The following is an 87369-nucleotide window of genomic DNA, read 5'->3' on the forward strand; positions in this document are numbered from 1 at the left end:
TGACCTGCCCCCAGTTTTAGTACCGTTTCCTAGTTAGTAGGCCCTGGGGTTGATGTTAGTTTTTCATGTCGGGGTTGCTGTTGGCTTGCCCTCCAATGCGCAGCGAATTCTGCCGGGGTGTGATTCCCGATAGCGCTGTGCGGTCGGTGTTCGTTGTAGTCCCTTCGCCAGGCCGCGATGCGGATTCTGGCCTCGGCCAGTGAGCAGAACCAGTGCTCATTCAGGCATTCATCCCGAAACTTGCCATTGAATGATTCGATGAACGCATTCTGTGTCGGCTTGCCAGGCTGAATCAGCTTCAGCTTGATGCCGCGCTGATAGGCCCATTGATCAAGAGCCTTGCCGGTGAATTCGGGGCCCTGGTCGGTGCGGATTGCCTTGGGGTAACCGCGGAATCGGGCCATTTCATCTAATGCGCGAGTAACACGAAAGCCGCTGATGCCGTGATCCACAAGAATACCCACCACCTCCTTGGTGAAATCATCGACCACCGTCAGACATTTGATCCTACGTCCCGTACTGAGTGCATCGAAGACGAAGTCCATCGACCATACCTGATTCGGCGCGCTCGGCAGACTCAGCCGCTCGCGCTCTACGGCGACACCGTGGCGGCGCCTCCGGCGCTTCACCATCAACCCGGCAGCCCGGTACAGGCGATAGATCCGTTTAGGGTTGACCTGCATGCCAGCCCGCCGCAGCAGGATATGCAGGCGCCGATAGCCAAAGCGCCGACGCTCCTGTGCCAGCTCCATAAGTTGGGATTGCAGCCTGGTGTTTTGCTCGCTGGAACGGGGTTGATAGCGCAGCACCGAGCGAGACAGCCCGATCAGCTGACAGGCACGGCGCTCGGAGATACCGGTTCTGGCCTGCATCTCCTGCACCGCCTCCCGCCGTGCTGTCGGGCTTACCCTTTTCCCCGGGCGACCACCTTAAGTGCCTCGATATCCAGATGGGCTTCGGCTAGCAGCTTCTTTAGCCGGCTGTTCTCCAGCTCGAGATCCTTGAGCCGCTTGGCGTCCGGCACGGTCATGCCACCGAACTTGGCACGCCAAGTGTAGAAGGATGCATCACTGAAGCCATGCCGCCGGCACAGCTCCTTCACCGGCACGCCGGCCTCTGCCTGCTTAAGAAAGTCGAGAATCTGTTCTTCTGTAAAACGCTTTTTCACTACCGTCTCCTGCTCGGAAAACGGACTCTACTAAGTTCGGCGTGGTACTGAAATCGGGGGGCAGGTCATTCACACCAGCGCGCAGCCGAGCACGATTGTATTGGCGTCGCAAGTCCTTGATGTCGATCAATGCTTCGAAACGACTACGAAGTGGCTCCATGAACGGCCATGCACCCTTGACTTTGCAGTTGATTCATTAGCAATTAACACTCCTCCCAAAATTTTTCCTTGTTTGTTCGGCAACAATTGCAGGGGCTTCTGCCCCCTCCAAGAGCTAGGTACTGACGAAGTCGTGAATGTTGTCACTGCGCAGATGCGTTGGTGCGCTATGCGTCGCCCCGACGACTAAGCACGCTAGCCACTTGCTCGACCAGAATGCTATCCACAACATCTGTGGTCACACATTCGCGCCATGGCGCATTCACCATCTTCGGGCACTTCAACGTTTGTCCTCGCCTGCCAAACGCGCAGACGAACTTCTAGCTCCACACGTAACTCTTACATGTGAGCGGCACCCACAACAACCCTGCCTGATACCACCAGCATGTGCAGCGCTTGTTGCAGCTCTAATCTCTTTCACGGTGCAGAAACGCACGAGTATGGCGCAATCCAGAGCGTCGGGGGATCGTACGACCGACCGTGCACGGAATTTCTCACAACCCGCTCAATCTCTGCATAAACGCATCACATCTTCAGCACACGCATATGGCTATTACCAACTACGCCTTTGCCTCCACCTACCTCTCGCGGGAAAGGGCAAAGCAGTGCAGAACACTCATACCATCCGAGCACGGACCATCTCCACTGGTACGCCATAAAGTGCTGCCAAATTTTCCGGCGTGGCGACGGTGTGTTTCGGTCCCGGGCCCAGCAGGTGGTTTGGCTCGCCCGGCATCAGTGCCATGATCTGGTCTGCCACTGCCAGTGCATGGTCTGGCTGATGAGTCGAGAGCAGCACGGCAACGCCTTGGGTGCGCAGTTGACGGATCTGCTCCAGCACCCGCAGCTGGTTGCCGAAGTCCAGGCTGGAAGTGGGTTCGTCCATGATGAGCAGCGCGGCATCCTGCACCAGTGCGCGGGCGATCAGTGCCAATTGTCGCTCCCCTCCGCTGATGGCGTGCATGCTGTGGCTGGCCAGGTGGGCGATGCCCAGCCGCTCGATGGCAACCATCGCCAACATCCGATCGCGCGCGGAAGGCTGCGCAAACGCGGGCAATTGCGCTGCGCGCCCCATCAGTACCGTATCCAGCACACTGTAGCCAAAGTGGCTGCCCCAGCTTTGCGGAACATAGCCGATGCGTTGCGCCAGCGCGCGCCGGCGCCACTGCGCCAGCGGCAGACCATCCAGCCGCAAGGTACCGCCCAGTGGCGGCAGCAGGCCCAGCAAGGTGCGGAACAGTGTGCTCTTGCCACTGCCGTTGGGGCCCAGCAGCGCGATGATGTCTCCCGGCCGGATGCTGAATGTCAGCGGCCCGGCCACGATGCGTCGGCCATGACCGATGCGTAAATCCTGCGCCTGCAGGATGTTCGGCTGCGCCTGCTGCGCATCTGGCACTGGCGGCGTGGCGGTTGGCGGCTCTTGGGTACGCACCGGTCACCCTTCTTCAATCCCGGCTGCTGCGGCGCGCCAGCAGCAGCAGAAAGCACGGCGCACCCACCAGTGCGGTAACCACTCCCAGCGGCAACTCCATGCCTCCCGTACTGCGTACCAACGTGTCGGCCAGTGCCACAAAGCCAGCCCCCAATAACAGCGCAACAGGCAGCAGTCGCCCAAACTCCGGCCCAACCAGCAAGCGCGCAGCATGCGGCACCACCAGCCCCACCCAACCGATGACGCCGGTGATGGAGACGGCAGTCGCAGTCATCAGCGTCGCGGCCGCAATCAGACTCAACCGCATCGTCCGCACGGGCACGCCCAGCGCCTGCGCTTCATCGTCGCTGAGGCTGAGCAGGTTCACGCGCCAGCGCAGCAGCACCATTGCCAGTAGTCCCGCTGCAATGGCGGGGCTGGCCGCCTGAACGTCGGCGAGGTCAACGCCTGCCAACCCACCCAGCAGCCAGAAGGTGATGGCCGAAAGCTGGGTGTAGGGGTCCGCCAATACCTTGATCAGCGAGATACCTGCGCCCAGCAGCGTGCCAACGGCCATGCCTGCCAACACCAGCACGAGCACGGCATCACTGCGGCGCACCAGGGCAGCCACCAGCAGCACCACAGCTACGGCCAGCAGGCCGCCCCCGAAGGCCAGCGCCTGCACCAGCAGCACGGAGCCGCCCAGGAATATCCCCAGCGTTGCGCCCAGCCCCGCCCCGGCGGATACACCAAGGATGTCCGGCGAGACCAACGGGTTGCGAAACATGCTTTGGTAGCACGCGCCCGCAGCCGCCAGCGCGGCACCCACCAACAAGCCGGCGAGCACGCGCGGCATGCGGACCTGCCACACGACTATGGCTGCAGTCTGCGCATCCTCCAGTGCGTGGTCTTGCCTCCACAACCCTTGCCAGACTTCGCCGATGCCCAGTGGATACTGACCTACGCACAGTGCCATCAGTGCTGCCGAGAGGCACAACAGCAGCGCCGCTACCGTTGCCAGCGGAAGCCGAAACGATGCGAAAGTGGCACCAGATGGCAGCTTGCCGGTCATGGCGATCAGGGCAGTGATTCGGCGGGCCAGACGGCGTCGGCCGGCGTGCCGTAGAACAGTTGGTGGAATACCTGCGCCTCATGCCGGACGCGCGCCTGCAGCGCAGTCCGGTCCTCAGTTGAGGATATGTCGTGCAGCCCGTCAGCCAGCATCAAATTCAGCCAGCGCAACCCGACCAAGCGGTTGATGCCTGGCGGCCCATCCACCCAGCCGAAAGGCACACTGGGCACCTGCCATACCCGCGCCATCTGCACGGCACGGATGCCTCGCCAACGGGGATCGGCGCTGATCTGCGCAGCCAAGCCAGGCTGCTGCGTCACGATCACGTCGGGGTTCCACGCCAGCACCTGCTCCAGAGATACGCGCCCTACACTGCCTTGGCCGCGTGTTTGCGCCACATTGCGCAGACCCACAAACTCCAACAGCTCTGCATTGATAGCACCCTGCCAGCCAGTTTCCAGCCCGTCAGCACCACGGGCGAGATAAAAGCGCGGTCCATCGCCATTCCAGCGAGTGCGGCGCTGCTGCGCCTGCGCCAGTACCGCATCGGCGTAAGCCGCCAACTGTTCGGCGCGCTGTGGCACCCCCAGCAAAGCACCTACCTCCCGCAATTGCTGTGCATTCTGCGGCAATCGGCCATCAACCAGCACGCAGGTAATGCCGCTTTGCGCCGCCAAACGCTCCGCCTGTGCGCGGTAGAAGCCGTCGACCGTGCCCGCATCAATGATGACATCCGGGGCAAGCGCCAGCAGGCCTTCAACACCCAGTGTGCTGCCGCGTCCGCTCAGCCGCCCAACCACCGGCAGGCGGGCCAGCGTTGGCGACAGCAGTGCCTGCGCACCTTGCGGCAGGCGTGCAGGCCAGCCCAGCAGCTGCCCGGGCACCAGTGCCGCTGTCAGTACCGCTGCGGGCGGACCAGCGGCAATCACGCGCGCCGGGCGGCCTTGGAGTGGTTGGCCAAAACGGGAAAGCAATGGCACGGCTTCGGCCTGGGCCAGACCATCGCGCATCCACGGCAGGGCCAGACCTGGCACTGTCAGCGCCGCTGCCTTCAGCCACTGGCGCCGTTGCCATTTCATGATCGCCCCTTAACTGCCGGGGTGCACTGGCGCGCACGGGTCAATGCCTCCCACCATTGCATCGCCGCATCCACCGAAGGTGGCAAAGTCTGGCCCCACTCATCCGCAAACGCCTGCCACTGGGGAAGAAAGCGCTGTTCCACCGCCGTCACCAGTGGCACCCCCGCAGCCACTATCGCCGCCATCTCCTGCAGCAGACCATCGCCTTCGGCCTCCAGCTTGCCAAAGCGGTTGGCCACGATGAGATCGGGTCCCTCTTGCAGCGCCCGGCGAAGTACTGCACTGGCCGCCGCCACGCCGGCCGCATCCAGGCAACACGCGGTCGAACCCTTGCCCAGGTTCTGCGAGATCACGAACCGCTCGCCGCCTTCCACGTCGACCAGTTCCATGTTGCGCTGGCAGTAGCTGCCGCTGACGGGGTCATCGACCATGACCACATCGGAGTCCTGCAGCAGACCGCACACGCGCCAGCCCGCGCTGCGCAGTTGCGCAACAAACGTTTGGAGGATCGGCTCGGCAACGCCGTGCCCCTCGTGAACAATGGCTGCCAGTGGGCTTGTCATGCACTCTCCTGTTCCATGCAGGTCTATGTAATCGCAGCGACCGCTGTGAACCGCTTCAGAATGGCACATTGACATTCACGAAGTAGTTGCGCCCGGCCATTGGGTATCCTTCACTGTAAGCATACAGGCGGTCGCCGAGATTGCGCACGCCCGCTTCCACGTGTGCGCCGCCGGGGAACCTATAACCCGCCTTGGCGTGGTAGAGGGCAAAACCACCCGCCGCTTGCGCACCGTTGGAGGAGGAATAGCGCCGCGAGGCCGCCTCGGTACTTGCCGTGAGCGTCCATGGCCCATGGTGCCAGCTGGCGCTGGCAAACAGTTTGTGGCGCGGGGTATCCGTGGCGCGAACGTCCGGATCGCTCAGATTCTTGCGACGCAGCCAGCTGTAGTTGCCAGTGAGCTCTCAGGCCGCCAGGCGGCCCTGCCCCCCCAGCTCTATGCCTTCATGCCGAGCTCTGGCGATGTTCTGCGGCTGCTCGCAACTGGTGCTGCTGCATTGTGTCGAAGGCACCTCAACAGTCTGAATCGAGTCACGCACTTCGCTGCGGAACACCGCCGCATCCAGCACCCAGTCCTGCGCGAACTCGCCCTGATAGCCCACTTCGTAATGCCGGGCCTGCTCGGACTTGAGATCCGGACTGGGGATCACGCGGCCAAAGCGCGTGGAGTAGCGCTCCATCATCGTGGCAAAGCGCGTTCGGTTGGCAAAGCTAGCGTGCAACTGCCCCCACGCCCCCTCGGGCCCGAGGCTCTGGAACAGCCCGAGTTGGTAGTTCACGGCATCGTCATCGCCGCGCGGCTCGTCGTACAGGCCAGGCGCGTTGGGCGATCCGGCATGTTCTCCATAATTACGTGTCGAGAGGCTTTTGCGTTGGCTGTATGACACTCCGGCCACAAGCGAGAGCGCGTCGTTGAAGGCAAAGGTGTTTTCCGCCGCGACCGACTGGGTGCGGTCCTTGAAATGCGTCCAGGGCGTGCCGGCATCGCTGGAACGGTGCACATCGTCCTTGAAGTGGTAGGCCACGCGCAGCAGATTGCGCGCATTCAGCCGCAAATCGCCTTCGAGCGACAGGCCTGTGCTGTCATCGTCGTAGTAGCTGGGGAAGCCCCGTCCGACCTCGCCGACAACGCCATTGCGATAGTCATACCCGACCAGCGTGTTCTCGAACTTGTCATAGTAGATGCGTGCGCGCACAGTGTGCGCACCGAGCGATTTCTGGCCAGTGAAGTAGTAACTGGTCTTATCCCACTGCGGCCATTGCCACCAGCGCGCCCGCATGCCGGATCCAGCGCCGATCAAAGGCAAAGTGCCCGCGTACGTAGGCTGCCCCTTCTCTCCTTCCTGGCGCACGATGCCCAGCACGTATTCATCGCTGGCGTTGGGCGTCAGCCCCAGCTTGACGCTGAGCTTCTGGTCCTGCCTGCGGCTGTTTTCGCGTTTTCCCGTCCCTTGCTGGACATTGTTGGGCCGGAAATCATCGGGCAGATCAAAGCTGTCCTGCTTGAGGTAGGAAGCCCCCACCTGATACCACCACTGCTGCTGCCTGCCACCGAGGTTCGCATAGGCCCGGTAGCTGTTGGCATCGCCATCATCGGCCAGTCCTATGCCACCGCCAACTTCACCTTCAAAAGGTTTGGAAGGCCTGCGGGTGATGAGGTTGATCGCCCCCCCGAGTGCATTGGGGCCATAGATCAGCGACGAGAATCCCTTGGCAACTTCGATGCGCGATAGATCGTACGTGGTGAAGTGGCCCAGATCAATGCGGCCGTCATAAGGCACATAGGTCGGAATGCCATCGATGTAGACCGGCACTTGCAGGCGATCAAAACCCCGCACGTAAAACAGCTGCTCGCCCCGCGCGCCCGCATAGGCTGCATGCACGCCGGGCAGCAGGTTCAGCGCATTGCCGACGGTTTCCTGATTCTGCGCGCGCAGCTGCTCCTGCGTCAGCACACTGCCCGTTGGCAGGGCCGCATCCGAGGTCACTGCCTGCACCTGAATCTCCCCAAGCGTGAACACCTCTGCGGCTTGCTGAGCGTGCACGGTGCCCACGACCAGCATGCCTGCGTGCGCCGCGACGGCGGCGGCAACGGCGGTTCTTCTCATCGTCCAACTCCTGTTTCATCGGCCTGCCGACATAGGTGTGGCGGTACCGGATTAGAAAATCTCCCTATATCTCAATGGATACAGCGATCTGCAAAAAAACCCTGCTCATGCACGTCAGCGATGCACGTCAGCGCGATACCTATTCCAACCGCACCGTCCGCGCTCCGACCTGTCCGAGCCGCACCACCTGCGCATTAAGCGCCTCACGGTCCTGCCCGTCGTGCGAGACCATCAGCAATGGGATGCCCAGCGATTGCAGCAGCTGCCCCACCTCCTCACGCATGGTTTGTCTCAGGTGCGGATCCAGTGCCGAGAAAGGTTCGTCCAGCAACAGCACCTGCGGGCGCAGGATGGCCAGCCGCGCCAGCGCCAGGCGCTGCTGCTGCCCGCCCGAAAGCGTATGGGGGTATTGGTGGGCCATCGCCCCCAGGCCGAAACGCTCCAGCCATTGCATGGCCTCCTGTTTTTGCGCGTGCGAGAGAAAGCCCCACGCGCCGCGCCGCAGGCCAAAGCCCACATTGCCCAGCGCCGTCAGGTGCGGCAGCAGCGCATAGTTCTGAAACAGATAGCCCACGCGGCGCTGCTGGGGTGGCAGGTTGATCTTCTGCGCACTGTCAAACAGTGTCGTCTGGCCAATTCGCACATGGCCCTGGTCGGGCTGTATCAGCCCCGCAATGGCCTGCAGCACCATAGTCTTGCCGATGCCCGAAGGCCCCATCAGCACGATGCGCGGGTGGCTGGCCTGCAACTGCACGTCGAATTCGAACACGCGCCCGGCCGAGCGCAAGGTCTTCTGTATATGCAGATCACACCAGACAGCCATTTCAGTTCCCCCGCGCCATGCGGCGGCCAGGCGTGATCCAGGTCGCCAGCAGCAGCAGGCCGATGCACACCACGGAGATCACTAGCGCCAGCAGATTGGCGACCCCATCGCGGCCGGCTTGCACCGCTTCGTAGATGGCGATCGAGAGCGTCTGCGTCTTGCCCGGAATGCTGCCAGCAATCATTAGCGTGGCGCCAAACTCCCCCAGCGCGCGCACAAACCCCAGCACGATGCCGGCCATGATGCCGCGCCAGGCCAGCGGCAGGCTCACGCGCAGCAGCACGCCCAGTTCGCTGACACCCAGCACGCGCGCGGCCTGCTCCAACTCCGGATCGACCGACTCAAACGCCGCCCGCGCCGGCTTGAACACCAGGGGAAAGGCCACCACCGTTGCCGCCACGATGGCGCCCCCCAGGCTGAAGATGAGGTTGATGCCGAAGCTGGTCTTGAGCCACTGGCCCAGCGCACTCTGGCTGCCCAGCAGCACGAGCAGGTAGTAGCCCAGCACCGTAGGCGGCAACACCATCGGCAGCGTGCAGACGGTATCGAGCAGATTGCGCAGCCACAGGCGACTCTTGGCCAGATACAGGCCCAGCACAATGCCGAGCACACTCGCCGCCAGCGTGGCCCAAAAGGCCACCTGCAGAGACAGCCACAGCGGCGTCAGCACGTCATCGGGCAAGGAGAGCATGGTTGGAGCGAAAAGACAGGAGGGCGGGACGAAAGTTGGTTCCCGATGGCGCGCGGCTGCTTATGGAGGGAATATCGCAAGATGGCGAAATACGCCGCTTTGCAGCTATTTCGCCCTTGCTTCTTCAATCAACGGCCGGCTGAAAGCCGTAACGCGCCAGAATCTCCTGCCCTTGCGAGGAGGTTACCGTGGCGATAAAGCGCTTGGCCGCCTCCGCATGCCCACCTTGCTGAATCACGGCAATCGGGTAGGTCACCGGCGTCTGCACGGGCACCGTGAAGCTGACCTTGACCTTGTCCTTCATCAACGCCGCGTCGGAGCCGTACACGAAACCGGCATCGACCTCACCGCGCGCCACATAGTCCAGCGACTGGCGCACGTTCTGCGTCTGGATCACCTTGGGCAGCAGCGACTGCCACTGGCCTGCGGCCTCCAGCGCCGCCTTGGTGTAGCGGCCTACCGGCACACTGTCCGGGTTACCCACCGCAATGCGCTGCACCTGTTCGCCCTGCAAGGCCTGCAGCGAATCCAGCGCCGCCGCACTGCCCGCTGGCTGGATCAGCACCAGCGTGTTCTTCACGAAGGTCTGGCGCGTCCCCTCCAGCACATGGCCAGCGGCCTCGGCCTTGTCCATGGTGGCCTCATCCGCGCTGGCAAACACGTCCACCGGCGCGCCCTTGTCGATCTGCTGATACAGCGTGCCCGATGCGCCGAAGTTCAAATCCACCTGGTCCTGCGGATGCTGCGTCTCGTAAAGCTGCGCGATCTCCTTGAAGGCATCGGTCAGGCTGGCTGCGGCAGAGACCGTGATGGTATCGGCCTGCGCGCTGTGCGCGGCCATCAAGGACACTGCCGCCCATGTCAGGACTGCGGCGTGCGCACGCACGTGGCGCGCAAGTCTGTTCTTACCATGCATGGCTTTCATCGCCTCCATTCATCGTTGCGAGTTGCGCCATATCCTTGCGGATACAACGATTGCACAAAAAATCGCGCCAGCGCGCGACTGCCTGAGCCCGAATGACCTCCAGACCGCTGCGAAGTATACCTTTGGATACAGCGCGCCGGCGACCTGCAAAAGAACTAGTTCCGATGGAAAACCGTAACCGTGCCCCGCGCTCGGGGTAATTTGCGGTACGGTTAAGGCTGCTTCACGACTTCCTGTTTTGCACCATGTCCGACACGCCTTCGCAGAAACTCTCCCACTTCGATGCCCTGGGCCAAGCCTGGATGGTGGATGTGGGCCACAAGCAGCCAAGCCAGCGCAAGGCGGTGGCACAGGGCAGCATCCGCCTGTCACAGGCAGCCTTTGCGGCCTTGCAGAATCCGCAGGAGCATAGCCCCAAGGGAGACGTTCTGGGCGTGGCGCGCATTGCGGCCATTCAGGGCGCCAAGCAGACCAGCAATCTGATTCCGCTCTGCCACCCCCTGCCGCTGACGCACCTGAGCGTGGACTTTGCACTGGATGCAGAACAGCTGCGCGTGCAGATTACCGTCACAGCGGAAACCTTCGGCAAGACCGGCGTGGAAATGGAAGCGCTCACCGGTGCATCGGTTGGCCTTCTGACCATTTACGACATGCTCAAGGCCGTCGACAAGGGCATGGTCATTGAAGCAATCGCGCTGCTGCGCAAGGAAGGCGGCAAGAGCGGGACATGGCTGCGCCCTTCAGGAGCAGAGGACTGAAACGCCCTTGCCCCGTGCAGCATCAGCCGCCGGTCTGCGACATGAAGCGCACCACCTGTTCACGCTTGGTCGTGAATTCATGCCGCTCGGGCTTGGCAGCAATGCCTGCGTGGATGGCTGCCGTCAGCTCGGCATCACTGGCGCCTGCGCGCAGCATGCGCCCCAGTGGCACGGCATCGTCCTGACCCAGGCACAGGTGCAGGGTGCCGTCCACCGTCAGGCGCACACGGTTGCAGGCTTCACAGAAATGCTGCGACATCGGCGTGATCACACCCAGCACCGGATGGCCCTGCCCTTGCGTCCAATAGCGCGCCGGCCCGGTGTCGCTGGGATCGATGGCCGGCACCAGGCCAAAGCGCTGCGCCAGCTGCGCACCAAGCCGCGTCAGGTTGGCATGCACAAACTGCTGGCCCGTGCTGCCCATGGGCATGGTCTCGATCAGGCGCAGGATGAAGCCGTTGTCCAGCGCATAACCGAGCAGTTGCAGGATTTCCTGCTCGGGTACGTCGCTGCTGACCACGCAATTGAGCTTGATGGGCGCGAAGCCCACGGTGCGCGCTTCCGCCAAGCCTGCCAGCACGTCCGCCAGACAATCGCGCCCGGTAATGGCGGCAAAGCGTGCGGGATCCAGCGAGTCGAGGCTGACGTTCAGGCGCTTGACGCCCGCGGCCTTGAGCTTTGCCGCATGGCGCTTGAGCGTAGTGGCATTGGTCGAGAGCGATAGGTCACTTACCTGTGGCAGTGCGGTGATGCGCGCGGCGAGTTCGTCAACACCGCGACGCATCAGCGGCTCTCCGCCGGTCAGTCGCACCTTGGTCACGCCCAGTGCCACGAACAGGCCGATCAGCCGCGCCATCTCAGCATGGCTCATCCAGTGTGCCGGCTCCTCGAAGCCCTTAAAACCCTTGGGCATGCAATAGTTGCAGCGCAAGTCACAACGGTCGGTGACGGACACGCGCAGGTAGCTGATCGTGCGGCCAAAGCCGTCAATCAAGCCTGGCGCCTGGGCGGCGCTGTCCAAGGGTATTTCCAATCGGGCCATGTGGGAAGAAGCGCCTCGCAACGCACCGGTATGGTTCTGGCAACAGTACCTGCCAGCACGGGTACATGCGCGCCCCGCTTGTGAGTAACCATTTGAATGGGCTGCGCGCGTGCATGCGTGAGCCCGGCAGTGTAGCGATATCGCTGCAGTTCGTGCGCGCTGGCGGCACAATGCCCCACTCACATAGCGACTAAACCTGTGCCCATGATTACGATTACCTATTTCGGCATGTTCAAGCAGCTTCAGCCCTCCGGCACGGAAACGCTGGCGTGGACCGGCGGCACCACCGAGGATCTGCTGGCGCAGCTGCGCCAGCGCGGCCCGCAATGGGCCACCGCGCTGCAGCCAGGCCGCATCTTCAAGCTCGCCATCAACCAACAGCTGCTGCGCAGCGATGCCGCAGCCCCCATTCATGATGGCGACGAAGTGGCACTGCTGCCGCCTGTGACCGGCGGCTAGCGCGGCATCCCGCAGCAAGTTGCAGTCCTGGGCCAGCCGCCCGGCAAGCGCCTTTGGCTGCAGCGGAGCCATTCGACCGCTCTGCCATCGGGTGGCGCGACCGTCCTGCTAAGCTCGGGCACGCGTGCCTGCGCCGCGTGGCCGCGCGCCCGCCAATAACAATGACCTCCACGTTGAACGACGCCATGTATTACCTCTGGGTCAAGGCCTTTCACATCATCTTTGTAGCCAGCTGGTTTGCCGGCCTGTTTTACCTGCCGCGCATTCTGGTCAATCTGGCACAAGTACCACCCGAGTCAATCGCCGAGCGCACGCGGCTGATCGGCATGGCGCAGCGGCTGCTGCGCTTTGCGACGCTGCTGGCCATCCCCGCGCTGGGGCTGGGTCTGTGGCTGTGGCTGGGCTATGGCATCGGCAAGGGACCGGACAGCGGCTGGCTGCATGCGAAGCTGCTGTTGGTGTTGCTGGTGATCGGCTACCACCACGGCTGCTGGGTGCTGCTGCGCAAGTTCGTGCGCGGCGAAAACCGCCGCGCACACACCAGGTACCGCTGGTTCAACGAAGTGGCGGTGCTGCTTTTTGCCGCCATCGTGATACTGGTGACGGTCAAGCCTTTCTGAGAGCCTGTCTGCGCGCCGCTGCTGCACAGCGCACGCAGGCTCAGTGGCTGTTGGCCACGGGCAGCTTGGTGCCGGCAATGGCGCGCTCATGCGTGATCCCACTGCGGAAGCGAAACAGTTTGGCTGGCCTGCCGCTGCCGCTGGTGTCCATGCCGCCGGTTTCCTCGATCACTTCCTGCTGCTCGATCAGCCGTCGGAAGTTCTGCTTGTGCAGCCAGCGCCCGGTAATGGCTTCAGCCGTTTGCTGCAGCTGCAGGAGCGTGAATTCGGCAGGCATCAGCTCGAACACCACGGGCCGGTACTTGAGCTTGGCGCGCAGGCGGGCCATGCCGGTGGCGAGAATGCGGCGGTGATCGAGCTGCATGGCCGCGCCGGGCACCAGTGGCGCGGCAGGCTGGCCGGGACTGCTGCGCCAGGCTTCGGGCACGAGCTGCGCCTCGTACAGCAGCTCGTAGCGCTGCAGCACCAGATCCTCATTCCAGGCCACGCCCTGCAGGCCAAAGTAGCTGACCATGCGCTCGCTGCGGACGTTGCGGGTGGCGGCATCCGGCGCGGCGCAGATCCAGCGCTGCAGTGCCGGTGCGATGTGCTCGGCCAGCAGCGCCTCGGCCCAGTCGCTGCGGCGATCTTCCCAAGGGAAGTAGTCGTACCAATTGCGCCAGCCAGCGTGGTCGGCAGCGGCGTTGAGCGTGTCGTGCGGGCTGCGGGCCTCGCGCGTGAGGCCCAGATAGCTGATCGAAATGTGGCGTGCCGCCGGCCCGTGGGCATCGTCCAACGCGTCGCGCGGGCGGCCTGGATCGGCGAAGGTGTAAAGCTGTTCGATGTAGCCAACGGGATGTTGGGTCTCCGACTCGATCCACGCACGCATGGCCTGCTGCAGCGAGCGGTGCGTCTGGGTAAACGGCCCGCACGGCAACGCCTGACCATGCTGGGTGGTGAGGATGCGCGGCTGGCCATTGCTGACGGCAGCCAGCACCGCCACCAGCTCGACCTGTACCGCGTGCGAGGCGGCAGGACTGGGGGTGGTGCGTCGGTGGTCGTGGGTCATGGCAGTAGCCGCGATTGTAGGTTCCCGCAGCCCGTGTCAGCTGCCGCTGTCAGCTGGAGAGCTTCATCAGCACGATGCCAGCCAAGATGAGCGCTGCCGCTGCCAGTCGCTGGGGCGTTGCAGCATCGCCAAGAAAGAGAATGCCCACGACAAATGCGCCGAGGGCGCCGATGCCGGTCCAGACCATGTACGCCGTCCCCAGCGGCAGGCTGCGCATCGCCGCAGCGAGCAGGGCGAACGAGCCGAACATGGCAACGATAGTCACCACCGAAGGCGTCAGCCGCGTGAATCCGTGCGAATACTTCATTGCCGAGGCCCAGACGATTTCGAGTAGTCCAGCCAGCAGCAACCATGTCCATGCCATATCTTCAAACCTCCTTGGCCAACCCGCCTCTGAAGCGGCGTTTGTTCGGATGCATAAGGGCCGTCCCACCAGCGTCGCGCCGCGCGAAAGGATTTCGCCAGCAGGGAGGTCGTCCTCCGTCCAGATGATCAAAAACCAGTGTAGTAGTGGCCGCGGCAGTTGACAGATCACAGTGGCAAAGCACCGCCGCCGCATGGGTGGTTGCCACGCAACAGCGCGATCTGTCGCGGCGTCAGCCCAGCAGGTGGCGGGCCCAGGCAAGACCTGCGCGGGTGCTGCCGCGTGGCCGGTATTCGAGGCCGACCCAGCCGTCGTAGCCGGCCTGGTCAAGCGTCTGCAGCAGCGCCTTCCACGGCAGCGCCCCCTCGTCCGGCTCGTGGCGACCAGGCGCGCCGGCGATCTGCGTATGCGCCACCCGCCCGGTAGGCAGGTAGCGCTTGAGCTGCGCCAGCGCGTTCCCCTCGGTCATCTGGCAGTGGTAGAAGTCCAGCTGCAGCGCCAGCAGCGGATGGCCAATCTCCTGCAGGGCCGCATAGGCCTGCTGCTGGGTGTGCAGCCAGTAGCCTGGCATGTCGGTGTGGTTGATGGCCTCCAGCAGCAGGGTGACAGGCTGCGGCTGGGCGGCAGCCCGTTCGGCCGCCCACTCGAGCTGGCGCAGCCAGTGCAGCCTATCGCCCGCTTCGGCTGCGCTCGGCGTGCCGGACATGACATGGACGCGGCGGCAGTTCAGCGCTTGCGCATAGTCCAGCGCCAGATCGATGCCGTAGCGAAACGCGGCCTGCTGGCCCGGCAGGCAGGCCGTGCCGCGCCAGCCCTCGTCCCAGGCCGCATGGACCTGCGCGCGGCTGCAGCCCCCTGCCGGGGCATTGAACAGCACCTGCGTCAGGCCATGGGTACGCAGCTGCTCGACCAGCCAACCCGGCTCACAGGCGTAGGGGGCGAGGTACTCCACTGCGGCAAAGCCGTCTTCGGCAGCGGCGGCAAAGCGTGCCTCGAAGGGCAGCTCCTGGTAGAGAAAAGAGAGGTTGGCAGCAAGGCGGGGCATGGCATGCGATCAGCGGTTGTCAGGGTCGCTGCAGATGGAACACGGCAGTGTTGGCACGCAGGTTGGGCAGCCAGCGCACCGGTTTGTCGCCCAGCAGCCCGAACGCGTCGCAGATGCGCAGGCCGTGCTTGCGCGCCAGCGCCTCGAAATCCTTGTAGGTGCCCACGCGGATGTTGGGTGTGTCGTACCACTGGTACGGCAGGCGCCGCGTGACCGGCATGCGTCCGCGCAGCACCGCCAGGCGGTTGCCCCAGTGGGCAAAGTTAGGGAACGCGATGATGCCGCTTTTGCCCACCCGCACGGTCTCCAGCAGCATGGTTTCGGCATTGCGCAGATGCTGGAAGGTGTCAATCTGCAGCACAACGTCGAAGCTGTCGTCCTCGAACAGTGTCAGGCCGCGGTCGAGGTTCATCTGCAGTACGTTGACGCCGCGCCGCGCGCAGGCCAGCAGCTTTTCGTCGTCCAGCTCCACGCCGTAGCCGCTGCAGCCACGCTCCTTCTGCAGATACTCAAGCAGTGCGCCGTCGCCGCAACCCAGATCGAGCACGCGCGCGCCGCGCGGCACCAGTTGCGCAATCGCCTGCATGGTGTGGTTATCGCTCATGCTGCCACCTCCTCGGCAATACGGGCAAAGTAGGCGGCCACGAGGTGGTGGTAGCGCGGGTCGTCGAGCAGGAAGGCATCATGCCCGTGCGGCGCGTTGATCTTGGCGTAGGTCACGTCGCGGTGGTTGTCCAGCAGTGCCTTGACGATCTCCGCGCTGCGCGCCGGGGAAAACCGCCAGTCGGTCGTGAAGCTGATGATGAGAAACTTCGCCCGCGCGCCTGCCAGCGCCTGGCTGAGGTTGCCACCATGGGCACGGGCTGGATCGAAGTAGTCGAGCGCGCGGGTGATGAGCAGGTAGGTGTTGGCGTCGAAATAGCTGCTGAACTTGTCGGCCTGGTGGCGCAGATAGCTCTCGATCTGGAATTCGATATCCTGCGTGCTGTAGCGCAGGTCCAGCCCTTCGCGCAGCTGCCTGCCAAACTTCTGGTTCATCACATCATCCGAGAGATAGGTGATGTGCCCGATCATGCGCGCAATACGCAGCCCACGTGCTGGCACCACGCCGTGCTCGTAGAAATGCCCGCCATGGAAATCTGGATCGGTGACGATGGCGCGGCGCGCCACCTCGTTGAACGCGATGTTCTCTGCCGTCAGGTTGGGGGCGCTGGCGATCACCACCGCATGGCGCATGCGTTCCGGGTATTGCAGCGTCCATGACAGCGCCTGCATGCCGCCCAAGCTGCCGCCCATCACGGCTGCCAGGTGCTCAATACCCAACGCATCAAGCAAACGCGCCTGCGCATCCACCCAGTCTTCCACGGTGAGGACCGGAAAATCCGCGCCCCAGGCCTTGCCGGTGGCGGGATTGGTGTGCATCGGCCCGGTCGAGCCAAAGCACGAACCCAGGTTGTTGACACCAATGACGAAGAAACGGTCCGTATCCACCGGCTTGCCGGGGCCGATCATGTTGTCCCACCAGCCTTCGCTTCTGGGTTGTCCCGCATAGACACCGGCCACGTGGTGCGAAGCGTTGAGCGCGTGGCAGACCAGCACAGCGTTGCTGCGCGAGGCATTGAGCTGGCCGTAGGTCTCATAGGCCAGGGTGTAGTTGCCAAGCCGACCGCCGCTTCGCAACGGCAGGGGTTCGGCAAAATCCATGAACTGGGGCTGAGCGATCAAAGGCATGGCAGAAACGAAAAAAACCGGCTTGCTAAAAACAAGCCGGTTGCGTTTGGCACATGTCGCAAGGCGCGTCTTTAGCAGTACTTGTAAAGCGCCCGCAAGCGTTGCAAATCGGCGCGTAAGGCCGCAACTATACCAGCCCGCACGGAAGCCGGCACGGCCTTGCCGCACGATGGAGAAACAAATGGTTACCAAAAAGAGCGTGGCAAATCCGCCGAATTGGCGATTTCCCGAGGTTTCCCAAGGCTTTCGGTCATATCCGGATGCGGTTTTGTCAGTAATAATGGCCGCGGGTGCGCGAGAGGTGCTTCATGCCTTTCGTGTTGAACCCGAACCAAAGTATGCGGTGTTAGATGGTTTCGTGCGCAGTTCAGGGGATTTGCTCAATCGGCTCCGGGGCCCCATCGCTTGGGAAAATGTTTTGAAGGAGTCCCGCCATGGGCAATAAGCTTTACGTTGGCAATCTGCCATATTCTGTTCGCGACAATGACCTGGAACAGGCGTTCAGCGAATTCGGCGCTGTCGTCAGCGCCAAGGTCATGATGGAGCGTGACACGGGCCGCTCCAAGGGTTTCGGCTTCGTCGAAATGGGTTCGGACGGTGAGGCACAGGACGCCATCAATGGTCTGAACGGCCAGTCGCTCGGCGGCCGCAACGTCGTCGTCAACGAGGCCCGCCCGCTGGAGCCCCGTCCGCCTCGCAGCGGCGGGTTCGGCGGTGGCCGTCGTGAAGGCGGCGGCGGTGGTTTCCGCAGCCCCTACGGCAATGGCCCCCGCGGCGGTCACGACAACAGCTATTGATAAGCGTTAATGGCAGGCGTGCACTGCCATACAGGACAAAACCGGCTTCTGGCCGGTTTTTTCATGGCCTGTTACGCGGCCAGGGTCGTCAGACCCACCATCCACCCGCAGGGCGATCTGGCCAATCGCATCCTGTCATGGCGCGCACCCGCAATCTCGTCTTCAACCTGTTCACGCTCTTCTCATGCGTTGCGCAGCCAGGCACACCTGCGCAGAAGGCTCAAAGCGTGTGCGTACGATCGCCTGCGCTGAATCCGAGCGGCTCCCAGAACGGTCCGGTGCCCAGCATCATCACCTTGAACAACTCGCCCATCTCGTGCTCGTGCAGCAGCCTGGCAGCCATCGCGCGCTGCGCCAGCGTAGCCGCATCCAGCAGGGGCTGGATGCCGCAGTTGATCAGAAAGCGCGCCTGTGACGTGTAGCCCAACACCTCCAGACCTGCCTCCTGCGCGGCCACGGCGATGCCGGTGAAGTTGACATGGCTGGTGATGTCCTTCTCGCCGATCTGCGTCAGCACATCATCATCCACGCGGTGCTGGTGGTGTGCCACCAGCGTGCCCATGTTGCGCTGCGGGTGGTAGTACTCCCGCTCGCCAAAGCCGTAGTCGATCCACAGTGCCGCGCCACGCCGCAACCGCTCAGCGGTGGTGCGGATGAAGGCCTCGGCCCATGGATGGATCTCCGTGACATACCCCTGCTGCGGCGCCAGCGGCAGGTCTACGGGAGGCCTCAGTGCAGTCGGCCGATCGTGCCAGACCAGTTGTTGCTGCGCATCCAAGGCCACGCCGCGCTCGTGCCACTGACCGTCCTGAAAGGCCAGCAGCTTGACCGGCATGGCATCGAGCACTTCATTGCCCAGCAGCACGCCTTCAAGACAATCGGGCAGTTCGCTGAGCCACTCGATCTTGCCCGCATGGGCCTGCAGCCGCTCGGCCTGGCGCGCACGCAAGGTGTGCGAAACGTCGACGATGCAGTAACGGCGCACCTGCTCACCCAGCGTATCCAGCACGTCACGCGCCAGCGTACCGTTGCCCGCACCGAATTCGAACACCGTATCGCAGCCGTAGTGGTCCAGTGCCTGCGCGATCTGCCGGGCCAGCGTCCGGCCAAACAACGCCGACAGCTCCGGCGCCGTGACGAAATCGCTGCCCTCGGACGCGTCACCGCGTGCCGGCATGCGGCCGATCTTGCGACGCGCGTGGCTGTAGTACCCCAGACCCGGTGCGTACAGCGCCATCTGCATGAAGGCATCAAACGGCAGCCAGCCGCCACCTGCGGCGATGGCGCTGTGCAGTTGCGCGGTCAGCGCCGCGGTTACACTTTCAGGCTGTTCATCGAAGGCTTGGTGCATGGCGTGATTGTCGCAGCACCGGTCTGCCGTTCCACAGATGTTTTCGCATGACCGCCTTGCCTGACACCGATGCCAACGCGCGCCCCACCGTCCTGGTGACGGGCGCCGGGCTGCGCCTTGGCCGCGCCATTGCGCAGCATCTGGCAGGCAATGGGTGGAACGTTGCCGTGCACTACCGCTATTCGCGCCAGGCAGCGGACGAAACCGCGCGCGCCTGTATGGCTGCCGGCGTGGCGGCGCACGCATTTGCCGCCGACTTCGACGACGAGGCGCAGACCAGGGCACTGGTGCCCACCGTTCTGGCGCACTTTGGCCAGCTGGATGCGGTGGTCAACAGCGCCTCGCTGTTTCGCTACGACGATGCGGCCAGCTTCAGCTACGCCAGCGCCGAGGCGCATCTGCGCGCCAACGTGGCCGCGCCGCTGCTGCTGGCGCAGGCACTGCATGCCCATCTGCGTGAGCGGCAGGCGCTGTGCGATGCGCCCTGCCAGGGCGCCGTGGTGAACCTGCTGGATCAGAAGCTCTGGAACCAGAACCCGGACTTTCTCAGCTACACCCTCTCGAAGGCCGCGCTCGAAGCGGCCGGCACCGCGTTGGCGATGGCACTGGCGCCGCTGGTGCGAGTGGTAGGCGTAGCCCCTGGGCTGACCCTGACCAGCGAGTACCTGGATGCGGAGACGTTCGAGCGCCTGCACCGCCTCAGTCCGCTGCAACGCTCGTCCACCCCCGAGGATGTGGCGGCGGCCGTGCATTTTGCCCTGACCAACCGCGCGATGACTGGCACGACCTTGCTGGTCGATGGTGGCCAGCACCTGCTGCGCCTGCCGCGGGATTTCTCGATGATGCGGTGACCTGACTGGCGCCATGGCCCCACCCTTTCCCTGTCCGATATTTGCCATGACACACACCAAAGGCGCACAAACGCTGACATTGACCGGCCTGCGCTTTGATGCCAACTTGGGCATCCTCGCGCACGAGCGTGGCCACCCGCAACCCATCCAGGTCGATGCCGAGCTGCATCAGGGCACGCAGCCATTGCTGCCTGCCGATGACGACATCCACAGCGTGCTGGATTACCGCAAGGTGCGCCAGATCATCATTGATGAATGCACGGCCGAACACATCAATTTGCTGGAGACGCTGATCGGCCGGGTGTCGCACCGCCTGATGCAGCTGCCCGGCGTGATCGGCGTGCGCGTGCGCATTGCCAAGCTGGCAATCTTTGATGATTGCGAGGTGGCCATCCGCATGGAGACGGGACAGTGGTGAGCCCGCAGCGTCGGTGCAGGTCGACACCGCACAGCGCAATCAGGCCTGCGTGAGGTGGCCAGCCAGCAGCTTGCGAAACGGCCAGAACCCCTGGCTCACGCGCAGTGCGCCATCGCGCAGCAACTGCACGGGCGCGCGGTCATCTGTGTAGAGCTGCGCAATGGCGTTGGTGGCCTTGTACAACGGCCAAGTGGCAGCGCGGTGCCCGCGCGCATAGGCGGCCAGACAGGCCGGATCAGCCACGTCGCGGTTGCGGCGCTTGGCCAGCCAGAGCTGTTCGGCCAGGCGCTGCTGGCTCTGCAGGCCAAAATTGAAACCGTGCGCGGTGATGGGGTGCATGCCAACGGCCGCATCGCCAACCAGCGCAAAGCGCGGCGCCACGAACCGGCGCGCATACACGGCCACCAGCGGATAGGTGTGCGGCGTGCCTTGCTTGTGCATGGCGCCGAGACGATGGTCGAACCGGCGCGTAATGTCGGCGGAAAAGGCCGCGTCATCCAGTTGCAGCAGGGTCCGCATTGCGTGGGGCGGCAACGTCAGGACCACGTTGCTCATGGGGCCGTTGAGCGGCAGCAAAGCCTTGGTCTGACCAACGTCGAACCACTGCCAGGCAACATGCCCATGGGGCTTTTCATGCGCAAAGCGGCACACCAACATGCTGCGGGCGAAGTCGTGGCTGTCGGCGGCAATGCCCATCATGCGCCGCGTTTCGGAAAAACGGCTGTCTGCCGCCACCACCAGCCGCGCAGTCACGCTGCCACCGTCGGAGAGCTGCAGCCGGTGCGCCGTCTCGCCGGGCTCAATGGCCGTCACGGCCACGTCGCCAAGTAGCGTCACGTCCTGGCGCTGCTGCACAGCCTCGAACAAGGCCTTGCGGATCAGATGGTTGGGAACAAAGTAGCCCAGTTGGTCCACCCCTGCAGTACGCGCATCGATGCGCAGCGCATAGCGCGACGCGCCGTTGAGCACCTGTGCATCGCGCAGCGCAGAGATCTGCGTGGCGTCAATGCGCTGCCACGCCCCAAGCTGCTCCAGAATGCGCCGCGAAGCGTGCGTCAGCGCAATCTCGCGTCCGTCGAAAGCAGGCTCGGCCAGCGCCGTGCGCTGCTGGCGATCGATCAATGCGATGGAATAGCCACTGCCCTGCATGGACTGGGCAAAGGCCAGCCCGGCCGGGCCGGCTCCAACGATGGCGATGTCTACTTGCATGGGAGGCCTCCGTGGCTGAGAACGAAAAGTAATGGCGGGCGCTGCTGCGCCCGTCGCTACACGGGCAGCCCATCATAGCCGCGCTGGCGCCTGCCCCGTGTGCGCAGGCACCTACAGGCCGCCCCTGCTCCTCGCTTACTCGTCCTGCGGATTGGCCAGCAGCGCCTTGTAAATCACCGCACCAATTGCGGCGCCAACCAACGGCGCCACCCAGAACAGCCACAGCTGACCAAGCGCGGCTGTTTCGGCAAACAGCGCCACGCCCGTGCTGCGCGCCGGGTTGACCGAAGTATTGGTCACGGGAATGGAGATCAGGTGGATCAGCGTCAGCGTCAGGCCAATGGCCATGCCGGCAAAGCCGGGCGCCGCGCGGCGCGCGGTCGCACCCAGGATGACGATCAGGAACACCGCCGTCAGCACCACTTCGATCACCAACGCCGCTACCATCCCGTAACCGCCCGGCGAGAGCTCACCGAAGCCATTGGTGGCAAAGCCGCCGACGCTTGCGCCATTGCCCGTGGCGACCACGTACAGCACCGCTGCCGCCGCAATCGCACCAAGCACCTGGGCGATGACATAGCCAGGCAACTCCGCAAACGAGAAGCGGCCTCCCACGGCCAGCCCAAGCGAGACCGCGGGATTGAAGTGCCCGCCGGAAATCGGCCCGAGGGCGTACGCGCCCGTCAGCACCGTCAGCCCAAAGGCCAGTGATACGCCGAGAAAACCGATGCCCAGTCCGGTATCAGCACCGCCCGCCATGAACTTTGCAGCTAGCACCGCGCTGCCGCAGCCGCCAAGCACCAGCCAGAATGTGCCGATGAACTCGGCCACCAGCTTCTTGGATGTGCTGTATGTTGCCATTTCCTCACTCCTTATTGAATCAACCAAAAATCTAAGCAGCGCAGGCGCTGCGTCCTTCACGTCCGCGATCATGCACCATTTGCCACGCATTTGATGCACGCCTGCGCCCTTGAAAGTTGAACAAAAGCAACTATCTCTGCCTATCGCGGGAAATATGCTTCTCCATCCACGTTTTTCATCACTATTTCATCCATGAGCACCCAAAAACACGCTTTCCAGGCCGAAGTCGCCCAGGTCCTGCACCTGGTCACGCATTCGCTGTACTCCAATCCGGAGATCTTCCTGCGCGAGCTGGTCTCCAATGCCGCCGATGCCTGCGACAAGCTGCGCTTTGAAGCCCTCAACAATCCGGCGCTCTATGAGGATGCACCGGATCTGCGCGTGCGCATCAGCTTCGATGCCGACGCCAAGACCCTGACCATCGAGGACAACGGCATCGGCATGAGCCAGGAGGAAGCCATCGCCAACCTGGGCACCATCGCCAAGAGCGGCACACGCGAATTCACCAGTCGCCTCACCGGCGACCAGAAGGCCGATGCCCAGCTGATCGGCCAGTTTGGTGTGGGCTTTTACTCAGCCTTCATCGTGGCCGACAAGGTCATCGTCGAGACCCGCCGCGCCGGCCTGCCCGCCAGCGAGGGCGTGCGCTGGATCAGCCAGGGCACGGGTGACTTCGAGGTCGAGCCGATCGAGCACGCCGAGCGCGGCACGCGCATCACGCTGCACCTGCAAGGCGATGCGGCTGAGCAGTTCCTCAACGGCTGGAAGCTCAAGTCCATCATCAACAAGTATTCCGACCACATCAGTCTGCCGGTGCAGATGGAAAAGGAGGAATGGAAGGATGGCGAAAAGGAAGGCGAGCCAGGCCGCATGGTCAAGACCGGCGAGTGGGAAACCATCAACCAGGCCAGCGCGCTATGGACACGCCCGAAGAAGGACATCACTGACGAGCAGTACATCGCCTTCTACCAGCACCTGAGCCACGATTTCGCGCCGCCGCTGGCGTGGAGCCACAACAAGGTCGAGGGCAGTACCGAGTACACCCAGCTGCTGTACATCCCTTCCAAGGCGCCGCATGATCTGTGGAACCGCGACAAGAAGGCCGGCATCAAGCTCTACGTCAAGCGCGTCTTCATCATGGACGAGGCCGAGGCGCTGCTGCCGTCCTACCTGCGCTTTGTCTTTGGCGTGCTCGACTCGGCTGACCTGCCCCTCAACGTCAGCCGCGAACTGCTGCAGGAAAGCCGTGACGTGCGCGCCATCCGCGACGGCAACACCCGGCGCGTGCTCGGCATGCTCGAAGCCATGGCGCAGGCTGCCAGCGCGAAGCCGACCGATGCAGACGTGACGGACGTCACCGACAAGAGCGACGCGAGCAAGACCGAGGGCGCGCAGGCCAATGCGATCCCGGAGGAAGAGAAGTACGCACGCTTTTACGCCGAGTTCGGCGCCGTGCTCAAGGAAGGGCTGGGCGAGGACTTCGCCAACCGCGACCGCATCGCCAAGTTGCTGCGCTATGCCTCCACGGCCAGCGACACGGTCAGCGTCAGCCTGGCCGACTACAAGGCGCGCATGAAGGAAGGCCAGAAGGCCATCTACTACATCACGGCCGACAACCTCGCCGCAGCCAAGAGCAGCCCACAGCTGGAGCTGTTCAGGAAGAAGGGCATCGAGGTGCTGTTCATGACCGACCGTGTCGACGAGTGGGCCATGGGCTTTCTGCACGAGTTCGATGGCACGCCGCTGCAGTCCATCGCCAAGGGTGCGGTCGATCTGGGTGATCTGCAGGACGAAGAAGAACGCAAGGCCGCCGAGGAAGCCGCCGCGCAGTTCAAGCCCGTACTGGAAAAACTCAAGCAGGTGCTCAAGGACGAAGCCGAGGACGTGCGCGTGACCACGCGCCTGGTGGACTCCCCCGCCTGCCTGGTCGTCAAGGACGGCCAGCTCAGCAACCAGATGGCGCGCCTGCTGCGTCAGGCCGGCCAGCCCGTGCCGGAGATGAAACCGGTGCTGGAAGTCAACCCCGCACACCCACTGGTCACAAAGCTGCAGGACCAGGCCGACACGCAGTTCGAGGAGCTCGCACACATCCTGTTCGACCAGGCCGTGCTGGCCGAAGGCGGCCTGCCGCGCGATCCGGCCGCCTACGTGCGCCGCGTCAATAACGTGCTGACTGGCAACGCCGCAGCCTGACACCAGAAGGCCGCTGGCAGGCGACAGGCGCGGGACCGGCTGCACGTACTGGCGCTACCGCACCTGGCCGGCCTTGCCGGTTGACCAGTGGTGTTGCAGAACGCACCGTCAGCCCCTATCTGCAGGACATCCATTCGGCAGGCCTGCAGATAGCCTCCGCGGATCCCGCCCCGGCAGCGTGTAGGAGACCATGGCCCTACCTACAATGGCCCGGAACCGGTCGCGGCCCTTGTCACGCAGGCAGCGAGGCGCCACAGTGACAAGGGCCGCCAGGTTCCCGCCTTTTTCCAGTGAGGACCGCATGGACTACAAGGACTATTACAAGATTCTTGGCGTGGCCAGGAATGCGAGTGCCGACGAAATCAAGAAGGCCTACCGCAGGCTGGCGCGCAAGTACCATCCGGACATCAGCACCGAGGCCGATGCGGTCGCGCGCATGGCGGAGATCAACGAAGCCCACGCCGTGCTTTCCGACCCCGAAAAACGCGCCGAATACGACGCGCTCGGCGAGCCCGGACAGTTTGCGCAGTCGGGAGGTTTTCAGCCGCCGCCGGGCTGGGGCCGCACGCGCGGCGGCAGTGCCCATTTCGACGATGCCACCGTTGACGATCTCGGCGGCTTTGGCGGAGGCCATTACAGCAGCTTCTTCGAGGAATTCTTTGGCCGCGGCCGACGCCATCGCCAGGGCAGCGCGCCGGACATGCGCGGACAGGATCGCCACGCAACCATTGTGCTGACGATTCCCGAGAGCTACTCCGGAACCGTGCGCACCTTGCAGCTGCGCGGCGTCACCATGGATGCCGAAGGCCATGCGCATGACGATGTGCGCGAGCTGCAGGTCACTATTCCCAAGGGCGTCCATGAGGGCCAGATGATCCGGCTGGCCGGCAAGGGCGAGCCCGGCATCGGCAATGGACCGCCGGGCGACCTGCTGCTGCAGGTGCGCTTTGCCGACGACCGGCGCTGGCACGCCGAGGGCAAGAACGTCTACCAGCAGCTGCCGCTGACTGTTTGGGAGGCGGCGCTGGGCGGAGTCGTGACCTTCGACACGCTGGCAGGACGGTTGGAAATCAACGTGCCGCCTGGCAGCCAGCCCGGGCGCAAGCTGCGCATCAAGGGCAAGGGCCTGCCGGCGCGTGAGCCTGGCGACCTGTACCTGGTCGTGCAGCTGGCCGTGCCGGCACCGGTGACCGAAGCCCAGCGCGAGGCGTACCAGGCGCTGGCCAAGGCATTTGCGAATTTCAATCCGCGCGCAGGAGGATGAGCCATGCCACACACGGAGCACGTCGTGCCAGAACTGCTGGGTGAGGAGCCGCTGACGCTCAGCCAGATCGCCCATGTCTGTTGCATTGAGGAGGCCTGGGTCGTGCAGCGCGTCAGCAGCGGAGTACTGCTGCCTGATGCGTGCGACGCGCAGTCTACGCCTCCGTCCGCGTGGCGGTTCAGCGCCCGAATGCTGGCGCGCGCGCGCCGCATCGCAGAACTGGAGCGCACGTTCAATGCTGACCCTGAACTGGCCGCGCTGACGGCAGACCTGATGGAAGAAGTCCGCCGCCTGCGCCGCGCGCTGCAGCAGATGAGCGCGTAGTCGCCGTATACCGCGGTCAGGCCGTGCGGCGTGAAGCGGCTTTCCTGGCGCGCGTTTTCCCGCCAGTGCCACTGGGCGGGGCGGCATGCTCCGCCTGGCTCAGCAGGTAATGCAGCAGCATGCCCACAGGCCGACCGGTCGCCCCTTTGGCCGCGCCACTTTTCCAGGCCGTGCCGGCGATGTCCAGATGCGCCCAGGGCCAGTTGCCGACGAACTTCTGCAGGAACTTCGCCGCCGTGACAGAGCCGGCCTCGCGTCCGGCCACGTTGGCCACGTCGGCAAAGTTGCTCTTGAGCCCACTGGCGTAATCTTCGTCCAGCGGCATGCGCCAGGCCAGGTCCTGCGCCTGCTCGCCGGCCTGCAGCAGCGCATCGGCCAGCGCATCCTCGCTGGCGTAAAGGCCACTGCGCACGCCACCCAGGGCAATCACGCAGGCGCCAGTCAGCGTGGCAATATCGATGACGGCACGGGGCTTGAAGCGATCGGCATAGGTCAGCGCGTCGCACAGAATGAGCCGGCCTTCCGCATCAGTGTTGAGGATCTCGATGGTCTGCCCGCTCATGCTGGTGACCACATCGCCGGGCTTGACCGCCTTGCCGCCGGGCATGTTCTCCGTGGCAGGAATCAGCCCGACGACGTTGATGGCTGGCTGCAGCCTTGCCAACGCCTCGAACACGCCCAACACGCTGGCGGCGCCGCACATGTCGAACTTCATTTCGTCCATGCCTGCTGCCGGCTTGATGGAAATGCCTCCGGTATCGAATGTCACCCCCTTGCCCACCAGCACCACTGGCGCCTGCTCCTTGGCCGCCCCCTGATACTGCAGCTCGATGAACTGGGGCGGCGTGGCCGACCCTTGTGCCACGGCGAGAAATGCCCCCATCTTGAGCCGCGAAATCTCACGCAGGCCAAGGATCTTGGCCGTGATGTGCTTGTGCTTGGCCAGCGTGCGTGCCGTATCTGCCAGGTACGACGGCGTCGCATGGTTGGCCGGCAGGTTGCCCAGCTCACGCGCCAGGGCCACGCCGGCAGCAGCGGCCTGCGCCCGCTCGAACGCCTGCCGCGCGGCGGCGGCATCGGCCACGCCATACACCAGCTTTTGCAGCGCCAGTGGTTTTTCGCTGGGCTTGGTGGCGGTATAGCGGTAGCTGGTCGTGGCCAGCGTCACAGCTGCGGCATAGTGCGCCGAGGCATCGGCTGCGGCGTCAAGGTTGACGACCACAGCCTTGCCAACGCTGCTGTGGCACAGTGCACTCTCACAGCCCGACAGGGCCTTGCGCAGATCGGTCGCATTGCCCGTAGCAGTTGACGCCAGCACGACCTTGCGTGCAGCGACTTGTGCGACACTGTAGAGTGCCAGCGTCTGGCCGGCCTTGGCAGGCTCCAGATCACCGGCTTGCAGCGCTGCGTGCAGCGTCGCCTCCAGTGGCGGCTGCGCTGCGGCACTGGCGGTGCGCTTGCCCTGTTTCTGCGATGCCTGGCTCCCTGGCTGGTAGCTGCCGGGCACCAGCACCAGCAGCAAGTCGGCCTTCTCCTTGGCGGCGGAGGCCAGATTCAGGGATTTGAGTTCCAGCGAAGTGGGCATGGCGCGCGTTCCTCCAGTCGAAATCGATAACAAAAGCAATTCGGAAAACCCAACCCATGTTGTTTGACGCATCCCTGCGCAAAGAACTCTCGCGCAGCTTTCTCGGCACCGTGACGGTGCTGCTGACCGTGGTGGTCACATTGATGCTGGTTCGTTCGCTGCGCATGGCCAGTCGTGGCGCGGTCGGGCCTTCCGACATTATGCTGGTGATGGGCTACACCGTGCTGGGTTACCTGCCCATCGTGCTGAGCCTGAGCATGTTCGTGGCCATCATTGGCACGCTGGCGCGCATGTACCGCGACAGCGAGATGGTGGTCTGGTTTGCCAGCGGCCGCGGGCTGAGCGGCTTCATTGCACCGCTGGCACGCTTTGCCATGCCCATTGTGCTGGCCATTGGCGGCCTGTCGCTGGTGAGCTGGCCATGGTCGCAGGCGCAGGTGCTGGAGTTGCGCCACCAGTTCCAGCAGCGCAGTGACCTCGACCGCATCGCTCCGGGGGAATTCCAGGTGTCCTCCAGCGGCGACAGCGTGTTCTTCGTGGACCGCGACAGCAGTTCGCTGGAGCATGCGCAGCAGATTTTCTTTGCCCAGGAGAAGGTCGACACGAGTGCGGTTACCACGGCGCGTCAAGCGAGCCTCGTGCAACAGCAGGGCCAGACCTGGGTGACACTGGATTCTGGCCAGCGCATCGAACAACTGCGCGGTGACGCGCCGGCGCTGCGGGTGGCGGATTTCGAGCGCTATGAGGTCCTGTTGCACAAAGAACCCATCAGCACTGCGGAGACTTCCGTGCAAACCACGCCGACCCTGGAATTGCTGGCCCAGTCGTCCGACCCTGCCGCCCAAGCCGAACTGGCCTGGCGCATTGGCCTGATCCTGGCGGCCATCAACTACGTGCTGCTGGCGCTGGCGCTGACCAGCGGCAACCCACGCTCGGGCCGCACCGGTCATCTGGTGACAGCCCTGCTGGTGTTCATCGTCTACTTCAACCTGCTCTCGCTCGGGGAGAGCTGGGTGGCGCGCGGCGCCATTGCAGGTGGTCTGTGGCTGGTGCTGCTGCACGGTGGCATCTTCCTGCTGGCCGTGGCGTGGCTGGCCATGCGCAACGCGCAATGGTCGCTGCGGCGGCTCTGGCCGGGCAGGAGGGCGGCGGCATGAAGATCGTCACGCGCATGCTGCAGTCGGAAATCATCGCTGCAGTGGCAATGACCACGGCAGCGTTTCTCGCGCTGCTACTGTTTTTCGACCTCATCAGCGAAAGCCGCTTCGTCAACCGCACCGGCGCGCAGACCTATGGGCTGCTGGAGATGCTCACGCACATGGCCTTCTCGGCGCCGCAGCACCTGTACGAGTTGCTGCCCATCTGCGTACTGATAGGCAGCATCTTCGTGATGGTGCGCTATGCGCGCACCTCGCAGTTCACCATCTTGCGCACGGCCGGCCTGGGCCCGGGGCGGGCTCTGGCGATACTGCTGTCCGTCGGTGCCCTGTTTACCGCCATGACCTTCGTGCTCGGCGATTACGTGGCGCCCTGGGCCGAGCGCTCGGCCCAGCTGCTGCGCGCCCAACATGTGGGCGGTCAGATCGTTGCTGGCGGCGGCCAGGGCGCCTGGCTACGCGAGCGCCAGCAGGACCATTCGGTCATCGTCAGCGTCACGGCACTGCGCACCGATGGCGAAGTGCAGGGCATCCGCATCTACACCTTTGCGCCCGACGGCAAGCTGGCGCGCCAGCTGCGTGCCGAGCGTGCCCAGATCCTGCCCGATGCCTGGCAGCTGCATGCGGTGCAGGAGGAGGTGTTGCCCACGCAGCAGCCGGCGCTGACCTTCGAGCCGGACGGCTCGCTCAGTGGCGACGTGCAGCCGCTGCAGGTCAACCGCCTCGACACCCTGCGCTGGCCCACCGCAATCACGCGCGAGATGGTCAATGCTGCCATTCTCAAGCCTGACGGCATGTCCACCATGCAGCTGTTCGATTACGTCGCGCATCTGCGCGCCAACGAGCAGGCGACCCAGCGCTTCGAGCTGGAGCTGTGGCGCAAGGTGTTCTACCCGCTGGGCTGTCTGGTCATGGTGGTGCTGGCGCTGCCGTTTGCCTATCTGCACTTTCGCACCGGCAACATGGTCAGCCAGATGTTCGTGGGCATTCTGGTCGGGGTGAGCTACCTGCTGCTCAACAACGTCCTCGGTTACGCCGGCACCCTGCGCAACTGGTCGCCGCTGCTGACGGCGGCAACACCCGCCCTGCTGTACAGCGCCCTGGCGATCGGCGTGTTTCTGCATATGGTGCGTCGCCAATGAGTCCTGACAACACCGCTTCCCTGCAACATACCGGCGTCATCCTGTTTGGTCACGGCTCGCGCGATCCGCTCTGGCGCGAGCCCATGGAGCGCATGGCCGATGCACTGCGCCGGCGACGGGCAGACCGACCCGTTTTGTGCGCCTACCTGGAGCTGAGCAAGCCGGACCTGGAAGGCGCCATGCAACAGCTACGCGGGCAGCACCCGCAACTGCGTACGGTGTGGATCTATCCGGTCTTTCTGGGCATGGGAACGCATGCGCGTCAAGACCTGCCGCGCCTGCGCGATGAGCTGGCCGCGCAGCATCCGGACCTGACCATCGCCCTTGCCCCCGCACTGGGTACGGATGATCGGCTGATCGAACTGGTTGCCGACATCATCGAGGCGCAGATGGGCGATGCTTAGGACCTGTTCACGTCCCTTTCAAGCCGCCTTGGCAATCTGCGCCACCCACTCGCGCGGGGCCATCGGAAAGCCCAGGCGTTCGCGGCTGTCGTAGTAGCTGCGCGCCACACTGCGCGCAAGATTGCGGATGCGCGCGATGTATGCGGCGCGCTCGGTCACGGAAATCGCGCCGCGCGCGTCCAGCAGGTTGAAGGTGTGGGCGGCCTTGAGCACCTGCTCGTAGGCGGGCAGGGCCAATTGCCTGTCCATCAGCAGCTGTGCCTCCTTCTCATAAGCGCTGAAGGCGCCAAAGAGAAAGTCCACGTCGGAGTACTCGAAGTTGTAGGTGGACTGCTCCACCTCGTTCTGGTGAAACACGTCGCCGTAGGTGACGACGCTGCCGTCCGGCGCTTTGGAATAGACCAAGTCGTAGACGTTCTCGACACCCTGCAGGTACATCGCCAGCCGCTCCAGCCCGTAGGTAATCTCGCCAGTGATGGGGCGGCAGTCGATCCCGCCAACCTGCTGAAAGTAGGTGAACTGGGTCACCTCCATGCCGTTGAGCCAGACCTCCCAGCCCAGCCCCCAGGCACCCAGCGTGGGGTTCTCCCAGTCATCCTCGACGAAACGGATGTCGTTCTGCTGCAGATCGAACCCGAGCGCCTTGAGGCTGCCCAGATACAGATCGAGAATGTTGGCTGGCGCCGGCTTGAGCACGACCTGGTACTGGTAGTAATGCTGCAGGCGGTTGGGGTTCTCGCCATAGCGGCCATCCTTGGGTCGACGGCTGGGCTGCACATAGGCGGCACGCCACGGCTCGGGGCCAATGGCCCGCAGAAACGTGGCCGTATGGCTGGTGCCCGCACCCACTTCCATGTCATAGGGCTGCAGCAGGGTGCAGCCTTGCTGGTCCCAGTAGTTCTGCAGGGTAAGAATGATTTGCTGAAAGGTGAGCATGGCAGAAGCCGGCCTGCGCCACACCGCAACTGAGCAGTCTGACGCAACGCGCAGCAGCAAAAGGCAAAGCGACCATTTTAGCCCGCCTGCTTTTCCCGATCCTGGCAGCAGCCCGGGCAACTGGGCCAGAATGGGCGACAATTGCTACTTCGAGTTCTGGAACACCAAGGAGAGTACGCGCTTCGTACCGACATCCTTTTCCACACCATCTTCGCTTAACGCTTGCCATGTCCATCCCGCCACTGAATGAACCCACGCTGATTCCCAATCTGGTACAGGCCGTCAACTGGAACCGCATTCAGGATGAGAAAGACCTGGAAGTCTGGAACCGCCTGACCTCGAACTTCTGGCTGCCCGAGAAGGTGCCGCTGTCCAACGACATTCCCTCCTGGGCCACGCTCACGCCGCAGGAGCAGGAGCTGACCATCCGCGTCTTCACCGGCCTGACGCTGCTGGATACCGTGCAGAACACGGTGGGCGCGCTGAGCCTGATCCCCGATGCCGTCACGCCACATGAAGAAGCGGTCTACACCAACATTTCCTTCATGGAGGCCGTGCACGCCAAGAGCTACAGCTCGATCTTCTCGACACTGTGCCAGATGAAGGACGTGGACGATGCCTTCCGCTGGAGCCTGGAAAACGAGTACCTGCAGAAAAAGGCCCGCATTGTCATCGGCCACTACCGCGGTGACGATCCGCTGATGCGCAAGATTGCCAGCGTGTTCCTGGAGTCCTTCCTGTTCTACTCGGGCTTTTACCTGCCAATGTACTGGTCCAGCCGCGCCAAGCTGACCAATACCGCCGACCTGATCCGCCTGATCATCCGCGACGAGGCCGTGCACGGCTACTACATCGGCTACAAGTTCCAGCAGGGCTACGAGAAGGCGTCACCGGCGCGTCGCGACGAAGTCAAGAACTACGCCTACGAGCTGCTGCACGACCTCTATGACAATGAGGTCAAATACACCGAAGACCTGTATGACGGCGTCGGCTGGACCGAGGACGTGAAGAAGTTCCTGCACTACAACGCCAACAAGGCGCTGATGAACCTGGGCTTTGAGGCGCTGTTTCCCAGCAGCATGACGGATGTGAACCCCGCCATCATGGCCAGCCTGAATCCCGGCTCCGACGAGAACCACGACTTCTTCTCCGGCTCGGGCTCCAGCTACGTCATGGGCAAGGCCGAGGCCACGGCCGACGAGGACTGGGCGTTCTGATCGCCCAGCCCTGGCAGCACCGCCGCTGCCATCGGCACCAGCGGCCGGCATTCAGCCTGCACCGCCTTCAGCGAATGTGCAGGCAGGGCTTGGCCGTCCAGCCTGACCACGGAGTTTGAGGAATCCCCATCATGAACACCATTGCAGAGCCTGCCTCCCGCGTATCAAGTGCCGACAAGGCACGGCGCGAAGCGATCAAGCTGGAAAAGCGTCTGTGCCGCGAGGTCGCGCGCGCCATCACCGACTTCAACATGATTGAGGACGGCGACAAGGTCATGGTGTGCATGTCCGGCGGCAAGGACAGCTACACCCTGCTGGACATCCTGCGCAAGCTGCAAAAACGCGCCCCCATCCGCTTCGAGATCGTGGCCGTCAACCTGGACCAGAAGCAGCCGGGCTTTCCCGACCACATCCTGCCGGACTACCTGCGCGCGCAAGGGGTGGACTTCCACATCGAGACGCAGGACACCTACAGCATCGTCAAGCGCGTCATTCCCGAGGGCAAGACCACCTGCGGGCTGTGCAGCCGGCTGCGCCGCGCAATCCTCTATTCGGTGGCCGACCGGCTTGGCTGCACGAAGATTGCGCTGGGCCACCACCGCGACGACATCCTGCAGACCCTGCTTCTGAACATGTTCTTCGGTGGGCGCATGAAGGGCATGCCACCCAAGCTCGTCAGTGACGACGGCAAGCACGTGGTCATCCGCCCGCTGGCCTATATCCCGGAAAAGGACACCCGCCAGTGGGCCGAGTACCAGCAGTTCCCGATCATCCCCTGCAACCTCTGCGGCAGCCAGGACAACCTGCAGCGCCAGATCGTCGGCGACATGCTGCGCGAGTGGGACAAGAAGTATCCCGGCCGCCTGGAGAGCATGTTCCGCGCCATGGGCAACATCGTCACCACGCACATGATGGACCCGCAGTTGCACGACTTCAAGGGCGCGCGTGCCACTGGCGTGGCCGAGCCCGGCGGCGACATGGCCTTTGACCCTGACAGCTTCCCCGAGAAGTTCGTGCCAGCTGCCAGTGGTGATACGCTGGGCATTACCATCCAGCTGCAGACGGACCTGGCTCGTTCGGCCTGCGGGTGACGGTGTACACCGCAGCGCACCGTTGTGCGTTGAGGGATCCGGGGTAACCAACCAGAGGAGACGCATCATGACGGATCGCAGCTTGTCTTCCTTGCCACAGGCAAGCTATCGTCTGCTGATACTCGTGCTGGCAGTCATCACCCTGGCGCTGGCTGGCTGCAGCAGCACCCGCGTGATCGATAACGACGTGCGCACCTTCTCCACGCTGGCGTCCATGCCGGAGCCTCCAACCTATCGGCTCCAGCGGCTGCCTTCACAGCAGATTGACAGCCCGTTTCGCGCCATGATCGAGCGCATCGCCACCGAGGAGCTGGCGCGCGTGGGCATGCAGCGCGACGACACAAACGGCGCACTGCGGCTCGAACTTGGCGCCTACGCCAACGCCTACCTGCCCGATTGGCCGTATTACAGCAACTTCGGCTTCGGACTCGGCTATGGCCCCTGGGGCTGGAATCCTGCCTTCGGTTACTGGGGCGGCTGGCGCGATCGTCCGCCCACCCTGTACGTGCGCGAGGTGCGCCTGATCCTGCGCGATAGCGAAGGCAACGTGGTCTACGAGACATCGGCCCGCTATGACGACATCTGGACCAACGACGAGGCCATCTACCGCGCGCTGTTCCGCTCGGCGCTGGATGGTTTTCCGACGCCGCCACAGGGTGTCCGGCGCATTCGCCACGAAATCGTGCCATGAATGCCCCCCACACGCCGATGGAAGAGGCGCCAGATGAACTGCCCATGGCGGCTACCCGCCTGACACTGATCCGCCACGGCGAAACCGACTGGAATCACAGCGCGCGCATCCAGGGCCACACCGACATCCCGCTCAACGCACGGGGCAGACAACAGGCCGGGCGCATGGCCCAGGCGCTGGCCGACAGCGCACCGGACGTCATCTACAGCAGTGACCTGCAGCGTGCCTGGCAGACCGCACAGGCGCTGCAGGAAACCACCAGCGCACCGCTGCTGCCGAATGCCGACCTGCGCGAGCGCTGTTTTGGCGTTTTGCAGGGGCAGACCATTGAACAGATCTGCGCACAGGATGCAACGCTCGCCAAGGCCTTCAAGTCCCGTGATGCTGCCTACCGCCCGCCAGGCGGCGAGAGCATGCAGATGTTCCGCGACCGGGTTTTGCATGCCGTGGATCAACTTGCGGCGCGGCATGCCGGCCAGCATATCGTGCTGGTCGCGCATGGCGGCGTGCTGGACATCCTCTACCGCCATGCCGCAGGCCTGGATCTGCAGGTCAGCCGCAGCTGGGTCATTGAGAACACCTCCATCCACCGGATGCTCTGGGCAGCGGGAACCCTCACGCTGCTGGCCTGGGGCGACGTGGCGCACCTCGACGCGCTGGCCGAGACCGCGCCGCAGCACTATGTGTAAGTACCTGTTCGCTCAGTAACGCTCCGGCACGTACATGTGCGCTGGCACCGGGTGGCGGGTGTAGTCGGCGTGGTAGACCCGCGGCGGCAGCACGACTTGCGGATGGGCAACGGGCTCGTACGGAATCTGCTCCAGCAGATGGCTGATGCAATTCAGGCGCGCCTTCTTCTTGTCTACCGCCTGCACGATCCACCACGGCGCCTCGGGAATGTGGGTGCGCTCGAGCATCACTTCCTTGGCCTTGGTGTAGTCCTCCCAGCGGCGGCGCGATTCCACGTCCATCGGGCTGAGCTTCCACTGCTTGAGCGGATCGTGGATGCGCGCCAGAAAGCGCGCTTCCTGCTCCTCGTCGGTGATGGAGAACCAGTACTTGATCAGGCGGATGCCCGAGCGCACCAGCATGCGCTCGAACTCCGGCACGGACCGGAAGAACTCCTCGTACTGCGCATCCGTGCAAAAGCCCATGACCTTCTCGACCCCTGCGCGGTTGTACCAGCTGCGGTCAAACAGCACGATCTCGCCGCCAGCGGGCAGGTGCGTGACGTAGCGCTGAAAGTACCACTGCGTGCGCTCGCGGTCATTGGGTGCGGGCAAGGCGGCAACGCGGCACACGCGGGGGTTCAGGCGCTGGGTGATGCGCTTGATCACCCCGCCCTTGCCGGCCGAGTCGCGCCCCTCGAAGATCACGACGATCTTCTCCTTGGTGTGCTGCACCCAGTCCTGCAGCTTGACCAGCTCGCCCTGCAGACGCAGCAACTCGCGGAAATAGGTCTGGCGCCCCAGCTGCCCCTGTGGCGCGTCGTCAGTGATCCCCAGCGATTCCAGAACCGTGGCATCGCCCAGGCGGGCATCGTCGATTTCCTGCTCCAGTTCCTCGTCATAGCTGTCGATCAGCTCGCGCCCGATGCTGCGCAGAACTTGTTCGTGGTGACTCAAGGTCGTACGTTCGTCCATGGTGGCTGCGGTGTGAGAACCTGTTCAGAGAGACAGACACGCTAGCGCCTGCCTGTGTCAAATGCGTGAACAACGACGTCACCATGCAAAAAAACCGCCCGGTCTCCCGGGCGGTCTCGGTCGCACGCCAGTGCCCGATCAGCTGTTGTAGGCGCGCTCGCCATGCGAGGTCAGATCCAGACCTTCACGCTCGGCTTCGGCCGAGACGCGCAGGCCCACGGTGGCCTTGGCGACCATGAAGGCGATGAATGCCACAACACTGGAGAGGATGACGGTGACGATCACGCTCTTGAGCTGGATCCAGACCTGACCGGCCATGGTCACATCGTCCACGCCCACACCTCCGAGCGAGGGGAACACGAATACGCCGGTCAGCAGCGCGCCGATGATGCCAGCCACACCGTGGATGCCAAAAACATCGAACGAATCATCCACGTTCAGCATGCGCTTGAGACCACTGACGCCCCAGACGCACACGGCACCGGAGAGCGCACCGATCAGGATGGCTCCGACTGGGCCGACGAAGCCGGCAGCAGGCGTGACACCCACCAAACCTGCCACGGCGCCGGAGGCACCGCCCAGCAGCGAAGGCTTGCCCTTGGCCAGTGATTCCACGATCAGCCACGCCAGCACACCGGCGGAAGTCGCCACGATGGTGTTGATGAAGGCCAGGCCAGCCACGCCATTGGCAGCCCCAGCAGAACCGGCGTTGAAGCCGAACCAGCCGACCCACAGCAGGCAGGCGCCAATCATCGTGAAGGCCAGGTTGTGCGGTGCCAGCGCTTCCTTGCCGTAACCGGCGCGCTTGCCCAGCACGTACGCGCCCACCAGACCGGCCACCCCGGCATTGATGTGGATCACGGTGCCGCCGGCAAAGTCCAGCGCACCATCCTCCGCAAGGAGGCCGCCGCCCCAGACCATGTGCGCCATCGGCAGGTAACTGAAGGTGAACCAGATGATGGAGAAGACCATCACGGCACCGAACTTGACGCGCTCGGCCAGCGATCCGACCACCAGTGCCACTGTAATGGCGGCAAAGGCTGCCTGGAAGGACACAAAGACAAATTCCGGAATGGTGGACAGCGCCGACGAGATGGTGTCGGGCGTGATGCCCTTGAGGAACACGTAGTCGAACGAGCCGTAGACTTTACCTTCACCGCCGAAAGCCAGCGAGAAACCGTATACCGCCCACAGCAAGGTGATCAGCGAGAACACCGCCAGCACCTGCAGCAGCACGGAAACCATGTTCTTCGAACGTGCCAGACCGCCGTAAAACAGCGCCAGGCCAGGGATGCTCATCAGGATCACCAGCACCGTCGAGGTGAGCATCCAGGCGGTATCGCCCGTATCGATGGCCGGTTCCGCCTCGGCTACCGCGGAGACGATTTCGGCAACAACCGGTGCAGCTTCCTGCGCCAGTGCCAGAGGAGTTGCTGCCAGGGCGCCCAGCCCCAGCGCAGTCGCAAGTCGTTTGTTCATGAGCGCTAATCCTTCACGTGTCAAGACATTGGGAATACGTTGGAAATCTGCCGAGGCCTCAGACCGCATCCGCGCCGGTTTCACCGGTACGGATACGCACCACCTGCTCCAGCGCAGAGACGAAAATCTTTCCATCGCCGATCTTGCCGGTGCGCGCGGCGCTTTCGATGGCCTCCACGACCTGGTCTACCGTCTCATCGGGCACGGCCACCTCGATCTTGATCTTGGGCAGGAAATCGACCACGTACTCGGCGCCGCGGTAGAGCTCCGTATGGCCCTTCTGGCGGCCGAATCCCTTGACTTCAGTGACGGTGATGCCTTGCACACCAATCGACGAAAGCGCCTCACGCACCTCGTCGAGCTTGAACGGTTTGATGATGGCCGATACCATTTTCATGTGCACTACTCCTGCTGAAAGGGCCAGTCCATGAAAGGCCCTGCGGGTCTAGAAAAAGGTGGATAAAAGGGCCTCGCGCCGGTAACCGGACCTGCTTGCCAGCAGAGCGCAGAGAGGAATTGAGCGCAAGGCGCAAACCATGAATGCACGGAACGTGCCAACATGCCGTCACAGTTGCCGCACATTGCCACAGAAGTTAGCTGCCGCTGCCTGCCTGCTGGCAGCGAGCCGAGCGCACCTTTTTGGCGTATGCGCCTAATGCATACAACCTGTAAGGCTCTCCGCGCAGGCGTGCAACCGCCTGATTGCCGCCCATCCATAACGATGCACCGAATTAGAACGGGAGATCAGGCAATGCACTTAATTGGGGCTTACAGCCCCACTCTGCACCAATAGAGTGAAACACCATGGCGCTGGCCTTACTCCACAGCCGTACTCTGCTCGGGCTCGATGCCCCCGCAGTCACCGTCGAAGTGCATCTGGCCAACGGCCTGCCCAGCTTCACGCTGGTGGGACTGGCCGACGTGGAAGTGCGCGAAGCGCGCGAGCGTGTGCGCTCAGCCATTCTCAACAGCGGGCTGGAGTTTCCCACCAACAAGCGCATCACTGTCAACCTCGCACCGGCAGACCTGCCGAAAGACTCCGGCCGTTTTGACCTACCGATTGCCCTGGGCATCCTCGCTGCCAGCGGCCAGATCGATGTGCAGGCGCTACAAGGCTACGCATTCGCCGGGGAGCTTTCGCTCTCCGGCGCGCTGCGGCCCGTTCGCGGCGCCCTGCCCATGGTGCTGGCCGACCACCGCACGGCAACGCACGAGCGGGCGCCTGCGGCGAACGCCGAACAGGCGCCCCCGCACTGGATCCTGCCGCGCGAGAGCGCCAGCGAGGCCGCATTGGTGCCAGGCGGCGTGGTGCTGGCAGCGGACCATCTGCTGGAGGTCGTGGCCCACCTGCGGGCCGTACAGGACAGCGAGGCGCACCAGGTGCAGCTGTGTGCAGCAGCACCGCCGGCTGAGTCCATGGCCGCACCGCACTATCCCGACATGGCCGACGTCAAGGGCCAGCTGACGGCCCGCCGCGCACTGGAAGTAGCGGCAGCCGGCGGCCACCACCTGCTGATGGTAGGCCCGCCCGGTGCGGGCAAATCCATGCTGGCGCAGCGCCTTGTCGGCCTACTGCCCCCACTGCCCGAGGATGAAGCGCTGCAGGCGGCAGCGCTTGCCAGCGTGGCGGGCACTCTGGAGCACGGTCAGTGGCGCAGGCGACCGCTGCGCAGCCCCCACCATACGGCCAGTGCCGTGGCCCTGGTCGGTGGCGGCTCACCGCCGCGACCGGGTGAGATTTCCCTGGCGCATCACGGCGTGCTGTTCCTGGATGAGTTGCCCGAGTTTCCCAAGCCGGCGCTAGAGGCACTGCGCGAGCCGCTGGAAACCGGCACCATCCACATCGCCCGCGCTGCACACCACGCGCAGTTTCCCGCCCGTTTTCAACTTGTTGCCGCTATGAACCCCTGCCCATGCGGCTACAGGGGCAGTGCCACGCGCAGCTGCCGCTGCACGCCCGATCAGGTAGCCCGCTACCAAGGCCGCCTCAGCGGCCCGCTGCTCGACCGCATCGACCTGCACATCGAAGTCCAGGCACTGCCGGTCACGCAGTTGCTGCACGCCCGCGGCGGCGAAGCCAGCGCGCCGATCCGCCACCGGGTGGTACAGGCTCGCCAGCGGGCGCATCGGCGCCAGCAGTGCGACAACTACGCACTCACCGGCTCGGCGCTGGCCATGCACGCACCACTGGATGCTGCAGCCCACCAGCTCCTGCAGGCAGCTGCGGACAAGATGGGATGGTCCGCCCGTGCCACGCACCGGGTTCTGCGTGTGGCGCGCACCATCGCCGATCTGGATGCCGACCACCCCGACGATGCGCCGCTGACCGCCACGCACCTGGCCGAAGCCATCCAGTACCGGCGTGCACTGCTGGGCGCCGACTAGGGCCGATAAGGCAGAGGCGCGCAGGCTACAGCTGGTCACCCTGCTTGCCCATGCGCGCGGCAGGGTGCCTACCACAATGGCAGTCCAGTCAGGGTTTACCCTTAGAATCGAGGTTGCTGACCCTGTCCCCGAACCGCCATGCACACCCTGCCTCCTGCTGCCAGTGCACACCCCGACGGCGCCCGTCGCGGCGATGCGCTGCGCCCGCGCCGCGCCAAGCCCCTGCATGTTCCCATCCGGGTGCTGCATGCCATGCACAGGCCGCAGATTCTCACGCACTTGCTGGCGCTGTCCGCCCATGACCGCTACCTGCGCTTTGGCTATCCGGCATCAGACAGCCAGATCGAGCGCTATGTCGAAACGCTGAACTTCGCGCGCGACGAGATCTACGGTGTCGTCAATCGCAAGCTGGTGCTGATCGCCATGGCCCACCTGGCCTTCGATGCGCCTCAGCCCGGTCGCCTGCAAGCGGCGGAGTTCGGCGTTTCCGTGCTGGGCGCCTACCGTGGCCGCGGGCTGGGCGCCCAGCTGTACGAGCGGGCAGTGGTGCATGCGCGCAACAAGGGTGTGCAGACGCTGTACATCCACGCCTTGAGTGAGAACGCGCCGATGCTGCGCATCGCGCGCAATGCCGGCGCCACCGTGCATCGTGAAGGCAGCGAGTCCGAAGCCTACCTGAAACTGCCCCCGCCCGACCTCAGCTCGCATCTGAGCGAGGCCTGGGAGGACCAGATTGCGGAGCTGGACTACCACCTCAAGCTACAGGCCTTCCAGGTGCAGACCTATCTGGATACCCTGCGGCTGTGGAGCGGTGTGGCCGCGGGCCAGTCGAAGCGCTCTGCCGACCTTGCCACGACCGACCGGCGCTGAAGTCCGCAGCCAGCCCTGCCTCTCCCCTTTCACCCATCCTTTTGTGCGGCCGTGCGCACGGCATCGAGCGCATCCAGAATGGCCTCCGGTGTTGCTGGCGCGCGCAATGGCGGCTGGATGCGATGGCCCCCGACGCTGGAGATCGCATCGCGCAGCGCCAACAGCACCGAGAACGGCAGCAGTAGCGGCGGCTCACCCACCGCCTTGGAACGCAGCACGGTGTCCATCCGGTTGGGCTGATCGAACAGCCGCACGTTGAATACTGGCGGGCAGTCGTGCACCGCCGGGATCTTGTAGGTCGATGGCGCGTGGGTCATCAGCTTGCCCGTCTCCGGATGCCAGTACAGCTCCTCCGTGGTCAGCCAGCCCATGCCCTGGATGAAGCCGCCTTCGATCTGGCCGATGTCGATGGCGGGGTTGATGGGATTGCCCACATCGTGCAGCACATCCGCGCGCAGCAGGCGCCATTCGCCGGTGAGCGTATCCACCTGCACTTCCGAGACGGCTGCGCCATAGGCGAAGTAGTAGAACGGGTGACCGGTCAGCGTCACGCGGTCCCAGTGCAGGCCGGGCGTGGCATAAAAGCCGTCGGACCACAGCTGCACGCGTGCCTCGTAGGCCTTGCGCACCAGCGCTTCAAACGCCATGGCCTGCGCATTCAGCCAGACCTGGCCCTCGGCGAAACGCACCCGGTCCGCGTCCTCAGGCGTGCCGCCCAGCAACGGCGCTGCCAGTGCCGCCAGCCGCTGCCTGACCTGCAGTGCCGCATGCTCGGCCGCCTTGCCGTTGAGGTCACTGCCGGTGGAAGCGGCGGTGGCCGACGTGTTGGCCACCTTGCCGGTATCGGCAGCCGTGGCACGCACACGCGTGACCGGCAGCCCCAGCACATGGGCCACTACCTGCACCACCTTGGTGTTGAGCCCTTGCCCCATTTCGGTGCCGCCATGGTTCACCAGCACCGAGCCATCGGTGTAGACGTGCACCAGTGCGCCAGCCTGGTTGAAGTGCGCCACGTTGAAGGAAATGCCGAATTTCAGCGGCGTCAGCGCCAGACCCCGCTTGAGCACGTCGTTGTCGGCGTTGAACGCGGCAACCGCCTGGCGCCGCGCATGGTAGTCGCTTTGTTCGACGAGCTGCGCCACGAGCTCATGGAGGATGTTGTCCTCCACCTTCTGCCCATAGGGCGTGATGTTGCGCTCGCCGATGCCATAGAAGTTGCGCTGGCGCACCAGCAGCGGATCCAGGTCCAGCTCGCGTGCGATGCTGTCAAGCGCGTACTCCATCATCAGCGCACCTTGCGGGCCGCCAAAGCCGCGAAACGCGGTGTTGGACTGCGTGTTGGTCTTGCAGCCCAGCGCCGCGATGTCGGCATGCTCCAGGTAGTACGCATTGTCGAAATGGCACAGCGCGCGCGTGATGACCGGTGCCGTCAGATCCGCCGAGTAGCCCCCGCGCGCGGCCATCTCCACCTTGGCGGCGAGGATGCGACCCTCATCGTCGTAGCCGATGGCGTAATCGTAGAGAAAGTCGTGGCGCTTGCCTGTGGCCAGCATGTCGTCGTCGCGGTCCAGCCGCAGCTTCACCGGCCGTCCCAGCTTGCGCGCAGCCACTGCCGCTATGCAGGCAAACTGCGCCGACTGCGACTCCTTGCCCCCGAAGCCGCCGCCCATGCGGCGCATCTCCACCTGCACGCTGTGGCTGGGCACTTCCAGCACGTGGGCAATCAGGTGCTGCATTTCGCTGGGATGCTGGGTCGAGCACAGCACGTGCATGGTGCCGTCTTCCTTCGGGATCGCGTAGCTGATCTGACCCTCCAGATAGAACTGCTCCTGCCCGCCGCACTGCCACTGCCCGCGCAACACCCGGGGCGCAGTCGCCAGCGCTGCATCCGGCTCGCCGCGCACCAGATGCAGTGGTTCGACCACATAAGACTGTGCCTCGCGCGCCTGCGCGATGGTCAGCACTGCGGGCAATGGAGCATAGTCCACCTGCACCTTGGCTGCGGCACGCCGCGCCAGTTCATGGCTGCTGGCCAGCACCGCAAGAATGGGCTGCCCCACATACTGCACCAGGGCGTCGGCCAGCAGCGGCTCGTCATGCACAATCGGGCCGATCATCGCGTCGCCCGGTACATCTTCCGCACGCACCACCGCCACCACGCCCGGCATGGCCATGGCCGCCTCTGTCGAGATGGCAACGATGCGCGCATGGGCCTGTTTGCTCAACACCAGCGCCGCGTGCAGCGTGCCCGAAAGTTCTGGCGCATCGTCGATGTAGACGGCCTGGCCACTGACATGCAGATGGGCTGACTCGTGCGGCACCGACGCGCTGTAGAGCGCCTGGGTTGATGCGGTACTGAATGGTGTGGGCGCCTTCATGACCGTACCTCCATGCCCAGCGCGGGCTGGAGCGCCTCGAACAAGGCCAGCTGCGGGTAAGCGCGCGTGGCCTCTGGCGACAGCGGCGCGTCATGGCGCGTCTCCAGCCAGCAGCGCTGCAGCAGGTTGGCCGCGACGCGCTCGCGGTAGCTGCGCGCGGCGCGCATATCCGAAAGCGGTGAGAAATCCTGCCGCAGCGCCTGCTGCGCCGCCAGCACGCTGGATGGCGCCCAGGGCCTGCCCGTCAGGGCGGCCTCCGCGCCCGCCGCGCGCCGGGAGGTCGCGGCCATGCCGCCGAAGGCAATGCGCGCGGCCGCAACCGTCGGAGCCGCACCCGGTTGCGCAGGCGCCTCCAGCCAGAGCGCGAAGGCAGCGCAGACCGCCGAGATGTCGCTGTCGAACCGCTTGGAGACCTTGTAGGTGCGCAGCACGAACTGGCCAGCGCCTGCCGGGCGTGGCGGCACCTGCACGGCCAGCACGAACTCGTCGCGGGCAAGGTCCTTTTTCATGTAGTCGAGGTAGAAACCCTCCAGCGGCAAGGCGCGCGTGCCGCGCTGGCTGGCCAGCAGCACCTGCGCGCCCAGAGCAATCAGCGGCGGCGCAGAATCACCGATCGGCGAGCCGTTGGCGATGTTGCCGCCCAGCGTGCCGGCATTGCGCACGGGCGTCGAGGCAAAGCGCTCCCACAGCTCGGTCAGCTCCGGATAGTGCTGGACCAGCGCGGCGTAGGCGTCGCTGAGGGCCACACCGGCGCCAATCCACAGGCTGCCGTCTTCCGCCGTCTCGCAGCGGCGCAACTCCTGCACCGCCGGCGTGTAGATGAGATCACCCACGTCGCGAAACTGCTTGTTGATCCACAGGCCCACGTCCGTGCAGCCGGCCAGCAGTGTCGCCGCAGGCTTGGCAGCACGCAAAGCGGCCAGCTCCCGGGCCGAGCGCGGTGCATGGAAATGCACGCCGCCAGCTACATAGTCCAGCGACTCGGTGCGCTGCAGCGCCAGCAGCTGCTGACGCACGGCCTCGCGATCGAGCAGGACTTTTGGCCCCTCGCACATCGCCAGCCCGGCGTCAATAATGGGCCGGTAGCCGGTGCAGCGGCACAGGTTACCGGTCAGCGCGCTGGCGACCTGCCCCTGATCGGGCCGCTGCCCCGAGGCTGCACAGCTCTCGTACAGCTGCCATAGCGACATCACGAAACCCGGCGTGCAGAAGCCACACTGCGAACCGTGGTGCTCCACCATGGCCTGCTGCACCGGATGCAGCCGGATGGTCTGGCGCGCAGGCGGTGCGTCCTGCCCCTGCGCGTGCTCGCCAGCCAGCTGCTGGAGATACTCGACCGTAAACACGGCCTTGCCATCCAGCGCCGGCAACAGCTGGATGCAGGCGTTGATGGTGCGCAGCTGCAGTGTCTGCGCAGGCTCCACCAAACTGCCCACCACCACGGTGCAGGCACCGCAGTCGCCCTCGCCACAGCCTTCCTTGCTGCCCTTGAGCCCTTGCTGCTGACGCAGCCATGCCAGCAGCATGGTGGTTGGGGCCACGCCTTCGACGCAAAGATGCTGGCCGTTGAGTAACAGTCGGATCGAATCGGTCATGGTGGGGAATCAATGCGCGCGGCGTCGCGCCGCGCCAAACGGTACTGCACCGTGGCACTCTACCGGGTTTTACACAAGAACCATGCCAGCTTCGCACGTGCCAGCCGCCCCCCCACCGCGCCGCGCAGGGCGGCTGGCCTCATTACAATCGCCGCATGACTGCCGCTGCCGAAACTGACCGCCCCGCCACCGCGCGTGCCTGGGCGCTGGTTCCGGCTGCAGGCCAGGGCAGCCGCGCCGGCACGGGCGTCCAGCCCAAGCAGTACCGCCGCATCGCCGGGCACAGCCTGCTGGAGCACACCCTGCACGCGCTGGTGCAGGTGCAGGCACTGGCACGTGTGCTGGTCGTTGTTGCCCCTGGTGACCCGCTGCGCGCGGCGCATCTGCCTACCTCGCTGCCGCAGCGCGTTACCGTGCAGGCCGTCGGCGGCCCCACCCGCGCGCAATCCGTGCGCAATGGCCTGGCGGCCCTGCAAACGCTCGGTGCCCAGGCGCACGACTGGGTGTTGGTGCACGATGCCGCACGCTGCCTGGTGACCCCTGCGCTGGTGGAGCGGCTGATCGACCGATGCCGCCATGATGCCGTCGGCGGGCTGCTGGCCCTCCCGCTGGCCGATACCCTCAAACAGCAGCGCGACGCGCAACCCGGCAGCGTGGATGCGGATGCGCGCGTGGCGCAGACCGTTTCGCGCCAGGGCAAATGGCTGGCTCAGACGCCACAGATGTTCCGGCTCGGCCTGCTATGCGAGGCGCTGGCTGCCGACCTGCAGGACGTGACAGACGAGGCCAGTGCGGTCGAGCGCCTGGGCTACCACCCGCTGCTGGTGCCATCAAGCGCCCAGAACTTCAAGGTCACGTATCCGGAAGATTTCGCGCTGGCCGAAGCCATCCTGCGCGCCCGCAGCGAAGTGGCAACTTCCTGAACTCGCTTCTTAGCCCCTCCTTATGGACACCCCTGCATCCGCTTCATCTCCGCCCCTCTGGCCCGCGCTGCGCATCGGCGAGGGCTGGGACACACACGCCCTCGTGGCAGGCCGCCCGCTGATTCTGGGTGGCGTTACCATCGCCCACGACAAGGGCTTGCTCGGCCACTCCGATGCCGATGTGCTGCTGCACGCCATCACCGATGCGCTGCTGGGCGCAGCCGGTCTGGGCGACATCGGCCGCCACTTTCCGGATACCGACGACGCCTTCAAGGGGGCCGACTCCACCGTGTTGCTGCAACAGGCCTGGCAACGTGTGCGCGCCGAAGGCTGGTGCATTGCCAATCTTGACTCGACCATCATTGCGCAAGCGCCCAAGCTGGCGCCGTACATGCCCGCCATCCGCCGTCACATCGCCACGGCATTGGAACTGGCAGAGTCGCAGGTCAACGTCAAGGCCAAGACGGCCGAACGCCTGGGCCCGGTGGGCCGAGGGGAGTCCATGCAGGCCCGCGCGGTCGTCCTGCTTGTGGCCGCACCGACCGAAAAGAACTGAACTGCTCTCGCTCTGACCTTCTCACCATGCTGGCCTACGTCACTCCGGTATTTCTAATCATCGCACTGGGCGTGGCAGTCAAGCGCATGCGCAACACTCCGCCTACGCTGTTTCCTTCGCTGGAGTGGCTAACTTTCTATGTGGCCTTTCCGGCGCTGCTGTTTCTGCGCACGGCACAGCTGCAGATGGACGCCGCCACGCTCAAGGCACTGGCGACGCTGGTGATCGGACCCGTGCTGCTGATGCTGCTGCTGGCGCTGCTGCTCCTGCGCTGGGGGTTGCGTGCATTGCCCGCACCGGCACGCTCCTCGGTTGTGCAGGGCACGACCCGCCCCAGCACCTACTTCGGACTGGCCGTGGCGGGATTGGTGTTTCCGCCCGAAATCTCCGCACTTGTGATGCTGGCGCTGGCCATCGCCATGCCGCCGGTCAACGTCATCGCCGTGGTTGCACTGGCGTGGTGGAGCGGCCAGCGCGTGACCGCGCGCACCATCGCACGGAACCTAGCGCGCAATCCCATCATTCTCGCCACACTGGCAGGGACGCTGACCAACCTCAGTGGCGTGCCGCTGCCGGCTTTCCTCGCCAACGCCCTGGAGATCCTCGGCGGCGTCGCACTGGGTCTGGGCCTGCTGTGTGTGGGAGGCGGACTGGTGTTCCAGCTCCAGGGCGCCTACCCGTTGACGGTCATCCTGACCGACGCGCTGAAGCTGCTGGGTCTGCCGAGCCTGACCTGGCTGCTGTGCCGCTGGCTCGCGGTGAGCGACGACATGACCATCGCGGCCTGCTTCTTCGCCGCATTGCCGACCGCCCCGAACGCCTACATCATGGCCCGCCAGCTCGGCGGCGACGCGCGCCTGATGGCATCGCTGATCACCACCCAGACGCTGCTTTCCATGGTCACCGTGCCACTGTGGCTGATGGTGCTTGGCGTGTCGCGCTGAGCAGCATCACAATTGTGCTGGCCCCCAGACAGTCAGGTACGGCACAATAGTCGATCATCGCTGCCGGTCGGCCACACGGACCTGCTGGCGGCGTAATCTTTCAACTGCTGCGGGGGCGCTGCCCGACACGCCCTGGCACCCTGCCCCCGGCATTCTTTTGCGCTTGTATACCCATGGCATCAGTCAACAAAGTCATTCTCATCGGCAATCTGGGCCGCGACCCGGAGTTGCGCACCTTCCCGAGCGGCGGCCAGGTCGCCAACGTCAGTCTGGCAACTACCGAGACCTGGAAAGATCGCCAGACCGGCGAGCGCCGCGAGCTGACGGAGTGGCACAACCTCGTCTTCAGCGATCGGCTGGCCGAAGTGGCCGCGCAGTACCTGCGCAAAGGATCGCCCGTCTACATCGAAGGCCGCATCCGCACCCGCAAGTGGCAGGACCAGTCGGGCCAGGACCGCTACACCACTGAAATCCGCGTGGACAACATGCAAATGCTGGGCGGGCGCGGCGAAGGCGGTGGCGGCAACTACGGCGCAGCAGAGGCCGGCGGCCAGGGCAGCTACGGCAACAGCGCCCCGGCGCCGGCGCGCCAGCCTGCTGCACCGGCGTCGGCAGCGCAACGCAGCGCCGCCCCACCGGCAGCCGCATTCGACAACGGCTTCGAGGACGACGACATTCCGTTCTGACATTCCCAATTTCCTGCGCGTCGATGGGCGCAGCGCGCGCCGGTGGCATCCTCGCACCAAGCCGACGCGCAGGATGGCTGGGGACTTGGACGAAATGCAGGCCGGCTCAGCCCGCCTTGCGATGCACCAGAAACGGCGACCAGGCCTGCTGCGTCGGCATCACCTCCAGCCGGTTGATGCACATGTGTGGCGGCAACGTGGCAATGTAGAAGATCTGCTCAGCAATGTCCTCGGCCTGCAGGGCATTGGCGCCGCGATACAACTGCTCGGACGCAGCCTGGTCACCGCGTGTGCGCACCAATGTGAACTCGGTTTCGGCCATGCCGGGCGCCAGATCCGTCACGCGCACGCCGGTAGCCACCAGGTCACAGCGGAGGTTGTACGAAAACTGCTTGACGAAGGCCTTGGTGGCACCATAGACGTGGCTGCCAGGATAGGGCCAGCTGCCTGCAACCGAGCCGATGTTGACGATACTGGCGCCAGCGCCGGTGTCGATCAGCTGCGGCAGCAGCGCATGCGTGACGTTGACCAGACCCTTGACATTGGTGTCAATCATGGTGTGCCAGTCCGCCAGCTCCACCTCCTGCGCCGGCACGGGCGCCAGCGCCAGGCCGGCATTGTTGACCAGCACGGTAATGGGCCGCATCGACGCGGGCAGCGCCGCCACGACGGCGGCTACGGCGTCGGCATCGCGCACATCCAGTGCCGCCACATGGACGGGCACCAGATCCTGCAGCTCCTGCTGCAAGGCCTGCAAGCGCTCCAGACGCCGGCCTGTTAGCACCAGTGACCAGCCGGCGGCGGCGAATCGTCGAGCGGTGGCGCGCCCGAACCCGGACGTGGCGCCGGTAATGAAGACCACTTTGTTTGCACTCATATAACAATCACCTGTTGGACAAGAAAAGTGCCACCAATCAGCCAAACAGCGCCGCCAGCGCCTCACCGGGTTCGGCAGCGCGCATGAAGGCCTCGCCGACCAGAAAGGCATGAATGCCGGCCTCGCGCAGCACGCGCACATCCTCGCGTGTGGCAATGCCCGATTCGGTCACCAGCAGGCGATCGGCCGGTACTTCTTTCTGCAGGGCAAGCGTGGTTTCCAGCCGCGTCTCGAAGGTGCGCAGGTTGCGGTTGTTGATGCCCACCAGCGGCGTTTTCAGGCGCAGCGCGCGCTCCAGCTCGGCTTCGTCGTGCACTTCGACCAGCACCGCCATGTCCAGCGCATGGGCAATGGCTTCCAGTTCCGCCATCAGGCCATCTTCCAGTGCCGCGACGATCAGCAGCACGGCATCGGCCCCCATCGCCCGCGATTCGTAAATGTGGTAGGGGTCGATCATGAAGTCCTTGCGCAGCACCGGCAGGGCCACACTGGCGCGGGCCTGCTTGAGGTAGTCGACACTGCCGTGGAAGAACTGCCGGTCCGTGAGCACCGAAAGACACGCTGCGCTGGTCCTGCCATCGCCCCAGGCGTAGCTCTGCGCGATATCGGCTGGGATGAAATCCTCGCGCAGCAAGCCCTTGCTGGGACTGGCCTTCTTGACCTCGGCGATCACGCCCGCCTGTCCGGCAGCGATCTTCTGGCGCAACGCGCCCTCGAAATCGCGCGTCAGCACACGGCTTTCGGCATCGGCGCGCACGACTTCAAGCGGCAGGCGCTTTTTTGCAGCGGCAATCTCCTCCTGCTTGACGGCGATGATTTTTTCGAGAATGTCCGACATGATCGCTAGGCCCCATGTAATGCAATATGGCTTATTGGGCCGCGCCAGGCGCAGCCTGCCATGGATGCAACAAACTTGGCATTATCCACTGCCCGCGCTGCTTGCACGCGGGAGCCTGCTGCCATTGCAGCCTACCGAAGGCGCCAAAGCGGTGTACATCGCCTGCATGCGCTTTCGACAATCGCTCCACTATGCTGAAACACACAACGTTTGGATACCTGAATCTCGCCCTGGCCTGTGGCCTGCTGGCTGCCTGCAACGCGGCGCCAACCAGTCAGGTCGCGTCAGCGCCCGCCGCGCAGGCCGCGTTCGCACAAACCGTCGGCGGCACTGCTGCCCAGCCATCCATGAACAGCACCGATCCTGAACACCTGCTGCGGGCTTATCACTGGCAGCTGCGAAGTGCCAGCGGCCCCGATCAGGCCTGGTTCGACACCGTGGCACCGGCCCTGCCCGCGCCGGTCGAGCTGACGTTCGATGGTCAGCGGCTGACCGTCAGCGGCCTGTGCAACCACATGGGTGCCGGCTATGACTGGGATGGCGAGACCACCCTGCACGTGGGCATGGCCATGGCCACCAAGCGCGCCTGCTCGGACACGGCTCTGATGCAGGCCGAGGACGCTGTGGGTCGCCAGCTGTCAAATGCCACCGGCCTGGCGCTAACGGCCCCGGTAGGCGACACTGCACCTCTTCTCACACTGCACTTTGCGGATGGCAGCGCCTGGCAGCTGCAGGGCAGGCCGACCGATGCCACGCGCTTTGGCAGCGCACCCCAGCGGGTATTTCTGGAGGTCGCTCCCGATACCGTGGCGTGCACTCAGCACGGCCAGCCCAGCCAATGTCTGCAGGTACGCAGCGTGGACTTTGACGATGCCGGCCTGCGCCGGGCTGAAGGCCCCTGGCAGGTCTACCCTGGCACCATCGAGGGCTACGCCCACACGCCGGGCGAGTGGACGGTGCTGCGCATCAACCGCTACACACCGGCCCGGGTCAGCAGTGCCCAGCCCGCGGTGGTCGATGTGCTGGACATGGTCGTCAGCCGACAGATGGCGCAGCCCCGATAGAATCGGTGCATTCCACATTACTGACCCCTTCCAAGGAGATTCCGCCACATGTCCACCACCGAACAACGCGATCGCATCGCCAGCGGCCTGGGCTTCATCGCCGCGCTGGACCAGAGCGGCGGCAGCACGCCCAAGGCCCTCAAGCTCTACGGCATCGAGGAGTCGGCCTACAGCAATGAAGCCGAAATGTTCGACCTGGTCCACCAGATGCGCACGCGCATCGTCAGCAGCCCCGCGTTTGACGGCCGGCGCGTGCTTGGTGCCATCCTGTTCGAGATGACGCTGGATCGCGACTTCAACGGCAAGGAAGCGGCCCGTTTCCTCTGGGAAGACAAGCAGGTCGTGCCATTTCTCAAGATCGACAAGGGCCTGCAGGATGAGGCCGATGGCGTGCAGCTCATGAAGCCGATTCCGGGCCTGGCCGACTTGCTGGCGCGCGCCAAGGCCAAGGGCGTATTCGGCACCAAGGAGCGCTCGGTCATCAAGGCCAACAACGCCGCCGGCATCGCCGCCGTGCTGGATCAGCAGTTCGAGCTGGCGCAGCAGGTGCTGGAAGCCGGGCTTGTTCCGATCATTGAACCCGAGGTCGACATCAAGGCTGCGGACAAGCAGGCCATTGAGGCAGAACTGAAGAAGGGCCTGCTGGCGCGGCTGGACAAGGTCAGCGCCGAGACGCCGGTGATGCTCAAGCTCACCTTGCCGGAGGTGGACGGCTTCTTCGACGAGTTGGTGGCCCACCCCAGCGTGCTCAAAGTCGTGGCGCTGTCGGGCGGCTACAGCCGCGACGAGGCCAATGCCCGGCTGGCCCGCAACAAGGGCGTGATTGCCAGCTTCAGCCGCGCCCTCACCGAAGGCCTGTCGGCGCAGCAAAGCGATGAGGAATTCAACCGGGTGCTGGAAGCCTCGATCGAATCAATCTACCGCGCTTCGATCACCTGATCACCGCGCCTCAGTTCTGATTCATGAATGCAGCCGCGCCGGCCATGCCGCGCGGCTTTTTTCATGCCACGCTGCTCCCCCGCAGCTGCGCGCGCACCGTGGCCAGCATGCGGCGCGCCACCGGCACGGTTTCGGTGGTTCCCGCCAGCGTCAGACTCCAACATTCGCCGTCCTGCGGCGCAAGGCTGCGCACTAGGCCCCGCATGGCGCCGCGCGCTACCAGCGCACTGCGGTGCACACGCAGGAAATGTTGTGGAAAACGCTGCTGCAGCCCGTTCAACGATTCATCCAGCAGGTACTGTCGGGAAGCTGTGACCACCGTGACGTACTTGAGTTCGGCACGGCAGCACAGCACCTCCTGAATCGGTACGCGTACGGTGCGATGGCGGTCCTGGATGCATAGAAAGTCCTCCTGCGGCGGCTGCGCTGCAACCGCCTGAGCGGCCATGGCCGCGTCAGGGCGCAGCTGCATGGCGCGGCGCAGCGCCTGGCGCAGGCGCTCCAGTCGCACCGGCTTGGTCAGGTAGTCGGCCGCCTGCAGGTCAAAAGCCTCTGCGGCGAACTCGGCATGCGCGGTGACGAACACGACCACCGGCGCGCCCTTGCCGGCCTGCAGCGCGCGGGCCCATTCGATGCCGCTGGTGCCTGGCATCTGGATGTCCAGCAGCATCAAGTCCACCTGCGCGGCCTTGAAGTGCTGCTGCGCCGCCGCAACAGAGGCGGCCTCCTGCACCACGCAGGGAAATTCAGATAAGGACTCCAGCAGAAAACGCAGCCGTTGGCGCGCCAGTGCTTCATCGTCAACAATCAGAACATGCAGCATCTTGATCAATCTCGCGGCTACTCGGCATCATGGCCACGCAGCGGCCGCGCCGGAATGGTCAGTACGACCTCATAACGGCCCTCGCGCACGCGCGTCCTGAAGTCCGCCTGCACATCGTGCATCAGCTGCAGGCGGGCACGCACGTTGGCCAGCGCCATGCCGTTGCCGGCGCGGCGGGCCGCCGCCTGCAGCTGCCGGGGCGATGGCACGGTATTGCTGATGATCACGCGCACCTGGTCACCCCGCCGACGCACCAGCACGTGGATGTCGCCGCCTTCGACACTGGGCTCCACGCCATGCTTGACGGCATTTTCCACCAGCGGCTGTAGCAGCAGAGGGGGCACACTGGCCACAAGTGCTGCGTCGTCGACACTGAAGGCTGCGCGCAGGCGCGGGCCAAAGCGCATGGCCTCGATGCGCAGGTACTGGCGTGCCAGGGCAATTTCGCGCTCCAGGCTCGAGATGCTTGCTGCATCCTTGAGCGCATGGTGGAACAGGTCGCTCAGGTCCTCCAGCATGCGCTCGGCCGCGTCCGGGTCCTGCCGCACCAGCGCAATGGCGCTGTTGAGTGTGTTGAACAGAAAGTGCGGCCGGATGCGCGACTGCAGTTCGGCCAGCCTGGCCACCGTGGCCGCAGGCTGGCTGGCGCGCTGCCGCAGGATGAGCACGCTGGTCAGCAACGCCGCGGCGGCCATGCCGGTCAAGCCCGCTGCCAGCCAGTTGAGCGGCCCTGGCGGTTGCAACGCAAGTGCGCTGTATAGCGCGTGCCCCAGCAGTCCGCACAGCCAGCCAGTGACCAGCACTGCGCCCCATTGCACGGAGCGGGCCTGACGGTCCAGCCAGCCCTTGAGCACGCAACACAGCAGCAGCCACAGCAAGGTCGGCGGCAGCACCACTCCCACCAGCTGGGCAAACTCGCCAAGCCATGCTGCTGCGCTGCCTGCGCCAAACAGTGCCAGCAGGGCTGCGGGCACGAGCATCAGTGCCAGGGCGCGCAGCACCACCCCGGTGTGGCAGGCGTCGAACAGCAGCCGCGAACGCGGGCGCATCTGCACCAGCGCAGCGGGCAACGCGCGTGCCGCCGCAGGTCTTGCTTCGCGGCGTGTCGATAAACCTTCCTCCGGTCGCATGGTGGTTCCGCCTGTCTATGGCTGTGCGCCGGGACCACCCCCGCGCACTAGAATGCCCGCTTGCGGCGCGCCGCGCGGCTTCTCCCTGTCCAATTCATTATCCCGACTTCCATGTCCGATCCCAAACAAGTCCAGCCGTCTGCCAACCAGCTTGCCAGCAAGAGCGAGGGCTGGTCGGCCTTGTTCGCCGAGCCAATGAGCGAGCTGGTCAAGCGCTACACCGCCAGCGTGTTCTTCGACCAGCGGCTGTGGCGCGCCGACATCGCTGGCAGCCGCGCCCACGCCAGGATGCTGCACAAGGTGGGCCTTCTCTCGGCCGAGGACGAGGCGGCCATCCAGCGCGGGCTCGACCAGATCGCCAGCGAGATTGAGTCCGGCCAGTTTGCCTGGCAGCTCGATCTGGAAGATGTGCACCTGAACATCGAGGCGCGTCTGACCGCGCTGGTGGGCGACGCCGGCAAGCGCCTGCACACGGGCCGCAGCCGCAACGACCAGGTGGCCACCGACGTGCGGCTGTGGCTGCGCGACGAGATCGACGGCATCAGCGCACTGCTGCAGGATGTGCAGCGCGCCCTGCTGCGCGTGGCCGAGCAGAATGTGGAAGTAATCCTGCCGGGCTTCACGCACCTGCAGGTCGCGCAGCCGGTCAGCTTTGCCCACCACCTGCTGGCCTATGTGGAGATGTTCCAGCGCGACGGCGAGCGCCTGGCCGATGTGCGCCGCCGCACCAACACGCTGCCGCTGGGCGCCGCCGCTTTGGCAGGCACCAGCTATCCGCTTGATCGCGCCTTCGTGGCTCGCGCGCTGGGCATGGTCGATGCCGAAGGCAACCCGCAGATCTGCCAGAACAGCCTGGATGCCGTCAGCGACCGCGACTTCGCCATTGAGTTCTCCGCCGCTGCCGCGCTCATCATGGTGCACGTCAGTCGCCTCTCGGAAGAGCTGATCGTCTGGATGAGCCAGAACTTCGGCTTCATCCGCATTGCCGACCGCTTCACCACCGGCTCGTCCATCATGCCGCAGAAGAAAAACCCGGACGTGCCCGAACTTGCACGCGGCAAGACCGGACGCGTGGTCGGTCACCTGATGGCGCTCATCACCCTGATGAAGGGCCAGCCGCTGGCCTACAACAAGGACAACCAGGAGGACAAGGAGCCGCTGTTCGACACCGTCGACACCCTGCGCGATACCCTGCGCATCTTTGCCGAGATGATCGGTGGCCAGCGCAACCCGCAGACCGGCGCGTTCGAAGGCGGCATTACCGTCAATGCCGAGGCCATGCGCCGGGCCGCGCAGCGCGGCTACGCCACCGCCACCGATCTGGCCGACTACCTCGTCAAGAAAGGCCTGCCGTTCCGTGACGCGCACGAAACCGTGGCCCTGGCTGTGCGCATTGCCATCGAGCGCGGCGTGGATCTGAGCGCACTGCCACTTGAAGAACTGCAGCGGTTCAACCCTGCGATCGAAGCCGACGTGTTCGATGCCCTCAGCCTGGAAGGCGCGCTCAACGCCCGCAATACCCTGGGCGGCACCGCGCCGGCACAGATCCGCACGCAGATTGCGCGGCATCGCGCGCGCCTGGGACTGACGGCTGCGGACTGAGCGCGAACTTTTCCTCTGCCAGCCACTCCATCGCCTATGCCTGCCCACACCCGAGTCCTCCGCAACCTGTCGCTGCCCGGGCACGTGCCCGCACTACTGGCGCTTTCCGCCTGCGTCCTGCTGACAGCCTGCGCCAGTCCGTATGCGGGCGTCACCGTGCCGATAGGCCCTGTCGGCGTGGGCGTGGGTGTTGGCAGCGGCGGCGTCTCCGTCGGTGCGGGTGTGGGCGCTGGTCCAGTGGGCGTGGGCGTTGGTGTCAACCAGCGCGGCCAGGTGCACGGCTCTGCCGGCGTGGGCGCATCGACCCGCATCGGCGGCAGTGGTGCCCGTGCTGGCGTGGGTGTGGGCGGCAGCACGGTGCTGTACGATCCGGCAAACGGGGAGCAGCAAACGGCCCCGGTGCCGGTACAGCAAGGCACGGTGGCGCCTGCAGCAGCACCGCAATCAGCCAACACGACATCCCCCAAGCGCTGGCGCAATGCCGATGGCGAAGTGGTGCAGGACTGCGCCGTTCGTGGGCGCTGCTGAGGACCTTCTGACACGCCGCGCGGCCCTTGTCATGAATTTGCCTTATTGGGCGCCTAGCATGCGCGCCCATCATGCAAGAGTCTTTCCATCGCCCGCAGGGTGTGGCCGTTTCGGCGCAAGCGCTGCAACAGCGCTTTGGCAGCTTTCACGCCCTCAAGGGCATTGACCTCGAACTGGCGCCAGGACGCGTACTGGCGCTGCTGGGACCATCGGGCTGCGGGAAGTCCACGCTGCTGAAGATTCTCGCCGGGCTGAACCAGCCCAGCGGCGGCGCGCTGTACTTCGATGGCAAGCAGGTTGCCAGCCCGCAGGCGTGCACGCCCCCGCAGCAGCGCCGACTGGGCATGGTATTTCAGGATTACGCGCTGTGGCCGCACATGACCGTAGCCGGCAACGTCGGGTTTGCGCTGCGCATGCAGGGGCTGGCCCGCGCGCAGGTGCAAGCGCGCGTGGACCGGGCACTGGCGCAGGTAGGCCTTGCCGGCATGGGCCATCGCCAGCCTGCCGAGCTGTCGGGCGGGCAGCAGCAGCGCGTGGCACTGGCGCGCGCCATCGTGGCGCAGCCGGCGCTGCTGCTGTTCGATGAGCCGCTCTCGAATCTGGACCGCGATCTGCGCGAGAGTCTGTGCAGCGAGATCGGCCTGCTGCTGCGCGAGATCGGCACCACCGCCGTCTACGTCACCCACGACCACGAGGAAGCCTGCACCCTGGCCGATGAGGTGGCGGTGATGTTCAGCGGGCGCATCGGGCAGTGTGCCAGCCCGCAGCAGCTCTGGGGTCAGCCTGCCAATGCGGAGGTAGCGCGCTTTCTCAAGCTCGGCGCCGTGTTGCCGGCATGGCGCGAAGGCCGCGTGGTGCGTCTTCAAACGGACACCGATGCTGCCGCGACGATGCAGGTCACGCTGCCCGAGGCCAACATGGCGGCAGCCTCGGGCCCAAGCCACCAGGGGCAGCTGCTGGTGCCGGACAGCGCCATCGCCCTGCAGCAAGCGGGGGCGACCGCGACTGGAGACGCTCCCACGCTGACCGCCCATATCGCCGCCCAGCAGTACCGCAGCGGCCGCTGGCGCACCGCCATTGCGTTGCCCGGTGGCGAACAACTGCACACCTGGTGCCGCGAGCGGCTGCCGCTGCACGCGCGTGTGGCCGTGCGCGTCGATGCGACGCAGCTGCGCTGGTTCGACGCCGCACCTGCCGCCGCGTGATGGCGCAGGTGCACCCCCTTCGCCCGATTCTTCCCACACGACAACCTCAAGGACTTCCTATGCAATCCTGTCTTTCTCCCCTGCTGCGCGGCCTGCTGGCCGCCGGACTTCTGGCGGCCTCGCACGCGGGTTTTGCCCTGACCGTCTATACCGCCGGGCCGGCCAAGCTGGCGCAGGAGCTGGCTGCCGGCTTCGAGGCGCAAAGCGGCGTCAAGGTCGAGGTGTTTCAGGGCACGACCGGCAAGGTCATGGCCCGCTTGGAAGCGGAAGCGGCCAATCCGCAGGCTGACGTGGTGATCTCCGCCTCGTGGGACAGCGCCATTGATCTGGATGCCCGCGGCTGGCTGCTGCCCTATGAAAGCCCGAACGCCGCGCAGGTTCCTGCGCTGTACAAGGCGCCGAACTACGTCGCGCAGGGCCTGTCGGCACTGGCCATTGCCTGGAATCCGGCCAGCGGCACGCCGCGCCCGACGGACTGGGCCGACCTGGCCACGGCCCCTTTTGCCAACCTAGTGAACATGCCCGACCCGGCACAGTCCGGCACCGCACTGGAGCTGCTTTCGGGCCTGGCCAATGCGCAGGGTGATGCGGCGTGGCAGTTGTTTGCATCGCTCAAGGACAACGGCATGAACCTCGCCGGTGCCAATGCGCAAGCGCTCAACCCGGTGCTCCAGGGCGCCAAGGCCGCCGTGTTCGGCGCCGTCGACTACATCACCTACGGCGCGCAGGCCAAGGGCGAGCAGGTCGAGATCATTTTCCCGGCCAGCGGCACCGTCGTGGCGGCCCGACCGATGATGATCCTCAAGTCCTCGTCCAGACAGGACGAAGCCAAGCAGTTCATCGACTACGTACTCTCCGACGAGGGGCAACAAGCGGTGGCCAGGACCTATCTGATTCCTGCCCGGGCGGACGTGGAGGCCAAGCGCCCCAAGCTGGCCGACATCGCCACACTGCCCCCCGCGGATGCGCAGGAGCGCGCCGGGCGTGAGGCGCTGCTGCAGCGCTTCGGCGCGCTGTTTGAGCGCAAGTAAGCCGGGCATTCTCCCGCCTTGCTCCACAGCAAGGCGCAGATGACACCCTTGTCTGGACCTGCAGGCCACCCCGGCCTGCCACCGGGAGCCCGCACGCGCGGGTTCCTGCGTTTTTCTCCTTTCTCACGCCCTTTCCATGCGCGCCTCTCGCCTTCTGATACCGCTGTGCACGGCCTCCCTTGGCCTGCTGGTGGCCGTGCCATTGCTGTTCATCCTGCTGCAGGCGGTGTTTCCACAGCTGGCGCAAGGCTCGCTGGCGGCGCCACTGTCACATCTGAGCGCCACACTGGGCGATCCGGTGTTGCTGGAGCTGACGGGCAACACGCTGGCACTGGGCGTGGCGGTGGTGCTGGTCAGCGCGCTGATCGGTGTGCCGCTTGGCGTGCTGCGCGGCCTGTTTCAGGTGCCGTTTGCACGCATGTGGGATCTGCTGCTGCTCGTGCCCTTCATGGTGCCACCCTACATCGCCGCGATGGGCTGGATTTTGCTGCTGCAGCCTGGCGGCTATGCGCAGCAGATACTGGGCATTCACCTCGGCCCGTTGTTGTTTTCGTTTGCCGGTGTCGTGCTGGTGATGGCGCTCAACCTTTTTCCGGCCGTGTATTTCGCCGTCTCGCGCGCGGTGGCCAGCAGTGGCTCGCGACTGGCGGACGTGGCGCAGATCTTTGGCGCCAGCCGCTGGCGTGCCTTTGTCTGGGTCACTCTGCCTCTGGCGCTGCCGGCGCTGGGTGCAAGCCTGCTGCTGGTGTTCGCCTCGACCATCGAGGAGTACGGCACGCCGGCAGTGCTGGCGTCCAACGCGGGCTTTTTCGTACTTGTCACTGGCATTGAGCGGCGCTTTTCCGACTGGCCAGTCGATCTGCCCGGTGCAGCACTGCTGTCGGTCATCCTGATGGGGCTGGCCATGACGGCCTGGCTGGCGCAACGCTGGCTGACCAGTGGGCGCGACTATGCCACCAGTACCGGCAAACCCACCGATGTGGCACCACGGCCGCTGGGCGCATGGCGCTGGCCGGTCTTGCTGTTGTTTGCCACGGTCGTGGCCTCGGCCACGCTGGCGCCACTGTTCTCCGTCGCTGCGACGGCATTCACCGGCACGCTGTCGGGCGGACTGTCGCCTGACAACCTCTCGCTGCGGCACTTTGAGGCCCTGTTCTCGCAAGGCTCGGAAGCACTCTCTGCGCTGGCCTTCAGCTTCTCGCTGGCAACGGCTGCGGCCCTGCTGACCGGCATGCTCGGTGCGCTGATTGCCTACACCGTGCTGCGCGTGCCGGGCCGCGCCACCGCCGTGCTCGACGCCATGACCATGCTGCCCAACGCAATGCCCGGCATCGTGGTCGCCGTGGGGCTGATTCTGGCGTGGAACCAGCCCTGGCTGCCGATCACGCCATACAACACCTGGGTGCTGCTGCTGATGGCCTACGCCTGTCTGCTGCTGCCCTACCCGCTGCGCTATGCGCACGCGGCGCTGCGCCAGCTCGGCCAGAATCTGGAGGCATGCGCCTTTGTCCACGGCGTGAGCTTTACGCGCACGCTGCGGCATGTGGTGCTGCCGCTGGTAGCACCAGCGGTGGCGGCAGCGATGCTGCTGGTGTTTGCGATTGCCTCACGCGAGCTGGTGGCCTCGCTGCTGCTGGCACCCGTAGGCACGCAAACGGTCTCGCTGTTCATCTGGCGCCAGTTCGATCAGGGCTCGATCGGCCAGGGCATGGCCATGAGCCTGGTCACCATTGCGTTGACCTGCGCGCTGGTGGCCATGGCCCACGGGCTGAACGCGTGGGCGGGGCGGCGGCGGTCGCTGCGCGCCTAACCAGGCCGCCCCGTGCAGTCAGCGGCGTGCAGCGTCTGCCACCGCATCCAACAGCAGCTGGTGCACGCGCGTGTCGCTACTCAGCTCGGGATGAAAGGCACAGCCGATCGTCTGGCCCTGGCGCACCAGCACGGGTGTGCCATCACTGTATGCCAGCACCTGCACCACGGGGTCGCACTGCACGATGCGCGGCGCGCGGATGAACACCATCTCCATCGGGCCGCCCGGCAGGATCGTGGTGGCCTGACGGATGTGCGAATCGCGCTGGCGGCCATAGGCGTTGCGCTGCACCGTGACCGCCAGCGCGCCCAGGCCGGGCTGCGCGGGCTGCACCTGCTGCGCCAGCAGGATCAGACCAGCGCAGGTGCCAAGGCACGGCCGCGTCGCCACGAATGCCTGCAAGTCCTGCCAAAACGTGCCCTGCTGCAGGAAATGCAGCAGGGTGGTGGATTCGCCGCCCGGCAGCACCAGCGCGTCAAGGCCCTGCAAATCCTGCGGCTGGCGCACCCGCCGCGTGGCCACGCCCATGCCCTGCAACATGCGGTGATGTGCGTCGTAGGCACCCTGCAGTGCCAGCACGCCGACAACGGTGTGCGCAGCAGCCATTTCAATCCCCACGCGATTGCAGCAGCGCCGTAGGCTCCAGCGAGGCCACGGCCAGGCCCTGCATGGCCGAATCACTGTCGGCACAGCATTCGGCCAGGATGGCCGCGTCATCAAAATGCGTGCAAGCCCGCACGATGGCCCGCGCGCGGCGCTCGGCCTGCTCGGGCGTGGCAAAGGTCTGCCCGTCGTTCATGAAGATGCCCGAGCCGACGAAGATGGCCTGCGCGCCCAGTTGCCGCATCAGCGCCGCATCGGCGGGTGTGGCGATGCCGCCCGCGGAGAAGTTGGGCACGGGCAACGCACCGGTTTGCGCCACCTGCCGCACCAGCTCCAGCGGCACGCGCAGATCGCGCGCGGCCACATACAGTTCGTCCTCGCGCAGGGCCATCAGCGCGCGGATGTCGGCCATGATCTGGCGCATGTGCTTGACGGCATGCACCACGTCGCCCGTGCCGGCCTCGCCCTTGGTGCGGATCATGGCCGCGCCCTCGGCAATGCGGCGCAGCGCCTCGCCCAGATTGCGCGCACCGCACACGAACGGCGTCTGGAACTGCTGCTTGTCGATGTGGTGCACTTCATCGGCAGGGGTCAGCACTTCGCTCTCGTCGATGAAGTCCACGCCCAGCTGGGCCAGCACCTGCGCCTCGGCAAAGTGCCCGATGCGCGCCTTGGCCATGACGGGAATCGACACCGTCGCCATGATCTCCCGGATCAGTTTCGGATTGGCCATGCGCGCCACACCGCCCTGCGCGCGAATCTGCGCCGGCACGCGCTCCAAGGCCATCACGGCGCAAGCACCCGCGGATTCAGCAATGCGCGCCTGCTCGGCGGTGCAGACATCCATGATGACACCGCCTTTGAGCATCTCAGCCAGGCCGATCTTCAGGCGTTGAGACTCGTCAAGGGCCAGGTGGCTGGAAGCGGAAGATGCAGTCGGGAGAGGCATGGCGTTGTGTTTGGGATAAATGCTCAACAAGCCGCACATGCTAGGCAGGCCTCGACGCCCGCAACAGATACAGTTGCAGTACGATTTGCACAAACCGTACTGATGACTTTGGCAGTACGGGTCCACCGTCCCGTTCCACACGCTTCGCTCGCTCATGCACCGCCCGCCTCGCGCTGCGCCGCACGCCACCCCTGCCCTCACCCGCGTCGAGGCCGTCATGCGCGACATCCGCCAGCGCATCGAAAACCGCAGCCTGTGCGCGGGCAAGCGCCTGCCGTCGATCCGCGCGCAGGCCGAGGCGCTGGGCGTGTCGCGCTCGACGGTGGTGGAAGCCTATGCGCGCCTGGCTGCGCAAGGACTGATCGAGTCACGCCCCGGCTCGGGCTATTACGTGGGCCGTCAGCTCACACCCTTCAATGTCGCCGAGGTGCAGCCAGCCGGTACCGCCAGCAGCGATCCGGTCTGGGTCACGCGCCAGTCGCTGCTGGCCGATGCCAACAGCCTCAAGCCCGGCTGCGGCTGGCTACCCGAAAGCTGGATGCCGGAGCAGGGCATCCGCCGCGCGCTGCGCACGCTCTCGCGCCAGCCGCTGGCGCCACTGACGGGCTATGGCACACCACAAGGCTCGCCGCAGTTGCGCCAGCTGCTCTCGCACCGCCTTGCCGAGCGTGGTGTGCAGGTGCCACCCGCACAGCTCATGCTGACGGAATCGGGCACGCAGGCGGTCGATCTGTTGTGCCGATTCCTGCTGCAGCCGGGCGATACCGTACTGGTGGATGACCCGTGTTATTTCAGCTTCCAAGCGATGCTGCGCGCGCACCGCGCCAAGGTAGTCAGCGTGCCCTACACGCCACACGGACCGGATGTGGCCGCCATGGCGCAGTGCCTGGCCGAGCACCGCCCACGCCTGTACATCACCAATGCCGCGCTGCACAACCCCACCGGCGCCAGTCTCAGCCTGGCGGTGGCCCACCAGGTACTGTCGCTGGCGGCGCAGCATGATTTGACCATCATCGAGGACGACGTGTTCGCCGACTTCGAGCACCACCCCGCCCCTCGGCTGGCCGCGCTGGATGGGCTGCAACGGGTGATCTATGTCGGCAGCTTTTCCAAGACCCTGTCGGCCTCGGTGCGGCTGGGCCACATTGCCACACGCGCCGACTGGATTGGTCAGCTGGTCGATCTGCGACTGGCAACGTCTTTCGAAGCCGGCCACTTTTCGGCCGAACTGCTGCACACGCTGCTGGCAAGTGGCACCTACCAGCGCCACATGAACGGCGTGCGCACGCGTCTGGCCGAAGCCATGGGCATGGTGCTTGAGCGCCTGCAGTCACTGGGTATCACGCCCTGGTACCGCCCGCATGCCGGCATGTTCGTCTGGTGTCGGCTGCCCGAGGGCGTGGATGCGGTGCAGCTGGCCGACCACGCACTGCATACGCATGGCCTGCTGCTGGCGCCCGGCAATGCCTTCAGCCTGTCGCAAAATGCGGCGCGCTATATGCGCTTCAACGTCGCGCAAAGCCTCTCACCCGCCATTTTCGAGGCGCTGGCGCGCAGCCTGCAGGCCTGCGCCAGTCCCAGCGTTCCAGCACCCTAGCTCGCTGGCCGACCGCGACGGCCGTGCCAGGAACCTGCACTAGACAGCCAATGTCACGAAGCTTTCATGGCCGGAGATTACAACCCAGGCTTTTTGACCATCCTGGGATCCGTGATGCCGACGACTCACCTTTTTCCCCACGCAAGCATGCTGCGCCTGACCTTGGTCGCAGCGGCCGTATCCATTGCACTGACTGCCTGTGGTGGCGGCGATGACGACGAAGGCATCGTGCCGCCACCACCCGTAGTGAATCCGGGCGACAACGACAATGGCGGAGGCAGCGAACCCGCACCGCAACCGCCTGCCGAGGTCACCCCTGGCACCGTGGAACTGGAGCTGATTGGTCGCTATGCCTCGGGCGTGTTTGGCAAGAGCGCAGCGGAAATTCCTGCCTTCGATGCGGCGTCCAAGCGTGCCTTCATCGTCAACTCGGATGCGGGCGCGCTGGACGTGCTGGATCTCAGCGACCCGTCCAATCCCCGCCGGATCGACACGCTGCATTCCGAAGCCATTCTGGCTGGCTCATCGGTCAACAGCGTTGCATCGCACAACGGCCTGGTGGCCATTGCCATCGAAGCTGCCAACAAGACCGACAAGGGTCACGTGGCGCTGTATCAGGCAGCCGATCTGCAACTGCTGGGCCAGGTCGAGGTCGGCGCCCTGCCGGACAACCTGGTCTTCACGCCGGATGGCAACACATTGCTTGTGGCCAACGAGGGCGAGCCCAGTGATGATTACCAGATCGACCCTGAGGGGTCCGTGACCGTGATTGACATCCGCGTGCCAACCAGCCTCAGCGCCCGCACGGCCGGCTTCTCGCACTTCAACAGTCAGGCCGATGCCCTGCGCGCCAAGGGCGTGCGCATCTTTGGCCCCAACGCCACGGTCGCGCAGGACGTAGAGCCGGAATACATCGCGGTTTCAGCCGACAGCAGCACCGCCTGGGTCGCATTGCAGGAAAACAATGCACTGGCCAAGCTCGACATTGCCAGCGCCACGATCACGGACATCCTGCCGCTGGGCTACAAGGACCACGGCAACCCCAGAAATGCCATCGACGTTTCCGATGGTGACGGCGATGCGGAGCTGATCGAAGTCGATATCAAGCCATGGCCTGGCCTGGTTGGCATGTACATGCCCGACGGCATTGCCACCTACACCGCACCGGATGGCAAGACCTACATCATCACCGCCAACGAGGGTGACGCCCGTGCCTGGGGCGAGGAGGATGCTGACTACATCGCCGGCGATGCTTCCAAGGGTTTCGTCGAGCAATGGCGCGTCAAGCATCTGGTGCACAAGAACGGCTTTGACCGCCGCGCCGGCGACGACCTGCCGCCACAGCTACGTGCACTGGCAGCCGGCGCTCTGCTCAACCCCGAAGTCTTCGCCTACTGCGGCGCCACGCCTGGCGACCCCGGCGACTGCCGCGATGACACGGAACTGGGCCGGCTGACCGTCACCTGGACCGAAGGCTATCGCAAGGATGCCACGGGCAACCCGGTGATGTTCAATGCGCAAGGCCAGGAAGATCCGAACGGTGACCGCCTGATGTACGACCAGCTGTACGCCTTCGGCGCGCGCTCCATCGCGATCTGGGACGAGAACGTCGAGCTGATCTGGGAATCCGGCGCGCAGTTCGAGCGCTTCATCGCCAACCAGATTCCGACCCGCAATGGCAAGTGGTGCACGCTGTTCAACGGCGATAAGCAGGTCGACTGCGTAACGTTCTTCAACGCCAACCACGAGGAAGGCGCCAGCCTGGACAACCGCAGCGACAACAAGGGGCCGGAGCCCGAAGGCGTGACCGTCGGCGTCATCGGCGAGAAGACGTTTGCCTTCGTCGGTCTGGAGCGCTTCGGCGGTGTGATGGTGTACGACGTCACCAACCCGCGCAACCCCACGCTGGAAGACTACATCAACACCCGCACCGACTGGACCACGGCGGATCTAGACGCGTTGGATTGGCCCACTGAAGGCGATGCCGTCGGCGATCTGGGGCCGGAAGGTCTGGTTTTCGTGCCTGCACAGGATTCGCCCAATGGAGAACCACTGCTGCTGGTCGGCAACGAGGTCAGCGGCACGACCAGCATCTTCAAGCTCAACCTGCAAGACTGACATCACCCTGTCACGCTGCCACAGGCAGCGTGGCCAACAGACCGCGCCATATGTTCAACGCATGGCGCGGTTTTTTCTCTTTGACGCGCTGCTGGCGAGTCAACGCACCGAATGAGAGGATCGTAAACAGGTTCTAAACACTGGCCTTCGATGCCACACGCAGGCACAGATCGTCCCCTACCCGATACTGCGCCAGCCAGATGCCGGCGTTGGCGTCCGCGAGGGCGCGCAATGGCGAAATCCGTTGCGCCATGGGCCGTCCACCGCCCAGCATTTTGGGTGCCAGGTAAACCAGCCATTCATCCACCAGCCCCTGTGCCAAAAGACCACCATTGAGCGCGGCACCCGCCTCGACATGGACCTCATTGACAGCGCCCGGCAAGGCCTCCAACAACGCCTGCAGCACCTGCGCCAAATCCAGCCCGTGCGCGCAGGGCGCAATGGGCAGAAGGCGAGCGCCCAGTGCCTGCAGCGCGCGCTTGCGTGCAGCCAGCGCCTGCGCATTCTGCGCATCCAAGCCTGCCTCGGACTGGTGTGCGATCAGCACCTGCCGGCGCGCGACCTGCCACAGCCTGGCATCAGGCGGCGTGCGCAGCAGGCTGTCGACGATGGCCAGATGCGGCTGACGTACGCAATCAGGCAGCCGCACATTCAGCAGGGGGTCATCCGCCAGCACCGTGCCGATGCCGGTCAGCACCACATCGGCACGCAGGCGCCAGCGCTGGCCGTCTGTACGTGCGGCTTCGCCGGTGATCCACTGGCTCTGCCCATCCAGCAAGGCGGTATGGCCGTCCAACGATGCCGCGACCTTGGCCCGCACCCAGGGCTGGCCGGTTTCCATGCGCTTGAGAAAGCCAAGGTTCAGATCCCGCGCGGCCATTTCGCCATCGCCCACCTCCACCGTAATACCGGCCGCACGCAGGCGGGCAAACCCCTGCCCCGCCACCTTGGGGTTGGGATCGGTCAGCGCCGCAACCACCTTGCCAATGCCCGCCGCGGCCAGCGCATCACAGCATGGCGGGGTGTGCCCAAAGTGCGCACAGGGCTCCAGCGTGACGTAGGCGGTGGCGCCACGCACCCCATGCCCTCGGGCCTGGGCATCGCGCAGGGCCATCACCTCGGCATGCGGCCCGCCGACAGGCTGCGTATGGCCTTCCCCAAGCACCTGGCCGTGCGCATCGACGATCACACAGCCCACGGCGGGATTCGGGTTGGCCACACCCACGGCCTTGGCCGCCAGCGCCAGACTGCGCTGCATCCAGGGCGAAACGCCTTTTTCAGACATGGGTGAGAAGATGGTCTGCGGGCATCGTCAGAACTCCTGCTGACCCTTGATGCGTTCGATCACTCCGTTGAGCGCTTCCATGGAGGCAAACGGAATGCGGACTTCGCCAGATTCCTGCACCACGCCGTTCTTTCTGGTGCGCTTGCGGATCTGGATGTCGACCTGCGCCAGCAGCAGGTCCGAGAGGATTTCCTCGACTCGGCGCACATCGGCGCTTTTGCGCGCAGCCGTCTTCTTGGCTTCGGCACCCGCCTTGCCTTGGGCCACCCGCTTGACCAGCTGCTCAGCCTCGCGCACGGTCAGCTTCTTGGCAGCGATCTCGTGGCCAGCGGTGATCTGCTGGGCTTTCTCCAGACTCAGCAGCGCGCGGGCGTGCCCCATCTCGATGTCACCGGCCATCAGCAGGGTCTGCACCGGCTCGGCCAGGTTGAGCAGGCGCAGCAGATTGCTGGCGGCGCTGCGCGAACGCCCCACAGCCTGCGCGGCCTGCTCGTGCGTCAGGCCAAACTCCTGCACCAGCCGCTGCAGCCCGCGCGCTTCCTCCAGCGGGTTGAGATCCTCGCGCTGCATGTTCTCGATCAGCGCCATGGCCGCAGCGGCATGGTCATCGACCTCGCGCACCAGCACCGGCACCACCGCCAGCCCCGCCAGCTTGCTGGCACGGTAGCGGCGCTCGCCGGCAATGATTTCGTAGCGGCCTGCTTGCTCACCCCGCTGCAACGGGCGCACAAGCAGCGGCTGCATGACGCCCTGCTTCTTGATGCTTTCGGCCAGCTCGTACAGCGCGCCTTCGTCCATGTGGGTGCGCGGCTGGTATTGCCCCGGCACCAGATCTTCCAGCGCCAGCTCGCGCGGCGTGCCGTGTGTCTTTGCAAACGCCGACTCGGTCTCGGCCACTTCCGTGGCGGCCGGGCCAAGCAGCGCTTCGAGGCCGCGGCCCAGCCCCTTGGGCGATTTTTTGGTTGCCATGGATTCTTTCCTTCGCGTCGTCAATCAGCACTGCGCCAGCAGTTGCAGCAGCAGCTGGTGGCCCTCTGGCCAGTCGCCCAGGCCACTGTCGGCATTGATATGGCCTGCCGGCCCCAGGTTATGAAAGGTGCTGCCCCAGCACGTTGCCATCCATTGGGCCCGCTGCAGCGTGCAGAATGCGTCGTCGGTGCTGGCCACCACCAGGCTGGCAAAAGGCAGCTGCCGCGCGGCAATGGGCTGCCAGGTCGGCAAGACTTCGCGGCAGTAGGGACTCTCCGTATCTGGAGGTGCCACCAGCATGGCTGCGTGCACACGCTGCGTGTTTTGGCTGTACATGGCCCAGCGCGCCACCAGTTGGCAGCCCAGACTATGCGCCACCAGCACGATGGGCCTGGTCGGGTCGGCCGCCAGCACCGCCTCTTCCAGCTGGATCTGCCAGTCGCCACTTCTGGGATGCAGCCAGTCGTGCTGCTGCACGCGCTGGTAGCCGTAGAGGGCTTCCCAGCGACTTTGCCAATGCTGCGGGCCAGAGTTACGCCAGCCGGGCAACGTCAATACAGTCGGTATCGGATGCATGGCACACCTTACGTCGCCGACGAGCGCTTGAACAGCCCCAGCGGCACATCACTGGCCGATGCGGCCGGCGCGACGGTGGGCGGTGGGGGCAGCTTGCCGCCATTGCGCAGGATCAGCTCGCCAGCAAAGGTCACGAACGCCCTGCTGCCCTTGGCTGCTGGGTCATAGACCACGCCGGGCTGGCCATGGCTGGGCGCCTCGGCCAGCCGCACATTGCGGGGAATGATGGTATCGAACACCTTGTCGCCAAAATGCTGCTTGAGCTGCTCACTGACCTGCTGCTGCAGCGTCACGCGGGTATCGAACATGACGCGCAGGATGCCGATGATCTTGAGATGCCTGTTCAGGTTGGCATGCACCTGCTTGATGGTGTTGACCAAATCGGTCAAGCCCTCAAGCGCATAGTACTCGCACAGCATCGGCACGATCACACCGTCTGCCACACACAGGCCATTGAGCGTCAGCAGGCCGAGCGAGGGCGGACAGTCGATCAGCACGAAATCATAATCATCCTGTACCGCCTGCAAGGCATCGGAGAGGCGCCGCTCACGGCGCTCCAGCCCCACCAGCTCCACTTCTGCGCCAGCCAGATCACGGTTCGCACCCAGTACATCGAACGGCGCGGCAGGCGAGCGGGCAATGGTCTGACGGACATCGGCCTCGCCCAGCAGCACGTCGTAGATCGACGCTTCCAGTGCACGCTTGTCGACACCACACCCCATGGTGGCATTGCCCTGCGGGTCCAGATCGATCAGCAGCACGCGCTGCTGCAGGCTCGCCAGCCCCGCCGCGAGGTTGACAGCGGTGGTCGTCTTGCCCACGCCGCCCTTCTGGTTGGCTATGCAGTAGATTTTCGCCATTGCTGTCTCCCCTCGAAAAATAGCCGTTTCGCCCATCAGGAAACGGCAACAGCGCGATTGTCAAAGCCGTGATGATAGCGGCTCAAACACCCCTCGAATCGGGTCGTAGCCATACCAGGCAGCGCTCGGCATCCAGCCCGGGTACGGTCACTGGTTCCACGTGAAACACTTCGATGCCCACGGGCAAGGCGGCCATCTCGTCCTCGGGTTGCCGACCTTTCATGGCCATCCAGGCTCCGCCCGGCGCCAGCAAGGGCTGCGTCAGCTGTACGAAGTCGGCCAGGCTGGCAAATGCCCGTGAAACGATCAATGTGTACTGTTCCTGCAGCGCCTCAACGCGCGCATGGTGCGCATGCAGGTTTGCCAGCGGCAGCTGCGCCGCCACCTGCTGAACGAACGCCATCTTCTTGGCCACCGCATCCACGCAATGCACTTGCACCTGCGGACAACAGATAGCCAATACCACGCCCGGCAGACCACCGCCCGCCCCCACATCCAGCACCTTGGGCGCCAGCCCGGCGGCCAGACGGTCGGTGATGGCCCGAGTGAAGGGCGACACCACCGCCAGGCAATCAAGCAGATGCAGACGCAGCATCTCGGCCGGATCGCGCACCGCGGTCAGGTTGTAGACCTTGTTCCACTTCTGCAGCAGCGCCAGGTAGTCCAGAAGCTGTCGCTGCTGTGCAGGCTGCAGCACCAATCCCAAGGCCTCGCAGCCGCGCTGCAGGCTGTGCGCCAGATCCTCCGTGGCACTCATGCCTGGGCCTCGGCACTGGCCCAGCGCTTGCCCGTCTTCTTCAGGTGGATCAACAACAGCGACACGGCTGCCGGCGTCACCCCGGAAATGCGTGAAGCCTGTCCCAGCGTCTGCGGCCGGTGCTGCGCCAGCTTCTGGCGCACCTCGAAGGACAACGCCGTGACCTCGCTGTAGTCCAGATCTTCCGGCAGCAGCAGATTCTCGAAGTGCTGCGCGCGCTCGACCTCTTCCTTCTGACGATCGATATAACCACTGTATTTGGCGGCGATCTCCACCTGTTCGACCACTGGCTCGTACAGGTCCCCCAACGTTTCACGTGAAACCGCAGGCGAACTGATCTGCAGCTGCGCATCAGGCTGCGGCTGCAGGCCCATCAGCGCTTCATACTGCACGCCCGGACGGCGCAGCAGGTCAAACAGGTTGTATTCGTGCTCGATCGCCTTGCCCAACACCCTTTGTGCTTCCGCCTGCGACAGCTTGCGCGGACTGACCCAGGTGCTCTTGAGACGCGCGGTCTCCGCCTCAATGGCGTCGCGCTTGCGGCAAAAGGCGTCCCAGCGCGCGTCATCGACCAACCCCAACTTGCGTCCAGCTTCGGTCAGCCGCAGATCGGCATTGTCCTCGCGCAGCTGCAGCCGGTACTCGGCGCGGCTGGTGAACATGCGATACGGCTCCGTCACCCCCTTGGTGATCAGATCATCCACCAGCACGCCCAGATAAGCCTCATCGCGGCGCGGCACCCACGGCTCGCGCCCCTGACAGTGCAGCGCCGCATTCAGTCCGGCGTACAGCCCCTGCGCTGCGGCTTCCTCGTAGCCGGTGGTGCCGTTGATCTGCCCGGCAAAGAACAGCCCCTGTATCTGGCGTGTCTCGAAGTTGCTCTTGAGCCCGCGCGGATCGAAGTAGTCATACTCGATGGCATAGCCCGGACGCAGGATGTGTGCGTTCTCCAGCCCCGGCATGGACCGCACCAGCGCGTACTGGATGTCAAACGGCAGGCTGGTGGAAATTCCGTTGGGATAGACCTCATGCGTAGTCAACCCCTCGGGCTCCAGAAAGATTTGGTGACTGTCCTTGTCGGCAAACCGGTTGATCTTGTCCTCCACGCTGGGGCAGTAGCGCGGCCCCACCCCTTCGATCCGGCCGGTAAACATGGGGCTGCGGTCAAAGCCACTGCGGATGATCTCGTGCGTGCGGGCATTGGTATGGGTGATCCAGCAGGAAATCTGCCGCGGGTGCATCGCACGGCTACCCATAAAGCTGAACACCGGCATATGGTCCGGGTTGTCGCCCCCAGGAACGCCATCGCCCGGCTGCTCAATGCACTTCGAGAAATCAATGCTGCGGCCATCCAGCCGCGGAGGCGTGCCGGTCTTCAGGCGCCCCTGCGGCAATTGCAACTCCTTGAGCCGCGCAGACAGCGACACCGCCGGCGGATCCCCCGCGCGCCCGGCCTGGTAGTTGTTGAGCCCGACGTGGATGCGCCCATCAAGAAAGGTGCCCGCCGTCAGCACGACGGCACGGGAGCGAAAGGCAATCCCCACCTGCGTGACAGCGCCAATGACGCGCTCGCCCTGCACCAGCAGATCATCGACGGACTGCTGGAACAGCCACAGATTGGGCTGATTTTCCAGGCGGCGTCGGATCGCTGCCTTGTACAGCACCCGATCGGCTTGCGCGCGCGTTGCGCGCACCGCCGGACCCTTGCTGCTGTTGAGCGTGCGAAACTGGATCCCTGCCTCGTCCGTCGCCAGTGCCATCGCGCCGCCCAATGCATCGACCTCCCGCACCAGATGGCCTTTGCCGATGCCTCCAATGGAGGGGTTACAGCTCATCTGGCCCAGCGTCTCGATGTTATGGGTCAGCAGCAGCGTGCGGCACCCCATGCGTGCGGATGCCAGGGCCGCTTCGGTGCCCGCGTGGCCGCCACCTACGACGATGACGTCAAATTCCTGCGGATAGTGGTAAGGGGACTGGTCTGACATGGGCGTTGCCCCGATAGCCCGAGGCTGGCAAAAACAGCGAGCCGACCATTTTACTGGCTCGCCCACATCTGCGTTGCGCGCAGGGTTGGCGTCAACGCGGCCTGTTCCACGTGAAACACCGGCGCACGACCAGGAACCTGGCTGACAGCGACGCGCTCAAACGCCACACACAATACAGGCAGCGAACACATCAACCACCTTTCAGGAGGACTCTGACATGGCCATCCATCAATTGCCGCACATCACCGTGCGAACTTGCATGCCAGCACTTGCCGCAGCGCTTGCCTTCGGCACCACAGCCGCCATTGCCGACAGCAGCCGGGAAATCCAGCAACAGCTCGCTACGGCCAAGCTTTCACTTTCCGATGCCATCGAGCGCGGCTTGCAGGAAGTGCCTGGGCAGGTGATCGACATCGCCATCGATCAGGATGACGGCACCCTGCTCTATGAGATGGAGGTCGTCACCTCGGAAGGCGATAGTGTGGAACTGGACATCCATGCAGCTGACGGCAGCGTCCGCAAGTATGAGAACGATGGCAAGGCTTCGCGGCGCGATCAGGAACGCCTGGCGGCCGCACGCCTGGATATCCGCCAGGCCATCGATGCGGCGGTGCAGCATACGCCCGGCACACCCTATTCCGCCGAACTTGACCGTCATTTCGGCACCGTCGTCTATGAGGTGGACATTCTGCAGGACGACGCGCGCAAGTTCGAGGTCAAAATCGACGCCAAGACCGGTGCCATCGTACAGGCGCACGAAGACTGACAACGGCTCCTTACGCCCCGTCGTCCGCTCCCCGACAAGCTACGCACATCACGCCCCTGGCCGTCACTTGGACGGTCAGGGCCTACACCCGGTACGATTTTCCCGCCACCAGCAGCGCACGCGCCTTCTCGCTATAGTCAGTCGCTGGCAGCCACTGCCTGCCACGCGTACACATCCCGAGGAGAAACATTCCCATGCCCTTGAAGCTCTACTACAGCCCTGGCGCCTGCTCGCTGTCCCCGCATATCGTGCTGCACGAAGCCGGACTTGCACACGAGGCGATCCTCGCCAGCACCAAAAGCCACAAGCTGCAGGATGGCACCGACTTCTATACCATCAACCCACTGGGCTACGTCCCCTTGCTGGAACTGGAAGACGGTCGCCGCCTCACTGAAGGTCCGGCCATTGTGCAGTATCTTGCCGACCAGGCGCCCGACAAGCAACTCGCCCCCGCCAACGGCACCTGGGAACGCTACCAGTTGCAAAGTCGCCTCAACTTCATTTCCACGGAACTGCACAAGAACTTCGGTCCACTGTTCAAGCCCGGCTCCTCCGACGACACCAGGCAGGCGGCCAGGCAAGCGCTGCATGGCCGCCTCAGCTTCGTGGAGCAGGAGCTTGCCAGGCAGCCCTATTTCAACGGCCCAAGCTTCAGCGTCGCAGACGCCTACCTGTTCACGGTCGCGAACTGGGCCAAGCATGTGCACGTAGATATCTCCGCCTTTTCCCACCTGCAAGCCTATCTCGCCCGCATTGCCGAGCGCCCTGCCGTGCAGGCGGCGTTGAAGGCCGAGGGCCTGATCAAATAGCCGCCATACAGCCCCGGACCAGGAGCGCCTAGTGCCCCGGCCGGAGACGGATACACGAGAAGTATCTGTTCTTGCCGCTGCGGTGCGGGTCTTGAGCGGTACGCCAGCGCCCCTATCTCTCTCCAGTGATGCGAGGCCGACATGCCGCGCATACCGTCTCATCTCCCGCAAAAAACCGCTATCCGAATCGAGTCCATCCATGTCTGAAATCTTGTTCACCCCATTTACCGCTGGCGACCTGCAACTGGCCAACCGCATCGTCATGGCACCGCTGACACGGAACCGCTCGCCACGCGCCGTACCCACCGCACTCAACGCCGAGTACTATGCCCAGCGTGCCAGTGCCGGGCTGATCATCAGTGAGGCCACGGCGATCAGCCATCAGGGCCAGGGTTATGCCGATGTGCCCGGCCTGTACGCGCCAGAGCAGATCGAAGGCTGGAAGCAGGTCACCAGCGCCGTGCATGCGCGCGGCGGCAAGATCGTCTGCCAGCTCTGGCACGTCGGGCGCATCTCGCACACCAGCTTGCAACCGGGCGGCCAGGCGCCGGTGGCACCATCCGCCATCCGTGCCGAAGCGAAGACCTATCTCATCGACGCCGACGGCAAGGGCCACTTCGCGCCCACTTCCGAACCGCGGGCGCTGGAAATATCGGAGTTGCCCGGTATCGTGGATGACTACGTCCGCGCCGCAGCGGCGGCCATCGAGGCGGGCTTTGACGGCGTCGAAGTCCATGCCGCAAATGGCTACCTGCTCGACCAGTTCCTCAAGACCGGTGCCAACCAGCGCACCGATGCGTATGGCGGCAGCATCGAAAACCGCGCGCGCCTGCTCTTGGAGGTCGTCAAGGCCGTCACCGACAAGATCGGCGCTGGCAAAACCGGCATCCGCCTCTCACCCGTCACACCGGCCAACGGCATCCATGACGCCGATCCGCAGCCACTGTTTCACTACGTCGCGCAGCAGCTTGCACCGTTCGGGCTGGCCTATATCCACATCATCGAGGGCGCCACGGGCGGACCGCGCACACTGGACGATCGCCCCTTTGATTACGACGCCCTGCGTCAGGCCTACACGCAGGCCGGCGGCAAGGCGGCCTGGATGGTCAACAATGGCTATGACAAGGCGCTCGCCGAGCAAGCCTTGCAGGCAGGCAAGGCCGATCTGGTGGCGTTCGGACGGCTGTTCATCGCCAACCCGGACCTGGTCGAGCGACTGCGCCGCAACGCTGCGCTGAACCCGCTTGATACCGAACACATGTATGGCGGCGGCGCCAAGGGCTACACGGACTACCCCACGCTGGCCGACAGCTGAGCGTCCACGCGGCAGCCAAGCATCGGCGGCGGCACGTCACAAGGGTTTCACGAAGCGGTCGGAAAATCCGCCCACTTATACGGATCCAGTCCGCTTCGGAGCCCGTCATGAAACGGCCTATCGCCGCCATCGCGGCCGCCATCCTCACCTTGGGCAGCGCTGCTGCCTTGGCCGAGCCAGGCAGTATCTCGCATCCATTTCACGTTTCTCAGCCCGAGAACGCACCTGCTGAAGTGCTGATGGCCGTAGAGATTCCTGCAGGCAGCTACACCAAGTACGAGATCGACGAGAAAACCGGGCTGGTCTTTGTCGACCGCTTCCAATCCATGCCGGTGATCTATCCCGCCAACTACGGCTCGCTCTCCAGCACACTGGGCGGCGACAACGATCCGCTCGATGGCCTGGTCTTCACGCGCGAGCCGCTGCACCCGGGCGTCATGATCAAGTTTCGCCCGATCGGCTACCTGAAGATGATCGATGGCGGCAAGGCCGACGAGAAAATCATCGGCGTGCCCACCAGCGACGTGGATCCGACCTACGACGCCATCCAGGACATCAGCGACCTGCCCGTCGTCGAGCGCGAACGCATCGAGGCCTATTTCCGCGTCTACAAGCAGCTACCGGCCGGCCGCAAGGAAGTGCAGCTCAACGGCTACGGCAACGCGCAGGAAGCCCGCGAGATGGTGCGCCAGGCCATCACGGCCTACCAGCAGCGCGCAGCGCGCCCCTGAGCGCGCCCCAGCCATGTTCAGCCGCCCAGCGCCTCCCAGCGCTCCAGGGCGGCCATCAGTTCTTCCTCAATTGCTGCAGCGCGCTGCGCCAGCGCCGCAGCGCGCTGGTGATCGCTGGCATACAGACTGCCATCGGCCAGCTGCGCATTGATCTGCGCCTGCTCGGCCTCCAGCGCCTCGATGCGCGCAGGCAGCGCCTCCAGTTCGCGCTGCTCCTTGTAACTGAGCTTGCGCTTGACCGGCTCGGTGCTGCGGGCGGGCTGGTTTTTCTGCGCCGTCGGAGGGGCATTGTCCTTGCCCTGCTGGCCGGCTGCAGCCAGGTCACGGCTGCGTTGTGACTGCAGCAGCCAATCCTGCACGCTGCCCTCGTACTCGCGCCAGAGGCCATCGCCTTCGGCGGCAATGATGCTGGTGACGACGTTGTCCACAAACGCCCGGTCGTGGCTGACCAGGAAAACGGTGCCGTCATAGGTCTGCAGCAGCTCTTCCAGCAGCTCCAGCGTTTCCATGTCCAGATCGTTGGTCGGCTCGTCCAGCACCAGCACATTGGCTGGCTGCGCAAACAGGCGCGCCAGCAGCAGCCGGTTGCGCTCGCCGCCCGAGAGCGATTTCACTGGCGAGAGCGCGCGGCGTGGCGAGAACAGAAAGTCACCCAGGTAGCTTTTGACGTGCTTGCGGGCCTTGCCGATCTCGATCCACTCGCTGCCCGGGCTTATGAAGTCCTCCAACGTCGCTTCGGGGTCGATGGCCTCGCGCATCTGGTCGAAATACGCAATACGCAGGTTCGCGCCCCGGCGAATGCTGCCGCTGTCAGGCGCCAACTGCCCGAGAACGAGCTTGAGCAGCGTGGACTTGCCCGCGCCGTTGGGCCCCAGCAGACCGACCTTGTCACCACGCAGGATGGTGGCGGAGAAATCCCGGATCAGGTGTTTGTCGCCAAAGCTCTTGGAGACATTCTTGAGTTCGGCAACGATCTTGCCGCTGGCATCACCGCTGGCGATATCCATGCGCACATTGCCCAGCACATTGCGCCGCTCGGCACGTTGGCGGCGCAATGCCTCCAGGCGCACGATGCGGCTGGCACTGCGGGTGCGCCGCGCCTCCACGCCCTTGCGAATCCACACTTCCTCCTGCGCCAGCAGCTTGTCCGCCTTGGCGTTCTCCACCGCCTCCTGCGCCAGCTGCTGTTCCTTCTGGGCGCGGTACTGGCTGTAATTGCCCGGGTAAGAACGCAGTTGACCACGGTCGAGCTCCACCACGCGGGTAGCAATCCGATCGAGAAATGCCCGATCATGGGTGATGACGACGATGCTGCCGTTGAAAGCCAGCAGCAGCTCCTCCAGCCAGGTGATGGAGTCCAGATCCAGGTGGTTGGTCGGCTCATCGAGCAACAGCAGATCAGGCTTGGTCACCAGCGCCTGTGCCAGCGCCACGCGCTTCTTGTTACCGCCCGAGAGCGTCCCGACTTTAGCCGCACCATCCAGATGCAGGCGCTGCAGCGTCTCTTGCACGCGCTGCTCCCAGTTCCAGCCATCGGCCGCCTCAATCTTCGTCTGGAGCGCATCCAGATCCACGCCATCGGCATGTGCCAGATACTGCTCGCGCAACGCAATCACCTCGGCAAGCCCGGCGGAGACTGCCTGGAAAATCGTCGCCGTCTCATCCAGCATGGGCTCCTGGGGCACATAGGCCACGCGCAATCCGCTTTGCATATGGATGCTGCCATCGTCCGGCGCAGCAAGCCCTGCCATGATCTTCAGCAAAGAAGATTTGCCTGCGCCATTGCGTCCAATAAGCGCGATACGCTCGCCCTGCTCCACTGCAAGCTCGGCGTGGTCCAGCAGCGCCACGTCACCAAACGCCAGCTGCATGTTCAAGAGTGTGATCAAAGCCATCCCTGGATTATCCGCGCCAGAGATTCCACACAACGCAACCGGACCGACAAGCCAGCTTTACAAAGCCCGCTTATGCTTGTGTATGCGATGGCCTCGTGGCCGATGATGCCATCCATCGCCGAGTATCCGAAAATAAGACACCGCCATGCGTATCCTGACTTCCTGCATCGCTCTGGCCTGCAGCACCTTGCTGCTGGCCGGCACCGCCAACGCCCAGCGTGGCTACTACCATCCGCTGGGCAGCCATGCCTATCACCAAGGTGCGTGGGGCCAGCATCACTACCGTGGCGGCTACCGCCCCTACTATCCGCCACACCGCTATCGCCCGGAACGGCGCAGCAGCAACCACGATGCCGGCGTCGCCATTGGCGCGCTGGTCATCGGCGGCATCCTGGGCTATGCCATCAGCCAGGCAAACCAGCCACGCCAGCCGGATGCTACCTATTACTACGATCGCCCTGTTGCGCCGCAGAGCTATGGCTATAGCTACGGCACCATAGCTCCACAGCGTTTGCCAGCGCCTGCCCCTGTCACGACCTGGCAACCGGCTCCCCAACATCCTGACTACCAGCCGTCAGGCGCACCCGTTTACGAGACACGCGTGGTCAACGGCAAAACCTATTTCCGCCCGGCAAGATAGCCGTGCCTTCAACCGGCCGCCGATTGCGCCACATGCTGCTGCGCAAAGCGCAGGTACCAGTCCAGGCACTCAGGATTGGCCATGGTCTCACGGTTGATGACCTGCTGCGCCGGTTGGCCAAGCAGCAGCTTCTTGATCGGCAGCTCCTGTTTCTTGCCGCTGAGTGTGCGCGGTATCTGCGCGACCTGGACAATGGCATCCGGGACGAAGCGCGGCGAGAGCGCGGTGCGAATCGCGGTTTGGATGCGTTGCCTTAGCGCATCGTCAAGGCCCACCCCTTCGCGCAGCACCACAAACAGCGGCATGTAGCTGCCACGGCCAAGAAACTCCAGATCCACCACCATTGAATCGAGCACCTCGGGCAGCGCCTCCACCGCGCGGTAGATCTCGCTGGTGCCCATGCGCAAGCCATGGCGATTGATGGTGGCATCCGAGCGGCCATAGATCACGCAGCTGCCATCGGCGCCGATGCTGATCCAATCGCCGTGACGCCACACTGGGCCCGCCGCTGGCGGCAGGTCCCCGCCCCCTGGCCTGCGGCCGAGCCCGGGGGGATAGGCGTCGAAGTAGCTGCTGCGCAGGCGGCTGCCGTCGGCATCATTCCAGAGATACAGCGGCATCGAAGGAATGGGCTGCGTGCAGACCAGCTCACCGACCTGGTCGACCACCGCCTGGCCTGCCTCGTCCCACGCATGGACGGCCGCCCCCAGCATGCGGCACTGCATGCGCCCGGGCGTCTGCGGCAACTCGCGGTTGCCTCCGAGAAACGCACCGGCAAAGTCCGTTCCGCCAGAAATGTTGCACCACCAGATGCCCTCACCATCCTCTCCCGCCACGCCTGCTTCGCGCATGAACTGCGTGCCCCAGTTCTGCACCTCCTCGCTGAGCGGCGAGCCGGTGCTGCCCAGTGCCCGGATGCTGCGCAGATCGCCGCATTGCGCAGCACTGATGCCTGCCTTGGCGCACAGAGCATAAAAGGCCGCGCCGACGCCAAAGAACGTAACCTTGTGGCGCGCCGCAAAGCGCCACAGGGTGGTCATGTCCGGCTGATCCCTGGAGCCGCCGGGGCTGCCATCGAAGAGCACGAGGGTTGTGCCGTGCAGCAGGCCAGCGATCTGCGCATTCCACATCACCCAGCCGGTCGAGCTGTACCAGTGGTAGCGCTCGCCCAGGCTGTTGGGCGCATAGCTGCAGCCGACATCGTTGTGCAGGCCCAGCATCATCAACATCACCAGCATCATGCCGCCCTGACCATGCACGATGGGCTTGGGCAACCCCGTCGTGCCACTGGAATAGACGATCCAGACGGGATGATCGAACGGCAGCCAGAGCGGCTCGAAGCCGCGCGTGGCCGCATCGTCGCGCTGCACGATGTCACTGAAACGCTGGTAGCCGGGCCAATCGGCCTGTGCGTCCTGATTGCCTACGAGAATGGCATGGTGCACGCTGGGCAGCGCCGCACGTATTTGCTCGCCCGCCTCGCGCCGGTCAATGGCCTTGCCGCCATACACTACGCCATCGACCGTGAACAACACCTTGGGCGCAATCTGCCGGAAGCGATCAAGCACCGCGTGCGTGCCCATGTCCGGCGCGCAGACGCTCCACACCGCACCGATGCTGGCCGAAGCGAGAAACGCCACGATCGTCTGCGGAATATTCGGCAGGTACGCGGCCACGCGATCACCCGGCTGCACACCCAGCTGCTGCAGGTGCAGCGCCAGTGCGGCCACCTGCTGCTGCAATGCTGGCCAGCGCATCTGCGCGACTTGCCCCAGCTCGTTGTCCGCAATGATGGCCGGCATGCCCGCCGCATCAGCCGCCTGCACATGTCGCCAGATCTGTCGCACCAGATTGACCTGCGCGCCCTCGAACCAGTGCGCGCCGGGCATGACGTTCTCGGCCAGGACACGGCCATGCTGCGTCGGCGACTGCACCTCAAAATAGTCCCAGATGCTTTGCCAGAAGGCCTCCAGCTCCGTGGTGGACCAGCGCCACAGCGCGTCATAGTCGCCAAAGCGCAAGCCGCGCGTCTGGGCCAGCCAATCCTGATAGAGGCGGATTTGCGGAACGTAGGGGGGGCGCTGAATGCGTGGTTGCATGGACAACTAGCTTAAGCAGCCCTACGCCATGCACTGCTCGGGTTAACCCGCGACTGTTGTCCCGCACGTGATACCCCTGTGCCAAATGCTGCAAGCGCACATGAGAAAAGCCTAGGGAAAATCGGGTAATCCCTAGTAAAAATAACGCCATGGCGTCGTTTTGCAGTCCTACGATAAGGGTTATCGCGTAAGGGAAAACCTGTTTCCCCCACCTAACTGCACATCAACGAAGCCCACCATGACCCAACATTCCCGCATCCAGTGCCCCAAGTTGCTTGACAAAGTCATGTCCGCCGAACAGGCCGCCGCGCTGATTCCAGAAGGCGCCACCGTCGGCATGAGCGGCTTTACCGGCTCTGGTGCGCCCAAGGAAGTGCCACAGGCCCTGGCCGCCCGCATTGAGCACAGCGTGGCGCAGGGACACCCGTTCCGCATCAATCTGTGGACCGGGGCCTCCACCGGCCCGGAAATCGACGGCGCGCTGGCCAAGGCCAACGGCATCCAGATGCGCCTGCCCTACCAGTCCGATCCCATCGGCCGCCAGCGCATCAATGAAGGCGCGATGGACTATATGGATGTGCACCTCTCCCATGTCGCGCAGTACGCCTGGTTCGGCTTCTTCGGCAAGCTGGACGTGGCGGTCATCGAGGTTGCGGGCATCCTTCCCGACGGCAGTCTGATTCCCTCCACTTCAGTGGGCAACAACAAGACCTGGCTGGATCTGGCCGATCTCGTCATCCTTGAGGTCAACGAACGCCAGCCCATCGGCCTGGCTGGCATGCACGACGTGTACTACGGCACACAACTGCCCCCCAACCGCGTGCCCATCCAGATCACCCACACGCAGGACCGCATCGGCGAGCAATACCTGCGCTGCGACCCGAACAAGGTCATCGCCGTGGTGCAAACCAACAAGCCCGACCGCAACTCGCCCTTCAAGCCCGTCGACGACAAGGCACGCCGCATTGCCGGGCATCTGATCGAGTTCTTCCAGCATGAGGTCAAGCGCGGGCGCCTTCCGGCCAACCTGCTGCCGCTGCAATCGGGCGTGGGCAACATCGCCAACGCCGTGATGGGCGCGCTGACCGACGGCCCGTTCGAAAACCTTACCGCCTTCACCGAAGTCATGCAGGACGGCATGCTGGGCATGCTGCGCTCGGGCAAGCTCAAGAACGTCTCCTGCACCGGCTTCTCCCTCAGCCCGGAGGGCGAGCGCGAGTTCGTCGACAACCTCGACTTCTACCGCGACAAGATCGTCATCCGCCCGCAGGAAATCAGCAATCACCCGGAGCTGATCCGGCGCCTGGGTGTGATCGCCATGAACGCCATGATCGAGGCCGACATCTACGGCAACGTCAACTCCACCCACGTCTACGGCTCGGCCATCATGAACGGCATCGGCGGCTCCGGCGACTTCGCCCGCAACGCCTACCTGGCCATCTTCATGGCCAATGCCTCGGCCAAAGGCGGCGAGCTCTCATGCATCGTGCCTGCCGTCTCGCATGTCGACCACACCGAACATGACGTGCACATCCTCGTCACCGATGAAGGCCTGGCCGACCTGCGCGGCCTCTCGCCCAAGCAGCGCGCCAAGGTCATCATCGCCAACTGCGCCGCACCCGAGTTCAAGGATGAGCTGCAGGACTACTACGACCGCGCCCTGCACCATTCCTATGGCAAACACACGCCCATGCTGCCCGGCGAAGCCCTGAGCTGGCACGAGCGCGCCATGCGCACCGGCAGCATGCACGCCAAGCACAAAGAAACGGTGTAACGCAACGCGGTGAAACGCGGGCGCAAGCCATTGCGTAGCGCAGCGTTTACAACGCATCCAGCGGGCTCAACACGCCACGCCCGCCCTTGTTGAGTACGTGGGTGTAAATCATGGTCGTTTTTACATCCGCATGGCCCAGCAACTCCTGCACCGTGCGGATGTCGTAACCCGCCTGCAGCAAATGCGTGGCAAATGAATGGCGCAACACATGCGGGCTGACCGGCTTGGCAATCTCCGCCAATTTGGCCGCCTCGCGCACCGCGCGTTGCACCGACTCTGGATACAGATGATGGCGCCGCTCCCACTGCCTGCCTGATGCGTCAGGGCGCGGATCAAGCGCACGCCCGGCGGCTGGAAACACATATTGCCAGGCCCAACTGCGATCAGCCTGCGGATACTTCACCGCCAATGCATCCGGCAAATACACCCGCCCAAAACCCTGCGCCAAATCCTTGTCATGCAAGGCCTTGGCTTTTGCCAACTGCGTCTGCAAAGGCGCCATCAAATTCTCTGGCAACACCGTCACCCTGTCTTTACTGCCCTTGCCCTGGCGCACCACAATCTCACGCCGCGCAAACTCCACATCCTTGACGCGCAGCCGCAATGCCTCCATCAAACGCATACCGGTGCCGTAGAGCAACTGCGCCACCAACCCGGCAGAACCCTTGACATGCAACAACAAAGCACGCACTTCTGCAGGCGTTAACACCACGGGCAAGCGGCGCGATGGCTTGGCGTGTACCACCTCATCCAGCCACGGCACCTCCAAGGCCAATACCTCTTTGTAGAGGTACAAAATCGCCGACTTGGCTTGATTTTGTGTGGACGCAGAGACTTGGCGCTCTACCGCCAAGTACGTGAGAAACGCCGTAATCTCACGCGCTCCCATCTCCGCAGGATGCCGCTTGCCATGGAACAAAATGAACCGCCGCACCCAGTCCACATACGCCTGCTCGGTGCGGATGCTGTAATGCTTGGTGCGAATGCTGGCTCGCAGCTGATCCAGCAACCTTGGCGGCTGACGTTGCACTTGTAATTGACCGTCATCTCTGGCATATTGCATCCGGAAAATTTTAGGTTTGCCTATAACCGTCAGCATCAGGGTTTGCCTTGGGTGCCAGCTAAGGCAAGTCGGACGTTAGGCGACATATTTTCGTGGAAAGCATGTCGTCTAAATATAGTTAGACATCATGAGTAACGCAGTACCCGCCGAGATTTCGGTACAGCTATCACTGGCTCTCAACGCCATCGAGCGTCATCTGGAATCAACGTTGCTGGCCGTGCATTTGTACGGCTCTGCACTGGACGGTGGCCTGAAGCCATACAGTGATATTGATTTGCTGGTTACTGTGGCTGCACGGCTCGATGAGACTGTCCGACAAGCCCTGGTCGTAGATCTCTTGGAAATTTCTGCCTCCCCTGGCCAAAGTGAGGCTCTCCGCGCCTTGGAAGTTACCATCGTCGTGCATGGTGATGTTGTCCCTTGGCGTTATCCGGCCAGACGGGAACTGCAATTCGGGGAGTGGCAGCGTAAGGACATTCTTGCGGGCATCTTCGAGCCCGCCACAACCGATGTTGATCTGGCTATTCTGCTAACTAAAGTAAGGCAGCATAGCCTTGCATTGGCAGGTTCGGCCGCAGAGGATTTCTTTAACCCAGTTCCGGAAGGCGATCTATTCAAGGCATTGAGCGACACTCTGAAACTATGGAATTCGCAGCCGGATTGGGAAGGCGATGAGCGGAATGTAGTGCTTACCTTGTCTCGCATTTGGTACAGCGCAGCAACCGGCAAGATCGCACCGAAGGATATCGTTGCCAACTGGGCAATGGAGCGTCTGCCAGATCAACATAAGCCCGTACTGCTTGAAGCCCGGCAGGCTTATCTTGGACAAGGAGAAGATTGCTTGGCCTCACGCGCGGATCAGTTGGCGGCGTTCGTTCACTTCGTGAAACATGAAGCCACTAAATTGCTTAGTGCCATGCCAGTGATGTCTAACAATTCATTCAAGCCGACGCCGCTTCGCGGCGCGGCTTAATTCAGGCGTTAGGCGCTACTGCTCACCTTTATATTTGGGCTTCGCATGAGACATTCTGAAAGACATAGAACCGATCGGATCGGCTGGCTTCGTGCTGCGGTTCTTGGTGCAAACGACGGAATTGTGTCTACTGCGAGCCTGGTCCTGGGTGTGGCGGCGGCAGGGGCGGACTCTAAGGCTGTTTTGATTGCAGGCATTGCTGGTCTCGTCGCTGGCGCTATGTCGATGGCAGCGGGGGAGTATGTGTCAGTCAGCTCTCAAGCCGACACTGAGGAGGCCGACCTTGCCAGAGAGAGAACGGAGCTGGCTGATGCGCCTGAACAAGAGCATGCTGAGCTTGCCGAGATCTACGTTAAGCGCGGTTTAGACCGGGCGCTAGCAGACGCAGTAGCAAGTCAACTAATGAAGCAGGATGCGCTGGGAGCCCATGCCCGTGATGAACTTGGCATTTCAGAAGTATCCACGGCCCGTCCAATTCTGGCTGCGCTTGCGTCAGCAGGTACATTCTCGGTAGGAGCGGCCCTTCCTTTATGCGTCGTCTTTCTGCTTCCGGCGTCGCTACTTATATGGGTCGTCCCCGGTAGTTCACTGCTTTTCCTTGCCTTGCTAGGCTCATTAGCCGCGAAGGTCGGCGGCGCTCCTGTTCTTAAGGCTGCCTCTCGGGTTACGTTTTGGGGGGCCTTGGCTATGGCTTTGACGGCTGGGGTCGGTGCGCTCTTTGGGGTGGCCGTATGATGTGCTGGCGTTGCGTTCTCTCGCCTAACCAAGCGCTGCTGTCGGACAAATTTTCCGCTGCGCTCCAAATTTGCCGCAGAGCGCGGCGTTAGGGTGGATGTATGGATATGCGTCACGGTATTCACCGATTAAAACTTGTCTGGGCGGTGCTTTGTGTTGCCGTCGCCGGTTTTCTCATGTTCATGTTTGCCACCGGTGCTCCCGACTCGCCCGAAATGGGCCGCATTTTTCTTGGCATTGCTGTTGTCACAGCTAGCCTTGCAGGCCTTCCTTTTGTCAGTTTACCCATTGACCTTCGGGTGTGCCTTGGCATCGTCGGCGTTCTCGGCGGCTCCGCCTACATTTCTGGAGCGGGAAAGTGGCCAGAAGGTTTTTTCATAGCACTTGTTTTCGCAGTTTTGCTATATGCAGCCATTTGGGTCGTCAAGGGGTTCTTTCGCAAGCAGCGCCCCTAACATTTCGTTGCAGCCGACCGCCTACGGCGGCGGCTGAACTCAGGGCGTTAGCCATGGATGCATTGATCGACTTGGTTATGCTGCTGGTGTTTCACTGGCGTCTCGGTTTGTCAGTAGTCGGCACGACCGTTTTAGCTGTTTTTCTCGCCGCCACTCTTCCATGGTTTTCCGGTGCATTTGGTCTTGCGCTTGTTATTGCCTCTGTCGGCTTGGGACTGGTGTGGGAAGGGGCTGCCGAAAAAAAGCGAGCGGAACGCTTCGCCAAGGCGAAAGAGGGTGTGTGAACGCAGTGTCTAACCCTTCGCTCAAGCGGACCCGCATTCTGCGGGCCGCTTACCTTGTTCGTTAGGCGTCATAGCGAAGATCATGCGAGCACCCATGGAACTAGTCGCAAATGTTTGGCCAGTCGTAGATGAGAGCACGGGACTTGTGCAGCGATTCTTCATGCGTGCTTATGCAATGGAGAGTGATGACAATGTCATTAGCACAGTTCTACAAGCTCTCGCCCCAACCGATTTTCGTATCGCGAGGGTATTCAAGGTTCCGGAGCGCTTCAAGATAACATCTGAGCACGGCACGATGAGTGGAGCTGTTCCAATTGGTGCGTTCCAGCAAAACATTCAAGCGATCATCGAAGGCGCATACCGAGAATTAGAGTGCGACTATGCAAAGGTACAAGGCATTGACATGTCATCTGGAACCCCAAAGCCAGTTAATGTTGTCCCGCGCTTTCCAGAAGATCCGTACACCATAATTACATCGCTCATCGAAACATTTGACGGGCAACTGCTACCACAAATGACAGGCAGCCAGCATGACACCTAACAATTCGTCCAAGCCGACGCCGCTTCGCGGCGCGGCTTAACTCAAGCGTTAGGCATCATCAGGAGAGTTCATGAAGTACATGTGGGTTCTAGTTGCCGCGATCACGCTTACCTTTGCTCCCGCAATTGCAAACACGCCGTTCGATCATCTGCAGATCGACAATGAGCGTTGCAATCTAGTCCAGTCGGGCTCGCGCAACCAGTCGGTTGTGTGGGAAGGCCGGTCAGAGATCGGCATGTGTCACGTCGTTGTCCCGGTGGAGGAGTTCTCCCGTACTTACTCGCATTGCGCACTCTCGGGCGTCCTTGGCGATTCAGGCCCCGTCATGTGCGAGTTTGGCTACTCGGATCGGGAGCGCACCAAGGTCTTTTTCTTGGCAAAGCCCAAGAATGTATGTCAGTTCGTATGTGTAAAGCACCCACCGAAGGGCTGATGCCTAACAATTCGTCCAAGCCGACGCCGCTTCGCGGCGCGGCTTAACTCAGGTGTTATTGACCTGCCCCCCGATTTCAGTACCACGCCGAACTTAGTAGAGTCCGTTTTCCGAGCAGGAGACGGTAGTGAAAAAGCGTTTTACAGAAGAACAGATTCTCGACTTTCTTAAGCAGGCAGAGGCCGGCGTGCCGGTGAAGGAGCTGTGCCGGCGGCATGGCTTCAGTGATGCATCCTTCTACACTTGGCGTGCCAAGTTCGGTGGCATGACCGTGCCGGACGCCAAGCGGCTCAAGGATCTCGAGCTGGAGAACAGCCGGCTAAAGAAGCTGCTAGCCGAAGCCCATCTGGATATCGAGGCACTTAAGGTGGTCGCCCGGGGAAAAGGGTAAGCCCGACAGCACGGCGGGAGGCGGTGCAGGAGATGCAGGCCAGAACCGGTATCTCCGAGCGCCGTGCCTGTCAGCTGATCGGGCTGTCTCGCTCGGTGCTGCGCTATCAACCCCGTTCCAGCGAGCAAAACACCAGGCTGCAATCCCAACTTATGGAGCTGGCACAGGAGCGTCGGCGCTTTGGCTATCGGCGCCTGCATATCCTGCTGCGGCGGGCTGGCATGCAGGTCAACCCTAAACGGATCTATCGCCTGTACCGGGCTGCCGGGTTGATGGTGAAGCGCCGGAGGCGCCGCCACGGTGTCGCCGTAGAGCGCGAGCGGCTGAGTCTGCCGAGCGCGCCGAATCAGGTATGGTCGATGGACTTCGTCTTCGATGCACTCAGTACGGGACGTAGGATCAAATGTCTGACGGTGGTCGATGATTTCACCAAGGAGGTGGTGGGTATTCTTGTGGATCACGGCATCAGCGGCTTTCGTGTTACTCGCGCATTAGATGAAATGGCCCGATTCCGCGGTTACCCCAAGGCAATCCGCACCGACCAGGGCCCCGAATTCACCGGCAAGGCTCTTGATCAATGGGCCTATCAGCGCGGCATCAAGCTGAAGCTGATTCAGCCTGGCAAGCCGACACAGAATGCGTTCATCGAATCATTCAATGGCAAGTTTCGGGATGAATGCCTGAATGAGCACTGGTTCTGCTCACTGGCCGAGGCCAGAATCCGCATCGCGGCCTGGCGAAGGGACTACAACGAACACCGACCGCACAGCGCTATCGGGAATCACACCCCGGCAGAATTCGCTGCGCATTGGAGGGCAAGCCAACAGCAACCCCGACATGAAAAACTAACATCAACCCCAGGGCCTACTAACTAGGAAACGGTACTAAAACTGGGGGCAGGTCA

Annotated in this window: 82 protein-coding genes and 3 pseudogenes; 45 read left to right on the forward strand and 40 right to left on the reverse strand. The window is 64.2% G+C overall.

Translation table 11 applies throughout. The annotated features are described in order from the left end of the window. Positions 1-29: 29 nt before the first annotated feature. The 9 genes and pseudogenes from AAV94_RS09920 to modA all read right to left on the reverse strand — a co-directional run bounded on the left by AAV94_RS09920 (position 30) and on the right by modA (position 9989). A protein-coding gene (locus AAV94_RS09920; protein ID WP_156167861.1) for an IS3 family transposase occupies positions 30-1168 on the reverse strand; the annotation gives its coding sequence in 2 pieces (ribosomal slippage) (positions 30-919 and positions 919-1168; 1140 coding nt in all). A gap of 775 nt (positions 1169-1943) precedes the next feature. Next, positions 1944-2759, reverse strand: a complete 816-nt coding sequence (locus AAV94_RS09930) for an ABC transporter ATP-binding protein (protein ID WP_331396813.1) — start codon at positions 2757-2759, stop codon at positions 1944-1946. A gap of 13 nt (positions 2760-2772) precedes the next feature. Further along, positions 2773-3810, reverse strand: a complete 1038-nt coding sequence (locus AAV94_RS09935; protein ID WP_046742171.1) for a FecCD family ABC transporter permease — start codon at positions 3808-3810, stop codon at positions 2773-2775. 5 nt (positions 3811-3815) lie between these two features. Beyond that, on the reverse strand, positions 3816-4889 hold the full coding sequence (locus AAV94_RS09940) for an ABC transporter substrate-binding protein (RefSeq protein WP_052755009.1): 1074 nt from the start codon (positions 4887-4889) through the stop codon (positions 3816-3818). Continuing rightward, the gene (locus tag AAV94_RS09945; RefSeq protein ID WP_046742172.1) at positions 4886-5452 is read right to left on the reverse strand and encodes a DUF2478 domain-containing protein; all 567 of its coding nucleotides are present in this window, start codon (positions 5450-5452) and stop codon (positions 4886-4888) included. Before AAV94_RS09945 ends, AAV94_RS09940 begins: the two co-directional genes overlap by 4 nt. Before the next feature lie 55 nt (positions 5453-5507). Continuing rightward, a pseudogene (locus tag AAV94_RS09950) lies at positions 5508-7559 on the reverse strand (TonB-dependent receptor plug domain-containing protein). Between the two features lie 139 nt (positions 7560-7698). Beyond that, positions 7699-8382, reverse strand: coding sequence for an ABC transporter ATP-binding protein (locus AAV94_RS09955; RefSeq protein ID WP_046742173.1), 684 nt, complete (start codon positions 8380-8382; stop codon positions 7699-7701). A gap of 1 nt (position 8383) precedes the next feature. Beyond that, positions 8384-9073 carry a molybdate ABC transporter permease subunit gene (modB, locus tag AAV94_RS09960; protein WP_046742174.1) on the reverse strand — a complete coding sequence of 230 codons (690 nt, stop codon included), beginning with the start codon at positions 9071-9073 and terminating at the stop codon, positions 8384-8386. 124 nt (positions 9074-9197) lie between these two features. Beyond that, positions 9198-9989 (reverse strand): molybdate ABC transporter substrate-binding protein, encoded by a 792-nt coding sequence (gene modA, locus AAV94_RS09965; RefSeq protein WP_156454410.1) that lies wholly within the window; start codon positions 9987-9989, stop codon positions 9198-9200. Between the two features lie 254 nt (positions 9990-10243). On the opposite strand from modA, the gene moaC reads away from it, so the two are divergent. Next, positions 10244-10756, forward strand: a complete 513-nt coding sequence (moaC, locus tag AAV94_RS09970; RefSeq protein WP_046742175.1) for a cyclic pyranopterin monophosphate synthase MoaC — start codon at positions 10244-10246, stop codon at positions 10754-10756. Between the two features lie 22 nt (positions 10757-10778). Here the strand turns inward: moaC and moaA are convergent, their stop codons facing one another. Then, entirely contained in the window at positions 10779-11798 is a 1020-nt protein-coding gene (moaA, locus tag AAV94_RS09975; protein WP_046742176.1) for a GTP 3',8-cyclase MoaA, read from the reverse strand. Between the two features lie 204 nt (positions 11799-12002). Here moaA and AAV94_RS09980 point away from each other — a divergent pair, with 204 nt between their 5' ends. After that, on the forward strand, positions 12003-12257 hold the full coding sequence (locus tag AAV94_RS09980; protein WP_046742177.1) for a MoaD/ThiS family protein: 255 nt from the start codon (positions 12003-12005) through the stop codon (positions 12255-12257). A gap of 161 nt (positions 12258-12418) precedes the next feature. Next, positions 12419-12877: a CopD family protein gene (locus AAV94_RS09985; protein WP_231731355.1), complete on the forward strand. Its 459-nt coding sequence runs from the start codon at positions 12419-12421 to the stop codon at positions 12875-12877. A 40-nt stretch (positions 12878-12917) separates the two neighbouring features. Here AAV94_RS09985 and AAV94_RS09990 read toward each other — a convergent pair whose 3' ends face one another. The 5 genes from AAV94_RS09990 to metX all read right to left on the reverse strand — a co-directional run bounded on the left by AAV94_RS09990 (position 12918) and on the right by metX (position 17065). Next, positions 12918-13925, reverse strand: a complete 1008-nt coding sequence (locus tag AAV94_RS09990) for an NUDIX hydrolase (RefSeq protein ID WP_046742178.1) — start codon at positions 13923-13925, stop codon at positions 12918-12920. A gap of 49 nt (positions 13926-13974) precedes the next feature. Next, positions 13975-14289 carry a quaternary ammonium compound efflux SMR transporter SugE gene (gene sugE, locus AAV94_RS09995; protein WP_046742179.1) on the reverse strand — a complete coding sequence of 105 codons (315 nt, stop codon included), beginning with the start codon at positions 14287-14289 and terminating at the stop codon, positions 13975-13977. Positions 14290-14521: 232 nt separating this feature from the next. Further along, a complete protein-coding gene (locus AAV94_RS10000; protein WP_046742180.1) occupies positions 14522-15334 on the reverse strand; it encodes a hydroxypyruvate isomerase family protein in 813 nt (270 codons plus the stop codon). A gap of 19 nt (positions 15335-15353) precedes the next feature. Then, positions 15354-15938 (reverse strand): methionine biosynthesis protein MetW, encoded by a 585-nt coding sequence (gene metW, locus AAV94_RS10005; protein WP_046742181.1) that lies wholly within the window; start codon positions 15936-15938, stop codon positions 15354-15356. Further along, the gene (gene metX / locus AAV94_RS10010) at positions 15935-17065 is read right to left on the reverse strand and encodes a homoserine O-succinyltransferase MetX (protein WP_046742182.1); all 1131 of its coding nucleotides are present in this window, start codon (positions 17063-17065) and stop codon (positions 15935-15937) included. The genes metW and metX overlap by 4 nt, the downstream gene beginning before the upstream one ends. A 434-nt stretch (positions 17066-17499) precedes the next feature. On the opposite strand from metX, the gene AAV94_RS10015 reads away from it, so the two are divergent. Continuing rightward, a complete protein-coding gene (locus AAV94_RS10015) occupies positions 17500-17862 on the forward strand; it encodes an RNA recognition motif domain-containing protein (RefSeq protein WP_046742183.1) in 363 nt (120 codons plus the stop codon). Positions 17863-18082: 220 nt separating this feature from the next. Here AAV94_RS10015 and AAV94_RS10020 read toward each other — a convergent pair whose 3' ends face one another. Beyond that, positions 18083-19213, reverse strand: a complete 1131-nt coding sequence (locus AAV94_RS10020; protein ID WP_046742184.1) for a class I SAM-dependent methyltransferase — start codon at positions 19211-19213, stop codon at positions 18083-18085. 47 nt (positions 19214-19260) lie between these two features. On the opposite strand from AAV94_RS10020, the gene AAV94_RS10025 reads away from it, so the two are divergent. Continuing rightward, complete coding sequence (locus AAV94_RS10025; RefSeq protein ID WP_046742185.1) at positions 19261-20064, forward strand: SDR family oxidoreductase; 804 nt, start codon at positions 19261-19263, stop codon at positions 20062-20064. Positions 20065-20110: 46 nt separating this feature from the next. Further along, positions 20111-20482, forward strand: coding sequence for a dihydroneopterin aldolase (locus AAV94_RS10030; RefSeq protein ID WP_046742186.1), 372 nt, complete (start codon positions 20111-20113; stop codon positions 20480-20482). Positions 20483-20521: 39 nt separating this feature from the next. On the opposite strand, the gene ubiM is transcribed toward AAV94_RS10030, so the two are convergent. Together ubiM and aqpZ are read right to left on the reverse strand one after the other, a co-directional pair. Further along, a complete protein-coding gene (gene ubiM / locus AAV94_RS10035) occupies positions 20522-21691 on the reverse strand; it encodes a 5-demethoxyubiquinol-8 5-hydroxylase UbiM (protein ID WP_046742187.1) in 1170 nt (389 codons plus the stop codon). 135 nt (positions 21692-21826) lie between these two features. Further along, the gene (gene aqpZ / locus AAV94_RS10040; protein ID WP_046742188.1) at positions 21827-22552 is read right to left on the reverse strand and encodes an aquaporin Z; all 726 of its coding nucleotides are present in this window, start codon (positions 22550-22552) and stop codon (positions 21827-21829) included. Positions 22553-22744: 192 nt separating this feature from the next. Between aqpZ and htpG the strand changes: the two genes are divergently transcribed. The 3 genes from htpG to AAV94_RS10055 all read left to right on the forward strand — a co-directional run bounded on the left by htpG (position 22745) and on the right by AAV94_RS10055 (position 26333). Further along, complete coding sequence (htpG, locus tag AAV94_RS10045) at positions 22745-24745, forward strand: molecular chaperone HtpG (protein ID WP_046742189.1); 2001 nt, start codon at positions 22745-22747, stop codon at positions 24743-24745. 301 nt (positions 24746-25046) lie between these two features. Then, positions 25047-26009 carry a DnaJ C-terminal domain-containing protein gene (locus AAV94_RS10050; RefSeq protein ID WP_046742190.1) on the forward strand — a complete coding sequence of 321 codons (963 nt, stop codon included), beginning with the start codon at positions 25047-25049 and terminating at the stop codon, positions 26007-26009. Between the two features lie 3 nt (positions 26010-26012). Then, a complete protein-coding gene (locus AAV94_RS10055; RefSeq protein ID WP_046742191.1) occupies positions 26013-26333 on the forward strand; it encodes a chaperone modulator CbpM in 321 nt (106 codons plus the stop codon). A 16-nt stretch (positions 26334-26349) separates the two neighbouring features. Here the strand turns inward: AAV94_RS10055 and AAV94_RS10060 are convergent, their stop codons facing one another. After that, complete coding sequence (locus tag AAV94_RS10060) at positions 26350-27918, reverse strand: leucyl aminopeptidase (protein ID WP_046742192.1); 1569 nt, start codon at positions 27916-27918, stop codon at positions 26350-26352. 56 nt (positions 27919-27974) lie between these two features. Here AAV94_RS10060 and lptF point away from each other — a divergent pair, with 56 nt between their 5' ends. The 3 genes from lptF to AAV94_RS10075 are packed head-to-tail and all read left to right on the forward strand — an operon-like array spanning position 27975 to position 30621. After that, positions 27975-29075, forward strand: coding sequence for an LPS export ABC transporter permease LptF (lptF, locus tag AAV94_RS10065; protein ID WP_046742193.1), 1101 nt, complete (start codon positions 27975-27977; stop codon positions 29073-29075). Further along, complete coding sequence (gene lptG / locus AAV94_RS10070) at positions 29072-30217, forward strand: LPS export ABC transporter permease LptG (protein ID WP_046742240.1); 1146 nt, start codon at positions 29072-29074, stop codon at positions 30215-30217. The genes lptF and lptG overlap by 4 nt, the downstream gene beginning before the upstream one ends. Next, positions 30214-30621, forward strand: a complete 408-nt coding sequence (locus AAV94_RS10075) for a sirohydrochlorin chelatase (RefSeq protein ID WP_046742194.1) — start codon at positions 30214-30216, stop codon at positions 30619-30621. The genes lptG and AAV94_RS10075 overlap by 4 nt, the downstream gene beginning before the upstream one ends. A gap of 18 nt (positions 30622-30639) precedes the next feature. Here the strand turns inward: AAV94_RS10075 and glyQ are convergent, their stop codons facing one another. Beyond that, entirely contained in the window at positions 30640-31557 is a 918-nt protein-coding gene (gene glyQ, locus AAV94_RS10080; RefSeq protein ID WP_046742195.1) for a glycine--tRNA ligase subunit alpha, read from the reverse strand. On the opposite strand from glyQ, the gene AAV94_RS14910 reads away from it, so the two are divergent. From AAV94_RS14910 to AAV94_RS10100, 5 genes and pseudogenes are all read left to right on the forward strand, one after another. Further along, the gene (locus AAV94_RS14910; RefSeq protein WP_156454407.1) at positions 31556-31807 is read left to right on the forward strand and encodes a hypothetical protein; all 252 of its coding nucleotides are present in this window, start codon (positions 31556-31558) and stop codon (positions 31805-31807) included. The genes glyQ and AAV94_RS14910 overlap by 2 nt on opposite strands. Then, complete coding sequence (nrdF, locus tag AAV94_RS10085; protein ID WP_197408057.1) at positions 31785-32774, forward strand: class 1b ribonucleoside-diphosphate reductase subunit beta; 990 nt, start codon at positions 31785-31787, stop codon at positions 32772-32774. Before AAV94_RS14910 ends, nrdF begins: the two co-directional genes overlap by 23 nt. A gap of 176 nt (positions 32775-32950) precedes the next feature. Continuing rightward, a pseudogene (gene ttcA / locus AAV94_RS10090) lies at positions 32951-33865 on the forward strand (tRNA 2-thiocytidine(32) synthetase TtcA); the annotation flags it as partial. Positions 33866-33932: 67 nt separating this feature from the next. Beyond that, a complete protein-coding gene (locus tag AAV94_RS10095) occupies positions 33933-34556 on the forward strand; it encodes a DUF4136 domain-containing protein (RefSeq protein ID WP_046742196.1) in 624 nt (207 codons plus the stop codon). Next, a complete protein-coding gene (locus AAV94_RS10100) occupies positions 34553-35245 on the forward strand; it encodes a histidine phosphatase family protein (RefSeq protein ID WP_331396814.1) in 693 nt (230 codons plus the stop codon). The genes AAV94_RS10095 and AAV94_RS10100 overlap by 4 nt, the downstream gene beginning before the upstream one ends. A 12-nt stretch (positions 35246-35257) precedes the next feature. Here AAV94_RS10100 and ppk2 read toward each other — a convergent pair whose 3' ends face one another. The 3 genes from ppk2 to glnK all read right to left on the reverse strand — a co-directional run bounded on the left by ppk2 (position 35258) and on the right by glnK (position 38075). Further along, the gene (gene ppk2 / locus AAV94_RS10105; protein ID WP_046742197.1) at positions 35258-36199 is read right to left on the reverse strand and encodes a polyphosphate kinase 2; all 942 of its coding nucleotides are present in this window, start codon (positions 36197-36199) and stop codon (positions 35258-35260) included. Positions 36200-36337: 138 nt separating this feature from the next. Next, complete coding sequence (locus tag AAV94_RS10110; RefSeq protein ID WP_046742198.1) at positions 36338-37678, reverse strand: ammonium transporter; 1341 nt, start codon at positions 37676-37678, stop codon at positions 36338-36340. A gap of 58 nt (positions 37679-37736) precedes the next feature. Then, positions 37737-38075, reverse strand: a complete 339-nt coding sequence (gene glnK / locus AAV94_RS10115; protein WP_046742199.1) for a P-II family nitrogen regulator — start codon at positions 38073-38075, stop codon at positions 37737-37739. A gap of 407 nt (positions 38076-38482) precedes the next feature. On the opposite strand from glnK, the gene AAV94_RS10120 reads away from it, so the two are divergent. Together AAV94_RS10120 and AAV94_RS10125 are read left to right on the forward strand one after the other, a co-directional pair. After that, positions 38483-40063 (forward strand): YifB family Mg chelatase-like AAA ATPase, encoded by a 1581-nt coding sequence (locus tag AAV94_RS10120; protein ID WP_046742200.1) that lies wholly within the window; start codon positions 38483-38485, stop codon positions 40061-40063. A 138-nt stretch (positions 40064-40201) separates the two neighbouring features. Continuing rightward, entirely contained in the window at positions 40202-40933 is a 732-nt protein-coding gene (locus AAV94_RS10125; protein WP_084824871.1) for a GNAT family N-acetyltransferase, read from the forward strand. A gap of 29 nt (positions 40934-40962) precedes the next feature. On the opposite strand, the gene xdhB is transcribed toward AAV94_RS10125, so the two are convergent. Together xdhB and xdhA are read right to left on the reverse strand one after the other, a co-directional pair. Then, on the reverse strand, positions 40963-43311 hold the full coding sequence (xdhB, locus tag AAV94_RS10130) for a xanthine dehydrogenase molybdopterin binding subunit (RefSeq protein WP_046742201.1): 2349 nt from the start codon (positions 43309-43311) through the stop codon (positions 40963-40965). Next, on the reverse strand, positions 43308-44906 hold the full coding sequence (xdhA, locus tag AAV94_RS10135) for a xanthine dehydrogenase small subunit (protein WP_046742202.1): 1599 nt from the start codon (positions 44904-44906) through the stop codon (positions 43308-43310). Before xdhA ends, xdhB begins: the two co-directional genes overlap by 4 nt. Positions 44907-45061: 155 nt before the next feature. Here xdhA and ispD point away from each other — a divergent pair, with 155 nt between their 5' ends. From ispD to ssb, 4 genes are all read left to right on the forward strand, one after another. Beyond that, the gene (gene ispD / locus AAV94_RS10140; RefSeq protein WP_046742203.1) at positions 45062-45829 is read left to right on the forward strand and encodes a 2-C-methyl-D-erythritol 4-phosphate cytidylyltransferase; all 768 of its coding nucleotides are present in this window, start codon (positions 45062-45064) and stop codon (positions 45827-45829) included. A 22-nt stretch (positions 45830-45851) separates the two neighbouring features. After that, positions 45852-46385: a 2-C-methyl-D-erythritol 2,4-cyclodiphosphate synthase gene (gene ispF, locus AAV94_RS10145; protein WP_046742204.1), complete on the forward strand. Its 534-nt coding sequence runs from the start codon at positions 45852-45854 to the stop codon at positions 46383-46385. 26 nt (positions 46386-46411) lie between these two features. Next, positions 46412-47329, forward strand: coding sequence for an AEC family transporter (locus AAV94_RS10150; RefSeq protein WP_046742205.1), 918 nt, complete (start codon positions 46412-46414; stop codon positions 47327-47329). Positions 47330-47502: 173 nt separating this feature from the next. Then, entirely contained in the window at positions 47503-48015 is a 513-nt protein-coding gene (gene ssb / locus AAV94_RS10155; RefSeq protein WP_046742206.1) for a single-stranded DNA-binding protein, read from the forward strand. Between the two features lie 106 nt (positions 48016-48121). Here the strand turns inward: ssb and AAV94_RS10160 are convergent, their stop codons facing one another. Together AAV94_RS10160 and trpC are read right to left on the reverse strand one after the other, a co-directional pair. Beyond that, on the reverse strand, positions 48122-48892 hold the full coding sequence (locus AAV94_RS10160) for an SDR family NAD(P)-dependent oxidoreductase (RefSeq protein WP_046742207.1): 771 nt from the start codon (positions 48890-48892) through the stop codon (positions 48122-48124). Between the two features lie 37 nt (positions 48893-48929). Beyond that, on the reverse strand, positions 48930-49730 hold the full coding sequence (gene trpC / locus AAV94_RS10165; RefSeq protein WP_046742208.1) for an indole-3-glycerol phosphate synthase TrpC: 801 nt from the start codon (positions 49728-49730) through the stop codon (positions 48930-48932). 191 nt (positions 49731-49921) lie between these two features. Here trpC and AAV94_RS10170 point away from each other — a divergent pair, with 191 nt between their 5' ends. After that, positions 49922-50794 carry an META domain-containing protein gene (locus AAV94_RS10170; protein WP_052755010.1) on the forward strand — a complete coding sequence of 291 codons (873 nt, stop codon included), beginning with the start codon at positions 49922-49924 and terminating at the stop codon, positions 50792-50794. 48 nt (positions 50795-50842) lie between these two features. Then, a complete protein-coding gene (locus AAV94_RS10175; RefSeq protein WP_046742209.1) occupies positions 50843-51733 on the forward strand; it encodes a fructose bisphosphate aldolase in 891 nt (296 codons plus the stop codon). Between the two features lie 61 nt (positions 51734-51794). Here AAV94_RS10175 and AAV94_RS10180 read toward each other — a convergent pair whose 3' ends face one another. Together AAV94_RS10180 and AAV94_RS10185 are read right to left on the reverse strand one after the other, a co-directional pair. Continuing rightward, positions 51795-52556: a LytR/AlgR family response regulator transcription factor gene (locus AAV94_RS10180; RefSeq protein WP_046742246.1), complete on the reverse strand. Its 762-nt coding sequence runs from the start codon at positions 52554-52556 to the stop codon at positions 51795-51797. Between the two features lie 17 nt (positions 52557-52573). Continuing rightward, complete coding sequence (locus tag AAV94_RS10185) at positions 52574-53686, reverse strand: sensor histidine kinase (protein WP_046742210.1); 1113 nt, start codon at positions 53684-53686, stop codon at positions 52574-52576. Positions 53687-53797: 111 nt separating this feature from the next. Between AAV94_RS10185 and argH the strand changes: the two genes are divergently transcribed. The 5 genes from argH to AAV94_RS10210 all read left to right on the forward strand — a co-directional run bounded on the left by argH (position 53798) and on the right by AAV94_RS10210 (position 59862). Further along, a complete protein-coding gene (gene argH / locus AAV94_RS10190; RefSeq protein WP_046742211.1) occupies positions 53798-55288 on the forward strand; it encodes an argininosuccinate lyase in 1491 nt (496 codons plus the stop codon). 36 nt (positions 55289-55324) lie between these two features. Next, positions 55325-55816, forward strand: a complete 492-nt coding sequence (locus tag AAV94_RS15095) for a hypothetical protein (RefSeq protein WP_046742212.1) — start codon at positions 55325-55327, stop codon at positions 55814-55816. Between the two features lie 71 nt (positions 55817-55887). Continuing rightward, positions 55888-57021, forward strand: coding sequence for an ABC transporter ATP-binding protein (locus AAV94_RS10200; protein ID WP_046742213.1), 1134 nt, complete (start codon positions 55888-55890; stop codon positions 57019-57021). Between the two features lie 59 nt (positions 57022-57080). Then, positions 57081-58052 carry an ABC transporter substrate-binding protein gene (locus AAV94_RS10205; RefSeq protein ID WP_046742214.1) on the forward strand — a complete coding sequence of 324 codons (972 nt, stop codon included), beginning with the start codon at positions 57081-57083 and terminating at the stop codon, positions 58050-58052. 136 nt (positions 58053-58188) lie between these two features. Then, on the forward strand, positions 58189-59862 hold the full coding sequence (locus AAV94_RS10210) for an ABC transporter permease (RefSeq protein ID WP_046742215.1): 1674 nt from the start codon (positions 58189-58191) through the stop codon (positions 59860-59862). Between the two features lie 18 nt (positions 59863-59880). On the opposite strand, the gene pdxT is transcribed toward AAV94_RS10210, so the two are convergent. After that, complete coding sequence (pdxT, locus tag AAV94_RS10215) at positions 59881-60468, reverse strand: pyridoxal 5'-phosphate synthase glutaminase subunit PdxT (protein WP_046742216.1); 588 nt, start codon at positions 60466-60468, stop codon at positions 59881-59883. Between the two features lies 1 nt (position 60469). Then, the gene (gene pdxS, locus AAV94_RS10220; RefSeq protein ID WP_046742247.1) at positions 60470-61414 is read right to left on the reverse strand and encodes a pyridoxal 5'-phosphate synthase lyase subunit PdxS; all 945 of its coding nucleotides are present in this window, start codon (positions 61412-61414) and stop codon (positions 60470-60472) included. Between the two features lie 154 nt (positions 61415-61568). Here pdxS and AAV94_RS10225 point away from each other — a divergent pair, with 154 nt between their 5' ends. Both AAV94_RS10225 and AAV94_RS10230 read left to right on the forward strand, forming a co-directional pair. Further along, a complete protein-coding gene (locus AAV94_RS10225) occupies positions 61569-63011 on the forward strand; it encodes an aminotransferase-like domain-containing protein (protein ID WP_046742217.1) in 1443 nt (480 codons plus the stop codon). Positions 63012-63125: 114 nt separating this feature from the next. Further along, entirely contained in the window at positions 63126-65129 is a 2004-nt protein-coding gene (locus AAV94_RS10230; protein WP_046742248.1) for a choice-of-anchor I family protein, read from the forward strand. Between the two features lie 133 nt (positions 65130-65262). Here AAV94_RS10230 and ribD read toward each other — a convergent pair whose 3' ends face one another. The 6 genes and pseudogenes from ribD to mnmG form a co-directional block, all read right to left on the reverse strand. Next, the gene (ribD, locus tag AAV94_RS10235; RefSeq protein WP_046742218.1) at positions 65263-66414 is read right to left on the reverse strand and encodes a bifunctional diaminohydroxyphosphoribosylaminopyrimidine deaminase/5-amino-6-(5-phosphoribosylamino)uracil reductase RibD; all 1152 of its coding nucleotides are present in this window, start codon (positions 66412-66414) and stop codon (positions 65263-65265) included. A gap of 27 nt (positions 66415-66441) precedes the next feature. After that, positions 66442-67383: a ParB/RepB/Spo0J family partition protein gene (locus tag AAV94_RS10240; RefSeq protein WP_046742219.1), complete on the reverse strand. Its 942-nt coding sequence runs from the start codon at positions 67381-67383 to the stop codon at positions 66442-66444. Positions 67384-67407: 24 nt separating this feature from the next. Continuing rightward, entirely contained in the window at positions 67408-67959 is a 552-nt protein-coding gene (locus tag AAV94_RS10245) for an RBBP9/YdeN family alpha/beta hydrolase (RefSeq protein ID WP_046742220.1), read from the reverse strand. Between the two features lie 104 nt (positions 67960-68063). Beyond that, positions 68064-68819: pseudogene (locus tag AAV94_RS10250) on the reverse strand (ParA family protein); the annotation flags it as partial. 82 nt (positions 68820-68901) lie between these two features. Next, the gene (gene rsmG, locus AAV94_RS10255; RefSeq protein ID WP_046742221.1) at positions 68902-69576 is read right to left on the reverse strand and encodes a 16S rRNA (guanine(527)-N(7))-methyltransferase RsmG; all 675 of its coding nucleotides are present in this window, start codon (positions 69574-69576) and stop codon (positions 68902-68904) included. Beyond that, complete coding sequence (gene mnmG, locus AAV94_RS10260; RefSeq protein ID WP_046742222.1) at positions 69573-71561, reverse strand: tRNA uridine-5-carboxymethylaminomethyl(34) synthesis enzyme MnmG; 1989 nt, start codon at positions 71559-71561, stop codon at positions 69573-69575. Before mnmG ends, rsmG begins: the two co-directional genes overlap by 4 nt. Before the next feature lie 217 nt (positions 71562-71778). Here mnmG and AAV94_RS10265 point away from each other — a divergent pair, with 217 nt between their 5' ends. The 4 genes from AAV94_RS10265 to AAV94_RS10280 all read left to right on the forward strand — a co-directional run bounded on the left by AAV94_RS10265 (position 71779) and on the right by AAV94_RS10280 (position 75182). After that, positions 71779-72327 (forward strand): PepSY domain-containing protein, encoded by a 549-nt coding sequence (locus AAV94_RS10265; protein WP_046742223.1) that lies wholly within the window; start codon positions 71779-71781, stop codon positions 72325-72327. 200 nt (positions 72328-72527) lie between these two features. Next, complete coding sequence (gene gstA / locus AAV94_RS10270; RefSeq protein ID WP_046742250.1) at positions 72528-73136, forward strand: glutathione transferase GstA; 609 nt, start codon at positions 72528-72530, stop codon at positions 73134-73136. A gap of 199 nt (positions 73137-73335) precedes the next feature. Further along, entirely contained in the window at positions 73336-74451 is a 1116-nt protein-coding gene (locus AAV94_RS10275; protein ID WP_046742224.1) for an alkene reductase, read from the forward strand. A gap of 107 nt (positions 74452-74558) precedes the next feature. After that, positions 74559-75182: an inorganic diphosphatase gene (locus tag AAV94_RS10280; RefSeq protein ID WP_046742225.1), complete on the forward strand. Its 624-nt coding sequence runs from the start codon at positions 74559-74561 to the stop codon at positions 75180-75182. A gap of 17 nt (positions 75183-75199) precedes the next feature. On the opposite strand, the gene AAV94_RS10285 is transcribed toward AAV94_RS10280, so the two are convergent. Further along, a complete protein-coding gene (locus tag AAV94_RS10285; protein WP_046742226.1) occupies positions 75200-77077 on the reverse strand; it encodes an ATP-binding cassette domain-containing protein in 1878 nt (625 codons plus the stop codon). Positions 77078-77222: 145 nt separating this feature from the next. Here AAV94_RS10285 and AAV94_RS10290 point away from each other — a divergent pair, with 145 nt between their 5' ends. After that, a complete protein-coding gene (locus AAV94_RS10290) occupies positions 77223-77717 on the forward strand; it encodes a hypothetical protein (RefSeq protein ID WP_046742227.1) in 495 nt (164 codons plus the stop codon). 8 nt (positions 77718-77725) lie between these two features. Here the strand turns inward: AAV94_RS10290 and AAV94_RS10295 are convergent, their stop codons facing one another. Then, on the reverse strand, positions 77726-79816 hold the full coding sequence (locus AAV94_RS10295) for an acetoacetate--CoA ligase (protein ID WP_046742228.1): 2091 nt from the start codon (positions 79814-79816) through the stop codon (positions 77726-77728). A 238-nt stretch (positions 79817-80054) separates the two neighbouring features. Here AAV94_RS10295 and AAV94_RS10300 point away from each other — a divergent pair, with 238 nt between their 5' ends. After that, a complete protein-coding gene (locus tag AAV94_RS10300) occupies positions 80055-81590 on the forward strand; it encodes an acetyl-CoA hydrolase/transferase family protein (protein ID WP_046742229.1) in 1536 nt (511 codons plus the stop codon). 46 nt (positions 81591-81636) lie between these two features. On the opposite strand, the gene AAV94_RS10305 is transcribed toward AAV94_RS10300, so the two are convergent. Beyond that, positions 81637-82653, reverse strand: coding sequence for an integron integrase (locus tag AAV94_RS10305; protein ID WP_046742230.1), 1017 nt, complete (start codon positions 82651-82653; stop codon positions 81637-81639). A 127-nt stretch (positions 82654-82780) separates the two neighbouring features. Between AAV94_RS10305 and AAV94_RS10310 the strand changes: the two genes are divergently transcribed. The 7 genes from AAV94_RS10310 (at position 82781) to AAV94_RS10345 (ending at position 87340) form a co-directional block, all read left to right on the forward strand. Beyond that, positions 82781-83626 carry an ANT(3'')-Ia family aminoglycoside nucleotidyltransferase AadA6 gene (locus AAV94_RS10310; protein ID WP_022675713.1) on the forward strand — a complete coding sequence of 282 codons (846 nt, stop codon included), beginning with the start codon at positions 82781-82783 and terminating at the stop codon, positions 83624-83626. Between the two features lie 45 nt (positions 83627-83671). Then, on the forward strand, positions 83672-84361 hold the full coding sequence (locus AAV94_RS10315; RefSeq protein WP_046742231.1) for a VIT1/CCC1 transporter family protein: 690 nt from the start codon (positions 83672-83674) through the stop codon (positions 84359-84361). Positions 84362-84462: 101 nt separating this feature from the next. Next, positions 84463-84816, forward strand: coding sequence for a hypothetical protein (locus AAV94_RS10320; protein ID WP_046742232.1), 354 nt, complete (start codon positions 84463-84465; stop codon positions 84814-84816). 53 nt (positions 84817-84869) lie between these two features. Further along, complete coding sequence (locus AAV94_RS10325) at positions 84870-85100, forward strand: hypothetical protein (protein WP_046742233.1); 231 nt, start codon at positions 84870-84872, stop codon at positions 85098-85100. Between the two features lie 94 nt (positions 85101-85194). Beyond that, positions 85195-85641, forward strand: a complete 447-nt coding sequence (locus AAV94_RS10330; RefSeq protein ID WP_156454408.1) for a hypothetical protein — start codon at positions 85195-85197, stop codon at positions 85639-85641. A gap of 70 nt (positions 85642-85711) precedes the next feature. Beyond that, positions 85712-86074, forward strand: a complete 363-nt coding sequence (locus tag AAV94_RS10335; protein WP_046742235.1) for a hypothetical protein — start codon at positions 85712-85714, stop codon at positions 86072-86074. A gap of 127 nt (positions 86075-86201) precedes the next feature. Further along, positions 86202-87340, forward strand: a protein-coding gene (locus AAV94_RS10345) for an IS3 family transposase (protein ID WP_156167861.1) whose coding sequence is annotated in 2 segments (ribosomal slippage) — positions 86202-86451 and positions 86451-87340 — 1140 coding nt in all. Because the reading frame shifts where the segments join, the coding sequence is not laid out codon by codon here. Positions 87341-87369 lie beyond the last annotated feature (29 nt).

This window comes from Lampropedia cohaerens, from assembly GCF_001005215.1.
Classification (GTDB): Bacteria; Pseudomonadota; Gammaproteobacteria; order Burkholderiales; family Burkholderiaceae_C; genus Lampropedia; species Lampropedia cohaerens.

Excerpts from the sequence above, each read along its gene's own strand:
- AAV94_RS09935 (WP_046742171.1), bottom strand. The coding sequence starts at position 3,810 with ATGACCGGCAAGCTGCCATCTGGTGCCACTTTCGCATCGTTTCGGCTT.
- AAV94_RS09940 (WP_052755009.1), bottom strand. The coding sequence starts at position 4,889 with ATGAAATGGCAACGGCGCCAGTGGCTGAAGGCAGCGGCGCTGACAGTG.
- AAV94_RS09945 (WP_046742172.1), bottom strand. The coding sequence starts at position 5,452 with ATGACAAGCCCACTGGCAGCCATTGTTCACGAGGGGCACGGCGTTGCC.
- AAV94_RS09955 (WP_046742173.1), bottom strand. The coding sequence starts at position 8,382 with ATGGCTGTCTGGTGTGATCTGCATATACAGAAGACCTTGCGCTCGGCC.
- modB (WP_046742174.1), bottom strand. The coding sequence starts at position 9,073 with ATGCTCTCCTTGCCCGATGACGTGCTGACGCCGCTGTGGCTGTCTCTG.
- modA (WP_156454410.1), bottom strand. The coding sequence starts at position 9,989 with ATGCATGGTAAGAACAGACTTGCGCGCCACGTGCGTGCGCACGCCGCA.
- moaC (WP_046742175.1), top strand. The coding sequence starts at position 10,244 with ATGTCCGACACGCCTTCGCAGAAACTCTCCCACTTCGATGCCCTGGGC.
- moaA (WP_046742176.1), bottom strand. The coding sequence starts at position 11,798 with ATGGCCCGATTGGAAATACCCTTGGACAGCGCCGCCCAGGCGCCAGGC.
- AAV94_RS09980 (WP_046742177.1), top strand. The coding sequence starts at position 12,003 with ATGATTACGATTACCTATTTCGGCATGTTCAAGCAGCTTCAGCCCTCC.
- AAV94_RS09985 (WP_231731355.1), top strand. The coding sequence starts at position 12,419 with ATGACCTCCACGTTGAACGACGCCATGTATTACCTCTGGGTCAAGGCC.
- AAV94_RS09990 (WP_046742178.1), bottom strand. The coding sequence starts at position 13,925 with ATGACCCACGACCACCGACGCACCACCCCCAGTCCTGCCGCCTCGCAC.
- sugE (WP_046742179.1), bottom strand. The coding sequence starts at position 14,289 with ATGGCATGGACATGGTTGCTGCTGGCTGGACTACTCGAAATCGTCTGG.
- AAV94_RS10000 (WP_046742180.1), bottom strand. The coding sequence starts at position 15,334 with ATGCCCCGCCTTGCTGCCAACCTCTCTTTTCTCTACCAGGAGCTGCCC.
- metW (WP_046742181.1), bottom strand. The coding sequence starts at position 15,938 with ATGAGCGATAACCACACCATGCAGGCGATTGCGCAACTGGTGCCGCGC.
- metX (WP_046742182.1), bottom strand. The coding sequence starts at position 17,065 with ATGCCTTTGATCGCTCAGCCCCAGTTCATGGATTTTGCCGAACCCCTG.
- AAV94_RS10015 (WP_046742183.1), top strand. The coding sequence starts at position 17,500 with ATGGGCAATAAGCTTTACGTTGGCAATCTGCCATATTCTGTTCGCGAC.
- AAV94_RS10020 (WP_046742184.1), bottom strand. The coding sequence starts at position 19,213 with ATGCACCAAGCCTTCGATGAACAGCCTGAAAGTGTAACCGCGGCGCTG.
- AAV94_RS10025 (WP_046742185.1), top strand. The coding sequence starts at position 19,261 with ATGACCGCCTTGCCTGACACCGATGCCAACGCGCGCCCCACCGTCCTG.
- AAV94_RS10030 (WP_046742186.1), top strand. The coding sequence starts at position 20,111 with ATGACACACACCAAAGGCGCACAAACGCTGACATTGACCGGCCTGCGC.
- ubiM (WP_046742187.1), bottom strand. The coding sequence starts at position 21,691 with ATGCAAGTAGACATCGCCATCGTTGGAGCCGGCCCGGCCGGGCTGGCC.
- aqpZ (WP_046742188.1), bottom strand. The coding sequence starts at position 22,552 with ATGGCAACATACAGCACATCCAAGAAGCTGGTGGCCGAGTTCATCGGC.
- htpG (WP_046742189.1), top strand. The coding sequence starts at position 22,745 with ATGAGCACCCAAAAACACGCTTTCCAGGCCGAAGTCGCCCAGGTCCTG.
- AAV94_RS10050 (WP_046742190.1), top strand. The coding sequence starts at position 25,047 with ATGGACTACAAGGACTATTACAAGATTCTTGGCGTGGCCAGGAATGCG.
- AAV94_RS10055 (WP_046742191.1), top strand. The coding sequence starts at position 26,013 with ATGCCACACACGGAGCACGTCGTGCCAGAACTGCTGGGTGAGGAGCCG.
- AAV94_RS10060 (WP_046742192.1), bottom strand. The coding sequence starts at position 27,918 with ATGCCCACTTCGCTGGAACTCAAATCCCTGAATCTGGCCTCCGCCGCC.
- lptF (WP_046742193.1), top strand. The coding sequence starts at position 27,975 with ATGTTGTTTGACGCATCCCTGCGCAAAGAACTCTCGCGCAGCTTTCTC.
- lptG (WP_046742240.1), top strand. The coding sequence starts at position 29,072 with ATGAAGATCGTCACGCGCATGCTGCAGTCGGAAATCATCGCTGCAGTG.
- AAV94_RS10075 (WP_046742194.1), top strand. The coding sequence starts at position 30,214 with ATGAGTCCTGACAACACCGCTTCCCTGCAACATACCGGCGTCATCCTG.
- AAV94_RS14910 (WP_156454407.1), top strand. The coding sequence starts at position 31,556 with ATGGCAGAAGCCGGCCTGCGCCACACCGCAACTGAGCAGTCTGACGCA.
- glyQ (WP_046742195.1), bottom strand. The coding sequence starts at position 31,557 with ATGCTCACCTTTCAGCAAATCATTCTTACCCTGCAGAACTACTGGGAC.
- nrdF (WP_197408057.1), top strand. The coding sequence starts at position 31,785 with ATGTCCATCCCGCCACTGAATGAACCCACGCTGATTCCCAATCTGGTA.
- AAV94_RS10095 (WP_046742196.1), top strand. The coding sequence starts at position 33,933 with ATGACGGATCGCAGCTTGTCTTCCTTGCCACAGGCAAGCTATCGTCTG.
- AAV94_RS10100 (WP_331396814.1), top strand. The coding sequence starts at position 34,553 with ATGAATGCCCCCCACACGCCGATGGAAGAGGCGCCAGATGAACTGCCC.
- ppk2 (WP_046742197.1), bottom strand. The coding sequence starts at position 36,199 with ATGGACGAACGTACGACCTTGAGTCACCACGAACAAGTTCTGCGCAGC.
- AAV94_RS10110 (WP_046742198.1), bottom strand. The coding sequence starts at position 37,678 with ATGAACAAACGACTTGCGACTGCGCTGGGGCTGGGCGCCCTGGCAGCA.
- glnK (WP_046742199.1), bottom strand. The coding sequence starts at position 38,075 with ATGAAAATGGTATCGGCCATCATCAAACCGTTCAAGCTCGACGAGGTG.
- AAV94_RS10120 (WP_046742200.1), top strand. The coding sequence starts at position 38,483 with ATGGCGCTGGCCTTACTCCACAGCCGTACTCTGCTCGGGCTCGATGCC.
- AAV94_RS10125 (WP_084824871.1), top strand. The coding sequence starts at position 40,202 with ATGCACACCCTGCCTCCTGCTGCCAGTGCACACCCCGACGGCGCCCGT.
- xdhB (WP_046742201.1), bottom strand. The coding sequence starts at position 43,311 with ATGAAGGCGCCCACACCATTCAGTACCGCATCAACCCAGGCGCTCTAC.
- xdhA (WP_046742202.1), bottom strand. The coding sequence starts at position 44,906 with ATGACCGATTCGATCCGACTGTTACTCAACGGCCAGCATCTTTGCGTC.
- ispD (WP_046742203.1), top strand. The coding sequence starts at position 45,062 with ATGACTGCCGCTGCCGAAACTGACCGCCCCGCCACCGCGCGTGCCTGG.
- ispF (WP_046742204.1), top strand. The coding sequence starts at position 45,852 with ATGGACACCCCTGCATCCGCTTCATCTCCGCCCCTCTGGCCCGCGCTG.
- AAV94_RS10150 (WP_046742205.1), top strand. The coding sequence starts at position 46,412 with ATGCTGGCCTACGTCACTCCGGTATTTCTAATCATCGCACTGGGCGTG.
- ssb (WP_046742206.1), top strand. The coding sequence starts at position 47,503 with ATGGCATCAGTCAACAAAGTCATTCTCATCGGCAATCTGGGCCGCGAC.
- AAV94_RS10160 (WP_046742207.1), bottom strand. The coding sequence starts at position 48,892 with ATGAGTGCAAACAAAGTGGTCTTCATTACCGGCGCCACGTCCGGGTTC.
- trpC (WP_046742208.1), bottom strand. The coding sequence starts at position 49,730 with ATGTCGGACATTCTCGAAAAAATCATCGCCGTCAAGCAGGAGGAGATT.
- AAV94_RS10170 (WP_052755010.1), top strand. The coding sequence starts at position 49,922 with ATGCTGAAACACACAACGTTTGGATACCTGAATCTCGCCCTGGCCTGT.
- AAV94_RS10175 (WP_046742209.1), top strand. The coding sequence starts at position 50,843 with ATGTCCACCACCGAACAACGCGATCGCATCGCCAGCGGCCTGGGCTTC.
- AAV94_RS10180 (WP_046742246.1), bottom strand. The coding sequence starts at position 52,556 with ATGCTGCATGTTCTGATTGTTGACGATGAAGCACTGGCGCGCCAACGG.
- AAV94_RS10185 (WP_046742210.1), bottom strand. The coding sequence starts at position 53,686 with ATGCGACCGGAGGAAGGTTTATCGACACGCCGCGAAGCAAGACCTGCG.
- argH (WP_046742211.1), top strand. The coding sequence starts at position 53,798 with ATGTCCGATCCCAAACAAGTCCAGCCGTCTGCCAACCAGCTTGCCAGC.
- AAV94_RS15095 (WP_046742212.1), top strand. The coding sequence starts at position 55,325 with ATGCCTGCCCACACCCGAGTCCTCCGCAACCTGTCGCTGCCCGGGCAC.
- AAV94_RS10200 (WP_046742213.1), top strand. The coding sequence starts at position 55,888 with ATGCAAGAGTCTTTCCATCGCCCGCAGGGTGTGGCCGTTTCGGCGCAA.
- AAV94_RS10205 (WP_046742214.1), top strand. The coding sequence starts at position 57,081 with ATGCAATCCTGTCTTTCTCCCCTGCTGCGCGGCCTGCTGGCCGCCGGA.
- AAV94_RS10210 (WP_046742215.1), top strand. The coding sequence starts at position 58,189 with ATGCGCGCCTCTCGCCTTCTGATACCGCTGTGCACGGCCTCCCTTGGC.
- pdxT (WP_046742216.1), bottom strand. The coding sequence starts at position 60,468 with ATGGCTGCTGCGCACACCGTTGTCGGCGTGCTGGCACTGCAGGGTGCC.
- pdxS (WP_046742247.1), bottom strand. The coding sequence starts at position 61,414 with ATGCCTCTCCCGACTGCATCTTCCGCTTCCAGCCACCTGGCCCTTGAC.
- AAV94_RS10225 (WP_046742217.1), top strand. The coding sequence starts at position 61,569 with ATGCACCGCCCGCCTCGCGCTGCGCCGCACGCCACCCCTGCCCTCACC.
- AAV94_RS10230 (WP_046742248.1), top strand. The coding sequence starts at position 63,126 with ATGCCGACGACTCACCTTTTTCCCCACGCAAGCATGCTGCGCCTGACC.
- ribD (WP_046742218.1), bottom strand. The coding sequence starts at position 66,414 with ATGTCTGAAAAAGGCGTTTCGCCCTGGATGCAGCGCAGTCTGGCGCTG.
- AAV94_RS10240 (WP_046742219.1), bottom strand. The coding sequence starts at position 67,383 with ATGGCAACCAAAAAATCGCCCAAGGGGCTGGGCCGCGGCCTCGAAGCG.
- AAV94_RS10245 (WP_046742220.1), bottom strand. The coding sequence starts at position 67,959 with ATGCATCCGATACCGACTGTATTGACGTTGCCCGGCTGGCGTAACTCT.
- rsmG (WP_046742221.1), bottom strand. The coding sequence starts at position 69,576 with ATGAGTGCCACGGAGGATCTGGCGCACAGCCTGCAGCGCGGCTGCGAG.
- mnmG (WP_046742222.1), bottom strand. The coding sequence starts at position 71,561 with ATGTCAGACCAGTCCCCTTACCACTATCCGCAGGAATTTGACGTCATC.
- AAV94_RS10265 (WP_046742223.1), top strand. The coding sequence starts at position 71,779 with ATGGCCATCCATCAATTGCCGCACATCACCGTGCGAACTTGCATGCCA.
- AAV94_RS10275 (WP_046742224.1), top strand. The coding sequence starts at position 73,336 with ATGTCTGAAATCTTGTTCACCCCATTTACCGCTGGCGACCTGCAACTG.
- AAV94_RS10280 (WP_046742225.1), top strand. The coding sequence starts at position 74,559 with ATGAAACGGCCTATCGCCGCCATCGCGGCCGCCATCCTCACCTTGGGC.
- AAV94_RS10285 (WP_046742226.1), bottom strand. The coding sequence starts at position 77,077 with ATGGCTTTGATCACACTCTTGAACATGCAGCTGGCGTTTGGTGACGTG.
- AAV94_RS10290 (WP_046742227.1), top strand. The coding sequence starts at position 77,223 with ATGCGTATCCTGACTTCCTGCATCGCTCTGGCCTGCAGCACCTTGCTG.
- AAV94_RS10295 (WP_046742228.1), bottom strand. The coding sequence starts at position 79,816 with ATGCAACCACGCATTCAGCGCCCCCCCTACGTTCCGCAAATCCGCCTC.
- AAV94_RS10300 (WP_046742229.1), top strand. The coding sequence starts at position 80,055 with ATGACCCAACATTCCCGCATCCAGTGCCCCAAGTTGCTTGACAAAGTC.
- AAV94_RS10305 (WP_046742230.1), bottom strand. The coding sequence starts at position 82,653 with ATGCAATATGCCAGAGATGACGGTCAATTACAAGTGCAACGTCAGCCG.
- AAV94_RS10310 (WP_022675713.1), top strand. The coding sequence starts at position 82,781 with ATGAGTAACGCAGTACCCGCCGAGATTTCGGTACAGCTATCACTGGCT.
- AAV94_RS10315 (WP_046742231.1), top strand. The coding sequence starts at position 83,672 with ATGAGACATTCTGAAAGACATAGAACCGATCGGATCGGCTGGCTTCGT.
- AAV94_RS10320 (WP_046742232.1), top strand. The coding sequence starts at position 84,463 with ATGGATATGCGTCACGGTATTCACCGATTAAAACTTGTCTGGGCGGTG.
- AAV94_RS10325 (WP_046742233.1), top strand. The coding sequence starts at position 84,870 with ATGGATGCATTGATCGACTTGGTTATGCTGCTGGTGTTTCACTGGCGT.
- AAV94_RS10330 (WP_156454408.1), top strand. The coding sequence starts at position 85,195 with ATGGAACTAGTCGCAAATGTTTGGCCAGTCGTAGATGAGAGCACGGGA.
- AAV94_RS10335 (WP_046742235.1), top strand. The coding sequence starts at position 85,712 with ATGAAGTACATGTGGGTTCTAGTTGCCGCGATCACGCTTACCTTTGCT.